Origin of the sequence: Streptomyces sp. NBC_01498 (assembly GCF_036327775.1) — a bacterium.
Taxonomy (GTDB): domain Bacteria; phylum Actinomycetota; class Actinomycetes; order Streptomycetales; family Streptomycetaceae; genus Streptomyces.
This window is the reverse complement of the sequence record NZ_CP109598.1, coordinates 576,715-692,057: the sequence shown is the minus strand read 5'-3', so window position 1 is coordinate 692,057 and position 115,343 is coordinate 576,715. Positions and strand designations below refer to the sequence as shown.

Below are 115,343 nucleotides of genomic sequence, written 5' to 3'. Positions count from 1 at the left end.
AGGGCGATCATGTACTGGGCGTGCAGGTTCTCGTGGGTCGGGTACCGGGAGATCAGCAGGCCCAGTTCGGAGAGCAGCTGGTGGTGGAGTCCCAGCCGCAGTTCGGCGTCCAGGCACTGCTCCAGCGCCGTCAGCCTGACGCCTTCGAGGTGGGCCACCTGGGCCTGGATGTGCCGCCCCGCCTCGACGTCGACCAGGGGCCGTCCGCGCCACAGCGCGAGTGCGGAGCGCAGCGCGGCGGCCAGCGTCACGTCGTCGTCGGCCGCGAGGGCGCGGCGGGCACGGGCCATGTGTCCCTCCCACGCGTGCAGGTCCAGGTCGCCCTGCCGCACATGCAGCACGTACCCCTGGTAGCGGGTTTCGAGGACGCGTTTCGCGGCCTCCACGGACCCCACGGAGGGCCGGGCCGCGAGCGCCCGGCGCAACTGGAAGACCCGGGTGTGCACGCTCTGGACGGCGCTGCGCGGCGCGTGGTCGCCCCACAGTTCGTGGACGCACGTCTCCAGGGTGACCTGAGTGCCCGTGTGCAGGAGCAGCAGTGCGAGCAGCTGCCGCGTCTTGGGGGCGGACGGCAGACGGCCGACGGCGCCTCCCGGGTCTCTTCCCGGCGCCGTGTCGGCCGGGGAACTCACGGGCGAATCCGTCATGGAAAGCGGGCCGAGAACTCCGAACCTCACGGGGAATTCCTCTCGTCCGGACGCCTGGGTCGGCAGTCCGCGGACAACATCCGGCTGGGATACAGCGGTGATCGAGCGGCGACGTGACCGGCGATGGCCGTCGACCGAACGTAGCCGGGATGCCGAGGCGGCTTCCAGTTGTCGTCCGGATGACCGAGGACTCTGCCAACCCCGCCCGTTTTGAACGGTTCTGGCGCACTGTGCCGGGCGATATCCACGCGGGAGCGGATCGTGAGGCCGCCGTGCTGTTCTGGGATTCGTGGACATCCCGACGAAGGGCCTGGGGCGTGAAGACGAGTCTCGTCATTTTCGACTGCGACGGTGTTCTGGTGGACAGCGAGACCCTCAGCTCCGAGGTCCTGCGCGAGATGGCGGCGGACGAGGGACGGGACTTCACCCCGGCCGACGCGCTGGCGTTCATCCGGGGCCGCAAGGTCGCCGTATGGGTCGCCGAGCTGGAGAGTGAGCTCGGAAAGTCCCTGCGGCCGGACTTCGTCGGGGAGTTCCGCCGCCGGGCGGCCGTACTCTTCGGCACCGGGCTGCGGCCCGTGCCGCACGTACGGCAGGTGCTCGACGGCCTCACCGTGCCGTTCTGCACGGCCTCCAGCGCGCCGCGCGACAAGATCGAGCACACCCTCGCGCTGACCGGGCTGCTGTCCCTCTTCGAGCGCCGTATCTACAGCGCGTACGAGGTCGGCTCCTGGAAGCCCGACCCGGGGCTGTTCCTGCACGCCGCCCGGGACATGGGCGTGCCGCCCGGCCGGTGCGCCGTGGTCGAGGACAGCCTCGTCGGCGTACAGGCCGCCGTCGCGGCCGGCATGACCGTGTTCGGCTACGCGCCTCCCGAGAACGGCACCGCCCCCGCCCTCGCCGGGGCCGGGGCGGTCACCTTCGAGTCGATGACCGCGCTTCCCGGGCTGCTCGGGAGCCGGCCCGCCCGGGGGCCCGTAAGCGGTTCGATATCGGCCCGCTAGAACGACCTGCTTCCGTATGTGTGCCGTCTATCCCCCTCTTCCGGGGATCGGATTGGAAGGTCTCCCCCCATGCCGATCGTTCTCGAAGAATTACAGCGGGTCAGCCCTGCCGCCGAAATCTGGTGGGACTCCTCGCCGCTCGATTTCCCCCGATGGCGGGACCGTTTCCTCAACGACGCCCCGGACAGCGCGTCGCGTGAACGCTGGAGCCGGCAACTCGACCGCTTTCTCCGTCCCGACGACCCGGGCGCCTCGCTGGTCCGGGGGATCACGACCAACCCCTCGCTGGTGGCGCAGAGCATCCTCGCCTCGCCCGAGACCTGGCGGGGCGAGATCCGGGAAGCCATTCGCGACCAGAGCGTCCCCGATGTGGAGAGCACCTTCCGTCTCGTGTACGAGGAGGCGTTACGGCGCGCGGCGGCACGCATGCTGCCCATGTGGCAGGCGAGCGGGGGCCAGTTCGGCTGGGTCTCCGGCCAACTCGACCCGCGGCTCATGTTCGACGCCGATCTCATGCTCGAACAGGCCCTCAGAATCGCGCAGTTGTCGCCCAACCTGATGCTGAAAGTCCCCGGGTCCGCGGCCGGATACCGTGTGATCCGCCAACTCGTGGCCCGTGGACTGTCGATCAACAACACGCTCTCGTACACCGTTCCGCAGCTCCTCGCCTGCGCCGAGGCCGTCGAGTCCGGGCTCCGGGACGCCCGCAGGCAGGGCGTCGCGACCGATCGCTCACGTGCCGTCTTCACCTTCATGATCGGGCGATTCGGGTCCAACAGCGATCTGCGCTGCGAGGCCGCGACCCGGGGCATGGAACTCACCCCGAGCGAGATCCGCTGGGCCGAGGTGGCCGTCCTCAAACGCATCCACCGCCGGGTCCGGGAACACCGGCTCCCGGTGAAACCGCTGCTCTCCAGCCTGGAGATCGACGAGCCCCCGGCCGGCCCGGGAACGCTGAGCACACACCTGGAGCAGAGCGCGGGCGGCGCGATCGCGTACACCTGCAAGCCCCGGTTCGTGGCCGACGTGATGCGTCAGGACCACCGGCTGCCCGACTTCTCCGCCGACGCCATCGAGCAGGACATACCGGAACCGGTCCTGGAGAAGCTGATGTGGCTGCCCTCCTTCCACCGTGCCTACGAACCGGGGGGCATGGGCGTCGAGGAGTTCGCCCACTACGGCTCCTTCATCTCCACGTACGCGGAAGTCCTCGGCAACACACGCAAGTTGCTCGACTTCATCGCCCATCAGTTCCAGACGATGTCCAACTCGGCGCGGCCACTGCTGTCCGGAATTGCCCGCTGACGGTGTCCCGACCACAAGGAAGCGAGCCCACCCGATGAATCCGTCGATCGCACTCTGGAGCCACCCACGGTCGATGTCGACGGCGCTCGAACGGTCCTTCATCGAGCGTGGCGACTTCAAGGTCTTCCACGAGGAATTCGCCTACGTCTACTTCATGCACGAGGAACGCGCCGCGATCCCGCACAAGAACCCCCAGCCGGGACACCCGCTCACCTACCCCGACATCAAGGACATGATGGAGGAGGCACGGCGGGAAAGCCCGGTGTTCCACAAGGACTTCCCCTACCACTGCCTGGACCATCTGCTGGGCGACCCCGCCTATCTGCGGGGGCAGATCAACACCTTCCTGATCCGGGAACCGGAGGAGGCCGTCCTCTCCCACGCCACCGTGCACCCGGACGTCACCCGCGACGTACTCGGCTACGAGGAACTCGTCCGGCTGTTCGACCACGTGACGGAGCTGACGGGCACCGCGCCCCTCGTCCTCAACGCCTCCGACCTGGCGGCCCGGCCGCACGAGACCATCGCCGCCTACTGCGAGGCGATCGGCGTCCCGTTCCTGCCCGAGGCCCTCAACTGGTCCGCCGGGGAACGCCCCGAGTGGACCACCTGGAGCGGCTGGCACACCGATGTCTCGGCGAGCAGCGGAATCCGCGCGCCGCGGCGCAACTACCGGTTCGGCTACGCCGACAAGCCCCATCTGCGGGAGTTCGTGCGGTACTGCCGGCCCTTCTACGAACACCTCGACCAGTTCCGGCTCCGGCCGGTGAAGGAGGCGACGACATGAGCGTCGGCACCGTGATCGTCACCGGCGGAGCGGGCGGAGTGGGGCGTGCCCTGGTCGGCCTGCTCCTCGACCAGGGCAAGACGGTCATCACCTGCGACATCGACGAGAGCGGGCTCAAGTCCCTCGCCGAGGAGCACCGGGGCAGGCCGCTGGACACCCATCTCACCGACGTCTCCTCGCACGAGGACTGCGACACCTTCATGGACGCGGTCATCGCCGCCCACCCGGAGGTGGACGGACTGGTCAACAATGCCGGGCTCTACCTCGGACAGCCGGTGTGGGAGTACGACGACGAGACCATCGACCGGGTCATCGGCACCAACATCAAGGGCCCGGTGTGGCTCTCACGCCGCTTCGCCGACCACCTCCTGCCCGCCGAGCGGCGCGGCGCCATCGTGAACCTGGCCTCCGTCGCCGGGGAAGTGGGCAGCTCCGACGCCCTGTACGGAACGGTCAAGGCCGGCGTCATCGGACTCACCAAGTCCAACGCCATGAACTTCGCCCCGTACATCAGGGTCAACGTGGTGTCTCCCGGGCTGATCGTCCGCACGGCGATCGCGGACCGTATCCCGGACTACCGGTACGCCGAGTACAAGCGCCAGGAACTGCTCGACGGCGACATCCTCCCCGAGTACGTCGCCGACGTGTGCGCCTACCTGCTCAGCGACCGGTCACGGACGCTGACCGGCGCCCTGCTGCGCGCGGACAACGGCTGCTACCCGCGCTGATCCCAGGACGCCGATCCCAGGAACCCGATCGCCGGAAAGCCGATCACCAGAAAGGCGAAGACCCATGAAGCGACCCCCAGGAAGCCCCGGCCCCGCGCCGGCCACCACGCGCAGGGCCACGGACAACCCCCTCATCATGCTCGTCGGCATGGGGGACCTGTCGGCCCGGGTCCTCACCATGCTGCTCGGCGACCCCGCGACCAACCGGGTCGTCCTCGCCGGGAGGGACACGGAGACCATCCGCAGACGGGGCAACCTCGCCCTGTTCGCCGCGACGAACCTGGGGCACCACGGCAGCGTCGACACCGTGCACATGGATCTGAACGACATCGACGCCACCGCCGAGACCCTGGCCCGGGTACGCCCGGACATCGTCTTCATGGGCGCGTCCCTCCAGTCGTGGCGGGTGATCACCGCACTGCCCCCCAAGACGTTCGAGGAGCTGGACGAGGCGCAGTTCGGCCCCTGGCTGCCCATGCACCTGACGCTCAACCACCTGCTGATGCGGGCCGTACGGGCGTCCGGTGTGCCCACCCGGGTGGTCAACGCCGCCTTCCCCGACGCGGTGGGCCCGGTGCTCGCCAAGGTCGGTCTCGCACCGGAAATCGGCGTGGGCAATGTCGCCAACATCGTGCCCGCCCTGACCCGTGGCGCCGCGCACCTCCTGGGCGAGTATCCCGCCGACGTGGAACTGCGGCTGGTCGCCCAGCACTACTTCAGCCACTACGTGCCCCGGTTCGGAGACGCGGGGAAGGGCGCGTACCGCCTGGACGTGCGGCTCAAGGGCGGTGACACCCCGGCGGACGTCGACCACCCGGCGCTGTTCGCCCAGCTCGACAACCGGCTCAAGCGACTGGGCGGCATCGACGGCCAGCTGCTCACCGCGTCCTCCGCCGTACGGGTACTGCGCGGCATGGCCACGGACAGCGGCGTCCTGGCCCACGCACCGGCGCCCGGCGGGCTTCCCGGCGGCTATCCCGTCCGCGTCCACCGGGACGGCGGGTCGGTCGACCTGCCGGAGGGGCTCACCCTCAAGGAGGCCGTGACGCTCAACGAGGACTGTCAGCGGGCGGACGGCATCGACCGGATCGACGACGACGGGACCGTGTACTTCGCCGAGCCGGAGATGGCCGTCATGAAACGGATGCTCGGCTACGACTGCCCCGTCATGAAGCTGGCCGACTGCGCCGGCCAGGCCGATGAACTGGCCCGTAAATACGCCTCCTTCGCGGCCTCGCACCGCTGAACCGCCACGCGGACGGCTGAGTCCCGCCCGGCCCTGTCCGGCAGACCCTCGGAGAGACACGTATGACCACCGACATCACGTCGTCCGCGGACGACTTCGCAGGCCAGTCCGCGGACGACTTCGCGGGCCAGTACGTCCGCCCGCTCGTGGACCGCTGGGACGAGCTCATCGACTGGGACCGCCGCGGGGAGGGTGAACAGGGCTTCTTCGTGGAGGTCCTGGAGGGGGCCGGGGCCCGTCGGGTCCTGGACGCCGCCGCCGGCACCGGGTACCACGCCGTCACGCTGGCCCGGCACGGATTCGACGTCACCGCCGTCGACGGCAGCGCGGAGATGATCGAGCGCACCCGCGTGAACGCCGCGCGCCACGGCCAGTCGTTCCCGACCGTCCGCACGGACTGGCGGCAGCTGCGCGACCACGTGCCCGGCCGGTACGACGCGATCGTCTGCCTCGGCAGCTCCTTCCCCCACCTCTTCCAGGAGTCCGACCGCCGCGCGGTCCTCGCCGAGTTCTACGAGGCGCTGAACCCGGGCGGTGTGCTCGTGGTCGACCACCGGAACTTCGACGCCATCCGCCGCCACCGGTACCGGAGCAGCGGAAATTACTACTACTGCGGTACGGGCGCCTCGGTGTCGGTCGCGCACATCGACGACCAACTGTGCCGTTTCCGCTACGACTTCCCGAACGGTGCCAGACACCACCTGGAGGTCTATCCGATCCTGGCCGCCGAACTGTCGGCCCTGCTCATGGAATCCGGGTTCGATTCGGTCGAGAAATTCGGGGACTTCCGCCGGGACTACGACACGAACGACGTCGATTTCGTCATCCATCTCGCCAGGAAACCCCGATGACACCGACGAACCCGACAGACCCTATGAACCCGAAGAACCAGAAGAACTCGATGAGTATGGAAGACCTGGCACAGGCGAAACGCTCACGGCGGATCGCGGGATTCGTCATCACGGCGCTCCTGACCAGCTTTGTGGCGGCCACCTACGGATTCGGCTTCTATCTCTTCGCGCAGATCGTCACGGACATGCGCAAGGATCTCGGATTCGGCTACACCGTGGTCGGCACCGTCACGGCGTCCGGGCAGCTCGGGTTCCTGCTGTTCGCCCTGCTCGGCACCTGGCTGTCGACCCGTGTGGGCGGCGGTCAGGTGACCATCGGCTCGGCCGCGCTGTGCGGTGTGTGTCTGGTGCTCATCCCCCTGACGGACAGCATCGTCGTCATCGGCGTGCTGCTCACGATCATGGGCGGCACGGCGGCGTCGGTCTACGTGCCGCTGGTCGAGATCGTCGGCAGGGTCGTCGACTACGAGCACCGCGGCAAGGTACTGGGCCTGATCTCCAGCGGTACCAGCTACGGAGTCTTCGTCAACAGCCTCCTGGTCCCGTCGTTCGTCGGCGGGGGCAACTGGCGCGGCCTCTGGTACTGCGTCGGGCTCGGCACCCTGACCTCCACCGCCGTCGCGGCCTTCGCCTTCCACCGCCTGGGCCTGTTCCGGGCCGAGGGCGCCACCGGGAAGGAGTCCCCGGAGCAGCCGGAGCGCGACGACAGCGCGCGGGCGGGATGGCGCATGGTGCTCGTCCGGTGGGTCGTCATCATCTGGGTGATGAAGTTCCTCAACGGTTTCGCCTGCATGCCGTTCCAGAACTACCTCTCGCCCTATCTGCGTGAGGGACTCGGTTTCGACATCGGATTCGCGGCACAGGTCTGGGGCGTCATCGGCGTCATCGGCATGTTCGCCGGATTCGGAGTCGGCTGGCTCTCCGACAGAATCGGCGTACGCAGCTCACTGGTCCTGTGCTACGGCATGTTCTTCGTCTCCGCGACCCTGCTCGTGCTCGCACCGGTCGGATATCTGCCCATGGTCTCCGGGGTGCTCTTCGCACTCGCCTTCTACCCCATCTACGGACTCGTTCCGGCCTATGTCTCGAAGTCCGCCTCCGGTGCCGCCGCGACCGTCATCTTCGGTATCACCAATGTCACACAGGGACTCGGCGGAATCGTCGGCAACTACACGGCCGGATTCCTCAAGGCATGGACCGGGGATTTCACCTGGTACTACGTCGTGATCGCCGCGACCACCCTCGTACTTGTCGTACTGACCCTCCAGCTCCCCCGTGAGGGATCGCCCGAGAGCGCCGTCGGCCGCCGCGGCGCACCACCCACGAGCGAGAAGGACGCCGCCCATGCCTAGCCGCACCGCGGAGACCGACCGGAGCGACACGCCGTCCATCCCCTGCACCTGTCGTCCGGGGGCGACGGTGTGGCTGACCGGCCTGCCCAGCTCCGGAAAGACCACCCTCGCGGACGAACTGGCCGAGACGCTGCGCGGCCGGGGCCGCCGGGTGGAAGTGCTGGACGGCGACGAGATCCGCCGTTTCCTGTCGGCGGGCCTGGGCTTCTCCCGCGAGGAACGCGACATCAACGTACGGCGCATCGGCATGGTCGCCGAAGTACTCGCCCGCAACGGGGTGTTGACCCTGGTGCCGGTGATCGCGCCGTACGCGGACAGCCGTGAGGCGGTGCGCCGGCGGCACCGCGACAGCGGGACACCGTATGTCGAGGTGCATGTGGCCGCCCCGGTCGAGGTGTGTTCGGTGCGGGACGTGAAGGGCCTGTACGCGAGGCAGGCGGCCGGTGAGATCAGTGGTCTCACGGGTGTGGACGACCCCTACGAGGCGCCCGAGGAGCCCGACCTGCGGATCGAGTCGCACACGCGGTCCGTGCGGGACTGCGCGGCGTCCCTGGTCGCGCTGCTGACCGAGAGGGGGCTGGCATGACGACGGTCGCCAAGGTCTCCGAGGAGACCGACGGGCTGCACACGCTGTCGCACCTGGACGCGTTGGAGTCGGAGTCGGTGCATATCGTGCGTGAGGTGGCGGGTGAGTTCGAGCGGCCGGTGATTCTGTTCTCCGGTGGCAAGGATTCCATCGTGATGCTGCGTCTGGCGCTGAAGGCGTTCGCTCCGGCGGCGGTGCCGTTCACGCTGCTGCATGTGGACACCGGGCACAACTTCCCGGAGGTGCTGGCGTACCGGGACCGTACGGTGGCGGCGCACGGGCTGCGGCTGCATGTGGCGTCGGTGCAGGAGTACATCGACGCGGGGACGTTGCGTGAGCGTCCGGACGGGACGCGTAATCCGCTCCAGACGCTGCCGCTGACGGAGAAGATCCAGGCGGAACGTTTCGACGCGGTGTTCGGCGGGGGCCGGCGGGACGAGGAGAAGGCGCGGGCGAAGGAGCGGATCTTCTCGCTGCGCGACGAGTTCTCGCAGTGGGACCCGCGCCGTCAGCGGCCCGAGCTGTGGCAGCTCTACAACGGGCGTCACGCGCCGGGCGAGCATGTGCGGGTCTTCCCGCTCTCCAACTGGACCGAGCTGGACATCTGGCAGTACATCGCCCGGGAACGGATCGAGCTGCCGGAGATCTACTTCGCGCACGAGCGTGAGGTCTTCAGCCGGCACGGCATGTGGCTGACGGCGGGCGAGTGGGGCGGTCCCAAGGACGGCGAGCCCACCGAGACCCGTCTGGTGCGCTACCGGACCGTGGGGGACATGTCCTGCACCGGGGCCGTCGACTCCGACGCCACCACGCTGGACGCCGTCATCGCCGAGATCACCGCCTCCCGCCTCACCGAACGCGGCGCCACCCGCGCGGACGACAAGATGTCCGAGGCCGCCATGGAGGACCGCAAACGCGAGGGGTACTTCTAACCATGACGACCATCGACACGCTGCGTTTCGCGACCGCCGGTTCCGTGGACGACGGCAAGTCCACCCTCGTCGGGCGGCTGCTGCACGACTCCAAGTCCATCCTCACCGACCAGCTGGAGGCCGTCACCCGGGCCTCCGCCGGGGACGCCCCGGACCTCGCCCTGCTCACCGACGGGCTGCGCGCCGAACGCGAGCAGGGCATCACCATCGACGTCGCCTACCGCTACTTCGCCACCCCCCGGCGCCGCTTCATCCTGGCCGACACCCCCGGCCATGTGCAGTACACCCGCAACATGGTCACCGGCGCCTCCACCGCCGACCTCGCCATCGTCCTGGTCGACGCCCGCAACGGCGTGGTCGAACAGACCCGCAGACACGCCGCCGTCGCCGCGCTCCTGCGGGTCCCTCACGTGGTGCTGGCCGTCAACAAGATGGACCTCGTCGGTTACCAGGAGTCCGTCTTCGCCGCGATCGTCGAGGAGTTCACCGCGTACGCCGCTCGACTCGGCGCCCCGGAGATCACCGCGATCCCCGTCTCCGCGCTGCTCGGCGACAACGTGGTCGAGCCGTCCTCCCACATGGACTGGTACAGCGGCCCCACCATCCTCGAACACCTCACGTCGGTCCGCGCCGAGCACGACCCGCACCGGGAGCCCGCCCGTGTCCCGGTGCAGTACGTGATCCGCCCGCAGACCGCCGAGCACCCCGACTACCGGGGCTACGCCGGGCAGATCGTCCGGGGCACGCTGCGCGTCGGCGAGCGGGTGACCGTGCTGCCCGGCGGCCGCACGTCCACCGTGACGGCCATCCACGAACTGGGCCGCCCGGTCGACGCCGCCCGGTCCCCCCGGTCGGTGACCGTCCTGCTGCGGGACGACATCGACATCGCGCGCGGCGACCTGATCGTGTCCGGCGACGGTGCTCCCGCCCTCACCCGGAGCATCGACGCGACCGTCTGCCATGTCGCCGACCGGCCGCTCACCGTCGGCCAGCGCGTCCTCCTCAAGCACACCACCCGCACGGTCAAGGCGATCGTCGAGGCGATCCCCTCACGGCTCAACCTCCACGACCTCTCGCGGCATCCGGACCCGGGGCAGTTGGTGGCCAACGACATCGGACACGTCAGGGTCCGCACGGCGGAACCGGTGGCGGTCGACGCGTACGCCGACTCCCGCCGCACCGGCTCCTTCCTGCTCATCGACCCGGCCGACGGCACCACCTTCGCCGCGTGCATGGTCGAGGAGAGCCGGTGACGCGCCGTCCGCTCCGGCGGATCTGACCTTCCGTCAAACTTCCCGCACCGTACGTGACCTGGGGTGGCGAACTCCGGCCATGATCGCCGACCGGTGGCCCCGGGTGACGTACGCTCCCCTCGAACAGGCCCGAGCGGCAACGGCGTTGCCGTCGTACCCGGCGGCGGCGAAGGTCGAACGTGTGGAGCGGAGATGCGGAACCCGGTGGAGCGTATTGACACCACGACGGCGCACTCGGCGCGGGTGTACGACTACATTCTCGGCGGCAAGGACCACTACCCGGTCGACGCCGAGGCCGGCGACGAGATGTGCCGTCACTGGCCGGCGCTGCCCGTCCACATGCGGGAGAACCGCCGCTTCATGCACCGCGCCGGCCGGTACCTCGCCCGGGAGGCGGGCATCCGGCAGTTCCTCGACATCGGCACCGGCCTGCCCACCTCGCCCAATCTGCACGAGGTCGTCCAGGAGATCACGCCCGCCTCCCACGTGGTGTACGTCGACAACGACCCCATCGTCCTCGCCCACGCCCGCGCCCTGCTGAACAGCAGCCCCGAAGGCGCCACGGCCTACATCGACGCCGACATGCGGGAGCCGGACGCCATCACGGGCAGCGCCTCCTTCCAGGAACTGCTCGACCTGGACGAGCCGGTGGGCCTGATGATCATCGGCATCATGCACTTCATCCAGCCGCCGGACGACCGCGACCTGGTACGCCATCTCCTGGAGCCGCTCCCCTCGGGCAGCTTTCTGGCCATGACGATCGGCACGGCCGACTTCGCGCCGGAGGAGGTCGGGCGCGTGGCCGAGGAGTACCACCGGCAGAACATGCCGATGGTGCTGCGCGACCACGCCACCGCGCTCTCCTTCTTCGACGGCCTGGACCTGGTCGGGCCCGGCCTCACCCAGGTCCACACCTGGCGCCCGGAAGCCGCACAGCGGGGGGTCCGCGGCAGCGACATCGCCATGTACGGCGCGGTGGCCCGCAAACCCTGACCACCGACGCCCCCGCGTCCCGGTGCCGCCCGACCATGGCCGGGCGGCACATGGATACGGGCGGCCCGCGGTGGGACCCTGGAGACGGCAGAGACGGCGGCCGACCGGGGAGTGGCTTGTGAAGGACGTAGCGGTTCCGGATCTGAGCGGGAAGCTCGCCGTGGTGACCGGCGGGAGCGACGGGGTCGGGCTCGGACTCGCCGAGCGGCTGGCGCGCGCCGGGGCCGAAGTCCTGCTGCCGGTAAGGAATCCGGCCAAGGGCGCTGCCGCCGTCGAACGTGTCCGGCGGAACGTGCCGGGGGCCGAGGTGTCCACCCGCGTACTCGACCTGGCGTCGCTGGCCTCGGTCGAACGCCTCGCGGACACACTCGACGCGGAGGGCCGGCCGGTCCACATCCTGATCAACAACGCCGGGGTGATGGCCCCGGCCACCCGTCACACCACCGCCGACGGTTTCGAACTGCAATTCGGCACGAACCATCTCGGCCATCAGGCGCTCACCGGACGCCTCCTGCCGCTGCTGCGCGCGGGCCGGGCCCGTGTCGTCACCCTGACGAGCGTGGCCGCCCGGGGCGGCCGTATCGACTGGGACGACCTCCAGAGCGAGCGGCACTACCACCCCGTGCGCGCCTACAGCCTCTCCAAACTGGCCAATCTCCACTTCGCGCTGGAACTGGAGCGCCGCAGCGCCGCGGGCGGCCGGCACCTCACCAGTTACGCCGCCCACCCGGGCACCACACTGACCAACCTCTATCTCGCCGGGCCCAACCTGGGCCGCTCCCGGCCCGCGCCGTACGACCGGATGGTCCGGCTGTTCGCCCGCTGGAGCCCCTTCGCCCACTCCGTCGACGTGGGCCTGCTCCCCCCGCTGTACGCGGCCACCGTCCCCGGCGCGCGGACCGGCCGGATGTACGGCCCCGACGGACCCGGTCAATACAGCGGCGGCCCCACGGAGTTGAGCCCCTACAAGTCCGCGCGGAGCGCGGCGGACGCCGCACGGCTCTGGGAGGTCTCGGAGACGCTGACCGGGGTCAGGTACACCGGCCTGTGACGACCGCGACGCGTCCCGGGCCCCCGCCCCCGGAAAACCAGTACCGCCGCGAGCACTCCGCCCGATAGTGTCCGGCGCCGTGAAGTGATCCCTCCCGGCGGCGCCGCGCCCGTGCGCGCACGGCCCCCGCCTCCACGCATACCCGTACGCGCCGTCCCGCCGCAGGCGACCGCGCGTGTTTCCGTGAGCCCCGCGAGGAGATCGCCGTGCCCCCGTCCATCGACCCGTCGCCCGATTTCACCGAGTTCGTCGCCCGCGCCTCATCGTCCCCGGACGTGGTCGGCCTGGTCCTCAGCGGATCCCGGGCCCGGCCCGGCATGGCGACCGCCCGGTCCGACCACGACCTCTACGTGATCACCGCCGACGGCTGCCCCGCCCTCCCGCCCGACATCGGCGACGCCCGCCGCACCCCGACCCTCGACGTCATGCCGCTCACCCTGTCGCGATTCCGCGTCCACGGACTGCCCGGCGACCCCTGCGCCTGGGACCGTTACGCCTTCGCCCACAGCGAGGTGCTCCTCGACCGGCTCGGCGGCACGATCACCCGACTCGTCCGGGAGAAGGCCGTTCTCGACGGACTCGAAGCGCATCACCTGGTCCGCGCCGAACTCGACGCGTACCTCAACTCCCTCCACCGGTCGGTGAAAAGCCACCGCGACGGACGCCCCGCCCTCGCGCACCTCGACGCGGCGGAGAGCGTCCCGTACCTGCTGACGACCGTCTTCGCGCTGCACCAACGGGTCAGGCCGTACAACAAGTACCTGCTGTGGGAGCTGGAGAACCATCCGCTCGGACCGCCCGAGTGGGCCGCCGACGTCCTGGTCCCGCAGCTCCGGCGCATCGTCGCCGACGGTGAACTCGCCGCTCAGCGCGCCCTGTTCGCGACCGTGGAGCGCGCCGTCCGGCGCTCCGGACACGCCTCGGTCCTCGACGGCTGGGGCGCGGACCTCGACCTGCTGCGGCCCGCCGACGGCTGACCGCGCGAGCGGGCAGGGGGCCCGCCGGACGCGGTAGGGGGGTTGATCGGTGCCGGGGCGTCCATATCCTTGAAGGATGCGCTACTTGCGGGCCCGCCGAGTTCGGAGCGATTGCCGGTGACCTATGAGATACGTGGCGCCGCGCCGCCCCCGCCCGACACCACGTCCACCCCGAGGCCCGGACGGCTCGTCGCCATCAGCGATCTGCACATCCGCTATCCGGAGAACCGGAAGATCACGGACACGCTGCGGCCCGAGTCGGAGCACGACTGGCTCCTGGTCGCCGGTGACATCGGCGAGGTGGTGGCCGACATCGAGTGGACGCTGCGCATCCTGAGCGAGCGGTTCGCCAAGGTCATCTGGGTGCCCGGCAACCACGAGCTGTGGACCGCCCCGGACGACCCGGTCACCCTCCGGGGCGACGCCAAGTACCGGCACCTGGTGGAGATGTGCCGGGGGCTCGGCGTCGTCACACCGGAAGATCCCTATCCGGTCTGGGAGGGCGAGGGCGGCCCCGCCGTCATCGCGCCCCTGTTCCTCCTCTACGACTACTCGTTCCGGCCCCCCGGCACCGACTCCAAGGCGTCCGCCCTCGCGGTCGCCGAGAGCGCCGGGGTCGTCTGCACCGACGAGTTCCTGCTCCACCCCGACCCGTACCCCAGCCGCGAGGCGTGGTGCCACGCCCGGCTGGCGGCCACCGAAAGGCGGCTGGCCGAGATCCCGCCCGACCTGCCCACCGTCCTCATCAACCACTGGCCGCTGGTGCGCGAACCCACCGACATCCTGTGGTATCCCGAGTTCGCGCTGTGGTGCGGCACCGAGGGCTCGGCCGACTGGCCGCGCAGATTCCGCGCCACCTCCGTCGTGTACGGGCATCTGCACATCCCCCGGCTCATGTGGTGCGACGGAGTGCCCCACCAGGAGGTCTCCCTGGGCTACCCGCGCGAGTGGGGGCCGCGCTCGCGGGAACCGGGCCGCCCCGTGCAGATCCTGCCCCTGCCGGTCCGTGACGGAGTGGAGAGCGGCCGATGATCGAACGGATCGTGCCCGCCGGGACCCGGACCTCCGAGGCGTACGAGGACCTCCCCGAGGCGCGGCTCTTCCCCGAGGAGGAGCCGATCGTGAAGTCCGCCGTGGCCAAGCGCCGGGGCGAGTTCACCACCGCCCGGCACTGCGCGCGACAGGCCCTGACCCGGCTGGGTGCCCCGGCGGGAGCCATCCTCACCGGTGAGCGCGGCGCGCCGCTGTGGCCGGAGGGGGTGGTCGGCAGCATCACGCACTGCGAGGGCTACCGCGCGGCCGTGGTCGCCCGTACCGCCGACGTCCTGTCGATCGGCGTGGACGCGGAACCGGCCCTGCCGCTGCCCGAAGGCGTCCTGGAGGCGGTGGCCCTGCCCGACGAGCAGATCATGGTCAAGGAGCTGCTGGAGACCGCGCCCGAAGTGCCCTGGGACCGGCTGCTGTTCAGCGCCAAGGAGTCCGTCTACAAGGCGTGGTTCCCGCTGACCCGGCGCTTCCTGGAGTTCGAGGAGGCCCGGCTCCATTTCGGCCGGGCGGAAGGGACGCCCCTGGAAGGGACGTTCACGGCGCGGCTCCTCGCCGGGCCGGCCCCGGCCGGGGGCCGTACCCTGCACACGTTCGACGGACGCTGGCTCGTGGCGGACGGCATCGTCCTGTCGTCCGTCACCGTTCTCGCGTGAGGTGACCGTCCCGGCGTGACCGGGGAGTCCCGGAGGGGACGCCCCGGTCACCCGCGTGCGTGCGCACGAGGTGAGGCGGGTTCAGGCGATCGAGGCCGACACGATCGCCGACACCGCGATGTTGCAGGACGCCGTCACCCACACCGCCGGATGCGGCTCCACGTCGACCAGCGTCGCGCCCAGCTTCCCCGGCGTGACCAGGTCCACCACCAGGAACGCCACCGCCATCATCACCAGGCCGAGCAGCCCGAACGCGGCGGTCGACGCGAGGCCCTTGCCGAAGTCGTCGTACGTCGTCCAGATGGACGTGAAGACGATGCCGCCGATTCCCAGGAGCGCCGAACTGAGCAGGATCGCCGCGTTGCGGTTCCGCTCCTCCCAGATCTGCCTGCCGAGCTTCCCCGGGGTCAGCACGTCGACCAGGACGATACCGAGGATCAGCAGGACCACACCGAGTGCGCCGTAGGCGCCCGCCCGGCCGAGTCCGTTGACTATGTCGTTCATGGGGAAGCTCGTCTCCGCAGCTGAGGATGATCGGGGCAAAGGCGTCGCAAAATGTATCGCACGCCGCCCGGACCGCGAGGGGGAGCGGCCAACCGCAGTGGTATCGGGTCCCGACCGTGGCCGGAAGCACGTCTTCCGCGCCCGGAATATCGATCAACTTACCCATGATGGCGATTTGTTCGCCCTGGCCCCGCGTGCGCCGCTCACTACGATCGAAGGCGACCGCCGACGCGGCGGGCGCACCCCGCCACGCGACGGCCCGCGAGTCCGCCACCAGGCGCCCCCCACCGAAAGGACCTCCGTCGTGCAAGCCGCCACCCCGGCCAGCTCCCCCGACAGCCCGGCCAGGAACGATCCGTACGACCGGCCCGTCGCCGACCTCCTCGCCCGGATGACCGACGACGAGAAGCTCGGCCAGCTCCAGCAGCTCGCCTGGGCGGGCGCCACCGGCCCCGGCGGCACCCAGACCCGCCAGGCCGAAGAGGCCGCCCGCGCCGGTCTGCTGGGCTCCGTGCTCAACATCCACGGTGCCAAGGAGAGCAACGCCCTCCAGCGGATCGCCGTCGAGGAGTCCCGGCTCGGCATTCCGCTGATCTTCGGCCTCGACATCATCCACGGCTTCTGGACCACCTTCCCGATCCCGCTCGCGCAGGCGGCCAGCTTCGACCCGGCGGTGTCCGAACTGGACGCGTCGGTCTCGGCCGCCGAGGCCCGGTCCAACGGGGTGCACTGGACGTTCGCGCCGATGATGGACGTGACCAGCGAGCCGCGCTGGGGCCGGATCGCCGAGTCCGGCGGCGAGGACCCCTATCTGAACGCCGTGCTGGCGGTGGCGAAGGTACGCGGCTACCAGGGCTCCGACCTGCGGGCCCCGGACCGGATCGCCGCCTGCGCCAAGCACTACGTCGCGTACGGGGGCGCCGAGGGCGGCCGGGACTACAACACCGTCGACGTCTCCGAGGCGCGGCTGCGCAACCACTACCTGCCGCCGTTCAAGGCGGCGGTGGACGCCCGGGTGGCCACCGTCATGGCCGCGTTCAACACCATCAGCGGCGTCCCCGCGCACGGCAACGCGCACACCCTCACCCGCATCCTCAAGCAGGACTGGGGATTCGACGGCTTCGTCGTCAGCGACTGGACCGGCGTCCAGGAACTCGTGCCGCACGGCTTCGCCGCCGACGGCCAGGACGCGGCCCGTCTCGCGTTCAACGCCGGGGTCGACATGGAGATGGTCAGCACCCATCTCGCCGACCACGGACGGACGTTGCTGGAAGAGGGCGCGATCGATCCCGCCCGGCTGGACGACGCGGTCGCCCGGGTCCTGCGCGTCAAGTTCCGCCTCGGCCTCTTCGACGACCCGTATGTCCCCGAGAAGGCCGAGATCACCGGTCCCACCCCCGAGGCCCGCGCCGCCGCCCGGACGGCCGCCGCGCGCTCCATGGTGCTGCTGAGGAACGAGGGCGGCGCGCTGCCGCTGGCCCGAAGTGTCCGTTCGGTGGCCGTCGTCGGGCCGTTCGCCGACTCCGACGACCTCCAGGGGACCTGGGCGGGCCCCGGCGCGGCGACGTTCCGCTCCGTCACGGTGCTCGACGCCGTACGGGCCGCCGTGCCCGACGCCGAGGTGACGTACGCCCTCGGCGTCGACGCGGAGGGCCGGGACACCGGCACGCTCCCGGACGCCGTCGCGGCGGCCCGCGCCGCCGACGTCACCGTCGTCGTGGTGGGGGAGAGCCCCGACATCAGCGGCGAGGCCAACTCGCGCGCCGACATCGGACTGCCGGGCCGCCAGGACGAGTTGGTCGCCGCGATCGCGGCGACCGGCAGGCCGTACGTCGTCGTCCTCGTCAACGGGCGCCCGCTCGCCCTCGGCGACTGGGCCGACGCGGCCCCCGCCGTGCTGGAGGCGTGGCACCCCGGCCTGGAGGCCGGGAACGCCGTCGCGGACGTGCTGTTCGGCGACGTCGACCCCGGCGGCCGGCTCCCCGCCTCCTTCCCCCGTACGGTCGGCCAGCTCCCGGTGCACTACAACCACGAGCGGACCGGCCGTCCGTACGACCCGGCGGACCCGGACCAGCGCTACGTCTCCCGGTACCTGGACGTGGCGGACGGCCCGCGCTACCCCTTCGGGCACGGACTGAGCTACACCACGTTCACCGTGGGCGGGCCCTCCCTCGACCGGGACACGATCACCGCCCCGGCGCTGCGCGAGGGGGAGACGGTGGAGGTCGCCGTCACCGTACGCAACACCGGGGAGCGCGCCGGCGACGAGGTCGTCCAGCTGTACGTCCACGACCCGGTCGCGAGCGTCGTCCAGCCGGTCCGGCGGCTGCGCGGCTTCCGCCGGGTGAGCCTCGCGGCCGGGGAGTCCACCACCGTGCGCTTCGGCCTCGGCGCGGAGGACCTCGGCTTCTGGACCAACGATCCGGACGGCCGGTTCCTGGTGGAGCGGGGCACGGTCGACGTCATCGTGGGCACCAGCTCGACGGCCAGCGCGAAGCAGACCCTGACGATCACCTGAGGTTCCGCCGGACGGCGCCCGGCCCCTGCTTACGGGCGCGGCCGGGCGGCTCCGTCCGCCTCCCGTGCGGGGCCCGCCGGACCATTCCGGCGGGCCCCGCGCGCCGTCGGGAGATTCCCGGCGCGTTCCGGCGCGTGCTTTCCGGACCACCGGAGACACTCGGAGAGCCGGGAGGGACCCCCGCACCGGCCGGGACCGGGCCCGTACCACCCGCCCGACCCCTCCGACCGCCGTACGACCAGGGAGACGAACCTGTCATGGCAGAGATCGACATCCGCGACGACCGGGCGCGCGGCCGGTTCGAGGCGTACGAGGACGACGCGCGCGTCGGCGTCGTCCGCTACTTCGTGATGGCGGGAGCGCCCGCCGCGCTCGTGGCGGTGCACACCGTCGTCGAGCCGGGTCACGAGGGCAAGGGCATCGCGGGCACGCTGGTGGAGGCGTTCTACCGGACGGCCGCCCGCGAGGGCGTCCCCGTGGTCCCGCTGTGCCCGTACGCCGCCCGGTGGGCACGGCGCCATCCGGACGAGGCCGCGGTGGCCCCCGCGGCCGGCGAGGAGACGATCCGCGCCGCGGAGGCCCAGCTCAGGGCGGACGCGGAACACTGGTGAGCGCCGTTTCCGGATCCGCCCGGGTGAGCCGGGCCGATCATGAGTGGATCCGGCGCGCGTGGGCACGCGCACCGGGAGACATTGGGAAGGCACGAGTCCGTACTTTTGGAGGACTGGCATGACGCAGCCGTATCCCGACCCCGTACCGCCCTCGCCCACCCCGACGCCGGGGCCGCCCGGACCCGAGCCGGGCCCCGCCCCCGGGCCGCTGCCCGGCCCGGCGCCCGTTCCGGCGCCGCCGCCCGCGCCGTCACCGAGCCCGATCCCGAGCCCGCCGGGACCCGATCCGGTCCCGGACCCCGAGCCGCAGCCGGGCCCGCTCGGCTGACACGGTCCCCGGACGGGCGCGCGCCTCGGGCGCGTACGACAGCCACGTGCCCACGCGCGACACGCCCGGCAGACACGCACAACACGCTCGACACGCACGAACGACCGGACGCCGACGGGTGGTTGACCCGTCGGCGTCCGGTCGTGCGCCGGTGTCCGGTCCGCGCGGACCGGACACCGCCGTGACCGGTCCGGTCAGCCCGAGACCTCGGAGCGGTCCCCGCCCCACAGCGTGTGGAACGACCCCTCACGGTCGGTCCGCCGGTAGGTGTGCGCCCCGAAGAAGTCCCGCTGCCCCTGCGTGAGCGAGGCCGGCAGCCGCTCCGCGCGCAGCGCGTCGTAGTACGAGAGCGCCGCCGCGAAGCCCGGCGTCGGCACACCCTGCCGTACGGCCGTCGCGATCACCTCGCGCCAGTCGTCCTGGGCCGCGCCGATCTCCGCCGCGAACTGCTTGTCGGCCAGCAGGCTCGGCAGATCGCGCTGCGCGTCGTACGCGGCCCGGATCCGGTCCAGGAACGCCGCCCGGATGATGCAGCCCGCCCGCCAGATCGCCGCGACCGACCCGAGGTCGATGTCCCAGCCGTACTCCTCGCCGCCCGCCTGGATCTGGTGGAAGCCCTGGGTGTACGACACGATCTTGGACGCGTAGAGCGCCTGCTCCACCCGGTCCGCGAAGCGCGCCGCCTCCTCCTCGCTCAGCGCGGTCGCGCTCGGGCCCGGCAGCGTCTGCGAGACGTCCCGCAGCGCGGCGTGCCCGGAGAGCGAGCGGGCGAAGACCGCCTCGGCGATGCCGGAGACCGGCACACCGAGATCCAGGGCGATCTGCACCGTCCACCGTCCGGTGCCCTTCTGCTCCGCCTGGTCCACGACGACGTCGACGAAGGGCTTCCCCGTCTCCGCGTCCCGGTGGGCCAGCACCTCGGCGGTGATCTCGATGAGGTACGAGTCGAGGCGCCCGGTGTTCCACGTCCGGAACGTCTCGGCGATCTTCTCGGGGGAGTAGCCGGCGACCGCGCGCAGCAGGTGGTACGCCTCGGCGATGAGCTGCATGTCGGCGTACTCGATGCCGTTGTGCACCATCTTCACGAAGTGCCCGGCGCCGTCGGGGCCGATGTGGGCGACCGTCGGGGTCCCGTCCGGGGCCTTCGCGGCGACGCGCTCCAGCAGCGGGCCGAGCGACGCGTAACTCTCCTTCGAGCCGCCGGGCATGATGCTCGGTCCGTGCAGCGCGCCCTCCTCGCCGCCGGAGATGCCCACGCCGACGAAGTGGATGCCGCGCTCGCGCAGCTCCTTCTCGCGCCGCCGGGTGTCGGCGAAGTGCGCGTTGCCGCCGTCGATGATGACGTCGCCCTCTTCGAGCAGCGGCGCGAACTCCTGGATGACGGCGTCGGTCGGGTCGCCCGCCTTCACCATGATGACGAGACGGCGGGGGCGCTCCAGGGCGGCGACGAACTCCTCGGCCGACTCCGCGGGGACGAACACGCCCTCCTCGCCGAACTCCTCGACCAGGGCGTGGGTCTTCGCCGCGGTGCGGTTGTGCAGGGCGACGGTGAAACCGTTGCGGGCGAAGTTACGGGCGAGATTGCGGCCCATCACCGCGAGCCCGGTGACGCCGATCTGGGCAGTACCACTCATGCGTGTGCTCCTGGGTCTCCGTCGGATGTGCCTCGTCCGGCGACAGGAATACGTCACGCCCGGCGAGGCCGTTCATCGATCTTCAAGCCGCCCGCATTCTTCCGCATTCCGGGCCGTACACGTCGGGTGTGTTCATCTCTTGGTCGGAAGCGGGGTCCGTACGGACCATCGTTCACCAACTATTGACACTCTCTCAGCGGCGGCGTAACACTGGCCGTGCTTTGGAGAGCGCTCTCCCACAGTGATTCCGGGCTTCCTGACACCCCGGATCCGGGGCCGCCCTCCGCGGTGCACCGTCCAGTACCACTCTCTCCCCCCACCGCATACGCCCCGTATGCGGACGAAGAGCGGCATGGAGGTCCGCATGGCCGAAAGACTGCGCAGAACATCACTGGTGTCCGCGTTGCTCGTCTTCACCGCCATGGCCCTGGTGGCCATGGGACTGACCGCGATCACGGACACCGCCACCGCCGACCCGAAGAACGACCGCGGCGCCACCGCCGCGTCCCACGCCGGGCACAAGATGCCCCCGGCCGTCCCCGTCGCCTTCGGGGACGACCCCGACGGCGACGGCTACATACCGGCGAACCCGCCGGTCACCGGCGTCGTGCCGTCGGCCGAACTGCCGCCGCACCGCTACTTCCACGAGTTCCAGGCGAACTGCGAGGTCACCCACACCCGGCCGGACGACCCGATCGTCTACCCCGGCCAGGCGGGTGCCTCGCACGACCACACCTTCATGGGCAACCGGACCACCAACGCGAGCAGCACCACGGCCTCGCTCAACGCCGGCACCACCGCGTGCAAGGCGCCGGGCGACCGGTCCGCGTACTGGATGCCGACCCTGCTCAACGCCGACCAGCCGGTACGGCCCGTCGGACCGCAGGTCATCTACTACAAGGCGGGCGTCACCGACTACCGCACCGTGCGCCCGTTCCCGAAGGGACTGCGCTTCGTCGTCGGCAGCCCGACGCAGACGGCCCAGCAGTTCCGCGACCACCCGGGCTGGGTGGAGGGCTGGGAGTGCGGCAACTCGTTCAACAACACGGAGATCCCGGCCAGTTGCCCCAGCACCCGTGATGTCCAGCTCAACCTCCGTTTCCAGGCGCCCAGTTGCTGGGACGGAAGGTATCTGGACACCCCGGACCACAAGAGCCACATGGCCTATCCGCTGGTGCAGGGCGCCAACCAGGACGTCTGTCCGACGTCGCACCCGGTGGCGCTGCCGATGATCGAGTTCAAGATGGCCTGGCCGGTGAACGGCGACATGTCCAGGGTGCGGCTGGCCAGTGGGACGGGACACTCCTTCCACTACGACTTCTTCAACGCCTGGGACGACGCCACGCTTCGGGCCATGGTCAACCACTGTGTCGTCGGCGGTCTCCAGTGCGACGCGCGCGGTTACGACCAGAACAACCCCGGGGCCGGAGCGGCCCTGAACCAGGACTACCAACTGCCGTGACCGGGACCGCTCTCCCGCCGGGGTGGACTCCGCCCCGGCGGGAGAGCGCTCTCCCAGCGTCCTCCGCCGGCGTGCCCTTCCGTGCTTTCCCTCCCGCCCCACCTCTCCCGCCCGCACTCTCTCCCCACAGGTGACTTCATGAGCGACACACGACTCCGCCCGGAATCCGCGCCGGGCCACCCACACTCCGACCGTCCACCCGCCCGCCGCCCCCGCGCCGGGCGGCTGCGATCGCTGGCCTCCCTCGCCGCCACCGCGCTCCTCGCCGCCTTCGCCGTGACCGTTCCGGCCGCCGCCCCCGCCCAGGCGGCGGGCAGCGTCGTCAAGGTCACCGGCTCCCAGGGCGCCTGGCAGCTCACCGTCGACGGCGCGCCCTACCAGATCAAGGGCCTGACCTGGGGCCCCTCCGTCGCCGACGCCGGCCGCCACATGCCCGACGTCGCCTCCATGGGCGTCAACACCATCCGCACCTGGGGCACCGACGGCAGCACCCGGCCGCTGCTCGACTCGGCCGCCGCGAACAACATCAAGGTCATCGCCGGCTTCTGGCTCCAGCCCGGCGGCGGCCCCGGCAGCGGCGGCTGCGTCAACTACCTCACCGACACCCAGTACAAGAACGACATGCTGGCCGAGTTCCCGCGGTGGGTGGAGACCTACAAGGACCACCCCGGCGTCCTCATGTGGAACGTGGGCAACGAGTCCGTGCTCGGCCTCCAGAACTGCTACAGCGGCGACGCGCTGGAGCAGCAGCGCAACGCGTACACCACCTTCGTCAACGACATCACCAAGCGGATCCACGCGGTCGACGCCAACCACCCGGTGACCTCGACCGACGCCTGGACGGGGGCCTGGCCGTACTACAAGCGCAACGCGCCCGACCTCGATCTGTACGCGGTCAACTCCTACGCCGACGTGTGCAACATCAGGGCGACCTGGAACGCCGGGGGCTACACCAAGCCCTACATCGTCACCGAGGGCGGCCCGGCCGGCGAGTGGGAGGTGGACGACGACGTCAACGGTGTGGCCTCCGAGCCCACCGACGTGGCCAAGGCCCAGGGCTACAAGGACGCGTGGAACTGCGTCACCGGCCACCGGGGCGTCGCGCTCGGTGCCACGCTCTTCCACTACGGCACCGAGTACGACTTCGGCGGCGTCTGGTTCAACCTGCTTCCCGCGGGCCAGAAGCGCCTCTCGTACTACGCGGTGAAGGAGGCGTACGGCCGGAGCACCGCCGGGGACAACAAGCCGCCGGTGATCTCCAACATGGCCGTCGCCGGTGCCACCTCCGTCCCGGCCGGGCGCCCGTTCAAGATCACCTCGGACGTGACGGACCCGAACGGCGACCCCCTGAGCTACGAGGTGCTGGTCAACAGCAAGTACATCGACAACAGCGGCCAGTTGACCCCCGTGCCGGTCACCACCGACGGGCCCGGCGACTTCACCCTGACCGCGCCGGGCAAGCTCGGCGTCTGGAAGGTGTACATCAAGGCGTCCGACGGCAAGGGCAACGTGGGGATCGAGACCAAGTCCTTCAAGGTCGTCCCGCCGCCCGTCGGCGGCACCAACGTGGCCCGCGGCAAGCCCGCCACGGCGTCCTCCTTCCAGCCCGGCAGCGTCGGCTGCCCCTGCCCCGCGTCCAACGCCGTCGACGGTGACTTCGGCAGCCGGTGGGCCAGCGACTGGTCCGACCCGCAGTGGATCCAGGTGGACCTCGGCCAGCGCACCCAGTTCCGGCACGTGCAGCTCGCCTGGGAGGCCGCGTTCGCCAAGAGCTACACCCTCCAGACCTCCGACAACGGACAGAACTGGACCACGGTGCGCACCGTCACCGGCGGCGACGGAAGCATCGACGACATCGAGGTGAGCGGCGCGGGCCGGTACGTGCGGGTGCACGCGACCGAACGCGGCACCGGGTACGGCTACTCGCTCTTCGAGTTCGGGATCTACAGCTGATCCGGCCGCCGCTGCCCGACCGGTCACGACCGGTCGGGCAGCGGCGGACCACCACACCTGCCGCGCCGTGCTGTCCCCGCCGGCGGCGCGGTGGTCCCGCGGCGGGTCACGGACGTCCGTGGCCCGCCGCGGGCTTCGTCGTGTCCGTGTGCCGTACACGCGGACCCGGCGCGCGTCACGCGCGCCGTACGTGCGGACATACGTGCTCCGTACATGATCCCGGGCGGATTTCCGTGCCCGTTTCGCTGACCGTTTCGGCGGGCCCGACGGGACGCAGCTCACGTTTAGACGGCCGATCCGCGGAAGCCCGCGCACCGGATCGGGCGCCGTTCGGGCGGTGATCGTCGCCAATCGGTCACCGAAGCGGGCGCCGAACAGGGGTGACCCCGGTGCGACCTGCACGTACGCTGATGGCCAAACGGGCATGAACGGGCACGTTCAAAGCTGTGAAGAGCCTGGTCCAGCCGGGTCCCTTACTTGTAAAAACAACCCATGAGCCCGAACGGGTGCTGAGCCGCAGCAGAGCAGGGAAGTGTGTGGTCGTGGACACCGACGAGCGCCGACGAGAAATCCTGGAGATCGCCCGAAGAGACGGGTCGGTCGAAGTGACCGCGCTCGCCACGAAGTTGAGCGTCGCCAAGGAGACGGTCCGGCGCGATCTGCACGCCCTGGAAGAACACGGCCTGGTACGGCGCACCCACGGAGGCGCCTATCCCGTCGAGAGCGCCGGTTACGAGACGACCCTCGCGGTGCGCACCACGCGCCTGGTCCCGCAGAAGTCCCGGATCGCCGCCGCCGCCGCCGATCTCATCGGGGACGCCGAGACGGTCTTCGTCGACGAGGGCTTCACCCCGCAGCTCGTCGCCGAGGCCCTGCCCAGGGACCGCCCGCTGACCGTCGTCACCGCCTCCCTGGCGGTCGCCAACGGACTGGCCGACGCGGACAAGATCGCCGTCCTGCTGCTCGGCGGGCGGGTGCGCGGCGGCACCCTCGCCACCGTCGACCACTGGGCGACCCGGATGCTCGCCGACTTCGTCATCGACCTGGCGTACGTCGGCGCGAACGGCATCTCGCGCGAGTACGGGCTCACCACCCCCGACCCGGCCGTCAGTGAGGTGAAGGCCCAGGCCATGCGCAGCGCGCGCCGCAAGGTGTTCGCCGGGATCCACACCAAGTTCGGCGCCGTGAGTTTCTGCCGGTTCGCCGATGTCGGTGACTTCGAGACGATCGTCACCGACGTCGGACTCCCGTCGGCGGAGGCGCAGCGTTACTCGCTGCTCGGCCCCCAGGTCATCCGCGTCTGACGGGCCCGTCGGCCGGCATCCCCCGCGCCGCGGCGGCCGGGGGCGGGACCCGTACACCCCGGGACGCGCCCGGCAGCCCACGGGACACCTCACCGGCAGCCCCCAGTACCCCTCAACACCCCCCCAAGTACCCCCAAAAACTCGGAAAGGGCCGGAGCTCCTCCCTCCGGCTCTCTCAGTGACCAGCAGTTACCCGCAACCGAATGATCAGGAGAAACTCATGTCCCTCCAGCAGCAGCGACGACGTGGCATAGGCGTGCGGGTGGGCGCGGGAGCGGCCCTGACGGCGCTCCTCGCAGGATGCAGCGGCGCGGGCGGCACCGCCTCCGAGGGCGGCGACACCCTCAACGTGCTGATGGTGAACAACCCGCAGATGGTCGAACTCCAGAAGCTGACCGCCGCGAACTTCACCAAGGACACCGGCATCAAGGTCAACTTCTCGGTGCTGCCGGAGAACGACGTACGCGACAAGATCAGCCAGGACTTCTCCAACCAGGCCGGCCAGTACGACGTCGCGACCATCAGCAACTTCGAGGTCCCCTTCTTCGCCAAGAACGGCTGGCTCCACACGCTCGACGAGTACGCCGAGAAGGACAAGAAGTTCGACCAGGACGACATCCTCAAGCCGCTCAAGGACTCGCTGACGGCCGAGGACGGCAAGCTCTACGGCCAGCCCTTCTACGGCGAGTCGTCCTTCCTCATGTACCGCAAGGACATCCTCGCGAAAGAGAAGCTGACGATGCCGCCCAACCCGACCTGGGAGCAGGTCGCGGACATCGCCGCCAAGACGGACGGGGCGGAGCGCGGCATGAAGGGCATCTGTCTGCGCGGTCTGCCGGGCTGGGGCGAGGTCATCGCGCCGCTCACCACGGTCGTCAACACCATGGGCGGCACCTGGTTCACCGAGGACTGGGAGCCGCAGCTGACCGCTCCGGAGTTCAAGAAGGCCACCAAGTTCTACGTCGACCTCGTGCGCGAGCATGGCGAGGCGGGCGCCCCGCAGGCCGGTTACGCCGAGTGCCTCAACAACATGACGCAGGGCAAGACGGCCATGTGGTACGACGCCACGGCGGGCGCCGGCTCGCTGGAGGCCAAGGACTCCCCGGTCAAGGGCAAGATCGGCTACGTGCCGGCGCCCGTCGACAAGACCGACAGCTCCGGCTGGCTCTACACCTGGGCCTGGGGCATGCAGAAGGCGTCCAAGAACACGGACAACGCCTGGAAGTTCATCTCCTGGGCGTCCAGCAAGGAGTACGAGGAGCTCGTCGGCAAGGAGATCGGCTGGGCCAACGTCCCGGCGGGCAAGCGCGCCTCGACGTACATGAACGCCGACTACCGCAAGGAGGCCGGCGCGTTCGCCGACGTCACCTCCGAGGCCATCTCCAGCGCCAACCCGCGTGACCCCGGCACCCAGCCCCGCCCGACCGTCGGCATCCAGTTCGTCGGCATCCCCGAGTTCACCGACCTCGGCACCAAGGTCTCCCAGGAGATCAGCGAGGCCATCGCCGGCCGCAAGTCGGTCGACGAGGCGCTCGAAGCCTCCCAGAAGCTGGCCGAGAAGGTCGCCGAGGAGTACCGGTGAGTACTTCGGTCAGCGACGCCCCGGCGGCACCGCCGGAACCGTCCGCGCCGGCCGCGTCCCGCCCCCCGGCGGGGCGCGGGCCCGGCCGGGCCCGTGAGTGGGCCACCCGGGCCCCCCTTCTGCCGGCTCTGATCTTCCTCATCGCCGTCACCCAACTGCCCTTCGTGGCAACGCTGTTCATCTCGCTCTTCGACTGGAACTCGCTCAACCCGGACGCCCGGAGCTTCTCCGGACTCGCCAACTACGGCGAGGTGTTCACCGACGCCGACCTGCGTGACTCGGTGTTCACGACGATGCTCCTCACCGCGAGTGTGGTGATCGTCAGCGTCGTCCTCGGACTGCTGCTCGCGCTGCTGCTCAATCAGCGGTTCAAGGGCCGGGGTCTGGTCCGTACGCTGCTCATCACCCCGTTCCTGCTGGTGCCCGTCTCGGCCGCGCTGCTGTGGAAGCACGTGCTCTACAACCCCGAGTACGGCCTGCTGAACGGTGGCTGGGCCTGGTTCACCGGACTGTTCGGGGTGGAGACCCCGACCCAGCCCGACTGGATCTCCGACATGCCGCTGCTCGCGGTGGAGGCGGCGCTCGTCTGGCAGTGGACGCCGTTCATGATGCTGATCCTGCTGGCCGGGCTCCAGAGCCGGCCGCTGGACATGATGGAGGCGGCCCGCCTCGACGGCGCCAACGCCTGGCAGATGTTCGCCTTCCTGACCCTGCCGCATCTGCGCCGCTACCTCGAACTCGGCGTCCTGCTCGGCTCGATCTACATCGTGCAGAACTTCGACGCCGTGTTCACCATCACCGCGGGCGGACTCGGCACCGCCAACCTCCCGTACACCATCTACCAGACCTTCTACCAGGCTCACGAGTACGGACTTGCCTCCGCGGCAGGCGTGGTCGTCGTGATCGGCACCATCGTGATCGCGACCTTCGCCCTGCGCGTCGTCTCGTCCCTCTTCAGTGAGGAGGCGAGCCGCGCATGAGCACACTCTCCGCACCGAAGACCGCCGGCGCCCCCGGCAAGGGGTCCACGACCGACGGGAACCGGGACAGCTACGGCGACGCGGCCCGGCGCGAGCGGCGCCGGTCCACCGCGCTGGGCCTGCTGGCCTGGGTGGTCGGGGTCGTCTTCTGCTTCCCCGCGCTGTGGATGTTCCTCACGTCCCTGCACTCGGAGTCGGACGCGGCGACCAACCCGCCGTCCCTCACCGCGCCGCTCACCTTCGACAACTACAGCGGCTTCTTCGGCGCCGACGGCGGGGCGAGCCCCTGGCCGCCGCTCATCAACTCGGTGACGGCGTCCCTGTTCTCCACCCTGTTCGTCCTCGTGCTGGCGCTGCCGGCGGCGTACGCGCTGTCCATCAAGCCCGTCCGGAAATGGACGGACGTGATGTTCTTCTTCCTCTCCACGAAGATGCTGCCGGTCGTCGCCGGACTGCTGCCGGTGTACCTCTTCGCCAAGAACGTGGGGATGCTGGACAACATCTGGCTGCTCGTCATCCTCTACACGTCGATGAACCTGCCGATCGCGGTCTGGATGATGCAGTCGTTCCTCGCGGACGTCCCGGTCTCCATCATCGAGGCCGCCCAGGTGGACGGCGCCCGGCTGCCCACCGTCCTGATGCGGGTGGTGGCGCCCGTCGCCGCCCCCGGTATCGCGGCCACCGCGCTGATCTGCTTCATCTTCAGCTGGAACGAGCTGCTCTTCGCCCGGGTGCTCACCGGCGTGACGGCGCAGACGGCGCCCGTCTTCCTGACCGGATTCGTCACCAGCCAGGGGCTGTTCCTCGCCCAGCTGTGCGCCGCCTCCGTCGTCGTGTCCCTGCCGGTGCTCGCCGCCGGCTTCGCCGCCCAGGACAAGCTCGTCCAGGGCCTTTCCCTTGGAGCCGTCAAATGAGGGCAGCGATCGTCGAGGCCCCCGGCAAGGTGTCCGTCACCACGGTCCCCGACCCGACCCCGGGCCCGCGCGACGTCGTCGTGTCCGTCGCGTCCTGCGGCATCTGCGGCACCGATCTGCACATCCTCCAGGGCGAGTTCGCCCCGACCCTGCCGATCGTGCCCGGCCACGAGTTCGCCGGCGAGATCGTGGGCATCGGCGCGGACGTCACGGAGCTGGCCGTCGGCGACAAGGTCGCCGTCGACCCGTCCCTGTACTGCCACGAGTGCCGCTACTGCCGGGCCGGCCGCGGCAACCTCTGCGACCGGTGGAACGCCATCGGTGTCAGCGTCCCCGGAGGCGCCGCCGAGTTCGCGGTGGCGCCCGTCGCCAACTGCGTCAAACTGCCCGAGCACGTGGACGTACGGGACGCCGCGCTCATCGAGCCGCTGTCCTGCGCCGTACGCGGCTACGACGTGCTGAGCAGCACGCTCGGTGCCGAGGTGCTGATCTACGGCTCGGGCACGATGGGCCTGATGATGCTGGAGCTGGCCAAGCGCACCGGCGCCGCCGCCGTCGACATGCTGGACATCAACCCCGAGCGGCTGGCCACCGCGTCCAAGCTCGGCTGCTCCCGGGCGGCGGCCTCGGCCGAGGAGTTCGAGCGGCCCGGCGGCTGGGACGTCGTCATCGACGCGACCGGCAACGCGGGGGCCATTCAGGACGGTCTCGGGCGGGTCGCCAAGGGTGGCACGTTCCTTCAGTTCGGGGTCTCCGACTACGCCACGACGGCGGTGATCGAGCCGTACAAGATCTACAACCAGGAGATCACCATCACCGGCTCGATGGCGGTGCTGCACAGCTACGAGCGGGCCGCCGCGCTGTTCGCCGCCGGGGTCCTGGACCCCGCGGTGTTCATCAGCGACCGGCTGCCGCTGGAGCGGTACCCGGACGCCATCGAGCAGTTCAAGGCGGGCCAGGGCCGCAAGATCGTGGTGGAGCCGTGACCGAGGCCCCCGGCACGGCACCGGACCCGGTACCGGGTCCGGGCGCCGTCCTGGTGCTGGGCGAGGCGCTGATCGACCTGGTGCCCGTGGCCGGCGACGCGGAGGCGCACCGGGCCCAGCCCGGCGGCGCCCCCGCGAACGTGGCCACCGGACTGGCCCGGCTCGCCACGCCGAGCTGGTTCGCCGGCGCCCTCGGGAACGACGGGTTCGCCCGGTCGATCGAGCACCGGCTGGTCTCGGCGGGAGTCGAGCTCGGTCTGTGCGCCCGGCCGGACCTCCCCACGGCCCTGGCCGTCGCGGATCCCGGACCCGAGGGCACCGGTTACCACTTCCACCTCCAGTCCACGGCGACGTTCCAGCTGCCCGTCCGCACCGACGTGGAGCGCTTCGCCGCCGTGTACGTGGGCGGCCTCGCCGCCGTCGTCGAACCCGCCGCCTCCGCCGTGGCGGCGACGGCGCGCGCGGCGGCGGCCGGCAGCCCGCTGCTGGTCGTGGACCCGAACGTGCGGCAGGACCGCACCCTCGACGCGGCCAACGGGGCCCGGCTGCTGCGCGAACTGTGCGAGCCGGCCCAGGTGGTCAAGGCCAGCGACGAGGACCTGGCGGTCCTGTGGCCGGACGCGACCCCCGACGAGACGGCCCGGGAGCTCGCCGCCGGCGGCCGGCTGGTGGTCCTGACCCGGGGATCGCGGGGCAGCACCGCCTACTCCGGCACCGCCGAACCGGTGTCCGTGCCCGCCGTGCCGGTCGAGGTGGTCAACACCATCGGCGCGGGTGACGCCTTCATGGCGGCCATGATCACCTGGATGGTCTCCCTCGGCGTCCACCCGGGCGGCGTACGGGAGTTCACCCCCTCGTCGGTCGAGGAGATGCTGGTCTTCGCCTCCCGGGTGGCGGCCTCCGTCGTGGCCCAGGCGGGCACCGAGCCCTCCCTGCCGGTGGACGCCTGACGAACCGTCCCCCGGGTCAACGCCGTTCGCCGGCAGCGGTGTTGCACCGCTGCCGGCGAACGGCGTCTTTACTGCCCTGTCCTCAGGCCGCCTTGTGACCCCGCTCGGCCAGCGCGCGGATGATGTCCGCGTACCGGTGCCCGCTCGACTTGATCGTCCGCCGCTGCGACGCGTAGTCGACATGGACGAGACCGAACCGCTTGTCGTAGCCGTAGGCCCACTCGAAGTTGTCCAGCAGCGACCACGCGAAGTACCCGGCGAGCGGGACACCCTTGCGCACCGCCCGCGCGCAGGCCTCCAGATGCTCCTCCAGATAGCGGGCGCGCTCCGGGTCGTCCACCGAGCCGTCGTCCCGCAGGACGTCCGGGTAGGCCGACCCGTTCTCCGTGACGTACAGCCGCTGGGCGCCGTACTCCCTGGTCAGCCGGAGCAGCAGCTCCTCCAGGCCGTCCGCGTGGACCTCCCAGTCCATGGCGGTGTGGCGTACGCCGGGCAGATAGACCTGCTTGGCGTACGGCGCGGGCCCGGACGGGTCGTCGGTGACGACCTGGCGGAAGTAGTAGTTGAGGCCCAGCCAGTCCAGTGGCGCGGCGATGGTCTCCAGATCGCCGGGGCGCTCCGGCAGGTCCACCCCGTACAGGTCCAGCATGTCCTGCGGATAGCCGCGTCCGTGGATCGGGTCCAGCCACCAGCGGTTGGTGTGGCCGTCGGCCCGTACGGCCGCCGCCCGGTCTGCCTCGCGGTCGGTGGCCGCCTCGATCGGGCTGAGGTTGTTGACGATGCCGATCCGGGCGTCGGAGGAGACCGCGCGAATGGCCTGGACGGCGAGCCCGTGACCGAGGTGCAGATGGTACGAGGCGTGGACGGCGGCCTTGAGGTCGGTCAGACCGGGCGCCATGGTGCCTTCCAGATGGCCGATCCACGCGGAGCACAGCGGCTCGTTGAGGGTCGCCCAGTCCTTCACCCGGTCGCCGAGGCGTTCGGCGACGACGGAGGCGTACGCGGCGAAGTGCTCGGCCGTCCCACGGGCCGGCCAGCCGCCCCGGTCCTGGAGCGCCTGTGGCAGATCCCAGTGGTACAGCGTGGCGAAGGGGGTGATGCCCGCCTCCAGCAGGCTGTCCACCAGCCGGTCGTAGAAGTCGATCCCGGCCTCGTTGACCGGCCCGTCGCCGCCGGGCACGACCCGTGGCCAGGCGAGCGAGAACCGGTAGGAGCCCACCCCGAGGCGTTTCATCAGACCGATGTCCTCGGGGACCCGGTGGTAGTGGTCGCAGGCGATGTCGCCGGTGTCGCCGTTGTCGACCTTGCCGGGGGTGTGGGAGAAGGTGTCCCAGATCGAGGGGGAGCGGCCGTCCTCGGCGACGGCCCCCTCGATCTGGTAGGCGGCGGTGGCGACGCCCCAGAGGAAGTCGTGGGGGAGGGCGTTGAGCTCGTTCACTGACTGCCTTTCCACGGAGGACGCGTGGGTGATGGACTGATATTCCGTCAGCTGACGGCCTGTCATGTCCCGGTGGGAGTTGTGCTGAGGGTCCGTCACTTCACCGCTCCCGCCGTCAGTCCGGCGACGAGATAGCGCTGGAGCAGCAGGAAGCCCGCGACGACGGGCACGCTGACGACGAGCGACGCGGCCATGATCTGGTTCCAGTACACGTCGTTCTGGGTGGCGTAGCCCTGGAGACCGACGGCGAGCGTGCGGGTCTCGTCGTTCGTCATCACGGACGCGAAGAGCACCTCTCCCCAGGCCGTCATGAACGCGTAGACGGAGACGGCCACGATGCCGGGGATCGCGGCGGGCACGACCACCCGGAACAGCGCGCCGAGCGGGCCGCAGCCGTCGACCTTCGCGGCCTCGTCCAGATCCCTCGGGATGGAGTCGAAGTACCCGATCAGCATCCAGATGGAGAACGGCAGCGAGAACGTCAGATAGGTGAGGATGAGCCCGCCCCGGGACCCGTACAGGGCGACGCCCGTGCTGTTGCCGATGTTGACGAAGATCAGGAACAGCGGCAGCAGGAAGAGGATGCCCGGGAACATCTGCGTGGAGAGCACCGTGACGGTGAAGATCCGCTTGCCCCGGAACCGGTAGCGGCTCACGGCGTACGCGGAGAACACCGCGATCGTCACCGACAGCACGGTCGCCGCGCCCGCCACCATCAGCGAGTTCATGAAGTAGTGGGCGAGCGGGACGGTGTCCCAGATGTCGATGTACGGGCGGATGGTGATCTCGGTCGGGATCCACTGGAACTTGCCGGTCACGTCCTCCAGCGGCTTCAGCGAACTGCTGACCATCACGTAGACGGGCAGCAGGGCGAAGGTGGCGAGGAACGTCAGGACGAGCCGGCGGGTCCAGAGGAAGGACACCGGGGGAGCGAGCGGGGATCTGGCCTTGCGGGCCGGCGCCTCAGGCATCGGAACCCTTCCTTCCGCGTGAGGTGGCCACCAGGTAGACCGCCGTGACCAGCAGCAGGAAGAGCAGCAGCAGGACGGACATCGCGGAGCCCGTACCGAAGTTCCAGGTGACGAACGACGACTGGTAGATATGGATCGAGATGAGGTCGGCCGCTTCCGGCGCCGAGTCGCCGAACAGCACGTACGGCGTGTTGAAGTCGTTGAACGTCCACAGGAACAGCACCAGCACCAGCACCTGGTTGACCGGACGCAGCGACGGCAGGGTGATCTTGCGGATCTGCTGCCAGATCCCGGCGCCGTCGATGGACGCCGCCTCGTACAGCTCGCGCGGGATGTTCTGGAGCCCCGCCATCAGCATGAGGAAGGCGAACGGCCAGGACTTCCAGAGCGCGACGACGACCAGCGCGACGAAACTGTTGTCGCCGATCAGCCAGAACGACGGCTCGTCGGTGAGACCGAGCTGGTCGTGCAGGACGTGGTTGATCATGCCGTTGTCACGCTGGAACATGAACGCCCAGGTGATGACGGCCGCGTACACGGGCAGCGCGTACGGCGTGAGGAAGACGGCCCGCAGCAGCCCCCGGCCGCGGAAGTTCTCCTGGAGCATGATCGCCGCGGCCATGCCGAACAGCCAGGACAGTCCGACCACGAGAACCGTGAAGAGACAGGTGACGTAGAAGGAGTGGAGCAGCGCCTCGCCGAGCGGGGCGTCGATGTCGACGGCGATCCGGTAGTTGTCGAACCCGCGCCACGGCGCCCGGTCCCAGTTGTTGATGTAGAACTGGGTCAGTTCGCGGAAGCTCATGACCATCCCGATCACCATCGGGACGAGATGCACGAGCAGTTCGAGCAGGACCGCGGGAAGCAGCAGGAGATAGGGCAGCCCGCCGTGGCGGATCCGGTCGGGGATGCGCGGCAGCAGCCTGCGCCGCCGCGCACCCCCGTCGCCCTGGTCCTTACCGCCGCCCGACGTGCGTACGGGGGGAGTCACGGTGGACGTCATGGGCGGTGCCTCACTGCTGCATCTGCTGCTGGGCCTTGTCCAGCCGCTTCTTGACGGACTCGGTGGTCACGGGGCGGCCCGAGGCGGCGTCCGCCCACAGGTCCTTCACGGCGGTGCCGACGGCCGTCTCGAACTGTGACTCCTCGGGCACCTGGGGCAGCGGCGCGGCGCTGGTGGCCAGGGTGTCGCGGAGCACCTTCAGGTCGGGCGCGGCGAACGCCGGGTCGCTCTGGGCGGCGGCGACCGGCGGGATGGACCCGTAGGTCTTGTTGAGGAGCTTCTGCTCGGCGTCGCTCGTCATGAACTTGACGAACTTCTTGGCGCCGTCGATGTTCTTGGTGTTCTTGAAGACGGCGATGTTGATACCGGCGACCATCGAGTTCACCTGCTGGCCGGTGCCGGGCGCGCCCGCCGGGACGGGTACGGGCGCGGCGCCCCAGTCCTCGGGCTTCATGCCCTGGGAGGCGAACGTGGAGGCCGCGGCCTGCCACAGCACCATCGCGGTCTTGCCCTTGGCGAAGTCGGTCAGCGACTGGTTCTGGGCGTACTCCGCGTTGCCCGGAGCGATGATCTTGTCCTTGGCCATGAAGTCGACGTACTGCTTCACGGCGGCGACCGCGCCGTCGGAGGTGAAGGTCGGCTTGCCGGAGTCGTCGAAGAAGTCGGCGCCGTGCTGCTGGCCGAGGACGAAGACCTGGTGGATGTTGTTGGACAGGTTGCCGCCCTCGGTGCCCAGCGCCCACTTGCCGTCCTTGGACAGCTTCTTGCCGTCGGCGACCAGCTCGTCCCAGGTGGCGGGCGGACCGTCGATACCGGCGTCCGCGAACATCTGCTTGTTGTAGTACAGCGCGTACGCGAGCGAGTACAGCGGCACCGCCGCGGGCGGCTGGCCCTCCGCGCCGGCGGACCCGACGGCCGACTCGACGAAGCGGTCCCGGCCGCCTATCGCCTCGAAGTTCTTGTCGTCCCACGGCAGCAGCGCGCCGGTCGCCTGGAGCGAGGCGGACCAGGTGTTGCCGATGTTCAGCACGTCCGGGCCCTGGCCGGAGGTGGTGGCGGCCAGGATCCGGGTGAGCAGGTCCGACCACGGCACGACTTCGAGCTTGACCTTGATCCCCGTCTCCTTCTCGAACTTCTTCAGCTCGGGAGTGAGGATCTTCTTGTCGGCCTCGATGCTGGGGCCCTGGTTGGACGCCCAGTAGGTGAGCGTCTTCGGGGAGTCGTTGGTGCCCGCACCGTCGGTGGAGGTGCCGCCACCGCATCCGGTGACGGTGGCGGCGAGGGCGGTGGCGAGGGTGACGACTGCTGCGGCTCTGAATCTGCGCATGGGGTGGCCCCTTTCCGGGGTGGCTGTGTTCGAGAGTCGAACGCTGCCTCACGGCTTAATTTATGTCGTGATTTAAGAGGTGAGAGAAGGTCGCGTCAAGGTCTGGGACCGGGGTATGTTGCGTCCTGGGAAGGAGCACCATGGCCGAACGGGACAGCAGAACAGTGCGTGACCTGCGCAGGGGCAACCGGGCGAGGGTGTTGCAACGGTTGTATTTCGACGGGCCCCTGAGCCGTCAGGAGCTGGGCCCGGCCACCGGTCTGAGTTCAGGTTCCATCAGCAACGTCGTCACCGAACTCGCCGCCGAACGCCTCCTGGAGGAAGCCGGGGTCGTCGACTCCGACGGCGGCAGGCCGCGCACCCTGCTGCGGGTCGCCCCCGGCGGCGCGCTCCTGATCGGCATCGACATCGGGGAAACCCGGGTCCGGGTCGAGCTCTTCGACCTGTCCCTGACCGAACTCGCCCGCACCGAACGGCTGCTGGCCCAGCACGGACACGACGTCGAACGCATCGTCGCCCATGTCCGCACCGGTGTGGCCCATGTGCTGCGGGACGCCGGGGCCGACCCGCGCGAACTCCTCGGCATCGGCATAGGGGTCCCCGGCATCATCGAACGCGACGGCCCCGAGGGCGCGGTCGTGCACGGACAGACCATGGGCTGGACCGCCGTGCCCTTCGAGAGACTGCTGCGCGCCGCCGTCGACGTACCCGCCGAGGTCCCGCTGTTCATCGACAACGGCGCGAAGACGCTCGGCCAGGCCGAGATGTGGTTCGGCGGCGGCCGGGGCGCCGGGACGGCGGCGATCGCCCTCATCGGTTCCGGTGTGGGCGCCAGCGTGATCCGGGGCGGCGAGGGCGGCACGTTCGACGAGACCCGGCACGGCAGCGCCCTCGAATGGGGCCACACCACCGTCCAACTGCGCGGACGCCGCTGCCGTTGCGGCTCGATCGGCTGTCTGGAGGCGTACGCGGGCGCCGAGGCGATGCGCGAACGCTGGCAGGAGGCGGACGGGCCGCTGCCCGCCGACGCGGACGACGAGACGGCCCTCGCGGCGCTGCTGGCCGCCGCGTTCCCGCCGCCCGGCGGCCCCGCGCCCGACCAGGTCGCGGTGTCCCTGCTCGACGAGACGGCGGAGTGCCTCGGCGCGGCTGTCGCCGACCTGATCAACCTGTTCCTGCCGGAGCGGGTGCTCCTCGGCGGCTGGGCCGGCCTCCAGATCGGCCCGCACCTGCTGCCCGACATCCGCCGCTACGCCCGCGAGTACGCGCTGCGCCACACCGGGGCACGGGCGACGGTCGAGATGGGGCGGCTGGGCCCGGACGCGGTGACGGTGGGCGCGGCGACGCTGCCGCTGGCGGACTTCCTGGCACGGGGCGGTACGCGGCCGATGCCGCCGCCCCCGGTGGACGAGGGGGCCCGGACGGTGCCTGGCGGCCGTACTCCGACGGAACGCTGGGCGCACACTCCCTCCCCGGCACTGGAGACGAAGCCCTGACGGCGCCCTGACTGCCTGTCTGCCTGCTCGGCTGACTGCCGGTCCGTCGGTGCGCCGGGGGTGCGCCTTCCGTCGGCCGTCCGGCCGCCTGTCCGTCCGGCCGTCCGGTTCAGGTCGGACATGTCGAACGGACGACGCCCGGCGGAGACCACGCGTCCCCCTCGTGACCGCCGTTTCCGGGCCGCCAGGGGCGCTCGTACGGCCTGCCCGGTGCCCGACCGAGGGCGGCTGCCGCACCGTCAGGCCGAGGCGCGCCGGACCAGGGTCGGTTCGAAGATCACCGAGGTGACGGGGCGTTCCGGGCGGGCCAGCCGGTCCAGCAGCAGCCGGGCCATCTCCGCCGCCATCTCCTCCACCGGCTGCCGCACCGTCGTCAGCGGCGGGCGGCAGGCCGCCGCCGCGCGGCTGTCGTCGAAGCCGATCACCGCGACGTCGTCCGGGACCGCCCGCCCCCGCTCGCGCAGCACCTGGCACGCGCCCACGGCCATCAGGTCGTTCGCCGCGAACACCCCGTCCAGGTCCGGGTGTTCGTCCAGCAGCCGCGCCATCGCCAGGGCGCCGCTCTCCTCGGTGAACTCGCCCTCGGCGACGGGGACGTACGGATGCCCGTGCCGGGCCATCGTGTCCCGGAAGCCCGCCAGCCGGTCCTGTCCGGCCGGGACGTCGTAGGGCCCCGCGATCGTGGCGATCCGCCGGCAGCCCCGGGCCAGCAGATGTTCGGCGGCCAGCCGGGCGCCGTCCTGGTGGGCGAGGTCGACGTAACTGATCCGTACCGGACGCGCCGGGCGGGCGTAGAGCACGGCGGGCAGCCCGGCGTCCGTGATCAGCGCGGGCAGCGGGTCCCCGGCGTGCGTGGAGACGACCAGCGCGCCGTCGGCACTGCCCTGGCGCAGGTACGACACCACCTCGTCCCGCGCGCGCGAGGTCTCGGCGAACATCAGCACCGGGTGGATCCCGCGCGGGCGGAGGAAGTTGACGACGCCCGTCACCACCCGGCCGAAGAACGGGTCGGCGAAGACCTCCGTCATGAAGGAGCCCACACCGCCGTCGAAACCGCCCTCCTCCGCGCCTCCGTCGCCGCGGTCGCCGTCCTGCGGCTCCGGTCCGGCCGTCGCGGCGACCGGCGGCGGATCGTCCCCGGCGCCCGACACGACCAGGGCCACCGAGTCGGCCTTGCGGGTGACCAGCGAGCGGGCCGCGCGGTTCGGCGTGTACCCGGTGACGGCCACCGCGTCCCGCACCGCCGCCTGGATCACCGGATCGACGTTGCGTACGCCGTTGATGACCCGGGAGACGGTGGCACGCGAGACCCCGGCCGCGCGGGCGACGTCCTCCAGCGTGGGCGCGCCGGCCGTGCGTGAATCCTCCGTCATGAGCGCATTTATAGCATCAGCGGAGAGCGCTCTCCATCGCCAAGTCCGGGGTGACCGGCCCCTTCTCCGACACCGTGAGCGCCGTGCTCAGCGGCAGTTCGCCCGCCGAGGACCCGGCCAGAAGCGTGAACACGCCCGGCTCCCGCTCCCAGCGCCCGCTCTCCACCGACCAGTGCGACAGGGCCCGCGCGCCGAGCCGTACCGTCGCCACGACCTCCTCGCCCGCCTCCGCCTCCACCGCCGCGTACCCGGCCAGCGCGCGCACCGGCCGGTCGACCGCCGTCTCCGTACGGGCGAGATAGACCTGGACGACCTCACGGCCCCGGCGCGGGCCGGTGTTGCGCAGCCGTACGCGTACGTCCACGCCCGCCTCGCCGTCGGCCGCCGACACCGTCGCGGGCGCCTCCACGCCCTCGTACGCCCACGTCGTGTACCCGAGGCCGTGCCCGAACCAGTACGCGGGGCGCCTGCCGGCGCGCAGCCAGGCGCGGTGGCCGATGTGGACGCCCTCCTCATAGGGAAGGCGTCCGTCGCGCGGCACGGTGTCCAGCACCGGGACGTCCCGCCGGTCCCGCGCCCACGTCGTCGGCAGCCGCCCGCCGGGCTCGGCGCGGCCGAACAGCACGTCGGCCAGGCCGTGTCCGGCCTCCTGGCCGGGGAACCAGGCGAGCAGCAGCGCCGGTACGTCGAGGTGCCAGGGCAGTTCGACCGGGCCGCCGGAGTTGACCAGCACCACCGTGCGCGGGTTGGCGCGGGCCACCGCCCGCACGAGCGCGTCCTGGCCGCCGGGCAGGGCCAGGGACTCTCGGTCGCGTCCCTCGGACTCGCTCTCCTCGGTCGTGCCCACCACGACGACGGCGACATCGGCGGCCCGCGCGGCGGCCACGGCCTCGGCGAGGGCCGCCTCCGCGTCCCCGGGCGGCGGTGCGGCGGCCAGCAGCGTCGCGATCCCCGTTCCGGGATCCAGCCGCCGCCGCGCGACCACCTCCACCTCCACGCCCTCGGTCAACTCGGCCCGCGCGCACCGGTAGGGCGGCGCCACATGCACCCGGGTCGGGTCGTCACTGTCCAGCGGGAACTCCTCCGACAGCAGCGTCCGGCCGTCCACCGACAGGGAGATCAGCCCCCAGCCGCCCACCCCCAGGGTCCAACTGCCGCTGTGCGCCGGGCGGACGAGGGCCCGGATCTCCACGGTGGCCGCGCCCGGCACCCGGGCCGGTTCCACGATGCGGCCCGACAGCCGGTGTTCGGCGTGGAGTTCGGCGCCGTCGGCGTCCAGCAGCCGTACGAGGACGCCCGGTTGGCCGTCGCGCGGGTCACGGGTCCAGGCGGGGTCGAGCGGCCGGGGCCGGGTGTGCGGCGGCAGGCCGGGCGCGTACGTCACCTCGGTGTCCGCCCCGCCGGTGTCCCGCAGCGCCGCCTCGATCCCCGCCAGCGGGGTGACCACGGACGCGGGGAACACCTCCGCGCTCCCGCCGCCCTGGATCCGCACGGCGGTGGCGTGCGCGCCCACGACGGCGAGGCGGCGCAGCCGGGCCGGGTCCAGCGGCAGGACGGCGTTCTCGTTGCGCAGCAGGACCGTTCCGGCGGCGACCGCACGCCGCAGCAGCGCGCGCCGGCCGGCCGGCGGGGTCATGTGCCGTCGCGCCGGGCCCGGTTCGCCGAGCGCGCCGACCCGCCGGGCCAGCCGCAGCAGCCGCCGTACCTTGTCGTCGATCCGCGCCTCGTCGACCAGCCCCGCCCGTACGGCGTCGAGCAGCCCGTCCGCCCAGGGGCTGCAAGGACCGGGCATGGCGAGGTCCTGGCCGGAGCGGGCGGTGTCGAGCGGCGAACGGACCGCGCCCCAGTCGGAGACGACGAGCCCGTCGAAGCCCCAGCCGCCTCCCGGACCTCGGTCCCCGTGCGCCGGCCGGTCCTCCTTCAGCGGCCGGTCAAGCAGCGGGGAGGCCGACATCGTCTCCCCGTTGACCTTGTTGTACGCGGACATCACCGCCCAGACACCGGCGTCCACCGCCGCCTCGAACGGGGCCAGATACACCTCGCGCAGGGTCCGTTCGTCCACCCGGACGTCGACGCGCAGCCGGTCGGTCTCCGCGTCGTTGGCGACGAAGTGCTTGGCCGTGGCCGCGACACCGCCCTCCTGCACACCCGTCACGAAAGCGACGCCGGTGCGCGCGGTCAGCAGCGGGTCCTCGGAGAAGCACTCGAAGTGCCGCCCGCCCAGCGGCGACCGGTGCAGATTCAGGGTGGGGGCGAGCAGCACCCGCACCCCTTTGCGGAGTGCCTCGTCGGCGAGCAGCCCGCCGAGTTCCCGGACCAACTCCTCGTCCCAGGAGGCCGCGAGGGCGGTCGGCGACGGCAGCACGAGGGAGGTCCGCCGCTCGTCCCAGGCGTCGCCCCGTACCCCGGCGGGTCCGTCGGACATCGTGAGAGGACGCAGACCGACGGCCGGTTCGTCGTACGTACGCCAGTTGCTGGCTCCCGTCAGCAGACGGACCTTCTGCCCGATGTCGAGCTTCTCCAGCAGTCGCTCGGTCTCGTCCTCGGCCATACTGCCCCTTCAATCCTGTTGGAGAGCGCTCTCCCGCTGACTGACCCAGACTCGCCGGACGGTGCCGGGCCTGTCAATGCCGGCCCCTGGGCTGGGACGACGCGGGGGCGGCGGGCGGCGGGCGCCCGGACCTCGTGCCCGACGGAGCGTCGGACGGGGCGCGGACGCCGGGCCGGCCGCGTCACGAACGTCGCGCGGCCGACGGGCGGAGGCCGCGCCGAGGACGCACACGTGGACGCACGACAGGCGCACACGATCCGCGCGGGCTCCCGATGTGAGCCCTTGTCATTGCACATGCGACTGGCCTAAGTTGACCGATTGCGACGTGTCCCAGACGTCCATTTTCCTGCCAGTGGGGGAGCCGACACCATGGCCGCAACCGGTCGCCACCGCAGATACCAGCCGAGCCGCATCAACCGCGCTTCGCTCACCGTCACGGCGGGCGGTGCGGGCATCGCCCTGCCGCTCATCGGCGCGAGCACCGCCGGCGCGGCCCCCGTGGAGACCTGGGAGAAGGTCGCCGCCTGCGAGTCCACGAACAACTGGCAGATCAACACGGGCAACGGCTACTACGGCGGGCTCCAGTTCAGCCAGTCCACCTGGGAGGCGTTCGGCGGCCGGCAGTACGCGGCGCGCGCCGACCTCGCCACCAGGGACCAGCAGATCGCCGTCGCCGAGAAGGTCCTCAAGGGCCAGGGCCCCCAGGCGTGGCCGCACTGCTCGGTCAAGGCGGGCCTCGCCCGGGGCGGCGACGCCCCCGACGTGTCACCGGCCAAGGCGCGGGACACCGACCGGGACACGTCCGCGCGCAAGAGCGCCCCGCGCAGCGACCCGAAGAAGGCCGCCTCGCCCACCTCCGTACCGACGGAGCGCGAGGGCTACACGGTGTCGGGCGGCGACTCGCTCTCCGGCATCGCCGCCGCCCAGGAGCTGCGGGGCGGCTGGCAGCGGCTGTACGAGGAGAACCGCCGCGTCATCGGCAGCGACCCCGACCTGATCTTCCCCGGCCAGAAGCTGGTCCTGCACGTCTCGGCCCCGGCGAAGGACCGGCCGGCCGCCGAGGCGCCCGCCCCTCCCAAGAAGGAGGAGGCGAAGAAGCCCGCCGCGAAGGCGCAGCCGCCGAAGCAGGCCGAGAAGCCGAAGCAGCAGGCGCCGAAGGCGAAGGAACAGCCGAAGCAGGTCAGCGAGGAACGGAAGGCCGACCGGCCGAAGGAGTCGTCCTCCTTCAGCGCCCCGGTGGGCGCGAGCACGGGCACCCCGTACCGCAAGGCCGGTTCCTGGTCCAGCGGCTACCACACGGGCGTCGACTTCCCCGTCCCCACCGGCACGTCGGTGAAGGCCGTGGCGGCCGGCACGGTCGTCTCGGCGGGCTGGGAGGGCGCGTACGGCTACCAGGTCGTCATCCGGCACGGCGACGGCAAGTACAGCCAGTACGCGCACCTGTCCGCGCTCAACGTGCGGGACGGTCAGCGGGTCAACGCGGGTCAGCGCATCGCGCGGTCAGGGTCGACCGGAAACAGCACGGGACCGCATCTCCACTTCGAGATGCGCACGGGGCCCGGCTACGGCTCCGACATCGACCCCGTCTCCTACCTCAGGGCGGGCGGCGTCCGCATCTGATCGCAGGGGCCGCCGGGGGGCCGCGTCCGCGCGCGGTGCCCGCCGCAGGATGTGGCGCGTCACCCGCTGCTGCGCCCGGTGCGCGCCACCGCCCTCCGGCTTGCGTGAGGCGCGGTACGCGGTCAGGTGCCAGCCGGGGCGCGCCGACGGCCCGGCGTGGTGGTGGCGCTCCGCCGTGGCGCCGGGCGTCGTGGGGCCCGGAACGCTCACCCGGTCACGGTCCCGGTCGTCGTGCGCCGGGCCGCCGTGCGCGGTCTGTGCCGCGAGCCGTTCCGTGGTCAGCAGCACCAGGCCGCCCGCCGTCAGGACACCGAAGGCGAGCGCGAACAGTCCGCCCGTCAGGCCGTACCGGAATCCCTCGCCGAAGAGGGTGAGCCCGACGGCCGCCGCGACCACCGGATTCACGACCGTGACCGTGGCCAGGGGCGCGGCCAGGCCCGCGCCTCGGTAGGAAGCCTGCGACAGGAGCAGCCCGGCGGCGGCGAGCACGGCGATGAACACCAGGCTCGGCACCTGTCCGGCGAACGTGCCCGCCGTCCAGTCGACGGCGACCGTCTTGGTGAAGACCGAGGCGATGCCGAAGGCCACACCGGCCGACGCGGCCAGCAGCACACTGCGCGCCGCCGGGCGGCGCACCGCCTGCGCCAGCACGAACAGCAGACCCACCAGGACGGCGGTGGCGCCGGCCACCACCAGGCGTTCGCCCGACCCCAGCGAGTGGGACCCGGCATGACCGGTCAGCGCGAGCAGCCCCGCCAGTCCGAGCGTCGCCATGAGGGCCCCGCGCCAGGCGGTGGCCCCCGCCTTGCGGCGGACGAAGACGGCCGCCATCGGCAGGGCGAAGACGATCGTCAGGGCGCCGAGCGGCTGTACGAGGCTCAGCGGGCCGTACGCGAGTGCCACGACATGCAGGAGCGCGCCCACGCCGTTCAGCGCCACAGCGGCCCACCACACGCCGTGGTGCAGGGGCGCGTAGGGCCGGGCGGGGGTGTCCGCCGCGACGCGCTCCTGAAGGATCGCCCCGGCCGCGTACGCGACCGCGGAGACCAGTGACAGCAGCACGGACAGCGCGAGTGCACTCATATGTCCACGATCTCTCGCCCGCTTCGATTAGTCGTCGTCCTGAAGACGGCATTCCGACGTACTGCTGTAGTAGTACGCGCCGAGGGCTCGGGTCATTCCCGGGGCGGTCGCCGGGGCCCTCGTCACGGAGCAACGGGCGGCGGACGGTGTTCCGTACCGGGAACCCGTCGTGACCACGGAACGTTACGGACTGTGACGGCAGGTGAGAGCAATGGTGGCGGTCGAGGGCCGGAGAGGGAGGGCGGGTGGATCTCGCGGAGGTCGGATCTGTGGGCGGGTTCTTCGCACTGCGGACGGACGGCGGTCCCCGGACGGGGACGGAGTCGGGGACGGGGCCTGAAACGGCGTGGACGGCGGAAGCGCGGGCGGGCGTGGGGGCGCACGACGGCGCGTACGTCCCTCTCGCGCGGATCTACGCGGGCGACGTCGCGCCGCTGTCCGCGCGCGTCGACACGGTCGCCCGGAGACTCGGCGCCCCCGAGCGCCGGGTCGCGGCGTCCGTCGCGCACCTGGGCCTCGCCGCCCGCCTCTGGTCGGTGGCCCTGGGACCGGCCGCGCTGCACGGCCGGGTACCGGACCTGGACCCGGCCAGGCTGCGCTGGAATCCGGGCGCCTCCGCGCCGGACGACCTCCTGCTGGCCGCGCCGCGCGCCCTGGGCCCTTACGACCCCTCACCGGAGAACCTCGCGGTGTCGGTGCGCGCGGTGGTCCAGTACGGCCACCTCGTCCCGCTGGCGGCGGCCCTGCGCGCCGACGGCGGGATCTCGCCACGCCTGCTGTGGGGCAACGCGGGCTCCGCCCTCGCCGGCGCCGTACGGGAACTGCGCGCCTGGAGCCGCCGGACCGGGCGCCCCGAGGCCGGTGAGCGGGCGGCCCTCATCGGCGCGGCCCTCTTCACCCACCCCGACCTGCGCACCACCGGCGTATCAAGGGACGGGACCTTCCGGCGCCGCAGCTGCTGCCTCTACTACCGTTGCCCCTCCGGCGGCCTCTGCGGGGACTGTGTCTTCGACCGGCCACCGCCACGCCCTTCCGCGCGAGAGGTTTCCGGGTGACCATGACATGGCTGAGATCGTCGGGCGACGGGGGTATGGCGTGAAGGTCGGTCTGCTGACCCGGGAGTTCCCCCCGGACGTCTACGGAGGCGCCGGCGTCCATGTGGAGTTCCTGGCCCGTGAACTGCGCGAGCTGACCGATCTGCGCGTGCACTGCTGGGGCGAGGACGGCGGTCCCGAGGACCGGGCCGCCGGTGTCGTACGCCACCGGGCCGCCGCCGGACTCGACGGCGCCAACGACGCGCTGCGCACGTTCTCCGTGGACCTCGCGATGGCCGCCGCGGCCGAGGGCAGCGATCTGGTGCACTCCCACACCTGGTACGCGGCGCTGGCCGGCCATGTCTCCAAGATGCTGTACGGCATCCCGCACGTGATGACGGCCCACTCGCTGGAGCCCCTGCGCCCCTGGAAGGCCGAGCAGCTCGGCGGCGGGTACGCGCTGTCCGGCTGGGCCGAGCGCACCGCGATAGAGGCCGCGGACGCGGTCGTCGCCGTCTCGCGCGGCATGCGCGCCGACATCCTCGACTGCTACCCCTCGCTCGACCCCGACCGGGTCCGGGTGATCTACAACGGCATCGACACCCGCCTCTACCGGCCGGACCACGGCACCGACGTGCTGGAGCGGATCGGCATCGACCCCGACCGGCCCTTCGTGCTGTTCGTCGGCCGCATCACCCGGCAGAAGGGTGTCCCGCACCTGCTGCGCGCGGCCCGCGCCCTCGACCCGGAGGCCCAGCTGGTGCTCTGCGCGGGCGCACCCGACACGCCGGAGATCGGCCGGGAGTTCCGGGAGCTGGTGGACGAGCTGAGCGGCAGCCGCGACGGGGTGTTCTGGATCCCCGAGATGCTGCCGCGCCCCGACGTCGTCCAGTTGCTGACCCACGCGGCGGTGTTCGCCTGTCCCTCGGTGTACGAACCGCTGGGGATCGTGAACCTGGAGGCGATGGCGTGCGGCACCGCCGTCGTCGCCTCGGCGGTCGGCGGTATCCCGGAGGTCGTCGACGACGGAAGCACCGGCCTGCTGGTGCCGTACGACGAACGGCACCCGGAGGACTTCGAGACCGCTCTCACCGAGACGCTCAACCGGGTGCTGGACGACCCGGAGTCGGCCGCCGCGATGGGCGCGGCGGGACGGGACAGGGCGGTGCGCGAGTTCGGCTGGGACCGGGTGGCCCGGCGTACGTACGAGGTGTACGAAGAGCTGCTCAAGTCCGGTCAGGGCGGGTAGACGGATCCGGACGACCGGTAAGAGGGTCGCGAACAAAGGAGCGGCGATGCGCGGTGGACCTTCGGTGCTCGGGATCGTGCTGGCGGGCGGAGAGGGCAAGCGGCTGATGCCGCTGACGGCCGACCGTGCGAAACCGGCGGTGACCTTCGGCGGCACGTACCGCCTGGTCGACTTCGTCCTGTCGAATCTCGTCAACGGCGACATCATGCGCAACTGCGTCCTCACGCAGTACAAGTCGCACTCGCTGGACCGCCATGTGAGCGTCACCTGGCGGATGTCCAGCCTGCTGGGGAACTACGTGACGCCCGTCCCGGCCCAGCAGCGTCTCGGCCCGCGCTGGTATCTCGGCAGCGCCGACGCGATCCTCCAGTCCCTCAATCTCGTCCACGACGAACAGCCCGACTACATCGCGGTCTTCGGCGCCGACCACGTGTACCGCATGGACCCCCGGCAGATGCTCCAGCGGCACGTCGAGAGCGGCGCCGGGGTGACGGTCGCCGGGATCAGGGTCCCGCGCGCCGAGGCGTCGTCGTTCGGGATCATCACGCCCGGCTCCGACGGCACGACGGTCGACCGGTTCCAGGAGAAGCCGACGGACGTGCCCGGCCTGGCGGACGACCCCGAGCGGGTCTTCGCCTCGATGGGCAACTACCTCTTCACCACCAAGATCCTGGTGGACGCGCTGCACCGGGACGCCGAGGACGAGTCGTCGGTCCACGACATGGGCGGTTCGATCCTGCCGATGCTCACCGAGCAGGGCATGGCGCAGGTCTACGACTTCGACGACAACCACGTCCCCGGCGAGACCCCGCGCGAACACGGCTACTGGCGCGACGTGGGCACCCTCGACTCGTACTACGACGCGCACATGGATCTGATCTCGCACCAGCCCGAGTTCAACCTGGACAACAGACGCTGGCCGATCTACACCCACACGGGCCAGCTGCCGCCCGCGCGGTTCGTGGCGGGCGGCATCGCGAGCGAGTCCATCGTGGGCCCCGGCTGTGTGATCCGGGGGCAGGTGACCCGTTCCGTGCTGTCGCCCGGCGTGGTGATCGAGGAGGGCGCCGTGGTGCAGGGCTCGGTGCTCCACGACAACGTACGGGTGGGCCGGGGCGCGGTGGTCCGCGGCTCGATCCTCGACAAGAACGTCGACGTCCCGCCCGGCGCCACGATCGGCGTCAACCCCGGCCGGGACGAGGAGCTGTACACGGTCTCGAAGAACGGTGTGATCGCCCTCGGCAAGGGCCAACTGGTCGTCTAGCCGCCCCAGTTGGGCGACCCAGTGGGTCGTAACGGTTCTTCTGGCGCCCTGTCCGGCGGATGCGCGCGGGACAGGGCCCGGAGGCCGTCCGCGTCGGCCGGCCGGGGGAATTCACCTCGCCTCGCGTGAAAGGCCGGGGCAGGCAGGACCTTTGCGCCGGCGCAAGGCCCTGACCAGGGGAAAGTCCGTTCGAATCGCGGTCCGGGCGTGGCGGTGGCGGTCGTATGATGCTCCGCGTGAGCCAGTTGTTGACCCTTGAGCGGCCCTCCCACACGCGCACGTGGAGCATGCCCACCGCCCGTGGCGAATTCGCCGTGCTGGACACGGCGCCGATGGACGCCGCTCCGTATCGGGGGGTCGCCCTCCTCGTGCCGGGCTTCCTGGGCAGCAAGGAAGACTTCCTGCCCCTGCTTTCCGGGCTGAGCGAGGGCGGCTACCGTGTCGTCGCCCTGGACGGCCGGGGGCAGTACGAGACCGGCGCCGCGTCGTCCGAGCCCTCGTACACACAGGTCGAACTGGCCCGTGATGTCATGGCCGTCGCACGGCGGCTCGACGCGGGCGCCGTGCACCTGCTGGGCCACTCCTACGGCGGCATGATCGCCCGAGCCGCCGTGCTCGACAGCTCGGGCGACCGCTCCCTGTGGGCGTCGCTGACTCTCATGAACGTCGGCCCGGGACCGGTTTCCGCGGGACAGCGGGAGCGATTGGGAATGCTGCTCACGGGCCTGGAATCCATGTCGCCGGACGAGCTCTGGCCGTTCGTCCGCCAGCGGCGGAGCGAGGCGGCGGAGGAGGTGCGGGAATTCCTGCACCGGCGCTGGCTCGCGAATGTTCCGGCACATCTGGCCGCGGCGGCCGGTCAGATGCGGGGCGAGACCGATCGCACCCCGCAACTGGCCCGGATCGACCTTCCCAAGGCGGTGCTGTCGGGTTCCCCCGACGGCACCTGGTCCCCGGAAGAGGTCGAAGAAATGGCGCACCGTCTGGGAGCGCGTCTCGTCCCGTTGCCGGGAGGCGGACATTCGCCCAATGTCCACCTCCCGGACGAAACGGCCTCCGCACTGGTCGATTTCTGGGACCGGAGCGCGGCGAGCCCCCGCTAGGCCGTGTCTGACAAATATCGCCCGGCGCGCGACGCCCGTCACGCACGCTCTCCCCCGAAGCCCCCGAGGGGGCACGGGAGGTGCCCCCTGTGTGGTCGGGGTCGGCCACGTACGCCCGGACCGTTCACGACGACGATCCTCCGCCTCGCGAGCGCACGCACCGGCGGGGACATCAGCCGCTCCGCGACGGGCGCACGCCCCGCCCTGCGGGCGGACGGCACGATTTGTCAGACCCGGCCTGGGCGCCGTGGCGCACCCGCTCGCGCCGGTGCCCGCCGGTCGCGTCACATCATCCGGCGCCGCCGGCCCAGCCAGGTCTGGGCGATCACCACGACCGCCAGGAAGGCGCCGCTGACGACCTGCTGGTACGCGGAGTCCAGCGACCCGATCTGGTTGATGACGTTCTGGATGACCTTCAGCAGCAGAACACCCACCAGCGACCCGCTGATGAAGCCGAAGCCACCGGTCAGCAGGGTGCCGCCGATGACGACCGCCGCGATCGCCTCCAGCTCCATGCCGGTGCCGAGGATCGTCACGCCCGAGACCAGCCAGGCCGCGTTCAGCGCCCCGGCCAGCCCGGCGCACAGCCCGGACAGGGTGTAGACGGCGATCTTCGTACGGGCCACGGGGGCACCCATCAGGGCCGCCGCGTCCTCGTTGCCGCCGACCGCGTACACGTACTGGCCGAACCTGCCGCGCCGCAGCGCCACGGCCCCCGCGACGAACAGGGCCGCCGTGATCCACACCGGCACCCCGACGCCCAGCAGTTTCTCCTGCCCGAGGCTCGCGAAGAACGACGACTCGTCCACCAGATAGGTCGTGGAGCCCTCGTCGGTGACGGCCAGCAGGATGCCGCGCGCGGCGAGCATCGCCGCCAGCGTGACGATGAACGGCGCCAGCCGCGCCCTCGCGATCAGCAGGCCGTTGACCAGTCCGATCAGACCGCAGACGGCCAGCGGCAGGAGCAGCGCGACCAGGGTGCCGTACCGCGACCCCCAGGCGGCGAGGACCCCGCCGAGCGCGAACAGCGACCCGACGGACAGGTCGATCCCGCCCGTGATGATCACAAAGGTCATGCCGAGGGCGACGATCGCCAGGAACGCCGAGGAGACCGCCATGTTCTCCAGGTTGTCGCCGGTCAGGAAGGTGTCGAAGCCGATCGACGCGCCGACGGCCACGAGCACCAGCGTGACCAGCGCGCCGTGCTGCTGGGCGAGGGCGCTCAGCGCCTCCGCCCGGCTCGCGCCGAGCGGCGCCTCGTCGGAGCCGTCCCCGGCGGGGGAGGGCCCGCCGCCCGTGGCGGACGCCGGGCGTTCCGTGTGGGTGTGGGTCATCGCTTTCCCCGTTCGCGTGCCGCGTAGACCGCCAGCACGATCACGACGGCCTGGGCGATCTGCGTCCAGGACGGCGGCAGATCGTGCTTGATGAGGGTCGCCGTCAGCAGCTGGATCAGTACGGCCCCGGCGACCGTGCCGCCGATACGGATCCGCCCGCCGCTCAGCGGCGTGCCGCCCACGACCACGGCGGTGATCGCCGACAGCTCCATCAGCGTGCCCAGCGAGGTCGGGTCGCTGGCCTGGAGCCGCGCGGTGGCCAGCACGCCCGCGATCGCGGCGAGCACCCCGGCGATGACATAGACGGTGATCAGCACCCGGCGCACCGGCAGCCCGGCGAGCCGCGCGGCCGGCCGGCTGTCGCCGATCGCCAGCAGTTGCCGCCCGAAGGTCGTACGCCGCACGGTGAATCCGACGGCCAGGGCCAGTGCGGCGGCGATCAGTACGAGATACGGGACACCGAACAGGTCGCCCGTGCCGAGCGAGGCCATCCCCGGGTCGCGTACGTCCTTCAACTGCGGCAGCAGGACCAGGGCGACGCCCCGTACCGCGACCATCAGCGCCAGCGTGGCGACGATGGGCTGGACGCCGATGAACGCGATGAGCGACCCGTTGGCGAGCCCGACGACGGCGCCGCCCAGCATCGCCACGACCAGCGCGACCCACGGGCCGTAGCCCAGATACAACGACAGCAGGGACGTCGAGAGGGCCATCACGGAGCCCACCGACAGGTCGACGCCCTCGCTGCCGATCGCCAGCGCCATGCCCAGCGCGACGATCAGCACGGGCGCCACCTGCACGGCCTGGGTACGGAAGTTCTCCGTGGACAGGAAGTGCGGCGTGAGCGCGATGTTGACCAGCAGCAGGACGGCGACGCCCGCGTACACCCCGTACTCCTGGAGCAGCCGCAGCAGCCGAGCGCGGTCCACCGGGGCGCCCTTCAGGGCGAGTTCAGTCATGGTCCCTCTCCCCTCCCGAGGAGGCCGGGCCGGCCGGCGCCGTACCCGGAGTCACGGGGTGCGCCACCAGCGCCGCCGCGTCCGGGGCGACCGTCTTCAGCTCCGCGTCCGACTCCGGCGCCGCGGCGATCGCCCGCATCAGCCGGTCCTCCGTGACGTCGTCCCCGGTCAACTCCGCCACCACGGCACCGTCCTTGAGGACCACCACCCGGTCCGACCCCTCGATCAGCTCCTCCATGTCGGAGGAGATCAGCAGCACCGCGAGCCCCTCGTCGGCGAGTTCGTCGATCAGGCCCTGCACCTCGGCCTTGGCGCCCACGTCGATGCCCCGGGTCGGCTCGTCCAGCAGCAGCACCTTCGGCCGCATCGCCAGCCAGCGGGCCAGCAGCACCTTCTGCTGGTTGCCGCCGGACAGTTCACCGACCTTCTGGTGCGGCCCGGACGCCTTGATCCGCAGCCGCTCCATGAAGGTGGCGACGATCCGGTCGATCCTGGCGTCGTCCACCAGGCCGAACCGGGAGAGCCCGGGAAGCGCGGCCAGCGCGATGTTCTCCCGGACCGACAGCCCGGGGACGATGCCCTCGGCCTTGCGGTCCTCGGGCAGCAGGCTCACCCCGGCCCGGATGGCGGCGGGCGTGGAGCCCGTACGGACGGCGGCACCGGCCACCACCACACTCCCCGAGTCCGGCGGCAGCGCGCCCGCGATGGCCTTGGCCGTCTCGCTGCGCCCCGAGCCGAGCAGCCCGCCGAGGCCCACGACCTCACCGGGCCGGATCTCGACAGACACCTGGCGCAAGGTGTGACGAACCGTCAGATCCGTTGCGGAGAGCACCGGTTCGCCCGACGCGTGGTGGTCGCCGGTGAACTTGGTGACCCCCTCGCCGCGCACCTCGCCCATCTCGCGCCCGAGCATCAGCGACACCAGCCGCAGCCGCTCCAGCTCCGCGATCGGCCCGGTGTGCACGAGCCGGCCGTCGCGCAGCACCGTGACCGTGTCGCACACCTCGTACAGCTCGTCCAGCCGGTGGCTCACGTACACCACCGCGATACCGCGCTCCCGGAGCATCCGGATCACCCCGAACAGGGTGCGCACCTCACGAGGCTCCAGCGAGGACGTCGGCTCGTCCATCACGACCACCCGCGCGTCGACGGAGACCGCCCGCGCGAGGGCCACCATCTGCTGCGCGCCGACGCCCAGTGTCCGCAGCGGACGCCGGACGTCGACCCGCAGCCCCAGCGTGCGCAGTGCCTCGTCGGCCTCGCGGTGCATCCGGCGGAAGTCGATGAGCCCCAGCCGGTTCCGGGGCTCGCGCCCCAGGAACAGATTGCGCGCCACGCTCATCAGCGGGACGAGGTTGACCTCCTGGTAGATGGTGGAGATCCCGGCGTGCTGCGCCTCCAGCGGGGTCTGGAAGCGCACCGGCCGCCCGTCGTACACGATCTCGCCCGCGTCGGGCCGGTACACACCGGTGAGCACCTTGATGAGGGTGGACTTCCCGGCGCCGTTCTCGCCGATGAGCGCGTGGACCTCGCCCGGCAGGGCGGCGAAGTCCACGCCGTCGAGCGCGCGGGCGCCCGGGAAGGTCTTGGTCAGACCGGTGACCGACAGCACGTCAGTAGGCCTTGCCCAGATCGGCCTCGGCGTTCTCCGGGGTGTAGGCGCCGTCCTGGATGACGATGTTCTGCGACACCTTCTCGCCCTTGGTGAAGGCGTCGAGGGTCTGGAACGCGAGCGGCCCGAAGCGCGGGTTGGACTCCACGACCCCGGAGATCCAGCCGTCCACGATGCCCTGGACGGCGTTGCGGGTGCCGTCGACCGTCACGATCTTGACGTCCCCGGCCTTCTTGCCCGCGCCCTTCAGGGCGTTGACCGCGCCGAGGCCCATCTCGTCGTTCTCGGCGTAGATCCCCGTGATGCCGGGGTTCGACTGGATGAGCTGCTCGGTGACCTGCTGGCCCTTCTCCCGGGCGAACTCGCCGGTCTGCTCGAACACCACCTTCAGCCCGGGGGCCTCGGCCGCGATCCGGTCCTTGAAGCCCTTGGTGCGCTCGGTGGTGACGTTGTTGCCCGCCGCGCCGAGCAGGATCGCGACCTCGCCCTTGCCGCCGGTCGCCTCGATCATCTGGTCCGCCGCGCGCCTGCCCTGCTCGATGAAGTCCGAGCCGATGAAGGACACGTAGTCCTTGCAGGCGGCGGCGTTGATCTTGCGGTCGATGGTGACGATCGGGATCTTCTTCGCCGCGGCGCTGCGCAGCACCGGGCCCCAGCCGTCGGAGTTGAGGGGCGCGATCACCAGCAGGTCGGCGCCCTTGGCGATCAGGTCCTGGACGTCGCTGATCTGCTTGGAGAACTGCGTCTGGGCGTTGGCGGACAGCAGGGTGACCCCCCGGGCCTTCGCCTCGGCCTTGATGGACGCGGTCTCGGCGATCCGGAAGGGGTTGGCCTCCTTCTCGGACTGGGAGAAGCCGACCGTGGCGCTCTTGAGGTCGGTCTTCGCACCGCCGAACTGCGTGAGGTCGCAGGTCTTGTCGTCCGCGCCGGGCGTGGCGACGACCTGGCCGCTGTCCTTGTCGCCGGCCGCGGAGCCCTTGTCGGACGCGTCGTCCTCGGACTTGGCACAGCCGCTGAGCGCCAGCGCGCCGACGAGACTCGCGGCGAGGACGGTAGTGGTGGTGGTACGGCGGACGGCGGAAAGCTTCATGGGAATCCCCATCTCGGCGCGGCCCCGCGACCGGGACACTCGCGGCAGGTCGGCTCGTACGGACTGGCGAACGGACGGACGGGAGAGCTGTCATGACGTGTCGTCACATCGACGGCGCGTCACCACGGCGGCCCGACCGGACGGCGGGAGCGGATGTGCGGGAGTCGTTCGGAACGGTTTTTACATCGTTGTACGGAACCTGTAAACCCTTCGCGCGATAACAGCCGTGCGCGCGGGGCCCGTTGGGCCCGTCAGCGGCCGTCCCGGTGGCGGCCGAGCGTGCTCTCCCGCTCCACCAGCCGGAAGTCCGCCCGGAGTTCACGGGAGCCGTTGCCCACCGGGTCCCCGGTGCCCAGCAGCCGGTTCACCACCGAACGCACCGCGAGCCGGGCGATGGTGCCCTTGTCCGGGGAGATCGTGGTGAGGGTCACCGTGCCGTAGCGGCCCTCGGTGATGTCGTCGAAGCCGACGACGGCCACGTCCTCGGGGACCCGCAGACCCCGTTCGGACAGCACCCGCATCGCCCCTATGGCGATCAGGTCGTTGTACGCGAACACCGCGTCCGGCGTCACTCCCGAGTCGAGCAGCCGGTTCATCGCGTCGGCGCCGTTGGCGTGGTCCCAGCCACCGGTCGGGGCGATCAGCGAGTCCGGTGCCGGGAGCCCCGCCGCGTCCAGTTCGGCACGCCAGCCGCGCAGCCGCAGATGCGACGGCTCGTTGACCCGGTCGGTCCGGGCGCCCAGGAACGCGATCGTGGACCGGCCGAGACCGAGCAGATGCCGTACCGCCGTCCGGGCGGCGGCCACGTTGTCGATCGCGATGTGATCGTACGGCAGGTCGTACTCCCGCTCGCCGAGCAGCACCAGCGGCGCGTCCTGGTCGCGGCCGAGCAGGTCCTCCGGCTCCAGCTCGATCGGGCTCAGGATCAGCCCGTCGATCACCCGCGCCCGGAACCCCTGGCTGACCAGGATCTCCTGCTCCCGGCGGCCCCCCGTGTGGTCGAGCAGCACCGTGTACTCGTGCTCCGCCGCCACGTCGATCACCGCGCCCGCCAGCTCCGCGAAGTACGGGTTGCCCAGCTCGGGCACGGCCAGGGCGATGATCCCGGTGCGTCCCTTGCGCAGATGACGGGCCGTGAGATTCGGCCGGTAGCCCAGCTCGTCGATGGCCAGCTGGACCCGGGCCCGCATCGCCGGGGTGACATGCCGGTAGTTGTTCACCACGTTCGACACGGTCTTGATGGAAACGCCCGCGCGTTCCGCGACGTCCTTGAGGCTGACGGTCACCGTATGTCCCCTCCGAGGCCGGCCCGAAGACCGCCCCTGCCCAATCTGTACAACGTTATATACGGTGCGCACCCGTGCTTTGTCATGGCTCTGGACAGCAAGTGGAAGGGCATGTTGTCATGCCAACTGCCGTTCCTTCCAACGTTGTACAGACCGTCGCTACGAGCCGCCACCGCAGCAGCACGGAGGATTTGTGCGCATCAGAAGAAAACTGGCCCTCCTTCTCGCCCCGCTCCTGGGCGTCGCCGGACTCACCGCGGTCCCGGCCGCGTCGGCCGCGGACGACCCGGTCGTGCCCCACGGCCTCAAGGGCGAGTACTACTCCTCGTCCGCCCCCGGCGCCTTCGACTTCCACGAACTGAAGGCGACCGGATTCGATCCCTCGATCGACTTCGACTCCCTCGACAACCGGCTCGCCACGGCCACCGGAAACGCCGATCACGCCTCCGTCCGCTGGACCGGCAGGATCGTCCCGGAGAGCAGCGGCGCCCACACCTTCTCGATGATCGGTGACAACGGGTTCCGGCTCTGGATCGACGGCGAGATCGCCATCGACCACTGGGTCAACGACTGGGAGAAGGAACAGACCGCCGACCCCGTCGAACTGACCGGAGGACAGGCGTACGACATCAAGGTCGAGTACTTCGAGGACGTCGGCGGCTCCAATCTCCATCTGAACTGGACCGAACCCGGCGGCGCCAAGGAACCGGTGCCCACCTCGGCCTTCCGCCTCCCCGACGGTTACGCGTACGACGGCGCCGTCGCCGCCACCGTCCTCGCCGACGGCCGCACCCTGCGGATGGAGTTCGCGCAGGAGATCGCCGCGCCCCCGGCCGGGCTCGCCGGCCACCTCGACGCCGTCATCGGCGGCGCCGAGTGGCCGCTGGCCTCGGTGAAGCGGGACCCCGCCGACCGGCGCGCCCTGCTCGTCGGGCTGACGGAACCGGTGGTCGGACAGGGCGGCACCGCGGACATCCGGTACGACGGCGCCGGCGGGCTCGTGTCGGTGGACGCCGACCCCGTGGAGCCGTTCTGGAGCAGCGGGCCGAACACGTCCGAGTACCAGCTCACCACCCCCTGGGCGAAGGAGGTCGGGCCCGAGAACGCGCTGCCCGAGTACCCGCGCCCCCAGATGACCCGGGACGCCTGGCGCAGCCTCAACGGGCAGTGGCAGTTCGCCGCCGCCGAAGAGGGCGAGCGGCCCCCGGTGGGCCGGAAACTGAGCGAGAAGATCCTGGTCCCGTACCCCGTCGAATCGCGGCTCTCCGGGCTCGAACGCCACGAGGACCGGATGTGGTACCGCCGTACCTTCACCGTGCCGGACACCTGGGGCGTCGGTGCCGGGGAGCGCCGGGGAGGGCCGGACAAGCGGCTCAAGCTGAACTTCGACGCCGTCGACTGGCAGGCCACCGTCTACGTCAACGGGACGAAGGTCACCGAGCACAAGGGCGGTTACGACCGGTTCACCGCGGACATCACCGATGCCCTCAAGCCCGGCCGTACCCAGGAACTGATCGTCGGCGTGTACGACCCGACGGACGCCGCCGACGGCGAGAACCCGCCCATGGGCAAGCAGCGACTCGACCCGAGCGGCATCTTCTACACCTCCTCCTCCGGCATCTGGCAGACCGTCTGGATGGAGCCGGTCGCCGCCGACCACGCCGACTCGCTGAGGCTCACCCCGGACGTCGCGGGCGAGAAGCTGGCGGTCGAGGTGCGCGGCGTACGTGACGGGGTGCCGGTCACGGCCACCGCGTACGACGGCAAACGGAAGGTGGGCACGGTCCGGGGCCGTACGGGCACGGCGCTCGGCCTGCCGGTGCCCGCCCCCCGGCTCTGGTCGCCGGACGACCCGCATCTGTACACGCTGGACGTCCGGGTCGGCGACGCGCGGACGGGTGACCGGCTGGGCAGCTACTTCGGCATGCGTTCCATCGCCGTCGAGAAGGTCGGCGGAGTGCCGCGCACGGTGCTCAACGGTGAGCCGGTCTTCCTGATGGCCACCCTCGACCAGGGCTTCTGGCCGGACGGACTGCACACCGCGCCGACGGACGAGGCACTGGCGTTCGACCTCAAGAAGCACAAGGAGCTCGGCTACAACTCCGTGCGCAAGCACATCAAGGTGGAGCCCGACCGGTGGTTCTACTGGGCGGACAAGCTCGGCCTGCTCGTCTGGCAGGACATGCCGTCGATGCCGAAGTCCCCGGACACCCGCGCCGCCGCCCAGTTCGAGCACGAGATGAAGGAGATGATCGACCAGCACGCGAGCAGCCCGTCGGTGATCATGTGGGTGCCCTTCAACGAGGGCTGGGGCCAGTACGACCAGGCGCGGATCGCCGACCAGGCCAAGGGCTGGGACCCGACCCGGCTGGTCAACAACATGAGCGGCGTCAACTGCTGCGGGGCCGTCGACGGCAAGAACGGCGACATCGCCGACGCGCACGGCTATCCGACACCGCTGCTGCCCGCGCCGGACGGGAAACGGGCGCTGGTCACCGGCGAGTACGGGGGCCTCGGCCTCGCGGTGCCGGGCCACGCCTGGCCGGTCCAGCACACCTATGTGGGCGTCGACAAGGAGAAGTACACCGACGAGTACCTGGGCCAGCTCGACAACGTGCGCGACCTCGCCTGCCGGGGCAGCAACGGAGCCGTCTACACCCAGATCACCGACGTGGAAGGGGAGTTGAACGGCCTGCTCAGCTACGACCGCAAGGTGATGAAGCCGGACGTCCAGCGGCTTCGGGCGGCGCACGACGCCCTGATCCGCGACGCGTCCGACCCGGCGTCCATGGAGTGCGGGACCTCCTGACGCCCGGGGCCCGTCGTCCGGATGGGGTACGGCACGAGCCGGACGACAGGCCCCCCACGTGAGCCGCGGGCGCCGGACCGGGGACCCCGGCGCCCGCGGCCCACCGGGAAGCCGGTCGCCGGGAATAAGCAGGTCCGGGGTGTGACTTGACATTGCTGCCGCACCGTCGCGGCCACCGACGTCAGCAGTCAGAGCGAGGATCCCATGCCCCAGGCGTACGTCTACACCCGGTTCGGCGGCCCGGAGGGCGAAGCCTTCACCGACCTGCCGAAGCCGGTCCCCGGCCCCGGTGAACTGCTCGTCGCCGTCCGCGCGGCCGGGGTCAACCCGGTCGACTGGAAGCTGCGCGGCGGCTACACCCGGCCCGGTTCGACCCGGCCTCCGCTGCCCACCGTGTTCGGCAGCGAGGCGTCCGGCGTGGTCGAGGGGATCGGCGAGGGGGTGCGCGGATTCGCCGTGGGCGACGCCGTCTTCGGCTCCACCCTCACCGGCGGATACGCCGAGTACACCCTGCTGCCCGCCGCGATCACCGCGCACAAGCCGGACGCCGTGTCGTTCACGGACGCGGCGGCCCTGCCGGTCGCCGGGGCGACCGCGTACGACGGCGTCCGGCAGCTCGCCCTGCCCGCCGGCGCGACCCTGCTGATCACCGGCGCCGGAGGCGGTGTCGGTGTGGCCGCGACACAGATCGCGACCGCCGCCGGCATCCGGGTCGTCGGCACGGCGAGCGCGGGCAAGAAGGATTTCGTGGAGTCGCTGGGCGCGGTCCACGTCCCGCCCGGCCCCGGGCTCCAGGAGCGGGTACGGGCCGCCGCGCCCCAGGGCGTCGACGCGGTCTTCGACCTGGTCGGCGGCGCCGACCTGGACGCCGTCGCCGGGCTCGTCCCCGACCTGGCCCGGCTGATCAGCGCGGGCGACAAGCCGCGGGTCGTGACCCTGGGCGGCGCGGCCGTCGTACGGCTGCGCACCGCCGCCGTCCTCGACGAGGTCGCCGCGCTGGTGGTGGCCGGGAGCCTGCGGCCTTACGTGACCCGGACGTTCCCGCTGGCCGAGGCGGGCGCCGCGCTGCGCGCCGTGGAGGACGGCCACGCCCTCGGCAAGATCGTCATCGAGGTGGGCGCGTGAGCGGGGCGCCGGGGCTTTCGCCGGGCGGCGGGTCGTACCACCCGCTGGACGATCCCGTACTGGCCGGACTGACCGGCCCGCACGCGCGCTTCGCCGAACGGCGCGGCCGGGTGCTCGGCTACCGGCCCGAGATCTCCACCTGGCTCGCCCTGCCCGACGACCCGGACGCCCGGGACTGGACGGACGCCGCCGCCCTGGTCGGGGCCGACGGGACGGCCACGCTCGCCGGGGCCGACGTCCTGCCGCCGGACGACTGGGAGGTCGTCTTCCGGGCGGAGGGCGTGCAACTGGTCGCCCACACCCTGCGCGCGGTCCCCGACGAGGAGGCGGTGGTGCTCGGCCCCGCCGACGTACCGGAGATGCTGGACCTGGTGGAGCGCACCCGGCCGGGGCCGTTCCGGCCGGGCACCGTCGAGCTGGGCACGTATCTGGGCATCCGCCGGGACGGCGCGCTGGTGGCCATGGCGGGGGAGCGGATGCGCCCGCCGGGCTGGACCGAGATCAGCGCGGTCTGCACGGCGCCGGAGCACCGGGGCCGGGGGCTGGCCGCCCGGCTGATCCTGGCGGTCGCCGCCGGGATCGAGGAGCGGGGCGACATCCCGTTCCTCCAGGCCGCGGCGGACAACGCGAACGCCGTCCGGCTCTACGAGACGCTCGGTTTCCGGCTGCGGCGCCGGCTGCCGTTCCTGGGCATCCGCGTACCGGAGCCGTCCGGCCTCCCCGCGCCGGACGGGACACGGGACGCCTCCGGGGTCCCGGCGGCGGCCGGCGGCTGAGGTCCCGCTGCCCGTCCGACCGCGCCCGCGCATGGCGACGGGGTGGGCGGACGGTCCGTCACAACCGTCCACCCACCCCGCCGGGCAGGGTTTATCCGGCTACGTGCGCAGCGGCCGGCCCGAACGGCCCGCCCGCTTGCGCATCCGGCCCGCCCTCAGTGCCGCGCCCGCGCAGACCAGGCCCAGCACGGCCACGAGAGCGCCGGGGATGACGCCGCTCAGGAACACGCCGCGGTCCGGGCTGGAACCGACGACCCATGGCGCCGCCACCATCCAGGCACCCATCAGGATCAGGGCCCAGCTGAAGCCGTACGTCCGGGTCGGCGTGGCCGAGAACACGAGGGCCAGACCGGCGATCGCGATTCCCATGACCACGTTGTGGATCACCAGACCCGGCTGACTGGTCGTGAAGTGCAGGATCCACGGTGAGAGGGCGATGAACAGCCCGGCCAGAAATATCGGGCCGTCCAGCAGGGCCACATCACGCCCACCGAGCACACGGGCGTACCTGGCCCGCATCTCCGGAGCGTCAGGGTGAGAGCCTATGTCTCCCCTGGTGTCCATATCACCCGGGCGGGCGCCTGCGTCCCGCCTGGTGTCGGTAACACCGGGGCGACCTGTGTCTCCCCTGGTGTGTGAAACATCGGCCATCAGTCTCGACTCCTTCGCTCTGAGTGGTGCGCCGTGCTGCACCTGATCGAGCGGTACATGACCATTCTGCCCCCTATTCACCTTTATGTGTAATTGGGGGCGAAATAAATGCCGGGCACCCCATGGCAAACTGTTCGGGGCCGCTCGGCCGGACGGCCCAGCACGGCGGGCGCGACCGGCCCCGGACGGACGAGTGACCCGACCGGGTGACCGACGAGTGAAGAGGGAACGCACCGGCGATGACGTTGACACAGGACGGGACCACACTCGGCGAGAGCGGACCTGACACCGGGACCGCCGTCGGCGAGACCGGCCCGGACGTCGGGACCACGCTCGGCGAGAGCGGCCCGGACGTCCCGTACGGCCCCGGGATCGACCCCGAGCGCATGGCCGTCTGCCTCGCGGTCCTCGACGAACTGGACACCCTCGACGTCGACCACCCCGACGCCGTCGCCGTACGCCGCGCCACCGCCGGGGTCTACCGCACCGTCAAACAGCGCCGCCGCCAGGAACGCCGGGCCGCGAAGACCGCCAACGACAAGGCCGTCACCGAGGCCACGGCCACCGGCTCCGCCGAACGCATCGACGACGAGACCCAGGGCCTGCTGCCCTCGTCGTCCGTCGCCGGCGAGATCGCCGGAATCCTCCGCCGGCCGCGCTCCTGCTACATCTGCAAGACCCGCTACGTCGAGGTCGACGCCTTCTACCACCAGCTCTGCCAGGCGTGCGCCGCCGAGAACCGGGCCCGCCGCGACGCCCGTACCGACCTCACCGGCAGGCGCGCCCTGCTGACCGGCGGGCGCGCCAAGATCGGCATGTACATCGCGCTGCGCCTGCTGCGCGACGGCGCCCACACCACCATCACCACCCGCTTCCCGAACGACGCGATCCGCCGCTTCAAGGCCATGGAGGACAGCGCCGACTGGATCCACCGCCTCAAGATCGTCGGGATAGACCTCCGCGACCCCGCCCAGGTCGTCGCCCTCGCGGACTCCGTCGCCGCCGAGGGACCGCTGGACATCCTCATCAACAACGCCGCGCAGACGGTACGCCGCTCCCCGCGCGCCTACGGCGAGCTGCTGGCCGCCGAGTCCGCGCCGCTGCCCGCCGGGGAACTGCCCTCGTCGCACGTCATCGGCGCGTTCGGCAGCGGCGCCCAGGCCGTCCTGACCGCCGGCGGGGCGGAACCGCTGAGCGCGGCGGACGTCACCGCGCTGGCCCTGGTCGGCGGCTCCGCCACCCTCGCCCGTATCGAGGCGGGCACCGCCATCGACGCGGGCGGCCTGGTGCCCGACCTGCACGACACCAACAGCTGGATCCAGACGGTCTCCGACGTCGACCCGGTGGAGCTGCTCGAAGTCCAGCTGTGCAACTCCACCGCGCCGTTCATCCTGATCAGCCGACTGCGCCCGGCGATGGCGGCGGCGGCGGCGACGCGCACGTACGTGGTGAACGTCTCCGCCATGGAGGGGGTGTTCAGCCGGGGCTACAAGGGCGCCGGACACCCGCACACCAACATGGCCAAGGCCGCGCTGAACATGCTGACCCGCACCAGCGCGCAGGAGATGTTCCGGAGCGACGGCATCCTGATGACGGCCGTAGACACCGGGTGGATCACCGACGAGCGCCCGCACCCGGACAAGATGCGGCTCGCCGAGGAGGGCTTCCACGCCCCGCTCGACCTGATCGACGGCGCGGCCCGCGTCTACGACCCGGTCGTACGCGGCGAGGCGGGCGAGGACCTGTACGGCGTCTTCCTCAAGGACTACGCGCCGGCCAACTGGTAGACACCGCGCCCCGGACCGGCCGGGAGCCGTCGCCGCACTGTCCGGAAATGGACGCCGCCACCCACGCCATCGAGCGCACCCGCGCTCATGTGGTTACTGTAAGCCGCACGGACGTTCCCCGGGAGCCCACGAAGGTTCCCCGGCCGTCCGGGGACAGGTCTGCAACCAGACCGGCACCCCCGCCCGAGACCGGCGCCACCGCGACCGAACGTCCCTTTCCCCTGCCCCCGTTCGGCGGCCGGCGTCCGGAAGGAGTCCGGAGCCGCGCGCCCGGGGCGACGTGACACGAAGGAGTGCGCGGTGACACCCGACACGGCCCAGCACGAGCACAGCCCGCCGGAATCCGGCCATCGGCGGAGCGGCCCCCAGAAGCTCCGGAACATCGAGGTGTGGGCCCGGTCCGCACCGATCCGGCTGGCCGGCTACGAGGACGACCTGGCGGAGCCGCACATCCTCCAGGGCGTCGACTGAACGCTCCACGCCGCTCCCGGAGCGACGTGACCGGTGCACGGGCGGAGCGGCGCGACGGGTCCCCCGTCCGCCGCTCCCGCTTGCGCGGCGGTCCCCGGTCCGGCAGACATGGAGTCACCACCCGGACGTTCCGGTCGGGACGAACAGCTGGGAGACCCCGTGCGCCGTGTACCTCTCCGCTCCCGTCACCCCGCGCTCGCCGTGCTGTCGGCCGGCATCCTGATCACGGCCGGCTGCGGCGAGGACGGCGCGGGCGGGGACACCCGGGCGGCGCGGACGGCGAAAGCCGCGTCCGCCGAGGTCACCCTGCTCCCGCTCGCCGCGCCGGGCCCCGACCCCTTCACCCGGTCGACCGCCGTCCCGGACACCGGCTCCACGGCCGCGCCCGCCCCGAGTACGCCCGCCGCCCCGAGCGCCTCCGCCACCCCCGGCTCCCGCGCCGTGCGCTCCCTGTCCGGCGCCACCGCCGGGCTGTACGGCGCCACCCGCCCGGCCACGAGCTGCGACGTCCCGGCGGGGACCCGGCTGCTGACCGCCGACCGCGCCAAGGCAGCGGCCTTCGCCCGGGTCGCGGGCGTCGCCCCCGCGTCCCTCCCCGGATTCCTGCGCGGGCTCACCCCCGTCGTCCTGCGCGCCGACGTCCGCGTCACGGACCACGGCTACCGGGACGGGTCCCCGGCCGCCTTCCAGGCCGTGCTCCAGAGCGGCACCGCCGTCCTCGTGGACGACCGGGGCCTGCCCAGGGTCCGCTGCGCGGGCGGGAACCCGCTGCGCCCGGCCGTCGCCCCACGGACCGACACCGTCCCGAAGGGGACGCCGTGGCGCGGATACCGGGCGGACCGGGTGGTCGTCGTCAACCGTGCCAGCCGCGCCCTGACCTCCCTGCTGATCGTGGACGCCGCCGGCACCGGCTGGCTGGAGCGGCCGACCGGGACCGCCGGCGCCCGGGACCGGAAGCCCGAGGTGGAGCCCCCGTACCCGCCGGACACCGACCTCGTCGATCCGCCGACGGAGCCGCCCGTGCCCGACGACGGCGGACCGGAGAGCCCGGACCCCGGCCGCTCCGACCCGGCCGTCCCCGAGCCCGACGCGCCCGAGAGCGATCCCGCGCCGTCCCCCGACTGCCCTGCGCCGGACGCCCCCGCGCCCGACGAGCCGTGGTCCGAGGACCTGACCGACCCGGAGTGCCCCGCGCCGCCGGGACGGCCCGACAGCGGCGTGGACCCGGACTACCCTGTGATGCCGATGGCCCCGGAGCGGCCGGGCGACGGCGGGCCGGGCGACGACGGTGGGACGGGCGGACCCGCGGGCCGTCCCGACGAGGGCACCCCGCCCGGCGGCGGGCTCCTCGCGGCCGGACCCGGCGGGGCGGCGGCCGGACCCGGCGCCTTCCGGGGCTGACGACCGCCGCGAGGGACCGGTCCGCCCGGACGCGTACCGGGCCCGGCGGACCGGTCGAGATATCCGACAAATAATGACAGAGTGACCCCATGGTCGATCGGGAGGCGGGATCCCTGTCGCTGCCCGACGACTGGCCCGCGAAGCCGGAACGGAGCCTGTCCCTCAACGGGATGGGCTGTTTCGACTGGGACCTGCGCACCGGCCGGCTCCATCTGGACCCGGTGGCGCTGGAGGTCCTCGATCTGCGCGACGACGAGTACGACGGCAGCCGCTTCAAGATCCTGGACCGGCTGCCGCCCGGCGAGAGCGCCCGGCTGGACGCCGTCTCCCGGGAGGCGATCAGCGGCGACAGCGACGGCTACGGCGCGTACTTCCGGGTCCGGCGCCGCAACGGCACCCTGCGCTGGGCCCACTCCCAGGCGTCCATCCGCCGCGACGCGAGCGGCCGGGCGCTGCGCCTCATCGGCGTCATCCGCGACGCCACCCAGGAACTCGCCGACTCCATGGCGCGGCTCGAACTGGAGGAGGAGCGCCGGCGGCGGACCAGCGTCGTCGAGGGCGCCACGGCGGCCCTCGCGCACGCCAGGACGGTCCAGGACGTGATCGACGTGCTCAAGGAGTCCGGCGGTCTGGAACACCTGGGCGCCGCCAGCATGGTCATGGGGCTGCTCGACGCGGGCCGTATCCATCTGGTCGCCGAGGGGCCCGCGGGCTCCTTCGTACCGGGCACCCGCGTCACCCGCGTGGACGAGGACTACCCGATGAGCGAGGTGATCCGCACCCTCGCCCCGCGCTTCATCGAGTCCGCGGACGACTTCGCCGCCTCCTACGCGGACCTGTGGCCGCACATCAGCGATCTCGGCATCACCTCGGCCGCCTATCTGCCGCTGATCGCGCAGGGCCGCCCCCTCGGCGCGGTCGGACTGCTCTACGGCGACAAGATCGGCTTCACCGCCGAGGACCGCAATCTGCTGGTCGCCCTCGGCAGCAGCATCGCGCAGAGCCTCCAGCGCGCCGTCCTCTTCGAGCAGGAGCACGATCTCGCCGAAGGACTCCAGCGGGCGATGCTGCCGCGCCGTATCGCGGACGTGCCCGGCGCGGAGATCGCCGTCCGCTACCGCTCGGCCCGGCTCGGCAGGGACGTGGGCGGGGACTGGTACGACATCGTCCCGCTGCCGGGCGGCCGGGTCGGGGCCGTCATCGGCGACGTCCAGGGCCACGACACCGACGCCGCCGCCGTGATGGGACAGCTGCGGATCGTGCTCCGGGCGTACGCGGCCGAGGGCCACACCCCGGCCACGGTGATGGCACGCGCCTCCGTCTTCCTGCACGCGCTCGACACCGACCGCTTCGCGACCTGCGTCTACGCGGAGGCCGACCTGAGCACCGGTGTCGTCCGGCTGGTCCGGGCCGGGCACGTCGACCCGATGATCCGGGACACCGACGGCGGCTGCCGCCGGGTCCCGGCCGAGGGCGGGCTGCCGCTGGGTCTCTCCGCCGAGTTCGACCAGCTCGACTACCCCGTGAACACCGTCGAACTGGACCCCGGCCAGACCCTCGTCCTCTACACCGACGGACTGGTCGAGATGCCCGGCGCCGATCTGGACGAGGGCATGCGGCGGCTGACCGACGTGATCACCAACGGCCCGCGCGACCTCCAGGACCTGGCCGACCAGCTGTGCGCGATGGTGGACGACCGGGGCGGCGACGACGACGTCGCCGTCCTGCTGCTGCGCCGCCGGGGCGCGGACCCGGGCCGGACCGCCGGCAGGCTCCGGCAGCAGGTCGGGCCGGACGACCCCGAGGCGCTGTCCTCCGCGCGCCACATGGTCCGGGCGGCGGTCCGGGCGTGGGGCGCGCAGGGCAGGTCGGACGATGTCGAACTGGTCGCCGACGAGCTGATGACCAACGCGCTGACCCACACCGAGGGGGGCGCGACCGTGATCGTACGGGTGCTGCCGGGCGCGGAGCGGCGGCTGCGGCTGGAGGTCGAGGACGGCTCCAGCGCGCTGCCCCGGATCAGGGACGCGGGGGAGACGGGTGTCTCCGGGCGGGGGCTGGTCCTGGTGGACGTGCTGGCCGACGAGTGGGGTGTGGACTCGCGGGGGAGCGGCAAGTGCGTGTGGACCGAGTTCGTGATCGAGGACCCGGCGGAGGACGCCGGCCCCGCCGGTCCTGGGGAATACGCGCACCCGGTGAGCCCGGTCGACGCCGTGGATCTGGCGGGCCTCGCGGATCTCATGGACCCGGCGGACCGTCCGGAGCAGGACGGCTGAGCGGTCCGTGACAGGTGCGCGGCATTACAGTGACGCTAACTGAGCGTAAGTCGTCCGTCCTTGACCGTAACGGACCGTGGGCGATTGACTTGCTGTCTCCGGCATCCCTTCCCAAGACATGAGGCCCCCGTGACCACCGAGCTGCTGGCACCTCTCGACCTGGCCTTCTGGCATCTCGAATCCCCGGAGCACCCGATGCACCTCGGCGCGCTCGCCGTCTTCGGGACACCGCCGCCCGGCGCCCCCGGCGCGGCGCCGGGCGCCGTCGGCGACGAGGCGCTCCTGGAGCTGCTCGCCGGCCGCACGGCGGCCGTCCCCCGGCTCCGGACGGTCGTGCGGGACGTGCTGCTGCCCGTGGGCGGCGCCGCGTGGAGCGTGGACGAGGACTTCGACGTACGCCGCCACGTCAGGCGCCTGGAGCTGCCGCCCGGAGACTTCGCCGAGGAGACCGCCCGGCTCGCCGGGGAACTCATGGAACGTCCGCTGGAGCGCGGGATCCCGCCCTGGGAGATGTACCTCCTCACCCCCGGCGGCGCACCGCCGAGCCGGCGCTTCGCCGTCCTGGTGAAGATGCACCACGCCCTCGCCGACGGCATGCGCGCCGTCGCCATCGGCGCCGGGATCTTCGACCAGATCGCCGACGCCCGCGCCACCGGCACCCACCGGGCCCGCCCCGCGCAGCCCCGCACCTGGCCGGCCGGCCCCGGACAGGTGGCCGACCGGGCGCGCGACCGCCTCGGCGAGCTGCGCAGGGCCCTGGGCATCGGCGCCTCCGTCGTCCGCGCCAGCCGGCTCGACCTGCGCGGTACGCCCGCGCTCATGGCGGGCTCCAGCGGCACCCGGAGACTGGCCACGGCCGTCCTCGCGCTGGACGACGTGCGGCGGGTGCGCAAGACCCATGGCGGCACCGTCAACGACGTGCTGCTCGCCACCGTCGCGGGCGCCCTGCGGCGCTGGATGCTGGAGCGCGGCGAACGGCTGCCGGACCGCGCCCCGCGCACCGACCCGCGCGCCCTGGTGCCCGTCTCCGGGCGGCGGCCGAGCCAGGTCCGCCGGAGCGCGGGCGCCGCCGCCGGCTCCGGCAACGTGCTCTCCGCGTACCTCCTCGGCCTGCCGGTCTCCGAGCCGGACCCGCTGACCCGGCTGACCTCCGTACGGCAGGCCATGGACCGCAACAAGAAGGAGGGGCCCTCGCGCGGCGCCGGGGCGGTGGCCGTACTCGCCGGGCAGCTCCACCCGCTGGCGCACCGCCTCGGCGCGCCGCTCGCGGGCAGTGCCGCCCGGGTCCTGTTCGACGTGCTGGTGACGAGCGTGCCGCTGCCGGGCGCGACGCTCTCCTTCGGCGGCTGCCCGCTGCGCGAGATCTACCCGATGGCGCCGCTGGCGCGGGGCCAGTCGCTGGCCGTGGGGCTGACGACGTACGGCGGCCGGGTCCATGTCGGTCTCGTCGCGGACGGCAAGGCCGTGCCCGATCTCGGCGGGCTGGCGGCGCACATGGGCGAGGAGCTGACCGTGCTGCTGGAACTGCCCGCGCCCGCCGCGCCCGCACCCCCGCCCGCCGTGCCCGTCGCACCCCTCGCACCCGCACCTGCCCCCGTCGCGCCCGCGCCCGCCGTATCCGCGCCCGCTTCACCCGCATCCGCCGCATCCGAGCCCGCCGTGCCCGGACCGACCGTCGCGGCCACGGGGGCCGTCGGCGCGGACGTGCCGTGACAGGTCCGACAACTCCCGGCGCACACGCGCGAGCCTGCGCAGGCTCCTGCCCCCGACCGGCTGATCGCACGGGTCAGTTCGGGGTCGGAGTTCGCTGACTCAAAACGGTTGACGCCACCCAGTCATCCGATGAATATTCTGGGGTGTCAACGTCGGGAGGCACAGCGCAATGCGGCAGAACACCCTCGGACGCGGCGAGATCGGCGTGTCCGAGCTCTCCTTCGGATCGGCCGGGATCGGCAATCTGTACACCCCCGTCGAACCGGAGCAGGCCGCCGCGGCGGTCGACGCCGCCTGGGACGCCGGCATCCGCTACTTCGACACCGCCCCGCACTACGGCATCGGCCTCGCCGAACGCCGCCTCGGCGAGGCCCTGAGCGCCCGGCCCCGTGCCGAGTACACCCTGTCGACCAAGGTGGGCCGGCTGCTGGAGCCGCTGCCGGCCGCCGAGGGCGACGACCTGGCCAACGGTTTCGCCGTGCCGGCGACCCACCGCCGGGTCTGGGACTTCACCGCCGACGGGGTGCGCCGCAGCATCGAGGAGAGCCTGGAGCGGCTCGGCACCGACCACGTCGAGACGGTCTTCCTGCACGACCCCGACCAGCACGTCGCCGAGGCGTTCGGGCAGGCGTACCCCGCCCTGGAACGGCTGCGCGCCGAAGGAGTCGTCGGAGCGATCGGCGCCGGGATGAACCAGACGGCCGTGCTCACCCGCTTCCTGCGGGACACGGACATCGACGTCGTCCTCTGCGCGGGCCGCCACACGCTCCTCGACCAGTCCGCCCTCGACCACCTGCTGCCCGAGGCCGTCGCACGCGGCCGGAGCGTGATCGTCGGCGGTGTCTTCAACTCCGGGCTGCTCGCCGACCCGCGCCCCGGCGCGACGTACGACTACACGGCCGCGCCGCCCGCGCTGCTGGAGCGCGCCCTGCGGATCAAGGCCGTCGCCGAACGGCACGGCGTACCGCTGCGCGCCGCCGCCCTCGCCTACCCGCTGCGCCACCCGGCGGTCGCCAGCGTGCTCGTCGGCACGCGGTCCGCCGAGGAGGTACGGGACGCCGCCGACATGTACGGGCGCCAGGTCCCCGACGCCCTCTTCGACGACCTGCGCGCCGAGGGACTGCTGGAGGGCGGCGCCCGATGAACGGAGCCCCCGCCGGACCGGCCCCGCACACCCGGCCGCCCCGCAGGCCCGTCCCCGCCGCACCCGTCGTGGACGCGCACCACCATGTGTGGGACCTGTCCGTACGGGACCAGGACTGGATCACCGGCCCGGCCATGGCGCCCATCCGGCGCGACTTCGGCGTCGCCGACCTGGCACCGGAGGCCCACGCGGCGGGCGTCGGCGCCACCGTCCTCGTCCAGACGGTCACCGTCCCCGAGGAGACCCCCGAATTCCTCGCCCTCGCCGACGGCAGCGACCTGATCGCCGGCGTCGTCGGCTGGACCGACCTCACCGCGCCCGGCATCGCCGACACCCTCGCCGCCCTCCGTGAACTGCCCGGCGGCGACAAACTCGTCGGCATCCGCCACCAGGTCCAGGGCGAGCCCGACCCCGAGTGGCTGCTGCGCCCGGCCGTACAGGACGGGCTGGCCGCGGTGGCCGCCGCCGGGCTCGCGTACGACCTGGTCGTCCTCCCGCACCAGCTCCCGGCCGCGACCGCCGCCGCCGCGCTGCTGCCCCAGCTGACCTTCGTCCTCGACCACCTCGGCAAACCGCCCATCGCCACCGGCGCCCTCGACCCCTGGGCCGGCCACATCCGGGCCCTCGCCGCGCGGCCGAACGTCGTCTGCAAGGTCTCCGGCATGGTCACCGAGGCGGCGTGGGACGCCTGGTCGGCCCGGACGCTGCGCCCGTACACCGAGACCGTGCTCGACGCCTTCGGCTCGGCCCGGCTGATGTTCGGCTCGGACTGGCCGGTGTGCCGGCTCGCCGCCTCGTACGCCGAGGTCATGGACGTCACCCGCACCCTGACCGCCGACCTGAGCGAGAACGAGCGCCGGGCGGTCTTCGGCGCGACGGCCACGGCGGTCTACGGGCTCTGACCCGGTGCGCCGCGCGCGGCGTGCCACGGCCCGGCACGCCGCCGCCGGGCGTTCGCCCCGGCGCTGCGGCACCCTGGAGGCATGCCGGAAGTCCCCGAGGTCGAAGCGCTGCGGGAGTTCCTCGACGGCCAGCTGGTCGGCAAGGAGTTCGCCCGCGTCCTGCCCCTGACGATCAACGCCCTCAAGACGTACGACCCACCGCTCGGCGCCCTCACCGGTACCACCGTCCGGGCCGTCGAGCGCCACGGCAAATGGCTCGACATCGTCACGGGCGGGTCCGGGGCCGGCGCGGAGGGCTGCCTCCATCTGGCGATCCATCTGGCCCGCGCGGGCTGGCTGCGCTGGAAGGACGAGTTCCCCGCCGCCCCGCCGCGCCCCGGCAAGGGGCCGCTCGCGCTGCGGGCCGTCCTCACCGGCGGCGACGGCTTCGACCTGACGGAGGCGGGCACCACCAAGCGGCTCGCCGTCCATCTCGTACGGGACCCCTTCGAGGTACCGGCCATCGCGAGTCTCGGCCCCGACCCGCTGGACGACGCCTTCGACCGGGACGCCCTCGCCGCGCTGCTCGCGGGGGAGCGGCGGCAGCTGAAGGGCGCCCTGCGCGACCAGCGGCTGATCGCGGGCATCGGCAACGCGTACAGCGACGAGATCCTGCACGCGGCGAAGCTGTCCCCCTTCAAACCGGTGCAGAATCTGACCGAGGACGAGACCACCGTGCTGTACGACGCCATGCGCACGACGCTGACCTCGGCGATCGAGCGTTCGCGCGGGGTGGCGGCCGGGCGGCTCAAGGCCGAGAAGAAGAGCGGACTGCGGGTGCACGGCCGCGCGGGCGAGACGTGCCCGGTGTGCGGCGACACCATCAGGTCGGTCGCCTTCGCCGACTCCTCGCTCCAGTACTGCCCGACCTGCCAGACCGGCGGCAAACCGCTCGCCGACCGCAGGACGTCCCGCTTCCTCAAGTAGGACCCGCCCGGCCCCTGGACGGGCCGTCCTCGCGCGCCGCCCGGCTCACCCGCGTACGGCCCGGGTCACCCGCCCCGTACCGTCATCAGCCGGTGCCCGTCCGACGTCCGCACCTCGAACCGGTCGATCTCCGGCGGACGCAGCGCCGCCCCGCCCCAGGTGACCAGCGGACCGTCGCCGTCCGGGCGCCCCGCCCACGTCATCACGGTCTCCTCCGACCCGTCCAGGCCCACGGCGACCAGCGAGCACACCCCGACCGCCACCGACGTCGACAGCTCCAGCGCCACGTCCGTGCCCCAGCCCCGCTCCGCCGCCGTCACGACGGCCGCCGTCCCGGTCCTGCGGTCCGTCGCCGTCCACCGCTCGGCGACCGGCGTGTCCGGGGAACTCCCGCCGCCACCCCGCGAGTCGACGATCGCGAACGGTCCGCCCACCGCGATCACCACCGCAGCCGCGACCAGGGCCAGCCGCCGTCTTCGGCTGAACCGCCGCCGGGTCGCCGTCCCTTCGAGCAACCGGTGCAACAGCTGGGGCCCCGGTGACACGAAGGGGCCGACGCGCGGCGACGTGCCCCGCGCGTACTCGTCGAGCTGATCGCGCAGTCCGTTCAAATCCCCCAACAGCAGTGTGCAGTGGGGGCAGTCCATGAGATGGTCCTCGAAGCGGAAGGCATCGGCCGCGTCCAGTACGCCGAGTGCGTAGGCGCCGACGTCGCGATGGATCTCCGGTGTCCGCATGCCTCCTGATACGGAGCGCGACGGCAAATCACTCAGGCCGATATCCGTCCGTGACCCGATCCGGGTCCGCTCACCCGCGCACCCCCTAAACTTCCCGGTCATGCTGCGCGTACTGGCCGTGGACGACGAACAACCCGCCCTCGAAGAACTCCTCTACCTCCTGCGCGCCGACCCGCGCGTCCGCAGCGCCGAGGGCGCCACGAGCGCCACCGAGGCGCTGCGCCGGATCGGCGCCGCCCTCGACGCGGGCCCGGACGACCCGGCCGCCGTCGACGTCGTCTTCCTCGACATCCACATGGCGGGCCTGACCGGGCTCGACGTCGCCCGGCTGCTCGCCGGATTCGCCGAACCCCCGCTGATCGTCTTCGTCACCGCCCACGAGGGCTTCGCCGTCCACGCGTTCGACCTCAAGGCCGTCGACTACGTGCTCAAGCCCGTCCGCCGGGAACGGCTCGCCGAAGCCGTCCGGCGGGTCGCCGAACTCGCCGGGGAACGGGGCCCCGTCGTGGACACCTCCGCCGACCAGATCCCCGTCGAACTCGGCGGTGTGACCCGCTTCGTCCCCGTCGCCGACATCGTCTACGCCGAGGCCCAGGGCGACTACGCCAGACTGCACACCGACACCGGCAGCCATCTGGTACGGATTCCGCTCACCACCCTGGAGGAGCGCTGGCGCTCCCGGGGTTTCGTACGCATCCACCGCCGCCATCTCGTCGCGCTCGCCCGCATCGACGAACTGCGCCTCGACGCGGGCGCCATGAGCGTGCGCGTCGGCGACGCCGAACTCGCCGTCAGCCGCCGCCACGCCAGGGCCGTACGCGATCTGCTCATGCGGCTGCCCGGCCGCTGACCAGGCCCTTCACCGGCCGGACCGAGACGCGCCGGGGCTTCCCTCCGCCCGGGCCGTCTGCCTACACTCCGGCCCTGGCACGCGACACGGCGGCACCGGGCACACGGGGGACAAGAGAGATGACCGCGGACTCCGCCCCCAAGCTCCCCAGACGGGAGGTCGTCACCGGCGCACCCCGTCGCGTCCGCCCCCTGCCCCGCTACCGCCCCCAGGCCGAGATCGACGAACAGACCGCCCTCGGCGACGCCTACGTCCGCTCCCTCATGCGCGGCCAGCTCCGTGCCGGACTCACCGCGTTCGCCCTGCTCGCCACCGTCGTCGCCACCCTTCCGCTGGCCTTCGCCGCACTGCGCGACCCCACCGTCGTCTGGGTGGTGCTCGGCGTCGCCGCCTACCCGCTGCTGACCCTGCTGGCCTGGTGGTACGTACGCCGCGCCGAGCGCAACGAGCGGGACTTCGCCCGGCTCGTGAAGGGCCGGCCACTGCCGTGAACCAGAGCTGGACGGTGACGGCCGTCGCCGTCGTCATGGTCGCCACCGTCCTCGTGGGCGGCTTCGGCCTGCGCATCTCCCGCACCACCTCCGACTTCTACGTGGCCTCGCGCACCGTACGGCCCGGCCTCAACGCCGCCGCCATCAGCGGCGAATACCTCTCCGCCGCCTCCTTCCTCGGCATCGCCGGACTGCTCCTGCTGCACGGCCCCGACATGCTCTGGTACCCGGTCGGCTACACCGCCGGCTACCTGGTCCTGCTCCTCTTCGTCGCCGCCCCGCTGCGCCGCTCCGGCGCCTACACCCTCCCCGACTTCGCCGAGGGACGCCTGGAGTCCCGCCCCGCCCGGCGCGTGGTCAGCGCGCTCGTCGTCGGCGCGGGCTGGCTCTATCTGGTGCCCCAGCTCCAGGGCGCGGGGCTGACCCTGGAGATCCTGACCGGCGCGCCCAACTGGTTCGGCGCCGTCCTCGTCGCCGTCGTCGTGGTGGTGGCCGTCGCGGCGGGCGGCATGCGCAGCATCACCTTCGTCCAGGCGTTCCAGTACTGGCTCAAGCTCACCGCCCTCCTCGTCCCCGCGATCTTCCTGCTGCTGGCCTGGCAGGGCGACGGACGGCCCCCGATCGACTTCGACCTCACCGAGATGTCGAGCCGCGCGGACCACCCGCTGTACGCCACATACGGACTGATCGTCGCCACCTTCCTCGGCACGATGGGACTGCCGCACGTCGTCGTCCGCTTCTACACCAGCCCCAACGGCCGCGCCGCCCGCCGCACCACCGTCGGCGTCCTCGCCCTGATCGGCGGCTTCTACCTGCTGCCCCCCGTCTACGGCGCGCTCGGGCGGCTGTACGCCCCCGGGCCCGCGCTCGGCCCGGACGCCGACGCCGCCGTACTGCTCCTGCCCGACCTGGTGATCGGCGGCACGGCGGGCGACCTGCTCGGCGCGCTCGTCGCGGGCGGCGCGTTCGCCGCGTTCCTCTCCACCGCCTCCGGCCTGACCATGGCCGTCGCCGGGGTACTCACCCAGGACGTGCTGCCCGCACGCGGCGTACGGCACTTCCGGCTGGCCACAGTCCTCGCGATCCTCGTCCCGCTCGGCGGCTCGCTCACGGTCAGCGGCATGCCCGTCGCGGACGCCGTGGCCATGGCCTTCGCCGTCTCCGCGTCCTCGTTCTGCCCGCTGCTCGTACTCGGGATCTGGTGGCGGCGCCTCACCCCGCCCGGCGCGATCGCCGGACTGCTGCTCGGCGGCGGCTCGGCACTGGTGGCCATCGGGATCACGGTCAGCGGCGCCGTACGGACGGGCTGGCCGCACGCCCTGCTCGCCTGGCCCGCCGTCTGGTCCGTTCCCGTGGGATTCCTCGCCATGATCCTGGTCTCGCTGGCCACCCGCTCACGCATACCGCAAGGGACCAGAGCCGCCATGACCCGCTTCCACCTCCCCGAGGACCTGACCCCCCGCGCCCGGGGAGGCTCCCGATGAGCGGTGCCGCCCTCGCGCTTCTGACCGTGCTCGCCCTGCTGCCGCTCGCCGGGGGCTATCTGCTCGGGCTGCGCACCGGGCGCGCCCGCCCCGACCGCACCAGCGACGTCGGCACACCCGTCGAGCACGCCACCTTCGAGACCCTGCACACCGCCTCGCTCGCCGCGCCGCCGCTGCGCGCCGGACTCACCGAGGAGAGCGCGGGCAAGGCCGCCCGCCGGCTGCGCTCCCTGCTGGGCACCGACGCGCTCTGCCTCACCGACCGGGACCGGGTGCTCGTCTGGGACGGCCTCGGCGCGCACCACGCCAAGCATGTGATGGACCATGTGAAGCCCCTGCTGGCCAGCGGCCGGGACACCGCCTTCGCGAGCGGCTGCGGCGATCTGGACTGCCCGCTGCGCTGGGGCGTCGCCGTGCCGCTGACCGTCGACCACCGGGTGCTCGGCACGCTCGTCGCGTACGCCCCCCGGGAGTCCGCCGTCCTCGCGCGGGCCGCCGGCGAGGTCGCCCGCTGGGTCTGCGTCCAGCTCGAACTCGCCGAACTCGACCGCTCCCGCACCCAGTTGATCGAGGCGGAGATCAAGGCACTGCGGGCCCAGATATCCCCGCACTTCATCTTCAACTCGCTGGCCGCCATCGCCTCGTTCGTCCGCACCGACCCCGAGCGGGCCCGCGAACTGCTCCTGGAATTCGCCGACTTCACCCGCTACTCGTTCCGCAGACACGGCGACTTCACCACGCTCGCCGACGAACTGCACTCCATCGACCAGTACTTGGCGCTCGTCCGGGCGCGTTTCGGCGAACGTCTGTCGGTCACCCTCCAGGTCGCGCCCGAGGTGCTGCCGGTCGCCATGCCGTTCCTCTGTCTCCAGCCGCTGGTCGAGAACGCCGTCAAGCACGGCCTCGAAGGCCGGATCACGATGAGCCGCATCACCATCAGCGCGCTCGACGCGGGCGCGGAGGCGGAGGTCGTGATCGAGGACGACGGGGTGGGGATGGACCCGGAGCGGCTGCGCGAGATCCTGCGCGGCGACGGCGGTCCGTCCACGGGCATCGGACTGCTCAACGTGGACGAGCGGCTGCGCCAGGTCTACGGGGACGACTACGGGCTCGTCATCGAGACGGGGGTGGGGGCGGGGATGCGGATCACGGTACGGATCCCCAAGTACCGCGCGGGTGTGCACGGCAGCTGAGGGCGCCGGCGCGGGTCGCCCCCGAAACGGGTCAGAACAGCGCGATCGCCAGATGCCCGAGCGGCAGCCCGAGCTGCCACGCCGGCGTCCAGACCTGGGGTCCCCGCTCCTCGTGCGGTCCGCCCCCGCCGCCGTCCGGCCCCGGGGGATCGCCGCCGGGCGGCCCCACCGCGTCGAGGTCGGGCGCCAGCAGTTCGGTCTCCTCCAGCCACCGCCAGGCGGCCAGGGCCAGCTCCAGATCCGGATCGGGGCGGCCGGCGCCGGACCGTTCCGCCTGGCAGACGCGTGTCTCCAGCAGGTCGAGCTGGTGACAGACCCATTCACGCCAACCGGTGCCGTACGCGGTCAGGGTCCGCCAGCGCGCCATCCGCGCTCCGCCGCCCCCTTCGCCGACCGGCCCGTCGGAGAGGAATATGGTCAGCGCGAGGGCGTCGCGGCCCGCCCGGTACTCCAGTGTGGTGGGCGGCATCAGGTCGCCCGTGCGCAGGAGTTCGTCGGCGACGTACTCCGCGTACATCCATGCCATGGGGACGAGCAGACCGCCGCCACCGCCTTCGTCATGACGTTCCGGACGCATGGTTTCGCGCCTTCCCTTCTTCTCCGTGGACGCTGCTTCACGGAGCATTGAACCGGCGGCCGGTGCCCAGCGTGGCCAGAAGTGCGGGATCGGACAGCGGACCGGAGGCGATGGTGACGGGTGAGGCCGGCGGTGACCCCCATGTGCGGTCCCGGCTCGGTGCGTACGCGCTGGGCGCACTCACACCCGAGGAGGACCGGCTGATCGCCGGGCATCTGGACGGCTGCGCGCGGTGCGCCGCCGCCTATGCCGAGGTGGCCGACGGCGCCGCGCTCCTCGCGCTCCTCGACGAGGGCGACCTGTGGTAGCCCGGCAGGGAGCGGCCGAGGGCGCGCAGGGCGTAGAAGGAACGGGACTTGACGGTGCCGGTGGGTATGCCGAGCGCGTGCGCGGCCTCGACCACGCTCAGCCCCTTGAAGTAGATCTGGGCGAGTACGGCGCGGTGCTCCGGGCTCAGCGACCGCACCGCCTCGCGCACGTCCAGCACGGCGGCGGAGGTCTCGGTGATGTCGTGCGGGTCGGGGGTGCCCGCCAGGATGCCGTCGCTGACCTCGGCCGGCCGGGCGAGCCGTGAGCGGCGGGCGTCGATGGCCAGCCGGCGGCCCACGGTGAAAAGCCAGGGCCGCATGGACTCGTAGGGGCCCTCGAACGCCTCGGGGTGCTGCCAGGCGCGGACGAGTGTCTCCTGGAGCAGATCCTCGGCGCGCTGCCGGTCGCCGTAGGTCAGCCCGAGCAGGAAGTGGAAGAGCGCGGGGCCGTGGTCGCGCTGCAACTCCGTCAGCGCCCGCTCGTCGGTCGTCGCCGTGGCCGTGGCGGTGGTCATCGTGAACGTCCCTTCTCGCGGAGGTCGCCGGCGTCGGCGTCGGCCCCGTTGCCGTTGGCGTATCCGAACCCATCCGGGGCGCCGGGGGACAGACGGCTCACACGTGTCTGCGACGAGCGGTCGCTCCGCGCGGCGAGTGGTGCGGTGAACGGTTCGGCCGATCCCTTTCGTCCATTTCAGGTACTTCACTCCCTTCGGAGTATTAATCACATAAATATGAAGATATGCATGCGGTGACCGCTTGGTCGTCTTCCTCGTCCCTCAAGGAGCCCGACCCATGACGACACGCATGCGACACGGAGCGATGGCCGCCGCGGCTCTCCTCCTCGGCACGGCCGCGGGCTGCGCCCCGCCCAGCGGCACGGACCCGGCCCGGGACGGTCCGGGCGGCAGGGCCGGCGGCGCCTCGGCGGCGGGCGGCACGGGGCCGGGGCGCGGATTCACGCTCGTCGCCTCCGGGGACGTACTGCCCCACGACTCCGTCATCCGCCGTGCCAACGCCGACGCCGGTGGCACGGGCCACGACTTCGTCCCGATGCTCGCCGGGGTGAAGTCCGTCGTCTCCGCCGCCGATGTGGCGATCTGTCACATGGAGACGGTCTACGGCCCCGACGGCGGACCCTTCACCGGCTATCCGTCCTTCGCGTCGCCGCCGCAGATCGCCGGCGCGCTGAGGGCGACCGGCTACGACTCCTGCTCCACCGCCTCCAACCACACCCTCGACGCGGGCGCCGACGGAGTGGCCCGCACCCTCGGCGCCCTCGACCGGGCGGGGGTCGCGCACGTCGGCTCGGCACGCTCGGCGGCGGAGGACGCCCGGCCCGCGCTCCTCGACGCGGGCGGCGCCAAGGTGGCCCAGCTCGCGTACACGTACGACACCAACGGCATCCCGCTGCCGGACGGACAGCCCTGGGCCGTCGACCTCATCGACGAGGAGAAGATCCTCACCGACGCGCGGGCCGCGCGCGCGGCGGGCGCCGACGTCGTCGTGCTGAGCCTGCACTGGGGCACGGAGTGGCAGAGCGCCGTGGACGACGGGCAGTTGACCCTGGGCGACCGGCTCGCCGGGGCCACCACCGACGGCCGCCCCGACATCGACCTGATCATCGGCACCCACGTCCATGTCCCGCAGGCGTACGAGAAGGTGAACGGCACCTGGATCGTCTACGGCATGGGCGACCAGATCGCCGGCGACATGATCAACCACGCCGGGGAGTCCGACCCGCGCGGCACCCAGGGCTCGATCGCCCGGTTCACCTTCGCCCCGCCCGCCGCGAAGGGCGAGCGCTGGGAGGTGACGAGGGCGGAGTTCGTCCCACAGCTCATGGACAACGCCGTCGGACGGGTCGTCAACCTCAACCGGGCACTGGACGAGGACCCGTCACGGGACGACTACCGGGCCGCGCGGTCGGCGATCGAGTCGGCGGTCCTCAGCCGGGGCGCCGCCCGGGACGGCCTGACCACGGGCCGCTGAGACGGGGGTGCCCCCTCGCACTGCCGGAGGACCGGCCCTTGGCGCCGGGCGCGGACGCTGGTTCTGGCGGGCGACGGCCGCAGGATGACCGGGCGTCGGCTGCGGGACGATCCGGGCAGGCGTACGGGAGCACCGGGGCGTCTGCTACGGGGCGAGCTGAGCACGCGTACAGGACGAAACGAGCGGCTTACGGGACGACCCGGGCACGCATGCAGGTCGGCCTGACCTGCCGGGGGCACAGCCCTGGGTGCGAGTACGGGATGACGCCGGGCACGGATACGGAACGACCCGACCGGTCCGGAGGACGCCTGGACGCGATCCACGGGGTCTCGTGCAGCCGCTGCGGGAGTTCCCGATACCGGCTACGGGCGGCCGGGGTGCCGCCTGCGGGGACGATCCGGGCAGGCGTACGGGAGCACCCGGGCATGGCATCCGGGTGACGCCGGGCACGGGTACGGAACGGCCCGACGTGCCTATGGGCCGGCCCGAACACCGCCTGCCAGAGGCCGGATACGGGCTGCGGGACGAGCCGGACACCGGTGCGGGACGGACGCCCCGGCCAGCCTTCGGGAGTACCCCACACCGGCTACGGGGTCGACCCGGGCGCTGCCCCGGACTGTCCACGGGAGTCGGGGGCGCCGGCTACGGGACCACCGTCACCGGCCAGCGGCCCGACTTGACCAGACGGACCGCCACCGAGCCGACGAAGCGGTGGCCCGCCGATTCCGACGCGCCCACCACCACGGCGTCCGCCTTCAGGTCGTCGGCCGCGGTGACCAGGCCGTTGTAGGGGTCGCCGCGCAGCGTGTGGAACTCCCAGCGGACGTCCCAGATGTCCCGGACCCGTTCCGCGCCCTCGCGGATCTCCGCCGCCAGGCTCTCGGCGATCTCCTCGGTCGCGTCGGCGACCGGGGCGCCGAGCGCGGCCCCCGACGTCAGCGGCGGCTGCACGTACACGACGGCGAGCAGCGCGTTCTGCCGCCGGGCGAGACCGCCGGCGTACGCCACCGCGCGGAGCGACGACGCCGAGCCGTCCACACCGGCGACGATCACCTTGGGGCCGTCGGTACCGCGTTCGAAGGGGGAGGGCCGCTGATCCGTCACAGCGGCGAGGCTATCGGCTCCCGTACGGGGCCCGTCCAGGGGCCGGCGTCGTCGGTCCGCGCGCACGGCCGGGGGTCGGGCAGCCGAGGAGCCGAGGAACCGAGGGGAAGTTCATCGGCTGATCCCATCGGGTGCTTTCCCCGCCCGCCCCGTGTCGGTGAGGGGCGGGGCGCACCGCCCGTGCGAGCCATTGCTCATGGAACGGGAAACTGTTGACAAGGACCAGTCGCTTCCGGGGCGCCGGGCCGCGCTGCGTATCGCCGCCGTGCTCGGGGCCGTCTCACTGACCCGGCTGCTGACCTCGTGCGAGACCCGCGCACCGGACCGCCCCGCGAACGGGGCCCCGCCGGCGGCGGGACCGGGCGCCGGGGCCCCGCCGCGCCGGGCGTCGGCCTACCGGCTGAGCCCCATGACGGAGTTCCAGCCCTCCCGCCGGCGGCCGGCCCGGCCGCCCGTCCGTACGGAGCCCCTCCGTGAATTGCCGGACCTCGGGCGCTCGATGGTCCTCACCTTCGACGACGGGCCCGACCCCCGCCACACCCCCCGCATCCTCCGGACCCTGCGCGCCCACGACGTGCGGGCGATGTTCTTCGTCTGCGGCGAGATGGCCGCCAAACAGCCTGACCTGTTGCGCGAGATGGCCGACGACGGGCACATCGTGGGCAATCACACCTGGTCGCACCCGGAACTGCCCACTCTGCGACGGGCCGCGATCCGGGCCGAGTTGGAGCGCACCAGCGAGGAGATCGAGCGGACACTGGGCCGGGTGCCGGTCTGGTTCCGGGCCCCGTACGGCTCCTGGAACCGGCCCGTGTTCGAGATCGGCGCGGCCCTCGGCATGGAGCCGCTCGCGTGGACCGTCGACACTCTCGACTGGAAGACTCCGGGCACCGGGAAGATCGTCCGCCGGGTGCTCGACGGGGCGGCGCCGGGCGTCGTGGTCCTGTCGCACGACGCGGGCGGGAACCGCTCGCAGAGCGTGGCCGCGCTCGGGCGCTATCTGCCGAGGCTGCGCGAGGACGGCTGGATCCTCACCGTACCGAGGCCCTGACGCACGAACGGGCGGTACGGCGCGCAGCCGTACCGCCCGCTCATGCCAGGACCGCCCGTACCGCTCATCCGCGGAGCCCTCCGGCCCGCCCGCCTGTACCGGTCGCCCGTACAGCCCGCCCGTGCGACCGGGCCGCGCCCACCGCTCAGCGGGTCTCCACCAGCCGGGCGAAGGCCACGACGTTGCCGTCGTAGCCGCCGGCCTTCGTGTAGCCGCCGCCACAGGTGATCACGCGCAGTTCGGCGTGGCCGGTGTCGCCGTACACCCGGGCCCCCGGGAAGTCGTTCTTGGAGAAGACCTCCACGCCGTAGATCTCGAACACCGCCACGCGCTCGTCGAAGCGGGTCACCTCGATGTGCTCGCCCTTGCGCAGGGAGCCGAGACCGTAGAAGACCGCGGGGCCCGCCTGGTTGTCGACATGCCCCACCACGACCGCCGTGCCGCGCTGGCCCGGCGCGACACCGTTCTGGTACCAGCCCGCCATGTTGGCGTCCTCCGGCGGCGGCGCGGCGATCCAGCCCTCCGGGTCGAGCCCCACGTCCATCACGGGGGCGTCCACCTTGATCGACGGGATGGTCACCCGCGACATGGGGGCGTACGGCAGCGGCTTCACGATGGGGACGGTCTCGGGCGCGGTCACCGTCTCCTGCCGGGTGTCCGGCGCCGCCGCCGAGGCGGGCTGCGGCGGGCCGAGGGAGACGTCGGCCCCGTTCCGCATCAGCGCGAGACCGGAGAGCATGACGAGCGCCAGAACGCCCCACGGCGAAGGTCTCCTCGACACCGAGCCGCTGTGGTCCTGGCCCATGGTTCTCCCTTCGTGGGCGCCTGCTAGGCACCCTAGGCACGCCGGTCCGGGTCGGCGACCAGTGGAGGGCGAACGGGTGGTGCCCGCCGTCCGGGCAGGGGCGGGCTGCCCCATTCGAGTAGTCGTCATACAACCTTTCTGACGGTCCGTGACCTGCGGGTCCGTCAGATCCGGCTGCCGACGGTCGGCGTGTCGTCTCACCGGGGTGGACCAGTGCCGACATGCGTGGAACGCGTAGGAAGGTGATGGTTCGTCATGGAGGGCGTACTCGTCGAATTTCCCGGAGCACCGCTTCGGGGCGTCTTCCGCTGGAGGCTCAACGATGCGTGCTTCACGCGCTCTCATGGTGACTGCCGCGGCCTGCGCCGCCGTGGCGCTCTCCGCCCCGCTGGCCGGGGCCACCAACGGTCCGACCAACGTCACCGTCAACCCGTTCGCCGTCCACCAGGGCGGCACGCTGCACATCTCCGTCCAGGGCTGCGGTCACGGCGGTTTCGTCACGTCCAACGCCTTCCCCAAGGCGCACCTGTCGGTGAACGCCTCGGGCCACTCGGAGGCGCGGGCCCGGATCCACAACCACGCGACACCGGGCGACTACAACCTGTCCGTCAAGTGCAGCGACAACAGCCGCATCGCCACCCACCGCTTCCGGGTGCTGGCCGGTCAGGGCGCGGAGGGCGGCCTCGGCGGCTCGATCGGCCCCAGCTCGACCGAGACGGCCGTCGGTGCCGGTCTGGTCGGCACGGCCGCGATCGGCGGCACGCTCCTCATCGCGCGACGGCGCCGTACGAGCGACACGCTGGTCTGATACGTACAGGCCGGGACCCGCGGCCCGCTCCCCTGACCGTCTCCGGCCGTCCCTCCCTACGGGCCGTGCCACGGGCGGGCGCGGCGCCCGTCGGGCACGGAACAACGCCCGTCGCCCCAAATCCCGCGGGGGACTTGGGGCGACGGGCGTTCTCCGGGCGGTGGCGCCGTGCGCCGGGTTCAGCGGCTCGCCGAGCGGCGGCGGACCATCAGGACGGTGCCGATCGTCGCCGCGGCCACCAGACCGGTGCCGACCGCCAGCTCCGTGGCGTTCATTCCGATGAAGCTGCCGCCGAGGCCGCCGCGCACACCGCCGGGAGGCGCGATCGCCGTCGAACTCGTCGTCGGCGTCAGCGTCGGAACGGGGCTCGCGGTGCCGGTCGGCGTCGGCGTCGGAGTCGGTGTGGGGGTCGGCGTCGGTGTGGGCGACGGGGTCCCGCCGGCGATGGTGAGGTCCGTCGTCCCCTCCTCGCCGTTGCACGTGAAGGTCACCTCGTACATCGCGCCGGGCTTGGCGTCCCAGTAGACGGAGGCGCGCGCCGACCCGCCTGACGGGATGGGGGTGTCGTCGAAGACACCGGACTCGGCGGTGGCCGTGCTGCTGCAACCGGTGACCGTGAGGGTGACCTGGCCGCCGGCCGCGATCACCGAGGGCGTGACGGCGAAACCGAACGGTGTGACAGGGGCCGCCGCCGTGGCCATGGCCACGGCGGGCGTCATCAGTGCGAGTGCGGCCGCTCCCAGCAGGGCGGCGGACGCGGCACGTATCGCGCGCATGGACAATCCTCCGGCTCTCCGAGGAGCAGTGCGGAACTGATTTCCGCGGATGGCGGGAAATGCACCTCGATACCCGGCACGCTAGGAGCGCCCCATCCCCGCCGCGATCGCAGTCGGGCGAACGGGTTGTCCTGTCACCCGACCGGCCCGTGCCCCTGGCCGATCACCGGCGCCCCGTCTAAGGAACCGGGTCCGTGTCCTGTCCGGTGAACCCCCGCTTCCCCGACCTCCCTCCGCCGCTCGGGCCGTGCGCCCGCGCCCGGTCGCCGGGCGGACGCGGGAGCGACCGGCCCGCCCGGCGACCGGACCCGGACAGGATCTACGGGCCGAGGTGCGGGAACAGGTCGGCGAACGGAGCCGTCGCCGCGCCGTCGCGCCCGTACGGGGAGTCGAAGTCCCAGATCAGGAAGAGCAGGAAGGCGATCAGCGCGCTGAACAGCCCCGCCAGCAGCAACTCCCGCCAGCTGCGGCGGATCTGGAGCGTGAAGATCAGCCCCACGGTCACGACGGCGCCGGTGATGAGGCCGAACCAGACCACCCCCGGCATCGTCGCCCCCGCGCTCTCCGCCCGGGAGCCCCGCGCGTCGTCGGCCACCGCCACCTGGTCCACCAGCGGCTGGTACGCCTGCGCCTCGTGGTCGTCGGCCGGCACGTAGTCCGTGACATCGCGCCGGACCCGCTCCAGCAGCGCCGTGCCCTGGTCGGTGAGGCTCTGGTGGTCCGCCATGTGGGTCCACTCCGTGTCGACCACATGGCTGACGTAGGCGTCGACGTCGCCCCGGATGCGGTCGCGCACCTCGGCCGGGTAGACCTCCGACCGCGCCACCACCTCGTGCAGTGCCTGCGCCTCCTGGCGCACGGACTCCTGGGCGGCGCCGCGCGCCTCCCACACACCGGCGATGGCCAGGCCCAGCACGATCGCGTAGACCACGCCGATCATCATCGTCATGTACTCGAGGACGTCGGGGCTGTCGGAGGGGTCGTCGTCGGCCGGTACCCGGCGGTTGTTGATGAGGACGATGGTCACGACGACCGCGCCTGCGGCGGCCATCGCGAGGGACAGGACAAGCCATTCCGACATGGGTCTCCGTCTGCTAGCGGGAACGGGGGCGAAGGATGGCGGCGGCGAGCACCGCCGGTGCCGTGAGCAGGAGCATGAGCATCACGACCGAGGTGCTGTTCGTGGGCTGCCTGCGGGCCGGCGCCTTGTACGCGGGCAGCACCCGTACCTCCGGCGGCGTCACCTCCGGGGGCGGTGGCGTCGGTGACGGCGGGGGAGTGACGGCGGGCGGCGGCGGGGCCGGGGCCGCCACGGACCGTACCGGCGGAGGCGCGGGCGGCGGAGGTACGGGCAGGGGCTCGGCGGCCTTCGGCGGCTCGGGAGCCGGTTCCGGTGGCGGCGGGGGTGGTGGCGGGGGCTCCGGAGTCGGCTCGGGAGGAGGCGGCGGTGGCGTTGGTGGTGGCGGTGGCGTTGGTGGTGGTGGAGGCGGAGGGGGTGGCGGAGGTTCGGGCGGTGGTGGCGGGGACGGTGGGGGCGTGGGCCGGCAGGGGCCGTCGCCGATGATGACGACCGCGCCCGTACCCTCCGGTCCGGTCCAGGCGGAGATACAGACGTCGGCGGCGGCCGGCGAGGGCGCGCTGAGTACGCAGACGAGCCCGGCGACGGCCAGGGTCCGCATGACAAGTGATCGGTACACGGCGGAAGCTTGGATCAACACGCCCCGCGCCGCGCCGAATTGGCACCGGATTCCCCTGATCGGGGGGAATCGAGGCCTTCCGTGTTTATTTTCTTTCCGAAGATTCTTTGAAGCGCGTTGAACGCTGCGCACCCTCCCGCCCGTACTTAGGACCATGAACGGCGCGGCACGACCGCCCCAACTGTCTTACGAACAACGGGAGTTGACATGAACACCTGGCGGAACGCCTCGCTCGCGGTGACCGCGGTGGCCGTCCTGGCCCTGACGACGGCGTGCGGTCAGGAAACGGGCACCAGCCCCAACGGCCAGGCGGTCGGCGCCGCGGCGCCCGCCGACGCCGGTTCGGGCTACGGATCGGAGGGCGGCTACGGCGACGAGTCGGCGGCCGAACCCAAGACGGCCGGTCAACTCACCGTGCTGGACAGCAAGGAACTCGGCAAGGTCATCACGGACAGCGAGGGCTTCACCCTCTACCGGTTCGACAACGACACCGCCGAGCCCCCGAAGTCGAACTGTGTCGGCGAGTGCGAGAAGGCATGGCCGGTCGTCGCGGCCGGTGACGTGAAGGCGGCGGCGGGCACCGACGCCTCGAAGATCGGCGAGGTCACCCGCGCCGACGGCTCCAAGCAACTGACCCTCGGTGGCTGGCCGATGTACCGCTACGCCAAGGACACCAGCCCCGGTGACACCAACGGGCAGGGTGTGGGCGGTACATGGTTCGCCTCCTCCCCGGACGGAAAGAAGGCCGCCCTCGGAGCGGGCGGCGCGGAGGCCGGCGAGTCCGCCGGCGATCTCCCCGGAATGTCCGTCCGCAAGGACCCCAAGCTCGGCGACATCGTCGTGGACTCCGAGGGCATGACGGTATATCGGTTCAAGAAGGACAGCGCCTGGCCGATGAAGACCGCCTGCACCGGTGCCTGCCTCGAAAAGTGGCCGGTTGTCGCCCCGGTCGACAAGAACGACACCGAGGGCATCCTCAAGAAGGGCTTCGTGACCTTCGACCGGCCCGACGGGATCAAGCAGCAGACCATCGACTGCTGGCCGCTCTACACCTTCGCGGGCGACAAGAAGCCCGGTGACACCAATGGTCAGGGCGTCGGCGGCACCTGGTACGCCGTCGCTCCCGACTCCAAGCTGGTCGGAGCGCCCAAGTAGTCCCCACGTCGCGCCCTCCGACCGACCGGTCCGCCGTCACGCCCCCGTGCGTGGCGGCGGACCGCTTGTGCGCCGGGTCCGGGTGTGACCGAGAACGGACCGCTAATTTCCGTTTCGGCTCGCTCTCTTGGCGGGCGATCAGTAGCCTCGGCTCGAACACCGGCCACACACAAGGCCGTTCACCCGTGGCGACTTGTTGGAGATCTCGATGGAGCGTCCCGCCTGGGTACCGCAGGGTATCGACATATCGGTGCCGAGCGTGTCCCGTATTTACGACTACTATCTGGGCGGTTCGCACAACTTCGAAGTGGACAGGGAAGCGGCCCGCAAGGCGATGGAGTTCATGCCTGGGCTTCCCAAGATCATGCAGGCGAACCGGGCGTTCATGCGCCGCGCGGTCCGCTTCGCCGTCGCCGAGGGCGTGACCCAGTTCCTCGACATCGGCTCCGGCATCCCCACCTTCGGCAACGTCCACGAGGTCGCCCAGAAGGCCGACCCGGACGCCAGGGTCGTCTATGTCGACCACGACCCGGTCGCCGTGGCGCACAGCAGAGCCGTACTCGAAGGCAACGGCAACGCCGCCGTCGTGGCCGCCGACCTCCGTACGCCCCGCCAGATCCTCGACAGCCCCGAGGTCGCCGACCTCCTCGACCTGAACCGGCCCGTCGCCCTGCTGCTGGTCTCCGTCCTGCACTTCCTGGAGGACGACGACAAACCCTTCGCGGCCGTGGCCGAACTGACCGGCGCCCTCGCCCCCGGCAGCCTCGTCGTCCTGACCCACGCCGCGGTCGCGGGCATCCCGCTGCCCCAGGAGAAGGTCGCCGGCACCGTCGGCGTCTACCGGGACATCCGCAACCCGCTGGTCATGCGGACCCGTGAGGAGATCGCCCGCTTCTTCGACGGCTCCGAACTGGTCGAGCCCGGACTGGTGCCCATGGGCGGCTGGCGGCCGGAGAACCCCTCAGGCCAGGAGGACCCGTACGCGATGTCGGGCTTCGCCGGTGTGGGACGCACGGCGTGATGGTGCCCGAGCAGGCCCCGGACGCCGCGGCGGAACCGGCGGAACCCGACGGACTGGAGGACCGGCTCAGGCGGTTCGCGACGATCTGGAGCCGCGCGATCTTCCCGGCGACCGCGACGTCGCTGACCCGGCCCGAGTTCGAACAGCATCTGCTGCCCCTGGCCCGCCGGCTGCGGGACGCCCTGCACGACACGGTCTTCGACGCCGCGCCCGCGCACACCGTCGGCGCGGCGCTGGTCGGCGCCCACTGCACCGACCCGGACGCGCTCGCCCGCTCCCTCGGGGTCGTCGACGCGTATCTGGTGCTGTACTGCGGCGCGGCGGCCGATCCGGCCGACGACCTCGCCGCCGAGGAGCTGCGCGCCCGCTGCGCCCGGCTCCAGCACGCGCTGGCCGCCGGGTTCGCCCAGGCGCTGCGCGAGCGCACCCTCGCCGAGCAGGAGGCCATCGCCCGCTCCGCGCTCGCCGCGCGCGGAGCCGCCGAGGAGGCGCTGCACGCCACCGAGGCCCGGTTCCGCGCGGTGTTCGAGGGCGCGGCGATCGGCATCGGCATCGCCGACCTCGACGGGCGGGTGCTGGAGGTCAACGACACACTGACCCGGATGTTCGGCGGCCTGGAACACCATGTCCGCAGCCGTAACGTCGGCGAGTGGGTGCACCCCGACGACGAGCCGCACGTGTGGCGGATGTACAGCGAGCTGGTACGCGGCGAGCGGGACAACTTCCGTACGGAGAAACCGTTCTTCCGCAACGACGGCACGGTCCTGTGGACCAATCTGACCGTCTCGCTGCTCCGGGACGTCGACGGGCAGCCGGAGTACCAGCTCGCCCTGCTGGAGGACACCACCGAACGGCGGCTGCTCAACCTGCGGCTGCGCTACGAGGCGACGCACGACGCCCTCACCGGACTCCCCAACCGCACGCTGTTCTTCGAACGCCTGGAGAAGGCGCTCGCCCCCGCCAAGGAGACGCCGAAGGACGGCGCGAAGCCGGCCGGCGCCGGAAAGACGGCGGAGAAGGGGCGGAAAGCGGAGAAGGGACGGACTGTCGGCGCCGGGAAGGCGGCGGACGCCGCGTCCGGCAACCGGCCCCAGCCCGGCCGCGTCGGTCTCTGCTACCTCGACCTCGACGGCTTCAAGGCCATCAACGACAGCCTCGGCCACTCCGCGGGCGACCGGATGCTCGTCGAGGTCGCGGACCGGCTCCAGAGCTGCGCCACGGCACCCGGCGAGATGGTCGCCCGGCTCGGCGGCGACGAGTTCGTGGCCCTGACCACCGGACCCGACACCCAGCGCGAGGTGGCCGACCTCGCGTCGCGCATCCTCGGCGCGCTGGCCGCCCCGATCAGCCTGGACGGCCGCGAATTCACCGTCCGGGGCAGCATCGGCATCGTGGAGGGCCGGGCCGGCGAGTCCAGCGCCGCCGAGGTCCTGCGCAGCGCCGACATCACCATGTACCGGGCCAAGTCGGCGGGCGGCAACCGCTTCGAGCACGCCGACGCCGAGGCCGACGCCCGCGCCATCACCCGGCACGGGCTCACCACCTCGCTCCCGACGGCCCTGGAACGCGGCGAGTTCTTCATCGAGTACCAGCCGCTGGTCCATCTCTCGGACGGCACGGTCCACGGCGCCGAGGCACTGGTGCGCTGGAGCCACCCGACGCACGGCGTCCTGAGCCCCGACCGGTTCATCCCGCTCGCCGAGCACACCGGGCTGATCGTGCCGCTCGGCCGCTGGGTGCTGGAGCAGTCCGTACGGCAGGCGCGGGCGTGGCAGGAGGAACTGGCGGCGGGTACCTTCGACGGACCCCTGCGGATCAATGTGAACCTCTCGCCCGCCCAGCTGCACCACCCCGGCCTCGTCGCCGACACGGTGGAGGTGCTGGAACGGGTCGGCCTCGCGCCGGGCTCGCTGTGCCTGGAGGTCACCGAGTCCGCGCTGATCGGCGCGGACGAAGACCTGCTCAAGCCCCTGCGGCAGCTCGCCGAGATGGGCATCGACATCGCCCTGGACGACTTCGGCACCGGCTACTCGAACCTCGCGAATCTGCGCCGGCTGCCGGTGAGCGTGCTCAAGCTGGACCGTGCCTTCACCCGGGGCATGCAGCAGCATCCCGCCGACCCGGTCGATCTCAAGATCGTCGAGGGGATCGTCTCCCTCGCGCACGGCCTGGAACTGGCGGTGACCGTGGAGGGCGTGGAGACCGGGGCACAGGCGGACCACCTGCGACGACTCGGTTGCGACACGGCACAGGGCTGGTACTACGCGCGCCCCGGCCCGCCGGAGATGCTGCACACCCTGTCGCTCGCCGACGCGGTCTGACACGCTCCACGACGGGCGGCCGACGCCCCAGCTCTTGGCCGCCCGTTCAGCTACGCGCGTCGCGTCCCGGCGTACGGCGGTCGCCCGCCCCGTCGGCACCACCTGTATCACCGGTATCACCCGGCCGCCCCGCCGCGCCCGCACCACCGGCCCCGGCCGCCCCACCCGTACACCCCGCCACGCCCTCCTCGCTGGACCCACCCGAACGCCCCGACCCGACCCCGCCGCCCCGCGCCCCCGTACCGCCCCGTGCCCGGGTGCTGAACAGCACCTTCTGGAGCTCGCGCGCCGCGCGTGGCGGGGCCACGTCGCTGCGGTGCGCCAGCGCGATCGTCCGCCGCAGCCCCGGCGGCGCCAGCGGTGTCACCCGCAGATCACGCCCCGCCTGCTCCGCCACCATGCTCGGCACCACCGCCACCCCGAGCCCGGCCCGTACGAAACCGAGCACCGCGTCCATCTCGCCGCCCTCGACGGTGAACACCGGCTCGAACCCCTCGGCCCGGCAGGCGGCGACGGTCAGCTCCCGCAGGTCGTACCCGTGCCGGAACATCACCAGCTGCTCCCGCCGGAGATCGGAGATCCGCACCGGCCGGCGCGGACCGGGCGCCGCCGCCGACGAGACCACCACCAGGTCCTCGTGCAGCAGTTCGACCGTCGTCAGGGCCGGTGACGGGGTCGGCAGCGGAAGCACCACGAGGGCGAAGTCCAGCGCGCCGCGAGCCAGTTCGCGTACCAGGTCGTGCGAACCGCTCTCCTCGATCAGCAGCTCGATCCCCGGATGCAGGTCGTGGAAGGCCCGCAGCACGTCCGGCAGCAGACCGGTGCACAGACTCGGCGTGGCGCCCAGCCGCACCCGGCCGCGCCGCAGCTGAACCAGTTCCTGCACCTCGTGGCGCGCGGTCTCCGCGTCGGCGAGGATCCGCCGGGCCGTCGGCAGCAGCGCCTCGCCCGCGTCGGTCAGCGCGACATTTCCCCGCGCCCGGCCGAACAGCTCGGCGCCCAGCTCCTTCTCCAGGGCCCGGATCTGCTGGGAGAGCGAGGGCTGCGAGACATGCACCCGCTCGGCGGCCCGGGTGAAGTGCCGGGTCTCCGCGACGGCCACGAAATAGACGAGCTGCTGGAACTGCATGGATCCACCGTACGCCCACGATAGGCAGCGCCTATGGACATGAGCCGATCCATGTCTTGGACCTCTCGCGCCGCCCGGCTCTACCGTGCGAGTCATGGCTCTGGCAACGCGTACGGACACACGGGCGGCCCGGAAGGCCGGCGCTCCGGGCAGCCCTCGCCCCGGCACCCGCCCCGGCTCCCGGCCCTCGCTCCTCGGCACCCTCTGGGGCTCCACGATCGGCAAGAAGGCCGTCATGGCCGTCAGCGGCCTGATCCTGCTCGGCTACCTCGTCGCGCATCTGCTGGGCAATCTGAAGATCTTCTTCGGCCCCGGCGAGTTCAACGCGTACGGGCACTGGCTGCGCACCATGGGCGCGCCCGTCCTGCACCACGAATGGGCCCTGTGGATCGTGCGCGTCGTGCTGCTCGCCGCCGTCGTCCTGCACGGCGTCTGCGCCTACCAGCTCAGCCGCCGCGACATCGCCGCCCGCCCCACCGCCTACGCCCACAAACGCCGCCGCGCGAGCTACGCCACCCGCACCATGCGCTGGGGCGGGATCATCCTCGCCCTGTTCATCGTCTGGCACCTGCTCGACCTCACGACCCTGACCGTCAACGAGAACGCCCAGCCGGGCCACCCGTACGAGAACGTCGTCGCGACCTTCTCCACCTGGTACGGCAACGCCGTCTACATCACCGCGATGCTCGCCCTCGGACTCCACGTCCGGCACGGCTTCTGGAGCGCCGCGCAGACCCTCGGCATGGGCAGCGCCACCCGCGACCGGCTGCTGAAGACCCTGGCCAACGGTCTCGCGCTGGTGCTGACCGCCGGCTTCCTCTCCCTGCCCGTCGCCGTCATGACCGGAGTCGTGAGCTGACATGGACGACACCCTCCCCGCCACGCACGAGGACACCCTCCCCGCCGGCTACACCGACTACACGACGGGCGCGCCCCTCACCGACACCAAGGCCCCCGCCGGACCCGTCGCCGACCGCTGGGACACCCGCCGCTTCGAGGCCAAGCTGGTCAACCCCGCCAACCGCCGCAAGCACACCGTCATCGTCGTCGGCACCGGACTCGCGGGCGGCGCCGCCGGCGCCACACTCGCCGAACAGGGCTACCACGTCCTCCAGTTCTGCTACCAGGACTCCCCGCGCCGCGCCCACTCCATCGCCGCCCAGGGCGGCATCAACGCCGCGAAGAACTACCGCAACGACGGCGACTCCGTGCACCGCCTCTTCTACGACACCGTCAAGGGCGGCGACTTCCGGGCCCGCGAGTCCAACGTGCACCGCCTCGCCCAGATCTCCGTCGAGATCATCGACCAGTGTGTCGCCCAGGGCGTGCCCTTCGCCCGCGAGTACGGCGGGCTCCTCGACACCCGGTCCTTCGGCGGCGTCCAGGTCTCCCGCACCTTCTACGCGCGCGGCCAGACCGGCCAGCAACTGCTGCTCGGCGCCTACCAGGCACTGTCGCGGCAGATCGCGGCGGGCACCGTCGAGATGCGCCCGCGCACCGAGATGCTCGACCTGGTCGTGGTCGACGGCCGGGCCCGCGGCATCGTCGCCCGCGACCTGATCACCGGGAGGATCGACACGTACATCGCCGACGCCGTCGTCCTCGCCTCCGGCGGCTACGGCAACGTCTTCCACCTGTCCACCAACGCCAAGAACAGCAACGCCACGGCCGTCTGGCGGGCCCACCGGCGCGGCGCGTACTTCGCCAACCCCTGCTTCACCCAGATCCACCCCACCTGCGTCCCGCGCTCCGGCGACCACCAGTCCAAACTCACCCTGATGAGCGAGTCGTTGCGCAACGACGGCCGTATCTGGGTGCCGAAGGCGCACGGCGACACCCGCCCGCCCGCCGAGATCCCCGAGACCGAGCGCGACTACTACCTGGAGCGGATCTACCCGTCCTTCGGCAACCTCGTCCCGCGCGACATCGCCTCCCGCGCCGCCAAGAACGTCTGCGACGAGGGGCGCGGCGTCGGCCCCGGCGGCCAGGGCGTCTACCTCGACTTCGCCGACGCGATCCGCCGGCTCGGCCGCGAGGCCGTCGAGGAGAGGTACGGCAACCTCTTCGAGATGTACGAGCGCATCACCGCCGAGGACCCGTACCGGGTGCCGATGCGCATCTACCCGGCCATCCACTACACGATGGGCGGACTCTGGGTCGACTACGACCTCCAGACCACCGTGCCGGGCCTGTTCGCGATCGGCGAGGCCAACTTCTCCGACCACGGCGCCAACCGGCTCGGCGCGTCGGCCCTGATGCAGGGCCTCGCCGACGGCTACTTCGTGCTGCCCGCCACCCTCGGCGACTACCTCGCCCGCAACCCGCGCCTGCCCGCCGTCCCGGCCGACCACCCGGCGGTCGCCGAGGCCGTCGCCGACACCGAGGACCGGCTGCGGCTGCTGCTCGCCGTCGACGGCGACCGCACCCCCGAGTCCTTCCACCGGGAGATCGGCGAACTGCTCTGGGAACACTGCGGCATGGCCCGCGACGAGAACGGTCTGCGCAAGGCCCTCGGCCGTATCCCGCAGATCCGCGAGGAGTTCTGGCACCGGATCAAGGTCCCGGGCACCGGCGAGGAGCTCAACCAGTCGCTGGAGAAGGCCAACCGCGTCGTCGACTACCTGGAACTCGCCGAGCTGATGTGCCTCGACGCCCTGCACCGCACCGAGTCCTGCGGCGGCCACTTCCGTGAGGAGTCCCGCACCGACGGCGGGGAGGCGGAACGCGACGACGAGGCGTTCTCGTACGTGGCCGCCTGGGAGTTCCGGGGCTCCGGGAGCCACCCGTCGGGGGAGCACAGCACCGGCAGCGGCACGGCGCCCGTCCTGCACAAGGAAGACCTCGTCTTCGAGTACGTCCACCCCACCCAGCGGAGCTACGCATGAGGCTCACCCTGCGCGTCTGGCGGCAGCGCGCCGCCGACGCCCCCGGCGCCATGGTCACCTACGACATCGACGGCATCTCCGCGTCCATGTCGTTCCTGGAGATGCTCGACACGCTCAACGAACGGCTGATCCTCGCCGGGGACGACCCGGTCGCCTTCGACCACGACTGCCGCGAAGGCATCTGCGGCGCCTGCGGGGTCGTCATCAACGGCGACGCCCACGGGCCCGAACGCACCACCACCTGCCAGCTCCACATGCGGCACTTCGCCGACGGCGACACGATCGACGTCGAGCCGTGGCGGGCCGGCGCGTTCCCCGTCGTCAAGGACCTCGTCGTGGACCGGTCGGCCTTCGACCGGATCATCGGCGCGGGCGGCTACATCAGCGCGCCGACCGGCTCCGCGCCCGAGGCCCACGCCACGCCCGTGCCCAAGGCGGACGCCGACTTCGCGTTCGAGCACGCCGAGTGCATCGGCTGCGGCGCGTGCGTGGCCGCCTGCCCCAACGGCTCGGCGATGCTCTTCACCTCGGCCAAGGTCAACCACCTCAACGTCCTCCCGCAGGGCGCGCCCGAGCGGGAGACCCGGGTCCTGGACATGGTCGCCGCCATGGACGACGAGGGCTTCGGCGGCTGCACCCTCGCGGGCGAGTGCGCGACGGCCTGCCCGAAGGGCATCCCGCTGCCGTCGATCACGGCGATGAACAAGGAGTGGCTGCGCGCGACCCGCAGGGCGGCACGCTAACGGGCGGGCGCGGTGAGCCCCGCGATCCGGGCCAGGCGGGTGTACGAGTCGAGGAGCGCGTCGCGGTCGTACGTGCTGGTCGTCACCAGCACCTCGTCGGCGCCGCTCTCCCCGATCACCGCCGCCAGGGCCCCGGCCACCTGCTCCTCGGTGCCCCGGACATGGCCGCGCAGCCCCGACTCGTACAGTTCCCGCTCCTTCGCGGTCATCGGCAGCCCCTCGATCCGCCCGGCGGGGGCGAGCGGCGGGAAGACGCCACGAGTACGGGACCGGGCCATCGACCAGGACTCGGGCACCAGCAGCCGGCGGGCCTCCTCCTCGCTCGCGGCGACCGCGACCGTCCCCGCGACGACCACGTACGGGCGCGGCGCCCAGGGCGACGGGCGGAAGCCGGCGCGGTAGCGCTCCACGGCCCGCAGCATGCGGTCCCGGCCGCGCAGGTCGCCGACGACCACGGGCAGCCCGGCCGCCGCGGCGATGTCCGCGCCCTCACCCATGGCCAGGACGAACGGCGCGGGCCGCAGGCCCTCGGCGGGCAGGGCGTGGACGCCGGGGTAGCGGTCCTGGTCACCGGTGAACCAGCCGAGCAGCTCCCCGACACGCTCGGCGAAGTCCTCGGTGTCCTTCTTGTCCTTGCCGAGCGCCCGGCGTATCCCGTCGGTGAAGCCCACGGACCGGCCGAGGCCCATGTCGACCCGGCCGGGGAACAGCGACTCCAGCACCCCGAACTGTTCGGCCACCACGAGCGACCGGTGGTTGGGCAGCATCACCCCGCCCGTACCGACGCGGATCGTGGACGTGGCGGCGGCGACGGCCGCCGCCAGGACGGTCGGCGCCGAGCCCGCCACCCCGGGCACACCGTGGTGCTCGGCGACCCAGAAGCGGTGGTAGCCGAGGGCCTCGATCCGCCGCGCCAGCGCCACGGTGTCCCGCGGCGCCTCGGCGGTGGCACGGCCCTCGCGGGTGCGGGAGCGGTCGAGTACGGAGAACCGGGTGTTCGCGAGGACGGAAGTCACGTCCACTTCAACAGCCGCGCGGCGCGAGGATTCCCCGGCCTGCCTAGGCTGGGCGTGTGACCGACGACAACAGACCACTGGCCGTGTTCGATCTGGACGGGACGCTCGCCGGGACCGCCCACCGGCAGCACTTCCTGGAGGGCGGGACGAAGGACTGGAAGGGCTTCTTCGCGGCGGCGGTCGACGACCCGCCGCTCGCCGAGGGGGTCGCGCTGGTCCTGCGGAGCGCCGAGGAGTGCGAGATCGTCTATCTGACCGGCCGGCCCGAGCGCTGCCGGAAGGACACCCTTGCCTGGCTGCGGGCGTACGGCCTCCCCGAGGGGCGGGTGTTCATGCGGCGCAACGACGACCGCAGGCCCGCCCGTACGACCAAGGTGGAGCGGCTTCGGAAGCTGGCCGCCGGCCGGGAGATCCGGATGCTCGTGGACGACGACGACCTGGTGTGCGACGCCGTGGAGCGGGCGGGATTCCGGGTGGTACGGGCCCGCTGGGCGAGTACGTCCCAGGCACTGAGGGACGCGCAGGAGCGCGAGGGGCGCACCTGAACACGCCCCGGACGCACCCACGCACACGACCTGAACAGGGCTCGCGCGCGGGACGGGAACGACGGGACGAACGGCGCCCAGGGCCCCGCGACAGAACAGGGCCCGCGCGCGGGACGGGAACGGGCCCCGGCACAGGAACGGAACGGGCCCGGCGTCCGGGAGCTGAACGTGCCCCGGGCGGGGCCGGGGTCAGCCCGCCGTGTCGCCGTCCTCCAGACGGAAGCCGACCTTCAGCCCGACCTGGTAGTGCTCGATCCGGCCGTCCACGATCTGGCCGCGCACCTGCGTCACCTCGAACCAGTCCAGCCCCCGCAGCGTCTGCGACGCCCGCCCGATGCCGTTGCGGATGGCGTCGTCCACGCCCGTCTGCGAGGTGCCGTAGATCTCGGTGACCCGATAGGTGTGGTTGCTCATGGGCCGTTCTCCTGTTCGCGGGGTGCCGGTCTCACTCCACCGTGCCCCACGGGGCGGCGCCGCGCGCGGCAGGAGAAAGGCGCCGGTCAGGCCGCCGGGCCGGGACCGGGCTTGACCCGTCCTTAGGTCCATACCAAAATCACGCGAATACCCGCGCGAGCTCTCCTTGCTCCCCCCACGTCGGGTTCACTCTTTCGTGCCGCATGCCCAGAAGGTGACCTACGTGAAGAACCGCTTCCTTGTCGGCTCCGCCGTGTTCGTGTCCTCCCTCGCGTTCGTGGGGTGCGGGATGCTCCCAGGCGAGGACGACAAGGTGATCACCGTGTGGCTCATGAAGGACAGCGTCTCCGGGGCGTATCTGGACCGCTTCACCGAGGCGTACGAGAAGGACAACCCCTCGGTCGAACTGGAGGTCAAGATCCAGGAGTGGACCGGCATCGGCAAGAAGGTGATGGCCGCCCTGGACTCCGAGAACCCGCCGGACGTCATCGAGGTCGGCAACACCCAGGTCGCGCAGTACGCGGAGAGCGACGGCCTGCGGGACCTCACGCTGGAGTCCGTGCGCGACCTCGGGAGCGAGGACTGGCTGCCCGGTCTCGCCGAGCCCGGCAGCATCAACGGCTCGCAGTACGGCATCCCCTGGTACGCCGCCAACCGTGTCGTCATCTACAACAAGGAGATCTTCGCCGAGGCAGGCATCGAGGAACTCCCCAGGACCCGTGACGAGTGGCTCGACATGACCGCCGAACTCGACAAGGGTTCACGGCAGGGCATCTATCTGGCCGGCCAGGACTGGTACACCCTCGCCGGCTTCATCTGGGACGAGAAGGGTGAACTGGCCGCCGAGTCCGGCGGCGAGTGGGAGGGGCGGCTCAACACCCCAGCGGCGATCCGGGGCATGGAGTTCTACCAGGAGCTCCAGGCCCTCGGCGACGGTCCCAAGGACTCCGACGAGGTCACGCCGGTGCAGGAGATCGAGTTCGCCAAGGGCGACATCGCGCAGATGATCGACACCCCCAACTCCGCCGTGCAGATCGAGGAGAAGAACCCCGCCCTCAAGGGCAAGCTCGGCTTCTTCCCGATACCGGGCAAGACCGCCGCCAAGCCCGGGTCCGTCTTCACCGGCGGCTCCGACCTCATCGTCCCGAAGAACTCCTCGCACCGGTCGGCGGCGGTCGACGTGGTCAAGGCGCTGGCCGGCGAGAAGTGGCAGACGGACCTGGCCAAGACCATGAGCTACGTGCCGAACAAGACGACCCTCGCGGACGCCATCCAGGGCCACGAGGCCACGTCCGCGATGGCGGCGGGAGCGGCGCAGGGCCGGGCCACACCCAACTCGCCGAAGTGGGCCAACGTCGAACTGGACAACCCGATCAAGCGGTACATGACGGCGGTCCTCCAGGGCGAGGACCCGGAGATCGCCTCCGAGGTGGCGGTCGCCGAGATCACGGCCGCGCTCCGGTAGGGCCGACGCGGGGCCCGCACGGCATACGGGACCCCGGCCGGCACGTCGGCGGCACGCGTACGGACACCGCGTGGGCGGTCCCCGGTCCGCCGGGGACCGCCCACGCGCTTTGCCAACCCGTGACCGATCGGTTCCGGTCATTCAGCCGTCCCACATCCCCGCTCCGCCGGGGTGTCATGTCGAATCCAGCCACTCACGGAAGAAACAAGGTGCCGGGTCGCCGCACCAGCGGTGTCCCGTCACCGCTCGTTCTTCCGTCCGGCACTGGAGACCGTCATGTCCGCCTCGCCCGCCGTCATCCCCGCCCCCGCCACCCTCCCCAATCCCGTTCCCCTCCCGGTGTCCCTCCCCGCAGGGTCCCTCCCCGCCCCCGCCGGTGCCGCCGCGCCCGACGGGCGCTACCGCGTCTCGCTCGCCGTCGACCAGGAGGACGTACGCGCCGCCCAGCGCCTGCGCCACATGGTCTTCGCCGGAGAGATGGGCGCCCGCATCGACGGACCCGAGCCCGGTATCGACAGCGACGCCTTCGACGCCTACTGCGACCACCTCCTCGTACGCGAGGCCGGGACCGGCGAGGTCGTCGGCACCTACCGCCTGCTGCCCCCGGACCGCGCCCGCGTCGCCGGACGCCTCTACTCCGAGGGCGAGTTCGACCTCCGCCGGCTCGACCACATACGCCACGACCTCGTCGAGGTCGGCCGTTCCTGCGTCCACCCCCAGCACCGCAACGGCGCCGTCATCGCCCTGATCTGGGCCGGCCTCGCCCGCTACATGACCCGCACCGGGCACAACTGGATGGCCGGCTGCTGCTCCCTCCCGCTGGCCGACGGCGGCGCCCTCGCTTCGGCCACCTGGAACACCGTCAAGGACCGCGACCTCGCCCCGGAGGAGTACTGGGTCACCCCGCACCGCCTCTGGACCCCGGACAGCGACACCGTCCCCGCCGCCCGCACCGAACTCCCCGCGCTGCTCCGCGGCTACCTGCGGCTCGGCGCCTGGGTCTGCGGCGCGCCCGCGCACGACCCGGAGTTCGGCGTCGCCGACCTCTACGTCCTGCTGTCGCTGCGCCGCACCAACCCGCGCTATCTGCGGCACTTCCTCTCGCTCGCCCCCGCGCGATGAGCGTCTGGCTGCCCACGGCGCCCTGTACGCCGGGGCTCTGCGCCCCCCGGGCCGAGGACGCGCGCCGGGGGGCACCCGCCGCGTGCGCGCGGCTGCTGGCCGGGGTCGCGGTCGTCGTCGCCGGGGTGCTGCTCGTACCGCCGGCCGCCCTGTGCCGCGCGGACCGGCGCGACCGGCTGACCCGGTGGTGGACAGGTACGGTCATCCGGACCTTCGGGCTGCGCCTGCGGACCGGGTACGCCGAGGCGGACCCGGCGTCCGCCGAGACGCCCGGCACGCCGGGCACCGGCGTGCTCGTCGTCGCCAACCACATCTCCTGGCTGGACATCCCGCTCGTCGCGACCCTGTTCCCCGGGCGGGTGCTGGCCAAGAGCGACATCCGGCGCTGGCCCGTCCTCGGGGCCGTCGCGGAACTCGGCGGCACCCTCTTCGTGGAACGCGACCGGCTCCGGGCCCTGCCGGGCACCGTCCGGGACGTCCGGGACGCCCTGCGCGCCGGATCCCGGGTCGTCGTCTTTCCCGAGGGCAGCACCTGGTGCGGCCGGGACCAGGGGCCGTTCACCGCCGCCATGTTCCAGGCCGCGCTGGACGCGGGGGCGGCCGTGCGGCCCGTACGGATCGGCTACCGGCCGCTGGGGCCCGCCGCGTTCGTGGGGGACGATCCGCTCGCCGTCTCCCTGTGGCGGATCGTGGCGGCCCGGGGGCTCACGGCGCGGATCGAGGTCCTGCCGCTGATCCCCGCGGGCCGCCACCCGGACCGCCGCTCACTGGCCCGTGCGGCCCGTGCCGCCGTCACCGGGACGGACCCGGAGGGGGCGACGGCCGTTCACCCGGCCGCCGCCCCCACCGTCACTCTGCACCCCGTCACCGTTCACCCCGCGACCGCGACCGCGACCGCGACCGCGACCGCGACCGCGACCGCGACCGCGCCGCTACCCCCGTCCGTATCCGCGACCGGGCCCGTGCCCGCCGTCACCGTTCACACCACCGTCGCCAGCGACAGCGCGAACCGCCCGGCGTCGTCCGTCCACCAGTGCGCCAACTCCATTCCGGCATCGGCCAGTTCACCGCGCACCACGTCCTGAGTGAACTTGGCGGAGACCTCCGTACGCATCTCCTCACCCGCCTCGAACGTCACCACCAGATCCAGCTCGGGAATCTTCACCGTCAGTGCCCGGCGCGCCCTGAGCCGCATCTCGATCCACCGCTGACCGGCGTTCCAGCACGCCACGTGATCGAAGTCCGACTGATCGAAATCGGCGCCCAGTTCACGGTCGACCACCGCCAGGACGTTCTTGTTGAAGGCGGCCGTCACCCCTGACGCGTCGTCGTACGCCCGTACCAGAACGGCCTCGTCCTTCACGAGGTCCGTCCCGAGGAGCAGCGCGTCGCCCGGCTCCAGCAGCGAGCGCACCGAGGCCAGGAAGTCGGCGCGCTCGTCCGGCAGCAGATTGCCGATCGTGCCGCCGAGGAACGCGACCAGACGGGGCCCCGGGGTCCGGGGCAGCGCGAACTCCTCGGTGAAGTCCGCGATGAGCGCGTGCACATGGAGGTCCGGCCGCTCGGCGAGCAGCGCCCGGGCGGCCCCGGTGAGCGCGCTCTCGCTGACGTCCACCGGCACGTAACTCCGCAGCAGCGGCAGCGCGTCCAGCAGATATCGGGTCTTCTCCGAGGAACCGGAGCCCAGTTCGACCAGGGTGCGGGCGCCGGTCGCCGCCGCGATGCCGGGCGCGCGGGCGAGCAGGATCTCCCGCTCCGCGCGCGTCGGGTAGTACTCGTCGAGCGTGGTGATCTGCTCGAACAGTTCGCTGCCCCTGGCGTCGTAGAACCACTTGGGCGGCAGGGACTTGGGCGTACGGGTCAGCCCGTGCCTCACGTCGTCGCGCAGCGCGGCGCCGGTGGCGTCCTCGGGCAGGGTGCGGGTCATGTGGTACGGGCTCACGCGGGGGGCTCCTTGAGGGGAGTGAGCAGGACATCGGCGGACGTCGCCACCAGCAGGGTGCGGTCGGGGACCTCGCGCCAGCGCGGATCGTCGTCGTACGGCTCCGAGGCCACGGCCGTGCCGCCGCCCGGCTCGGTGAGATACCAGAGCGTGTCGCCCCAGGCGGTCGCGGCGACCGTCTCACCGTCGGTGAGCAGCAGGTTCAGCCGGGAGCCCGGGGCGGCCTCGGCCACCTCCAGGACGGTGTCCGCCAGGGCCGGGCCCATCCCGTCGCCGTCCCGCAGCCGGTGCAGCACCAGCGCCCAGACGAGCGCCGAGTCGGTCCGGGCGTCCAGCGCCAGCAGTTCGGCGGCGGACAGCGCGGCGGAGACGGGAGCCAGGCTCGCCGGCCAGCCGCGCACGGCGCCGTTGTGGCTGAACAGCCAGGGCCCGGCGGCGAACGGCGCCGCCGCCGCCTCGCCGTCCGCGCCCGACTCGGTGGCGTCTCGTACGGCGGCGAGGACCGCGACGCTCCTGACCACCCGGGTCAGGTCGACGACGCTCTGGTCGCTCCAGATGGGCCCCGCCCGGCGGTAGCGCGCGGGCAGCGGGTCACCGTCCGCGTACCAACCGACCCCGAAACCGTCGGCGTTGACCGTCCCGTACCGCTGCCTGCGCGGCTCCCAGGACTGCCGGTACAGCGCGTACTCCGGGGCGACCAGCACGTCGCGCAGCGGCACCGGCCGCCCCACGTAGGCGATATGACGGCACATCAGATGTCCTCCGGGGAGCGGGCGGTGCGGAAGCCCGCGAAGATCTGCCGGCGCACCGGCAGGTCCCAGTTGCGGAAGGTGCCCCGGCACGCCACCGCGTCCACACCGAACGAGCCACCGCGCAGCACCTTGTGCGCGGGGCCGAAGAACACCTCCGAGTACTCCCGGTAGGGGAAGGCGACGAAGCCCGGGTAGGGCAGGAAGTCGCTGGACGTCCACTCCCACACGTCGCCGATCAACTGCCGTACGCCCAGGGGCGAGGCGCCCCGCGGATAGCTGCCGGCGGGCGCGGGCCGCAGATGCCGCTGTCCGAGATTGGCGTGCTCCGGGCCCGGGTCCTCGTCACCCCACGGATACCGCCGCGAGCGGCCGGTCGCCGGGTCGTGCCGGGCGGCCTTCTCCCACTCCTCCTCGGTCGGCAGCCGCCGCCCGGCCCAGCGGGCGTAGGCGTCCGCCTCGTACCAGCTGACATGCACCACCGGTTCGTCGGCGGGCACGGGCTCGACCGTCCCGAACCGGCGCCGCGTCCACTGCCCGGCCTCCCGCCGCCAGAACAGCGGTGCGCCGATGCCGTGTTCGCGGATCTGCGCCCAGCCGGCCGGGGCCCACCAGCGTTCGTCGGTGTAGCCGCCGTCCTCGATGAAGTGCTGGAAGGCGCCGTTGGTCACCGGCACCGTGTCGAGGAAGTACGCGGGCACCAGCCGGTGATGGGCGGGCCGTTCGTTGTCCAGCGCCCACGGCTCCGTGGCGGTGCCCATGCTGAACTGCCCCGCCGGGATCAGGACTTCGTCCGGCAGGTCCGCCGTGTCCGCCGGATCGGGGCGCGGCGGCTCGTGATCGGGGAGCACGGCCGGGCCACGCCGCAGCTGATGGGTGATCAGCATCGTCTCGTCGTGCTGCTGTTCGTGCTGGGCGACCATCCCGAAGGCGAACCCGGCGTCCAGCAGCGGGCCGCCGCGCAGCGGACTGCTGCCCAGGATGTCCAGGACCCGCCCCCGGATGTCGGAGGCGTACGCGCGTGCCTCGGTGGGCGCCAGCAGCGGCAGCGTCGGCCGCAGCGCCCGGGGATGCTCGAACGCGTCGTACACCGAGTCGATGTCCGGCCGGACGGCCTCCCGGCCGCCGACCGTACGGAGCAGCCACTGCTCCTCCTGGTTGCCGATGTGGGCCAGGTCCCAGACCAGCGGTGACATCAGGGGGGAGTGCTGCGCGGTCAGATCGGGCTCGTCCACGCTGGAGGTGAGCAGGGCGGTCCGCTCGCGCGCGGCGGTCAGCGCGTCGGCGGCCCGGCGCCGGAGCGTCTCGACTGATATCCCGTCGGTGCCGCGGTCCGCGCTCCGGCCCGCGGCACCGTCCGGCGTCCCGCCGGCCGTCGCGGCGGTGGGTCCGCCGCCGGCGCTGTCCGGCGTCCCGCCCGGGTTCCTGTCCGTTCGTCCGTACGCCGTCCCGGCCGGTGTCCCGGCGTTCTCGGTCATGTCCGCAGTTCCTTCCCGGTCGCGGGGACACGCATGTCGTCGGCGGGGCACCGGCCCGGCACGACGTACCGCTCGTCGAAGACCGCCACGGCCTCCTGCACGGCCTCCGAGGCGCCCGTACGGGGCAGCGCCTCCCGCGCGACGGCGAAGCACTCCACCGCCGCCGCGTGCAGCTCGGGGTCCGCCAGCCCGTCACGGGCGGCCGTCGTCCAGAGCGGATTGCCCGGCGCCGGCAGCGGGCCCGCCGTCTCGGCGAGCGTCTTGACGGTGCGGTACACCCGCTCGGCGGCCTCGGGGTCGTCGAACAGCGCCGTGGTCACCGCCAGCGGCACCATCCACCCGTCGGACCCCAACTGGGCGTCGATCATCCGCAGCTCCAGATGACCGCGCGGGCGTACCGGCGGGAACAGGGTGGTGATGTGGTAGTCGAGATCGGCGCGCACCGGCGGGCGCGGCAGCCCCGAACGGATCCAGTCGCGGAAGGTCAGCCCCCGGGGCACGTCCCAGGGGCCGTCCGCCGTCCGGACGCACATCACGGGCGCGTCCAGCGCGTACGCCGCCCACGCGGCACGCGGCTCCCGCCGCAGGTCGGGGGCCTTGGTACGAGCCGGATCGAGGTCCGTCCAATGGGCCTGCCGGGTGGAGCGCCAGCCGGTGGGACGGCGTGCCTGGACGGGGGAGTTGGCGAACGCGGCCACCAGCACCGCGCCCAGCAGATGGGCGAGCTGCCACCGCCGCCCGTACCCGAGCGGGCCCGGTTCCTCGGTGCCCGCGTCGAGACAGACCTGGATGGAGGCGGAGGAGCGCATCATGGCGCGGCCCGAGGGGCCGATCCGGTCGAGATAGGTCTCCATCGCGTCGTACCGCGGCTCCTTCAGGAGCCTGCCCGGTGAGTGCCACGGGTCCTGTCCGAGGCCGGTGAGCGTGAGACCGGCCGTCCGCAGCGCGCGGCGGACGGCGGTGAGATCCGCCGCGGTGGAGTCGACGCACTCCATCAGCGAGGGGGCGGGGGCCGAGCTGAGTTCCAGCTGGCCGCCCGGTTCGAACGTCAGCGCCGATCGCAGGGGAAGGTCCCGCAGACCGTCGAACGCCCTGGCGAGACGCGTGGTCCGAACGGGCAGTTCGGGGTCGTACAGGTCGTGCACGAGCCATTCCAGCTCGACGCCCACGGTGCGGGGCGGACCTGTTTTGAAACATATGCCGCGCAGCAGCGCCTCTGCGTCCTCCTCGCGGAGAAATGGGCCCTCAGCTGCGAATTCGTCCGACGGCATGGTCGGATCCTCCTGTCGAAGATCGTGACCGGACCCCGCCCCGGGTGCCGGGGCGGGACGCTTTGTCCAACCTAAGGCCACTCTCACCGGTCCGCACAAGAGTGCCCCTTCGGGTGGGAAACATGGTTGCCCCGAGTGTGCTTCTGAGCCACGCTGCGTGGCATGAGCGCACGGCTTCGGGGGATCGCGAAGGAGACCGAGAACATCGTCCGGGCGGGTGGTTACCGCACCGGGGACGGGCGCCGGGTGTCGCTCGCCGGGCCACTGGCCGCCGCCCTGGAGGGGACCCGGCCGTACGGTCCGGAGCCCGTGCCCGTCGTGCCGGACACGGGCCGCGGGACCTCCTTCGAGGTCACCGGCGAGAGCAGCCTCCAGGCGGCCCGGCGGATGACGTCGGCCGCGCCGGGCCCCGTCGCCGTCCTGAACTTCGCCTCGGCGCGCAACCCGGGCGGCGGCTACCTGAACGGCGCACAGGCCCAGGAGGAGGCGCCGTGCCGGGCCTCCGCCCTGTACGCCACGCTGCTGCGCGCGCCGGACCACTACGCGCACCACCGGGCCGTCCGGGACCCCTTCTACAGCGACCGGGTGATCCACTCGCCCGGTGTGCCGGTCTTCCGCGACGACAGGGGGCGGCTGCTCGACGCCCCCTTCACCGTCGGTTTCCTCACCTCGCCCGCCCCGAACGCCGGGGTGGTGGCGCGCGACCGGCCCGAGGAGTCCCCGCGCGTCCCGGCCGTCCTCGCCTCGCGCGCGGAACGGGTGCTGGAGGTCGCGGTGGCGGGCGGCTACCGGCGCCTGGTGCTGGGGGCGTGGGGGTGCGGGGTCTTCCGCAACGACCCGGCCCGGGTGGCCGGAGCCTTCCGCGCGCTGCTGGTACGGCCGCCGGAGGACGCCGGGGGGCCGGGCGACGTGGGCGCGGGCGCTGGGGGCGCGGGCCGGTTCGCCGGCCATTTCGAGCAGGTCGTCTTCGCGGTGCTCGACCGGACGGCGGGCGCCGCCACACTGGCCGCTTTTCGCCGTACGTTCGCGGCCGAGACCCCCGGGGAGACCGCCCGGGAGACCATGGGCGAGACGGACGACGGGGCCGTGGACAGGACCGCCGACAGCGTCGCGGCAGGCACCGGCCCGCCGGCGCGGCACCGGCCGTGACGCGCCTGTCGGCTCGGCGCCGGCCGGTACCCCCCGCCCGGCGCCTTCCCTCGGCTCAGCGCCAGCCGTACAGCTCCCGCAGGCGGTTGACGACCAGGTTGAACCGCCCCCGGTCCAGCGCGCACGCCTCGCGCCGCATGCCCGCGTCGTGAATCCGCAGCACCCGGTCCACATCCACCCACGACGCGCGGCCCCGCCGGTCCCACGGCCCGATCCCGATCGGCACCCACTCGTGGTCCCGGTCGTGCCGCTTGCTGGAGAGCTGGACCGCCAGCAGGGTCCCGGCCGCTTCACGGGCCACCACCAGCACCGGCCGGTCCTTGCCGCGCCCGTCGTTCTCCTCGTACGGCACCCAGGTCCACACGATCTCGCCAGGATCGGGATCGCCGTCCTTGTCGGGCGCGTACGAGGTACGTACCGGTCCCACGGCGCGCGGTTCGGCCTCGGTGGTGGCCGACGGGCCGCTGCGGCCGGGGAGATCGGGTTCGGGCGAGGGGACCGGGGCGGGCGCGGTGAAGGAGTTCATCCGACCGACGGTAGAGCCCGCACGCGCCCCGCCCCCGGCCGGGTCGGCCGTTCACCGCCCCTGGCTCGGAACCACCCTCTGTCGGCAAGGCCGTGCACGCGTCGAGGCCGTCGCGGTGCGCCGGGTGCCCCGTGCCGGGCACCGGCCTCAGCAGCGGCCGGGGCGCGCGTACACCGTGACCACCGACCCGTGGGCCGTGCGCTCGCCGCAGACCGTGAAGTGGTCGGCGAGCGTGTCCCGTTTGACCCGGGCCATGGCGTCGTCCTCCACCGCGGCCCCGGGCGGCGAGGCGACGGCGACGATCCGGGGGCGTGCCAGCATCCGCGCCCGCAACTTCTCGGGCGTCACCTCCGTGCCGTACAGGCTGTGCGAGGCGACCGGGCCGCGGGCCCGCGCGAGATCCACCCCGGCGGCCGGCCCGGAGCCGGCGAGTTCCCAGGCTCTGCGCTTCACGGACAGGTAGACCACGCCGTCGCCGGGCCGGGCGGTCTCACGCAGGGTCGCGGCGAGCGCGGTCATGTCGTCCGAACGGCCCGCGGACGTGCGCAGACAGAAGGAGAGCGGCACCAGTGCCGCGCAGGCGACGACGGCCACGACGGCCGTGCCCGCGCGGACCGCCCGCCCGCGCCGCGGCACCTGGTCGAACGCGGCACCGAGGAGCAGCGCGAGACCCGCCGCGCCGTAGACCACATACCGGTCCAGATACAGCGGCTTGGCCAGGGACAGCAGCATCAGCAGCCCGGTCGGCGCGAGAAAGAGACCGAGACCGAGGACGACCAGCCGGCCCCGGCGCGAGGCGCGGGTCGGCCGCCCCGACCCGGCGATCACCGCCGCCGCCAGGCCCACGCCGGCCATCAACGAGAGACAGGCGTACTCGGCGGGCTTCGTGGCATCCAGCCAGCCCACCTGCGCGGACTGCCGCACACTCACCAGCACCAGGGGGACGATCCCCACGACGACACACACGGCCGCCCCCACGAAGGCCCGGCGCCTCGCACGCGGCACGAACAGGGCATGCGCGGCCAGCGCGAGCACCGCGAACTCATGCAGCCAGCAGGCCACGAGAAGCAGCCCGGCGTACCCCGCCCACACGCCTCGCCGATCGCGCTCCACCGCTCGCACCAAGGTGTACGTGGCCCAGACGACGAGGGCGCACACCAGCGCGTACGAGCGGCCCTCCTGCGCGTACCGCTGCACCCCGGGCAGTACCGCGAACACGATGCCCGCCCACAGCCCGGCACGCGGCCCCGCCAGGTGAACGGCGAGCATCGTCACGCCGGCCGTGGCCGCGGCCACGGCGAGCACCGAGGGCAGCCGCAGGACGACCAGGTCGGCGCCGGAGATGTCGAACAGGCCGTGCATCAGCAGGTAGTAGAGGCCGTGCACGGCGTCGACGTGTCCCAGCGTCCGCCACAGATCGGGCAGATCGCGACTCGCGAGCCCGATCGTCACGGCCTCGTCGTGCCACACGGCATTGCCGCGCCGGAGCCCCCACATGCCCAGCGAGAGCGTGAGCAGCACCGGTACGACGACAACACGCCGCCGCACGGGCGCCGTTCGCACACGAGGGGCGGATACGGCAACGGACGGTGCGGGGAGCCCGGGGGCCTGGACGGTGGCGATGGCTGACTCCTGCGTGCCTCGACGGGTGGGGAGGAGACCGAGTCCAGCCGCCGGGGAATTGATGGGCAGCCCCGTTCCGGCGGCCGATCAATTCCCGGCGGCCCGCCCACCAGCGGGAACGCCTGCCGATAGGATCGCGGGCCGATGGGGCGACGCGACCGTGGCATGAGGGGCGCGCCATGCACGAGGGGGGAGCCGCCGATGGGGCGCCGTGAGAAGCCGCTCGACCCGGCGGCGGGCGCCGCCTCACAACTCGCCTACGAACTGCGGACGTTGCGTGAGGAAGCCGGCGGACCCACCTATCGCGCGATGGCCGAGCACGTCGGCTTCTCGGCCCCGACCCTGTCCGCCGCCGCGTCCGGCGAACGGGTGCCCACGCTGCCCGTGCTGCTCGCCTATGTGCGTGCCTGCGGTGGCGACACGGCGGACTGGGAGCGGCGCTGGCGCGACGCCACGGCGGACGCCGCCGACGAAGCCGAGGCCGAGGCCGTCCGGGAGGCGACAACCTCCCCCTACAAGGGCCTGGCCCGGTTCGAACCCGACGACCGGGACACCTACTTCGGGCGCGGCGAACTCGTCGCGGAACTCGCCGACTTCCTCGCCCGCCACCGCGTCGTCGCTCTGGTCGGCGGCTCCGGCAGCGGCAAGTCCTCGCTGCTGCGCGCCGGGCTCGTACCGGCCCTGCGCGACGAACAGGATCCGCGCCGCAGGCCCGCCCTCGTCCGGGTCGTCACCCCGTCGGACCACCCCCGCCCCGCCCTGCTCGCCCCGGCCACCGCCGCGGAGGGCGACACGATCGTCCTGATCGACCAGTTCGAGGAACTGTTCACCCTGTGCCACGACAGCTCCGTGCGCGCCCGGTTCGTCGACGCGCTGCTCGCCGCCCGCGCACCCGAGAGCCGACTACGCGTGGTCATCGCCGTACGCGCCGACTTCTACGGCCGCTGCGCCGAGCACGGTCCGCTCGCCGACGCCCTGCGCTCCGCCACACTCCTCGTCGGCCCGATGACGTCCGCCCAGCTCAGGGAAGCCGTCGTCGGACCGGCACGACACGGCCGTCTCGTCGTGGAGAGGGCATTGACCGCCCGCATCGTCGCGGACGTCGAAAGCCAGCCGGGCGGTCTGCCACTGATGGCACACGCCCTGCTCGAAGTCTGGCGCCGACGCCGCGGCAAGACCCTCACCGAGCAGGCGTACGACGCGATCGGCGGGGTGCGCGGCGCCATCGCCCACACCGCCGAGGCGGTGTATGCCGGCTTCACCGGCGAACAGGCCGCCGTCGCCCGCCGGCTGCTGCTGCGCATGGTCTCCCCGGGCGACGGCACGCAGGACACCCGGCGGCCCGTGGACCGCGCCGAACTCCCCCCGGCACTCGCCGAGTCGGTCGTCCTGGAGGAACTGGTACGGGCCCGGCTGCTCACCGTGGACGGCACCACGGTCGACCTCGCCCACGAAGCGCTCCTCACCGCCTGGCCCCGGCTGCGCGGCTGGATCGAGGCCGACCGGGAACGGCTGCGCCTGCACCGGGCGCTGACGGAGGCCGCCCGCACGTGGGAGGCGCTGGACCGGGACCCGGGGGCCCTGTTCCGGGGCGTACGACTCCCGGCCGCACGTGAGGCGTTCGGCGACGGGGCGTTCGGTGACCGGGACAACAAGGCTCGGGACAACAAGGCCCGGGGGGAGAGGTCTTGGGGGGACGGGGCTCGGGAGGAGACGGGCGCCTCCGATGAACTGACGTCCCTGGAAGGCGACTTCCTCCGCGCGAGCGTGGCCGCCCATGAGCGGGCCCTGCGCCTGCGCACCCGTGGCGCCCGCCGACGCCGCTCCCTGCTGGCGGCCGTTGCCCTGCTGATCTGCCTCGCGGCGGTGGCCGGTACGGCGGCCTGGCAGCAGAGCCGCATCAGCGATCGCCGCCACGACGAGGCCGAGGCCCGCCGCGTCGCCGGTGTCGCGACGGCCCTGCGCGCCTCGGACCCGCGCCTGGCCATGCGACTGGGCGTGGCCTCCTGGCGGATCGCCGACCTGCCCGAAACCCGAGAGGCGGTGCGGGGCGCCGCCGCACAGCGCGAGCTGGCGTCGTTCACCCCGCGCGACGACACGGGTGACATGCAGTCCCCGGCCCAACTCAGCGCGGACGGACGGATCCTGACAAAAGTCGGCAGGGACCGGGTGTACCGGTGGGACACCCGCACCGGCCGCTCACTCGGCGCGGTCACCGTTCCGGGCGGCGCCTTCGGATCGGTTCTCGCCGTCAGCGGCGACGCCGGGCGGCTCGCCTTTCTCGACGGCCGGGGCGCCGTCGTCGTGCGGGACCTGCGCGACGGGCAGCGGACGCGGCGACTCGGGAACCTTCAAGGGAGCTATCCACAAGCCGAGTTCGGCTCCGGCGGGCGGCTGCTCGTCACCCAGGACGAGGACAGGGAGGAGAGCGGAGCCAGGGTTCGGGTGTGGGACGTGGAGACGGGTCGGGTGGTGTTCACGGCGGGCGCGCGCGAGGACGACGGCCCGGTCGCCCAGGTGAGCCCCGACGGGAGGCTCGTCGCCGCCTGCGCGGACGACGGCGCCCGGCTGACGGTCTGGGACACCGGGACGGAACGCCGGCTGCCCGCACTCTGGACCCGCGAGGCGGATCGCGAACTGTGCTACGTGGGCGCCCGGTTCACGTTTCTGCCCGACAGCCGTGCTCTCGCCGTCGGCGTGGAAGGCGGAGTCCGTACCTGGGACGTGCGGGACGGCCGGGAGCGCCCCCGGATGAAGACGGGCCGCGAGGACCTGCCGGAGGTGTCGTTCAGCGCCGACGGCGCGTACGCCGTCACCCGGCACGGCGACATGGCGCTGTGGCGCACCGCGTTCCCGGACCGCCCGCTGACGACCTACACACCGGAAGGGTCCGGCGGCGCCGGGCCACGGATCGATCCGGCGGACGGTGTGCTGCGCTTCGTCGGCGGGGCGAGCACCGTGAAGACCCTCGATGTCCGCGCCGTACTGGCGACAGCCGGATCGGGCCCACCTGAACAGCCTTACCAAAAGGCCGAGTTCAGCCCGGACGGACACACCGCCCTGACGACGCGGCGGGACGGCCGGGACTGGGAGTTCCAGCTGCACGAACGGGGCGGCCGAACGACCACCCTGCCGGGGCGGGCACGCGGGGACACCACACCGCGCACGGCCTTCTCGCCGGACGGCCGTACCGTCGCCCACGGAGGCGCCGAGGTCCGCCTGTGGGACGTGGACCACCGGCGTACGACCGCACGCGTCAAGGTGCCGGAACTGATCGAGACCGTCGCCGTGGGCGCGGACGGCACATCCCTGCTGTTCGCCACGTCCCGGCCGATCGGCGGGGACAACGACGCCCCGAGCGTCGTGGAGGTGTGGCGGGCCTCCGAGCAGGCCAGACACCGTCTCCTGCGTGAGCGGACGGAGACGTTCTCCGTGATCCTGACACCGGACGGGACGGCTCTGCTCATGTCGAACGGCGATCGGTACGACCTGGACACCGGGCGCGGAACCACCGGCCTGCACGGCGAGGACACCTGGGAGTCCGCGCGGTTCAGCCGGGACGGCAGCTTCCTGGCGGTCGGCGCCCTGGAGGGACGGGTCACTCTCTGGGACCGCCTCGGCCGACACCGGCTCGCGGTCCTCGCACGATCGGACCACACGGTGCGTGACGGACCCCGGCCCGTCGCCTTCTCGGCCGACGGCGAGTTCGTCGCGGTCGGAACCGGGGACGACTCCGTACGCGTCTGGGAAACCGCCTCGCCCGGCACCCCGGGCACACTCGTCCCGGTCGGTGAAGGCCCGGTCCTCGGACTCGGATTCACCGACGACGGCGACGCTCTGCGCATCGCGACCCCGAACGGCGTGCACCGGGAAGTCGGCGTGCTCGATCCGCGACGGGCGGCGCGGGAGGTGTGCGAACGGGCTCGGGGCGGGCTCGGGAGGGAGCAGTGGGAGGCCCACCTGCCCGAGCTCCCCTACCGGGAGACCTGCTGAGCGGGCCCGCCTCCGAGGGGCCGGATCAGCGCCTCCTCGTTAAGGGTGCTGCCCCCGGGGCCGCGCGCTCCGGTCCGTACGTCGTCGCCCGACGGCGACCGGCCACGAGGTCGGCACGGTGACCGGAGCGTGCGGGCAACCGATCGGGACGCGTAACTGTCCAGTAATCGAAGGACAGTTCACGCGAGAGACACCGACCGTCCCCCCCCGTCCCCACAGAGGTTTCCACCATGCCCCGTCCCCCACACCGCTGCCGCGTCTCCCGAACCGCCGTCGCGGCTCTCGGTGCCGCCGGCCTGATCGCACTGGGCGCGGCTCCCCCCGCCATCGGTGACGAGCCCCCTGGACGCGTGTTCGTCGGAGGCGTCGGGCCGCTCGAAGACGTGAAACCGGAGAGCGTCCTCGAACTCCCGGTCACCGTGGTGAACAAGGGCGCCTCGACCGTCGACGAGGTGTGGATCAAGTTCACGACGACCCGGGGGCTCGACATGACGGAGGTTCCCGCCAACTGCCGGACCCAGTTCGTCGGCGCCTACGACGAGATGCCCGAGAGGTGGATCGCGGTGTGCCGGTTCCGCCGGACACTGAAGCCGGGCGTCGTCCACACCCTTGAGCGGCCCTTCACCGTCAAGACGCGGGCCCACGCGTTCGACGACGAGATGTGGGTGAGCGCCTCGAACTTCGATCCGGGCTCGGACGAGAACAACCCCCCGTCGCCGGGGAACGAACCGGCCGTCGGACTGGTCGAGGCACCGGGCGGGGCCGAGGGCACAGCGGAGGAGGTCAAGCTGCCCGTCCGGGCGGCCAACACGGCCGACTACGAGGTCACGGGTGGCGCGCTGCGGGGGAACGTCGGTGACACGGTGACGATGAAGGGCACCTTCACCAACAACGGCCCCGCGTGGGTGTACCACCGGCCGGAGACGAAGCCCGCCCTGGTCCGGATCACGTTCCCCGCCGGCACCTCGGTCGTCAGGCCCGACCCCTCCTGCCGGGCCGAGGGCGAGATGTACATCTGCGGCGCCCTGGGGGAGAAGGAACACGTCCAGGACACGTTCGCCTTCAAGCTGAGGATCGACAAGAAGGTGCCGGGCGCCAAGGGTTCACTGGTACTGACCGGCGTGCCGCTGCCGTTCGACACCCACCGGGCCAACAACGCCGCCCCCATCTCGCTGGAGATCACGGGCAGCGACACGGGGGCCGGTCCCTCCTCCGCCGCGCTGCCGATCGCGGGTGCGGCAGCGGCGGGCGCCGTGGTGGGCGCGGGCGCGGTCCTCGCCGTACACCGCCGCCGGACCCGGAGCCCGAGCTGACGACCGCACGACGGGTGCGGCGGTCCCGGCCCGGGGATTCCGGACGGCGGAGCCGCCGTCCGGCCTCGGGCTTCGCCCGCCCCGGGTGACACGCCTCCGGTCGGCGCCCGCGATTCGGGCTTCGACAGCGGCCCGTTACCAGGAAGGGAATCTTCCGGCCGACCGAGTTTCCGGAGGCTGATCTCGGCTCGGGTGAGAGGAGGCTGACGTTCCGGCCGGAAAGGCGGTTGGATCGTGCCCCATCAATTCCAGCCGAGCCGGTACTGCGGGATGGCTGTCGTCAATGACGTGCGAAACCGAATCATTACGCTGCTCGTCTCCGGGAGGACAGAGTCGTGCCGAGGAGGGGTTGTGGTGATCGAGTCGGTATTCCGAACCGCGGACGTGGCACCGGAGGACGGGTTCGACATGTGGCGTGAGCAGATGGCGAACGCCATGGCTCCGATGAACATGTCCGCCGATCAACCTGAGCAGTTCGCTGCGGAGATGAGCCTGCGCATGCTCGGAGAGGTCGGCGTGTGGCCCACCAGCTTGGAGTCCATGAGTTTCGTACGGACTTCCCAACTGATCCGGCAGTCCGATCCGGATCGCTACCACTTGACTCTTCCATTGAGCGGGGGAATCGGAATTAGCCAGAGAGGCCAGAGTGGTTTCCACGGTCCGTGGGAGATGTACGTCGTCAGTACTTCGGATCCCTTCGACTGCACCAATAAAGAAATCACCGCGGTGGGACTTGATGTCCCGCGACGGCTTCTGCCGCTCGCCGGTGACAAAGTGCGCCGGCTGGTGACGCGCCGTTTGTCGGGCCGGGAAGGGCCGGGAGCCCTGCTGGCCGAAACACTCGTCAGGCTCGGGACGGAAAGCATCGGTTCATTCCGTCCGTCGGACGGGCCCCGTCTGGAGCCGGTGGTGGTGGATCTGCTCGCCGCGACCCTGGCTCACCATCTGGACGCCGACGGCGAACTACCCCCGGAGACCCGTACCCGCTCCCTCGCCCTGCGGATCCAGAGCTTCATCCGCCACCACCTCCAGGACCCCGAGCTCACCCCGGGCACGATCGCCGCCGCCCACCACATCTCCCTGAGACACCTGCACACCGTCTTCCGTACCCTCGGCCACCACACCTCCCCGGCCGCGTGGATCCGCCAACAGCGTCTCGAACAGGCCCGCCGCTTCCTGATCGACCCCGCGCACCGCACCACCCCTGTCCACCACATCGCCGTCCGCTGCGGCTTCACCGATCCTGCGGTCTTCTCCCGCACCTTCCGCAACGCCTTCGGCCTCCCGCCCCGCGACTACCGCCACCAAGCCCTGAGCAGCGAAAAAACGCCGACGATCTCCAAGGGATCGACCGTGCGCCAGGGGGACCCGACGTGACAGCACTCCGGCCGGAGAGCGCGAAGGCCCCCGCCTCAAGCCGTTCGGGACGGGGGTCTTCGCGCCGCTATTCCCCGGTGGAACCCGCCCGGACGACCTGGCGTTGCGACCGCGCGCTCAGCGAAGCGGCGCTGTCGGGCGCACCTTGGCGCCGGCCGGCGGAGCTTTCTCCCCGATGAGCAGTCATCGGGACCACGGGCCGGACGAGCGGAGGCTCGGGCGTTCTGCCCGTGCCCCCGCTCTCATGCCGGGGCCGCTGCCGGTGTCACTTGGCGGTCGGCGGGGTCTTCAGTCGCCGGGTGATGCGGTCGCGCATGCCGGGCATGGTGAAGCCCTTGGGGTCGATCTTGTCGTTGGACCATTCGAGGTGGCCGATGACGCTCTTCGCGCTCCACCGGTGGAGGCGGCAGATCGCGGCCCCGACGCGTTCGATCGCGGTGAGCTGGGCGGCCGGCCAGGGGTCCGTCCCGTTGCCGAGGTTGACGCACTCGAACCCGTAGAAATGGGCGTTGCCGTCGACTCCGTCCGCGTTGCCGGCGGTGGGCCGGGGCGGGCGTTCGCCGTAGTCCTCGGCGACGACGTGCTTGAGGACGAGGGGGTCGCCGCCGCCGGCGTGGTTGGTGCGGCCGTGTCCGACGAGGTGGACGACACCGTCCTTGGCGATGACTCCGTGGCACAGCGGACCGGGCAGGGTGCTGTGGCCGTCACGGCACAGGGCGACGGATCCCGCCGCGCCCGACGTGACGGTGTGGTGGATCATCACTCCGTGGACGGGGCCCCAGGGTCCCTTGTGGTTGCGGTTGTGGGTGCGCCAGTTGCCGACTTCGGTGACCTTCACGCCTTCGGCGCGCAGGGCGGCGATGAAGGCCGTGGCGGACAGGGGTGATGCCATGGTGCTCTGCCTCCTTTCTCCGGTGGTCGTCACCAGGACGGCTTGCGGTCGTTTCCGTAGCCGCCACCGTGCGGGCGGTCCTCGAAATGCAGGTGCGGTCCCGTGGAGTTGCCCGTCGAGCCGACGTCGCCCAGCTTCTGGCCGGCCTTGACCTTGTCGCCCTTCTTCACGCCTCGCTTGGAGAGGTGGCAGTACCAGTAGTCGCGGTTGTTTTCGGCCCGCAGGACGATCATGTTCCCGTACGAGGCGCCGTCGTTCTTCGACTCCGCGATGGTGCCCGCGCGCACGGCCACGACGTCCGTGCCGGTGGGCGCGGGGTAGTCGTCGCCCGTGTGGTAACCGACGCTGTAGCCCGAACTGCGCCTGCCGTAGGGGTTTCCCTTGTTGATGCC

At 72.2% G+C, this 115,343-nt stretch carries 96 protein-coding genes and 3 pseudogenes (2 of these 99 only partly in view); 64 read left to right on the top strand and 35 right to left on the bottom strand.

The window, feature by feature from the left end; all coding sequences use genetic code 11:
* A protein-coding gene (locus OG875_RS02585; RefSeq protein WP_330172571.1) for an AfsR/SARP family transcriptional regulator crosses the window boundary here: on the bottom strand, positions 1 to 632 show its 5' portion. Its footprint begins 196 nt before the window's first position; only the first 632 of its 828 coding nucleotides appear in the window; it begins with the start codon at positions 630 to 632; its stop codon lies beyond the left edge, outside the window.
* A 332-nt stretch (positions 633 to 964) separates the two neighbouring features.
* On the opposite strand from OG875_RS02585, the gene OG875_RS02580 reads away from it, so the two are divergent.
* The 15 genes from OG875_RS02580 (at position 965) to OG875_RS02510 (ending at position 15,412) form a co-directional block, all read left to right on the top strand.
* The gene (locus tag OG875_RS02580; RefSeq protein WP_330172570.1) at positions 965 to 1,651 is read left to right on the top strand and encodes an HAD family hydrolase; all 687 of its coding nucleotides are present in this window, start codon (positions 965 to 967) and stop codon (positions 1,649 to 1,651) included.
* A 69-nt stretch (positions 1,652 to 1,720) separates the two neighbouring features.
* Positions 1,721 to 2,956 (top strand): transaldolase family protein, encoded by a 1,236-nt coding sequence (locus OG875_RS02575; protein ID WP_330172569.1) that lies wholly within the window; start codon positions 1,721 to 1,723, stop codon positions 2,954 to 2,956.
* A 34-nt stretch (positions 2,957 to 2,990) separates the two neighbouring features.
* Positions 2,991 to 3,743, top strand: coding sequence for a hypothetical protein (locus OG875_RS02570; protein ID WP_330172568.1), 753 nt, complete (start codon positions 2,991 to 2,993; stop codon positions 3,741 to 3,743).
* Positions 3,740 to 4,471 carry an SDR family NAD(P)-dependent oxidoreductase gene (locus OG875_RS02565; RefSeq protein ID WP_330172567.1) on the top strand — a complete coding sequence of 244 codons (732 nt, stop codon included), beginning with the start codon at positions 3,740 to 3,742 and terminating at the stop codon, positions 4,469 to 4,471. The genes OG875_RS02570 and OG875_RS02565 overlap by 4 nt, the downstream gene beginning before the upstream one ends.
* Positions 4,472 to 4,535: 64 nt before the next feature.
* Positions 4,536 to 5,717 carry a hypothetical protein gene (locus OG875_RS02560; RefSeq protein ID WP_330172566.1) on the top strand — a complete coding sequence of 394 codons (1,182 nt, stop codon included), beginning with the start codon at positions 4,536 to 4,538 and terminating at the stop codon, positions 5,715 to 5,717.
* Positions 5,718 to 5,779: 62 nt separating this feature from the next.
* Positions 5,780 to 6,568 carry a class I SAM-dependent methyltransferase gene (locus OG875_RS02555; RefSeq protein ID WP_330172565.1) on the top strand — a complete coding sequence of 263 codons (789 nt, stop codon included), beginning with the start codon at positions 5,780 to 5,782 and terminating at the stop codon, positions 6,566 to 6,568.
* 50 nt (positions 6,569 to 6,618) lie between these two features.
* Positions 6,619 to 7,920 (top strand): MFS transporter, encoded by a 1,302-nt coding sequence (locus tag OG875_RS02550; RefSeq protein ID WP_330172564.1) that lies wholly within the window; start codon positions 6,619 to 6,621, stop codon positions 7,918 to 7,920.
* Entirely contained in the window at positions 7,913 to 8,506 is a 594-nt protein-coding gene (gene cysC, locus OG875_RS02545; RefSeq protein ID WP_330172563.1) for an adenylyl-sulfate kinase, read from the top strand. The genes OG875_RS02550 and cysC overlap by 8 nt, the downstream gene beginning before the upstream one ends.
* Positions 8,503 to 9,438 (top strand): sulfate adenylyltransferase subunit CysD, encoded by a 936-nt coding sequence (gene cysD / locus OG875_RS02540; protein WP_330172562.1) that lies wholly within the window; start codon positions 8,503 to 8,505, stop codon positions 9,436 to 9,438. Before cysC ends, cysD begins: the two co-directional genes overlap by 4 nt.
* Before the next feature lie 2 nt (positions 9,439 to 9,440).
* Entirely contained in the window at positions 9,441 to 10,691 is a 1,251-nt protein-coding gene (locus OG875_RS02535) for a sulfate adenylyltransferase subunit 1 (protein ID WP_330172561.1), read from the top strand.
* Between the two features lie 192 nt (positions 10,692 to 10,883).
* The gene (locus tag OG875_RS02530; protein WP_330172560.1) at positions 10,884 to 11,684 is read left to right on the top strand and encodes an SAM-dependent methyltransferase; all 801 of its coding nucleotides are present in this window, start codon (positions 10,884 to 10,886) and stop codon (positions 11,682 to 11,684) included.
* Between the two features lie 118 nt (positions 11,685 to 11,802).
* On the top strand, positions 11,803 to 12,735 hold the full coding sequence (locus tag OG875_RS02525; RefSeq protein ID WP_330172559.1) for an SDR family oxidoreductase: 933 nt from the start codon (positions 11,803 to 11,805) through the stop codon (positions 12,733 to 12,735).
* A gap of 206 nt (positions 12,736 to 12,941) precedes the next feature.
* Positions 12,942 to 13,712 (top strand): hypothetical protein, encoded by a 771-nt coding sequence (locus tag OG875_RS02520; RefSeq protein WP_330172558.1) that lies wholly within the window; start codon positions 12,942 to 12,944, stop codon positions 13,710 to 13,712.
* A gap of 117 nt (positions 13,713 to 13,829) precedes the next feature.
* Positions 13,830 to 14,744 carry a metallophosphoesterase family protein gene (locus OG875_RS02515; protein ID WP_443079049.1) on the top strand — a complete coding sequence of 305 codons (915 nt, stop codon included), beginning with the start codon at positions 13,830 to 13,832 and terminating at the stop codon, positions 14,742 to 14,744.
* On the top strand, positions 14,741 to 15,412 hold the full coding sequence (locus tag OG875_RS02510; protein WP_330172557.1) for a 4'-phosphopantetheinyl transferase family protein: 672 nt from the start codon (positions 14,741 to 14,743) through the stop codon (positions 15,410 to 15,412). The genes OG875_RS02515 and OG875_RS02510 overlap by 4 nt, the downstream gene beginning before the upstream one ends.
* Positions 15,413 to 15,493: 81 nt before the next feature.
* On the opposite strand, the gene OG875_RS02505 is transcribed toward OG875_RS02510, so the two are convergent.
* Positions 15,494 to 15,916, bottom strand: coding sequence for a DUF350 domain-containing protein (locus tag OG875_RS02505; protein ID WP_330172556.1), 423 nt, complete (start codon positions 15,914 to 15,916; stop codon positions 15,494 to 15,496).
* A gap of 391 nt (positions 15,917 to 16,307) precedes the next feature.
* Here OG875_RS02505 and OG875_RS02500 point away from each other — a divergent pair, with 391 nt between their 5' ends.
* Positions 16,308 to 18,434 carry a glycoside hydrolase family 3 N-terminal domain-containing protein gene (locus OG875_RS02500; protein WP_330177574.1) on the top strand — a complete coding sequence of 709 codons (2,127 nt, stop codon included), beginning with the start codon at positions 16,308 to 16,310 and terminating at the stop codon, positions 18,432 to 18,434.
* A 221-nt stretch (positions 18,435 to 18,655) separates the two neighbouring features.
* Positions 18,656 to 19,045, top strand: a pseudogene (locus OG875_RS02495) (GNAT family N-acetyltransferase); the annotation flags it as partial.
* 522 nt (positions 19,046 to 19,567) lie between these two features.
* Here the strand turns inward: OG875_RS02495 and gndA are convergent.
* A complete protein-coding gene (gene gndA, locus OG875_RS02490) occupies positions 19,568 to 21,007 on the bottom strand; it encodes an NADP-dependent phosphogluconate dehydrogenase (RefSeq protein WP_330172554.1) in 1,440 nt (479 codons plus the stop codon).
* Positions 21,008 to 21,371: 364 nt separating this feature from the next.
* Here gndA and OG875_RS02485 point away from each other — a divergent pair, with 364 nt between their 5' ends.
* The 8 genes from OG875_RS02485 (at position 21,372) to OG875_RS02450 (ending at position 31,138) form a co-directional block, all read left to right on the top strand.
* A complete protein-coding gene (locus OG875_RS02485; RefSeq protein WP_330172553.1) occupies positions 21,372 to 22,469 on the top strand; it encodes a DUF1996 domain-containing protein in 1,098 nt (365 codons plus the stop codon).
* 138 nt (positions 22,470 to 22,607) lie between these two features.
* Positions 22,608 to 24,422 (top strand): discoidin domain-containing protein, encoded by a 1,815-nt coding sequence (locus tag OG875_RS02480; RefSeq protein ID WP_330172552.1) that lies wholly within the window; start codon positions 22,608 to 22,610, stop codon positions 24,420 to 24,422.
* A gap of 542 nt (positions 24,423 to 24,964) precedes the next feature.
* Positions 24,965 to 25,726, top strand: coding sequence for a DeoR/GlpR family DNA-binding transcription regulator (locus tag OG875_RS02475; RefSeq protein ID WP_330172551.1), 762 nt, complete (start codon positions 24,965 to 24,967; stop codon positions 25,724 to 25,726).
* A gap of 220 nt (positions 25,727 to 25,946) precedes the next feature.
* Complete coding sequence (locus OG875_RS02470) at positions 25,947 to 27,308, top strand: ABC transporter substrate-binding protein (RefSeq protein WP_330172550.1); 1,362 nt, start codon at positions 25,947 to 25,949, stop codon at positions 27,306 to 27,308.
* Positions 27,305 to 28,288, top strand: a complete 984-nt coding sequence (locus OG875_RS02465) for a carbohydrate ABC transporter permease (protein WP_330172549.1) — start codon at positions 27,305 to 27,307, stop codon at positions 28,286 to 28,288. The genes OG875_RS02470 and OG875_RS02465 overlap by 4 nt, the downstream gene beginning before the upstream one ends.
* Complete coding sequence (locus OG875_RS02460) at positions 28,285 to 29,202, top strand: carbohydrate ABC transporter permease (protein ID WP_330172548.1); 918 nt, start codon at positions 28,285 to 28,287, stop codon at positions 29,200 to 29,202. The genes OG875_RS02465 and OG875_RS02460 overlap by 4 nt, the downstream gene beginning before the upstream one ends.
* Positions 29,199 to 30,188, top strand: coding sequence for a zinc-dependent alcohol dehydrogenase family protein (locus OG875_RS02455; RefSeq protein ID WP_330172547.1), 990 nt, complete (start codon positions 29,199 to 29,201; stop codon positions 30,186 to 30,188). The genes OG875_RS02460 and OG875_RS02455 overlap by 4 nt, the downstream gene beginning before the upstream one ends.
* Positions 30,185 to 31,138, top strand: coding sequence for a PfkB family carbohydrate kinase (locus tag OG875_RS02450; protein WP_330172546.1), 954 nt, complete (start codon positions 30,185 to 30,187; stop codon positions 31,136 to 31,138). The genes OG875_RS02455 and OG875_RS02450 overlap by 4 nt, the downstream gene beginning before the upstream one ends.
* Positions 31,139 to 31,220: 82 nt before the next feature.
* On the opposite strand, the gene OG875_RS02445 is transcribed toward OG875_RS02450, so the two are convergent.
* The 4 genes from OG875_RS02445 to OG875_RS02430 form a co-directional block, all read right to left on the bottom strand.
* Positions 31,221 to 32,576, bottom strand: a complete 1,356-nt coding sequence (locus OG875_RS02445) for a GH1 family beta-glucosidase (RefSeq protein ID WP_330172545.1) — start codon at positions 32,574 to 32,576, stop codon at positions 31,221 to 31,223.
* Between the two features lie 95 nt (positions 32,577 to 32,671).
* Entirely contained in the window at positions 32,672 to 33,547 is an 876-nt protein-coding gene (locus OG875_RS02440) for a carbohydrate ABC transporter permease (RefSeq protein WP_330172544.1), read from the bottom strand.
* Positions 33,540 to 34,550 carry a carbohydrate ABC transporter permease gene (locus OG875_RS02435; protein ID WP_330172543.1) on the bottom strand — a complete coding sequence of 337 codons (1,011 nt, stop codon included), beginning with the start codon at positions 34,548 to 34,550 and terminating at the stop codon, positions 33,540 to 33,542. The genes OG875_RS02440 and OG875_RS02435 overlap by 8 nt, the downstream gene beginning before the upstream one ends.
* A gap of 10 nt (positions 34,551 to 34,560) precedes the next feature.
* Complete coding sequence (locus tag OG875_RS02430) at positions 34,561 to 35,877, bottom strand: extracellular solute-binding protein (protein ID WP_330172542.1); 1,317 nt, start codon at positions 35,875 to 35,877, stop codon at positions 34,561 to 34,563.
* Positions 35,878 to 36,017: 140 nt separating this feature from the next.
* Here OG875_RS02430 and OG875_RS02425 point away from each other — a divergent pair, with 140 nt between their 5' ends.
* Entirely contained in the window at positions 36,018 to 37,373 is a 1,356-nt protein-coding gene (locus OG875_RS02425) for an ROK family transcriptional regulator (protein ID WP_330172541.1), read from the top strand.
* Positions 37,374 to 37,612: 239 nt separating this feature from the next.
* Here the strand turns inward: OG875_RS02425 and OG875_RS02420 are convergent, their stop codons facing one another.
* On the bottom strand, positions 37,613 to 38,746 hold the full coding sequence (locus OG875_RS02420) for a LacI family DNA-binding transcriptional regulator (protein ID WP_330172540.1): 1,134 nt from the start codon (positions 38,744 to 38,746) through the stop codon (positions 37,613 to 37,615).
* A 16-nt stretch (positions 38,747 to 38,762) separates the two neighbouring features.
* A complete protein-coding gene (locus OG875_RS02415) occupies positions 38,763 to 41,297 on the bottom strand; it encodes a glycoside hydrolase family 3 C-terminal domain-containing protein (protein WP_330172539.1) in 2,535 nt (844 codons plus the stop codon).
* Positions 41,298 to 41,666: 369 nt separating this feature from the next.
* Between OG875_RS02415 and OG875_RS02410 the strand changes: the two genes are divergently transcribed.
* Positions 41,667 to 42,917 carry a transglycosylase family protein gene (locus OG875_RS02410; protein WP_330172538.1) on the top strand — a complete coding sequence of 417 codons (1,251 nt, stop codon included), beginning with the start codon at positions 41,667 to 41,669 and terminating at the stop codon, positions 42,915 to 42,917.
* On the opposite strand, the gene OG875_RS02405 is transcribed toward OG875_RS02410, so the two are convergent.
* Positions 42,798 to 44,000: a DMT family transporter gene (locus OG875_RS02405; protein ID WP_330172537.1), complete on the bottom strand. Its 1,203-nt coding sequence runs from the start codon at positions 43,998 to 44,000 to the stop codon at positions 42,798 to 42,800. The two genes, OG875_RS02410 and OG875_RS02405, sit on opposite strands and share 120 nt — an antisense overlap.
* Before the next feature lie 245 nt (positions 44,001 to 44,245).
* Here OG875_RS02405 and OG875_RS02400 point away from each other — a divergent pair, with 245 nt between their 5' ends.
* From OG875_RS02400 to OG875_RS02385, 4 genes are all read left to right on the top strand, one after another.
* Positions 44,246 to 45,055, top strand: coding sequence for a (2Fe-2S)-binding protein (locus tag OG875_RS02400; protein WP_330172536.1), 810 nt, complete (start codon positions 44,246 to 44,248; stop codon positions 45,053 to 45,055).
* 40 nt (positions 45,056 to 45,095) lie between these two features.
* A complete protein-coding gene (gene glgA, locus OG875_RS02395) occupies positions 45,096 to 46,283 on the top strand; it encodes a glycogen synthase (protein WP_330177573.1) in 1,188 nt (395 codons plus the stop codon).
* 46 nt (positions 46,284 to 46,329) lie between these two features.
* A complete protein-coding gene (gene glgC / locus OG875_RS02390; protein WP_330172535.1) occupies positions 46,330 to 47,547 on the top strand; it encodes a glucose-1-phosphate adenylyltransferase in 1,218 nt (405 codons plus the stop codon).
* Positions 47,548 to 47,774: 227 nt separating this feature from the next.
* Complete coding sequence (locus OG875_RS02385; RefSeq protein WP_330177572.1) at positions 47,775 to 48,650, top strand: alpha/beta fold hydrolase; 876 nt, start codon at positions 47,775 to 47,777, stop codon at positions 48,648 to 48,650.
* A 284-nt stretch (positions 48,651 to 48,934) separates the two neighbouring features.
* On the opposite strand, the gene OG875_RS02380 is transcribed toward OG875_RS02385, so the two are convergent.
* The 5 genes from OG875_RS02380 to OG875_RS02360 form a co-directional block, all read right to left on the bottom strand.
* Positions 48,935 to 49,984, bottom strand: a complete 1,050-nt coding sequence (locus OG875_RS02380; protein WP_330172534.1) for an ABC transporter permease — start codon at positions 49,982 to 49,984, stop codon at positions 48,935 to 48,937.
* Entirely contained in the window at positions 49,981 to 50,943 is a 963-nt protein-coding gene (locus OG875_RS02375) for an ABC transporter permease (RefSeq protein WP_330172533.1), read from the bottom strand. Before OG875_RS02375 ends, OG875_RS02380 begins: the two co-directional genes overlap by 4 nt.
* On the bottom strand, positions 50,936 to 52,555 hold the full coding sequence (locus OG875_RS02370; RefSeq protein WP_330172532.1) for a sugar ABC transporter ATP-binding protein: 1,620 nt from the start codon (positions 52,553 to 52,555) through the stop codon (positions 50,936 to 50,938). The genes OG875_RS02375 and OG875_RS02370 overlap by 8 nt, the downstream gene beginning before the upstream one ends.
* A 1-nt stretch (position 52,556) precedes the next feature.
* Positions 52,557 to 53,645 (bottom strand): ABC transporter substrate-binding protein, encoded by a 1,089-nt coding sequence (locus tag OG875_RS02365; RefSeq protein WP_330172531.1) that lies wholly within the window; start codon positions 53,643 to 53,645, stop codon positions 52,557 to 52,559.
* A gap of 251 nt (positions 53,646 to 53,896) precedes the next feature.
* The gene (locus OG875_RS02360) at positions 53,897 to 54,931 is read right to left on the bottom strand and encodes a LacI family DNA-binding transcriptional regulator (protein ID WP_330172530.1); all 1,035 of its coding nucleotides are present in this window, start codon (positions 54,929 to 54,931) and stop codon (positions 53,897 to 53,899) included.
* Between the two features lie 193 nt (positions 54,932 to 55,124).
* Here OG875_RS02360 and OG875_RS02355 point away from each other — a divergent pair, with 193 nt between their 5' ends.
* The 3 genes from OG875_RS02355 to OG875_RS02345 all read left to right on the top strand — a co-directional run bounded on the left by OG875_RS02355 (position 55,125) and on the right by OG875_RS02345 (position 59,641).
* Positions 55,125 to 57,740 carry a PA14 domain-containing protein gene (locus OG875_RS02355; protein ID WP_330172529.1) on the top strand — a complete coding sequence of 872 codons (2,616 nt, stop codon included), beginning with the start codon at positions 55,125 to 55,127 and terminating at the stop codon, positions 57,738 to 57,740.
* 204 nt (positions 57,741 to 57,944) lie between these two features.
* Entirely contained in the window at positions 57,945 to 58,865 is a 921-nt protein-coding gene (locus tag OG875_RS02350; RefSeq protein ID WP_330172528.1) for an NADP-dependent oxidoreductase, read from the top strand.
* Positions 58,862 to 59,641 carry a GNAT family N-acetyltransferase gene (locus OG875_RS02345; protein WP_330172527.1) on the top strand — a complete coding sequence of 260 codons (780 nt, stop codon included), beginning with the start codon at positions 58,862 to 58,864 and terminating at the stop codon, positions 59,639 to 59,641. The genes OG875_RS02350 and OG875_RS02345 overlap by 4 nt, the downstream gene beginning before the upstream one ends.
* 99 nt (positions 59,642 to 59,740) lie before the next feature.
* On the opposite strand, the gene OG875_RS02340 is transcribed toward OG875_RS02345, so the two are convergent.
* A complete protein-coding gene (locus OG875_RS02340) occupies positions 59,741 to 60,160 on the bottom strand; it encodes an SPW repeat protein (protein ID WP_330172526.1) in 420 nt (139 codons plus the stop codon).
* 518 nt (positions 60,161 to 60,678) lie between these two features.
* Between OG875_RS02340 and OG875_RS02335 the strand changes: the two genes are divergently transcribed.
* From OG875_RS02335 to OG875_RS02300, 8 genes are all read left to right on the top strand, one after another.
* Entirely contained in the window at positions 60,679 to 62,079 is a 1,401-nt protein-coding gene (locus tag OG875_RS02335) for an SDR family NAD(P)-dependent oxidoreductase (RefSeq protein WP_330177571.1), read from the top strand.
* A gap of 300 nt (positions 62,080 to 62,379) precedes the next feature.
* Entirely contained in the window at positions 62,380 to 62,550 is a 171-nt protein-coding gene (locus OG875_RS02330; RefSeq protein WP_330172525.1) for a hypothetical protein, read from the top strand.
* Positions 62,551 to 62,709: 159 nt separating this feature from the next.
* Positions 62,710 to 63,951 (top strand): DUF6777 domain-containing protein, encoded by a 1,242-nt coding sequence (locus tag OG875_RS02325; RefSeq protein WP_330172524.1) that lies wholly within the window; start codon positions 62,710 to 62,712, stop codon positions 63,949 to 63,951.
* A gap of 89 nt (positions 63,952 to 64,040) precedes the next feature.
* Positions 64,041 to 66,227, top strand: a complete 2,187-nt coding sequence (locus OG875_RS02320) for a SpoIIE family protein phosphatase (protein ID WP_330172523.1) — start codon at positions 64,041 to 64,043, stop codon at positions 66,225 to 66,227.
* Between the two features lie 129 nt (positions 66,228 to 66,356).
* Positions 66,357 to 67,940 carry a wax ester/triacylglycerol synthase family O-acyltransferase gene (locus OG875_RS02315; protein WP_330172522.1) on the top strand — a complete coding sequence of 528 codons (1,584 nt, stop codon included), beginning with the start codon at positions 66,357 to 66,359 and terminating at the stop codon, positions 67,938 to 67,940.
* A 169-nt stretch (positions 67,941 to 68,109) separates the two neighbouring features.
* A complete protein-coding gene (locus tag OG875_RS02310) occupies positions 68,110 to 69,084 on the top strand; it encodes an aldo/keto reductase (protein ID WP_330172521.1) in 975 nt (324 codons plus the stop codon).
* Positions 69,081 to 69,986: an amidohydrolase family protein gene (locus tag OG875_RS02305; RefSeq protein ID WP_330172520.1), complete on the top strand. Its 906-nt coding sequence runs from the start codon at positions 69,081 to 69,083 to the stop codon at positions 69,984 to 69,986. The genes OG875_RS02310 and OG875_RS02305 overlap by 4 nt, the downstream gene beginning before the upstream one ends.
* 81 nt (positions 69,987 to 70,067) lie before the next feature.
* Positions 70,068 to 70,952 carry an Fpg/Nei family DNA glycosylase gene (locus OG875_RS02300; RefSeq protein ID WP_330172519.1) on the top strand — a complete coding sequence of 295 codons (885 nt, stop codon included), beginning with the start codon at positions 70,068 to 70,070 and terminating at the stop codon, positions 70,950 to 70,952.
* Positions 70,953 to 71,017: 65 nt separating this feature from the next.
* On the opposite strand, the gene OG875_RS02295 is transcribed toward OG875_RS02300, so the two are convergent.
* Positions 71,018 to 71,689 (bottom strand): zf-HC2 domain-containing protein, encoded by a 672-nt coding sequence (locus OG875_RS02295; RefSeq protein WP_330172518.1) that lies wholly within the window; start codon positions 71,687 to 71,689, stop codon positions 71,018 to 71,020.
* Positions 71,690 to 71,789: 100 nt separating this feature from the next.
* On the opposite strand from OG875_RS02295, the gene OG875_RS02290 reads away from it, so the two are divergent.
* From OG875_RS02290 to OG875_RS02275, 4 genes are all read left to right on the top strand, one after another.
* Positions 71,790 to 72,539 carry a LytR/AlgR family response regulator transcription factor gene (locus OG875_RS02290; RefSeq protein WP_330172517.1) on the top strand — a complete coding sequence of 250 codons (750 nt, stop codon included), beginning with the start codon at positions 71,790 to 71,792 and terminating at the stop codon, positions 72,537 to 72,539.
* A 119-nt stretch (positions 72,540 to 72,658) separates the two neighbouring features.
* Positions 72,659 to 73,030, top strand: a complete 372-nt coding sequence (locus OG875_RS02285; protein WP_330172516.1) for a hypothetical protein — start codon at positions 72,659 to 72,661, stop codon at positions 73,028 to 73,030.
* Between the two features lie 35 nt (positions 73,031 to 73,065).
* Entirely contained in the window at positions 73,066 to 74,514 is a 1,449-nt protein-coding gene (locus OG875_RS02280; protein WP_443079236.1) for a sodium/solute symporter, read from the top strand.
* Complete coding sequence (locus OG875_RS02275; RefSeq protein ID WP_330172514.1) at positions 74,511 to 75,707, top strand: sensor histidine kinase; 1,197 nt, start codon at positions 74,511 to 74,513, stop codon at positions 75,705 to 75,707. The genes OG875_RS02280 and OG875_RS02275 overlap by 4 nt, the downstream gene beginning before the upstream one ends.
* Positions 75,708 to 75,738: 31 nt before the next feature.
* On the opposite strand, the gene OG875_RS02270 is transcribed toward OG875_RS02275, so the two are convergent.
* Positions 75,739 to 76,284: a hypothetical protein gene (locus OG875_RS02270; RefSeq protein WP_330172513.1), complete on the bottom strand. Its 546-nt coding sequence runs from the start codon at positions 76,282 to 76,284 to the stop codon at positions 75,739 to 75,741.
* Between the two features lie 71 nt (positions 76,285 to 76,355).
* Between OG875_RS02270 and OG875_RS02265 the strand changes: the two genes are divergently transcribed.
* The gene (locus OG875_RS02265) at positions 76,356 to 76,592 is read left to right on the top strand and encodes a zf-HC2 domain-containing protein (RefSeq protein WP_443079048.1); all 237 of its coding nucleotides are present in this window, start codon (positions 76,356 to 76,358) and stop codon (positions 76,590 to 76,592) included.
* Here the strand turns inward: OG875_RS02265 and OG875_RS02260 are convergent.
* A complete protein-coding gene (locus OG875_RS02260; RefSeq protein WP_330172512.1) occupies positions 76,529 to 77,107 on the bottom strand; it encodes a sigma-70 family RNA polymerase sigma factor in 579 nt (192 codons plus the stop codon). The genes OG875_RS02265 and OG875_RS02260 overlap by 64 nt on opposite strands.
* A 277-nt stretch (positions 77,108 to 77,384) precedes the next feature.
* On the opposite strand from OG875_RS02260, the gene OG875_RS02255 reads away from it, so the two are divergent.
* Positions 77,385 to 78,581: a CapA family protein gene (locus OG875_RS02255; protein WP_330172511.1), complete on the top strand. Its 1,197-nt coding sequence runs from the start codon at positions 77,385 to 77,387 to the stop codon at positions 78,579 to 78,581.
* Between the two features lie 642 nt (positions 78,582 to 79,223).
* Here OG875_RS02255 and OG875_RS02250 read toward each other — a convergent pair.
* Positions 79,224 to 79,685: a universal stress protein gene (locus OG875_RS02250; RefSeq protein ID WP_330172510.1), complete on the bottom strand. Its 462-nt coding sequence runs from the start codon at positions 79,683 to 79,685 to the stop codon at positions 79,224 to 79,226.
* Between the two features lie 196 nt (positions 79,686 to 79,881).
* On the opposite strand from OG875_RS02250, the gene OG875_RS02245 reads away from it, so the two are divergent.
* A complete protein-coding gene (locus OG875_RS02245) occupies positions 79,882 to 80,736 on the top strand; it encodes a polysaccharide deacetylase family protein (protein ID WP_330172509.1) in 855 nt (284 codons plus the stop codon).
* A gap of 145 nt (positions 80,737 to 80,881) precedes the next feature.
* Here OG875_RS02245 and OG875_RS02240 read toward each other — a convergent pair whose 3' ends face one another.
* Positions 80,882 to 81,541, bottom strand: a complete 660-nt coding sequence (locus tag OG875_RS02240; protein WP_330172508.1) for a class F sortase — start codon at positions 81,539 to 81,541, stop codon at positions 80,882 to 80,884.
* A gap of 322 nt (positions 81,542 to 81,863) precedes the next feature.
* On the opposite strand from OG875_RS02240, the gene OG875_RS02235 reads away from it, so the two are divergent.
* The gene (locus OG875_RS02235; protein WP_330172507.1) at positions 81,864 to 82,349 is read left to right on the top strand and encodes a hypothetical protein; all 486 of its coding nucleotides are present in this window, start codon (positions 81,864 to 81,866) and stop codon (positions 82,347 to 82,349) included.
* A gap of 179 nt (positions 82,350 to 82,528) precedes the next feature.
* Here the strand turns inward: OG875_RS02235 and OG875_RS02230 are convergent, their stop codons facing one another.
* The 3 genes from OG875_RS02230 to OG875_RS02220 form a co-directional block, all read right to left on the bottom strand.
* Positions 82,529 to 83,125 (bottom strand): hypothetical protein, encoded by a 597-nt coding sequence (locus OG875_RS02230; RefSeq protein WP_330172506.1) that lies wholly within the window; start codon positions 83,123 to 83,125, stop codon positions 82,529 to 82,531.
* 319 nt (positions 83,126 to 83,444) lie between these two features.
* On the bottom strand, positions 83,445 to 84,206 hold the full coding sequence (locus OG875_RS02225) for a bestrophin-like domain (protein WP_330172505.1): 762 nt from the start codon (positions 84,204 to 84,206) through the stop codon (positions 83,445 to 83,447).
* 13 nt (positions 84,207 to 84,219) lie between these two features.
* The gene (locus tag OG875_RS02220; protein WP_330172504.1) at positions 84,220 to 84,369 is read right to left on the bottom strand and encodes a hypothetical protein; all 150 of its coding nucleotides are present in this window, start codon (positions 84,367 to 84,369) and stop codon (positions 84,220 to 84,222) included.
* Positions 84,370 to 85,029: 660 nt separating this feature from the next.
* Here OG875_RS02220 and OG875_RS02215 point away from each other — a divergent pair.
* The 3 genes from OG875_RS02215 to OG875_RS30940 all read left to right on the top strand — a co-directional run bounded on the left by OG875_RS02215 (position 85,030) and on the right by OG875_RS30940 (position 89,319).
* The gene (locus OG875_RS02215) at positions 85,030 to 85,977 is read left to right on the top strand and encodes an SCO0930 family lipoprotein (protein WP_330172503.1); all 948 of its coding nucleotides are present in this window, start codon (positions 85,030 to 85,032) and stop codon (positions 85,975 to 85,977) included.
* A gap of 208 nt (positions 85,978 to 86,185) precedes the next feature.
* A complete protein-coding gene (locus OG875_RS02210) occupies positions 86,186 to 86,998 on the top strand; it encodes an SAM-dependent methyltransferase (RefSeq protein WP_330172502.1) in 813 nt (270 codons plus the stop codon).
* The gene (locus OG875_RS30940) at positions 86,995 to 89,319 is read left to right on the top strand and encodes a putative bifunctional diguanylate cyclase/phosphodiesterase (protein WP_443079047.1); all 2,325 of its coding nucleotides are present in this window, start codon (positions 86,995 to 86,997) and stop codon (positions 89,317 to 89,319) included. The genes OG875_RS02210 and OG875_RS30940 overlap by 4 nt, the downstream gene beginning before the upstream one ends.
* Positions 89,320 to 89,569: 250 nt before the next feature.
* On the opposite strand, the pseudogene OG875_RS02195 reads toward OG875_RS30940, so the two are convergent.
* A pseudogene (locus OG875_RS02195) lies at positions 89,570 to 90,448 on the bottom strand (LysR family transcriptional regulator); the annotation flags it as partial.
* A gap of 94 nt (positions 90,449 to 90,542) precedes the next feature.
* On the opposite strand from OG875_RS02195, the gene OG875_RS02190 reads away from it, so the two are divergent.
* From OG875_RS02190 to OG875_RS02180, 3 genes are read left to right on the top strand one after another with little or no spacing between them, the layout of a single operon-like run.
* Positions 90,543 to 91,307: a succinate dehydrogenase cytochrome b subunit gene (locus tag OG875_RS02190; protein WP_330172501.1), complete on the top strand. Its 765-nt coding sequence runs from the start codon at positions 90,543 to 90,545 to the stop codon at positions 91,305 to 91,307.
* A gap of 1 nt (position 91,308) precedes the next feature.
* Positions 91,309 to 93,333, top strand: a complete 2,025-nt coding sequence (locus OG875_RS02185; RefSeq protein ID WP_330172500.1) for a fumarate reductase/succinate dehydrogenase flavoprotein subunit — start codon at positions 91,309 to 91,311, stop codon at positions 93,331 to 93,333.
* Entirely contained in the window at positions 93,330 to 94,076 is a 747-nt protein-coding gene (locus tag OG875_RS02180; protein WP_330172499.1) for a succinate dehydrogenase/fumarate reductase iron-sulfur subunit, read from the top strand. The genes OG875_RS02185 and OG875_RS02180 overlap by 4 nt, the downstream gene beginning before the upstream one ends.
* Here OG875_RS02180 and OG875_RS02175 read toward each other — a convergent pair.
* Positions 94,073 to 95,092 carry an MsnO8 family LLM class oxidoreductase gene (locus tag OG875_RS02175; protein ID WP_330172498.1) on the bottom strand — a complete coding sequence of 340 codons (1,020 nt, stop codon included), beginning with the start codon at positions 95,090 to 95,092 and terminating at the stop codon, positions 94,073 to 94,075. The genes OG875_RS02180 and OG875_RS02175 overlap by 4 nt on opposite strands.
* 56 nt (positions 95,093 to 95,148) lie before the next feature.
* Here OG875_RS02175 and OG875_RS02170 point away from each other — a divergent pair, with 56 nt between their 5' ends.
* A complete protein-coding gene (locus OG875_RS02170; RefSeq protein WP_330172497.1) occupies positions 95,149 to 95,637 on the top strand; it encodes a phosphatase domain-containing protein in 489 nt (162 codons plus the stop codon).
* 189 nt (positions 95,638 to 95,826) lie between these two features.
* Here the strand turns inward: OG875_RS02170 and OG875_RS02165 are convergent, their stop codons facing one another.
* Positions 95,827 to 96,051, bottom strand: a complete 225-nt coding sequence (locus OG875_RS02165) for a dodecin (protein ID WP_330172496.1) — start codon at positions 96,049 to 96,051, stop codon at positions 95,827 to 95,829.
* 223 nt (positions 96,052 to 96,274) lie between these two features.
* Here OG875_RS02165 and OG875_RS02160 point away from each other — a divergent pair, with 223 nt between their 5' ends.
* The 3 genes from OG875_RS02160 (at position 96,275) to OG875_RS02150 (ending at position 99,723) form a co-directional block, all read left to right on the top strand.
* Complete coding sequence (locus OG875_RS02160) at positions 96,275 to 97,516, top strand: extracellular solute-binding protein (RefSeq protein ID WP_330172495.1); 1,242 nt, start codon at positions 96,275 to 96,277, stop codon at positions 97,514 to 97,516.
* A 276-nt stretch (positions 97,517 to 97,792) separates the two neighbouring features.
* Positions 97,793 to 98,638, top strand: a complete 846-nt coding sequence (locus OG875_RS02155; protein WP_330172494.1) for a GNAT family N-acetyltransferase — start codon at positions 97,793 to 97,795, stop codon at positions 98,636 to 98,638.
* A complete protein-coding gene (locus tag OG875_RS02150) occupies positions 98,635 to 99,723 on the top strand; it encodes a lysophospholipid acyltransferase family protein (protein ID WP_330172493.1) in 1,089 nt (362 codons plus the stop codon). Before OG875_RS02155 ends, OG875_RS02150 begins: the two co-directional genes overlap by 4 nt.
* On the opposite strand, the gene egtD is transcribed toward OG875_RS02150, so the two are convergent.
* The 4 genes from egtD to egtA are packed head-to-tail and all read right to left on the bottom strand — an operon-like array spanning position 99,618 to position 104,078.
* Entirely contained in the window at positions 99,618 to 100,580 is a 963-nt protein-coding gene (gene egtD / locus OG875_RS02145) for an L-histidine N(alpha)-methyltransferase (protein ID WP_330172492.1), read from the bottom strand. The genes OG875_RS02150 and egtD overlap by 106 nt on opposite strands.
* A complete protein-coding gene (gene egtC / locus OG875_RS02140; RefSeq protein ID WP_330172491.1) occupies positions 100,577 to 101,332 on the bottom strand; it encodes an ergothioneine biosynthesis protein EgtC in 756 nt (251 codons plus the stop codon). Before egtC ends, egtD begins: the two co-directional genes overlap by 4 nt.
* A complete protein-coding gene (gene egtB / locus OG875_RS02135; protein ID WP_330172490.1) occupies positions 101,332 to 102,807 on the bottom strand; it encodes an ergothioneine biosynthesis protein EgtB in 1,476 nt (491 codons plus the stop codon). The genes egtC and egtB overlap by 1 nt, the downstream gene beginning before the upstream one ends.
* Positions 102,804 to 104,078: an ergothioneine biosynthesis glutamate--cysteine ligase EgtA gene (gene egtA, locus OG875_RS02130; RefSeq protein WP_330172489.1), complete on the bottom strand. Its 1,275-nt coding sequence runs from the start codon at positions 104,076 to 104,078 to the stop codon at positions 102,804 to 102,806. Before egtA ends, egtB begins: the two co-directional genes overlap by 4 nt.
* A 162-nt stretch (positions 104,079 to 104,240) precedes the next feature.
* On the opposite strand from egtA, the gene OG875_RS02125 reads away from it, so the two are divergent.
* Positions 104,241 to 105,227 carry a TIGR02452 family protein gene (locus OG875_RS02125; protein WP_330172488.1) on the top strand — a complete coding sequence of 329 codons (987 nt, stop codon included), beginning with the start codon at positions 104,241 to 104,243 and terminating at the stop codon, positions 105,225 to 105,227.
* A gap of 55 nt (positions 105,228 to 105,282) precedes the next feature.
* Here OG875_RS02125 and OG875_RS02120 read toward each other — a convergent pair whose 3' ends face one another.
* Positions 105,283 to 105,753 carry a type II toxin-antitoxin system PemK/MazF family toxin gene (locus tag OG875_RS02120; RefSeq protein ID WP_330172487.1) on the bottom strand — a complete coding sequence of 157 codons (471 nt, stop codon included), beginning with the start codon at positions 105,751 to 105,753 and terminating at the stop codon, positions 105,283 to 105,285.
* A 147-nt stretch (positions 105,754 to 105,900) separates the two neighbouring features.
* Complete coding sequence (locus OG875_RS02115) at positions 105,901 to 107,316, bottom strand: glycosyltransferase family 39 protein (protein WP_330172486.1); 1,416 nt, start codon at positions 107,314 to 107,316, stop codon at positions 105,901 to 105,903.
* 261 nt (positions 107,317 to 107,577) lie between these two features.
* On the opposite strand from OG875_RS02115, the gene OG875_RS02110 reads away from it, so the two are divergent.
* The 3 genes from OG875_RS02110 (at position 107,578) to OG875_RS02100 (ending at position 114,059) form a co-directional block, all read left to right on the top strand.
* Positions 107,578 to 111,369: an nSTAND1 domain-containing NTPase gene (locus OG875_RS02110; protein ID WP_330172485.1), complete on the top strand. Its 3,792-nt coding sequence runs from the start codon at positions 107,578 to 107,580 to the stop codon at positions 111,367 to 111,369.
* A gap of 230 nt (positions 111,370 to 111,599) precedes the next feature.
* Positions 111,600 to 112,682: a hypothetical protein gene (locus OG875_RS02105; RefSeq protein ID WP_330172484.1), complete on the top strand. Its 1,083-nt coding sequence runs from the start codon at positions 111,600 to 111,602 to the stop codon at positions 112,680 to 112,682.
* A gap of 270 nt (positions 112,683 to 112,952) precedes the next feature.
* Positions 112,953 to 114,059, top strand: a complete 1,107-nt coding sequence (locus tag OG875_RS02100; protein WP_330172483.1) for an AraC family transcriptional regulator — start codon at positions 112,953 to 112,955, stop codon at positions 114,057 to 114,059.
* A 280-nt stretch (positions 114,060 to 114,339) separates the two neighbouring features.
* On the opposite strand, the pseudogene OG875_RS02095 reads toward OG875_RS02100, so the two are convergent.
* Positions 114,340 to 114,951 (bottom strand): annotated as a pseudogene (locus OG875_RS02095) (N-acetylmuramoyl-L-alanine amidase); the annotation flags it as partial.
* Positions 114,952 to 114,980: 29 nt separating this feature from the next.
* Positions 114,981 to 115,343, bottom strand: partial view of a peptidoglycan DD-metalloendopeptidase family protein gene (locus OG875_RS02090; protein WP_330172482.1) — the 3' portion only. Its footprint extends 288 nt past the window's final position; the window shows 363 of its 651 coding nt (coding positions 289-651); its start codon lies beyond the right edge, outside the window — the gene reads right to left on this strand; the stop codon is at positions 114,981 to 114,983.

Bases quoted from the DNA above. Each gene is read 5' to 3' on its own strand.
- OG875_RS02575 (WP_330172569.1), top strand. From the start codon at position 1,721: ATGCCGATCGTTCTCGAAGAATTACAGCGGGTCAGCCCTGCCGCCGAA.
- OG875_RS02570 (WP_330172568.1), top strand. From the start codon at position 2,991: ATGAATCCGTCGATCGCACTCTGGAGCCACCCACGGTCGATGTCGACG.
- OG875_RS02565 (WP_330172567.1), top strand. From the start codon at position 3,740: ATGAGCGTCGGCACCGTGATCGTCACCGGCGGAGCGGGCGGAGTGGGG.
- OG875_RS02560 (WP_330172566.1), top strand. From the start codon at position 4,536: ATGAAGCGACCCCCAGGAAGCCCCGGCCCCGCGCCGGCCACCACGCGC.
- OG875_RS02555 (WP_330172565.1), top strand. From the start codon at position 5,780: ATGACCACCGACATCACGTCGTCCGCGGACGACTTCGCAGGCCAGTCC.
- OG875_RS02550 (WP_330172564.1), top strand. From the start codon at position 6,619: ATGAGTATGGAAGACCTGGCACAGGCGAAACGCTCACGGCGGATCGCG.
- cysC (WP_330172563.1), top strand. From the start codon at position 7,913: ATGCCTAGCCGCACCGCGGAGACCGACCGGAGCGACACGCCGTCCATC.
- cysD (WP_330172562.1), top strand. From the start codon at position 8,503: ATGACGACGGTCGCCAAGGTCTCCGAGGAGACCGACGGGCTGCACACG.
- OG875_RS02535 (WP_330172561.1), top strand. From the start codon at position 9,441: ATGACGACCATCGACACGCTGCGTTTCGCGACCGCCGGTTCCGTGGAC.
- OG875_RS02530 (WP_330172560.1), top strand. From the start codon at position 10,884: ATGCGGAACCCGGTGGAGCGTATTGACACCACGACGGCGCACTCGGCG.
- OG875_RS02510 (WP_330172557.1), top strand. From the start codon at position 14,741: ATGATCGAACGGATCGTGCCCGCCGGGACCCGGACCTCCGAGGCGTAC.
- OG875_RS02505 (WP_330172556.1), bottom strand. From the start codon at position 15,916: ATGAACGACATAGTCAACGGACTCGGCCGGGCGGGCGCCTACGGCGCA.
- OG875_RS02500 (WP_330177574.1), top strand. From the start codon at position 16,308: ATGACCGACGACGAGAAGCTCGGCCAGCTCCAGCAGCTCGCCTGGGCG.
- gndA (WP_330172554.1), bottom strand. From the start codon at position 21,007: ATGAGTGGTACTGCCCAGATCGGCGTCACCGGGCTCGCGGTGATGGGC.
- OG875_RS02485 (WP_330172553.1), top strand. From the start codon at position 21,372: ATGGCCGAAAGACTGCGCAGAACATCACTGGTGTCCGCGTTGCTCGTC.
- OG875_RS02480 (WP_330172552.1), top strand. From the start codon at position 22,608: ATGAGCGACACACGACTCCGCCCGGAATCCGCGCCGGGCCACCCACAC.
- OG875_RS02470 (WP_330172550.1), top strand. From the start codon at position 25,947: ATGTCCCTCCAGCAGCAGCGACGACGTGGCATAGGCGTGCGGGTGGGC.
- OG875_RS02460 (WP_330172548.1), top strand. From the start codon at position 28,285: ATGAGCACACTCTCCGCACCGAAGACCGCCGGCGCCCCCGGCAAGGGG.
- OG875_RS02455 (WP_330172547.1), top strand. From the start codon at position 29,199: ATGAGGGCAGCGATCGTCGAGGCCCCCGGCAAGGTGTCCGTCACCACG.
- OG875_RS02440 (WP_330172544.1), bottom strand. From the start codon at position 33,547: ATGCCTGAGGCGCCGGCCCGCAAGGCCAGATCCCCGCTCGCTCCCCCG.
- OG875_RS02435 (WP_330172543.1), bottom strand. From the start codon at position 34,550: ATGACGTCCACCGTGACTCCCCCCGTACGCACGTCGGGCGGCGGTAAG.
- OG875_RS02430 (WP_330172542.1), bottom strand. From the start codon at position 35,877: ATGCGCAGATTCAGAGCCGCAGCAGTCGTCACCCTCGCCACCGCCCTC.
- OG875_RS02425 (WP_330172541.1), top strand. From the start codon at position 36,018: ATGGCCGAACGGGACAGCAGAACAGTGCGTGACCTGCGCAGGGGCAAC.
- OG875_RS02420 (WP_330172540.1), bottom strand. From the start codon at position 38,746: ATGACGGAGGATTCACGCACGGCCGGCGCGCCCACGCTGGAGGACGTC.
- OG875_RS02415 (WP_330172539.1), bottom strand. From the start codon at position 41,297: ATGGCCGAGGACGAGACCGAGCGACTGCTGGAGAAGCTCGACATCGGG.
- OG875_RS02410 (WP_330172538.1), top strand. From the start codon at position 41,667: ATGGCCGCAACCGGTCGCCACCGCAGATACCAGCCGAGCCGCATCAAC.
- OG875_RS02405 (WP_330172537.1), bottom strand. From the start codon at position 44,000: ATGAGTGCACTCGCGCTGTCCGTGCTGCTGTCACTGGTCTCCGCGGTC.
- glgC (WP_330172535.1), top strand. From the start codon at position 46,330: ATGCGCGGTGGACCTTCGGTGCTCGGGATCGTGCTGGCGGGCGGAGAG.
- OG875_RS02385 (WP_330177572.1), top strand. From the start codon at position 47,775: ATGCTCCGCGTGAGCCAGTTGTTGACCCTTGAGCGGCCCTCCCACACG.
- OG875_RS02380 (WP_330172534.1), bottom strand. From the start codon at position 49,984: ATGACCCACACCCACACGGAACGCCCGGCGTCCGCCACGGGCGGCGGG.
- OG875_RS02375 (WP_330172533.1), bottom strand. From the start codon at position 50,943: ATGACTGAACTCGCCCTGAAGGGCGCCCCGGTGGACCGCGCTCGGCTG.
- OG875_RS02365 (WP_330172531.1), bottom strand. From the start codon at position 53,645: ATGAAGCTTTCCGCCGTCCGCCGTACCACCACCACTACCGTCCTCGCC.
- OG875_RS02350 (WP_330172528.1), top strand. From the start codon at position 57,945: ATGCCCCAGGCGTACGTCTACACCCGGTTCGGCGGCCCGGAGGGCGAA.
- OG875_RS02340 (WP_330172526.1), bottom strand. From the start codon at position 60,160: ATGCGGGCCAGGTACGCCCGTGTGCTCGGTGGGCGTGATGTGGCCCTG.
- OG875_RS02335 (WP_330177571.1), top strand. From the start codon at position 60,679: ATGGCCGTCTGCCTCGCGGTCCTCGACGAACTGGACACCCTCGACGTC.
- OG875_RS02320 (WP_330172523.1), top strand. From the start codon at position 64,041: ATGGTCGATCGGGAGGCGGGATCCCTGTCGCTGCCCGACGACTGGCCC.
- OG875_RS02310 (WP_330172521.1), top strand. From the start codon at position 68,110: ATGCGGCAGAACACCCTCGGACGCGGCGAGATCGGCGTGTCCGAGCTC.
- OG875_RS02305 (WP_330172520.1), top strand. From the start codon at position 69,081: ATGAACGGAGCCCCCGCCGGACCGGCCCCGCACACCCGGCCGCCCCGC.
- OG875_RS02300 (WP_330172519.1), top strand. From the start codon at position 70,068: ATGCCGGAAGTCCCCGAGGTCGAAGCGCTGCGGGAGTTCCTCGACGGC.
- OG875_RS02295 (WP_330172518.1), bottom strand. From the start codon at position 71,689: ATGCGGACACCGGAGATCCATCGCGACGTCGGCGCCTACGCACTCGGC.
- OG875_RS02290 (WP_330172517.1), top strand. From the start codon at position 71,790: ATGCTGCGCGTACTGGCCGTGGACGACGAACAACCCGCCCTCGAAGAA.
- OG875_RS02285 (WP_330172516.1), top strand. From the start codon at position 72,659: ATGACCGCGGACTCCGCCCCCAAGCTCCCCAGACGGGAGGTCGTCACC.
- OG875_RS02280 (WP_443079236.1), top strand. From the start codon at position 73,066: ATGGTCGCCACCGTCCTCGTGGGCGGCTTCGGCCTGCGCATCTCCCGC.
- OG875_RS02275 (WP_330172514.1), top strand. From the start codon at position 74,511: ATGAGCGGTGCCGCCCTCGCGCTTCTGACCGTGCTCGCCCTGCTGCCG.
- OG875_RS02270 (WP_330172513.1), bottom strand. From the start codon at position 76,284: ATGCGTCCGGAACGTCATGACGAAGGCGGTGGCGGCGGTCTGCTCGTC.
- OG875_RS02260 (WP_330172512.1), bottom strand. From the start codon at position 77,107: ATGACCACCGCCACGGCCACGGCGACGACCGACGAGCGGGCGCTGACG.
- OG875_RS02255 (WP_330172511.1), top strand. From the start codon at position 77,385: ATGACGACACGCATGCGACACGGAGCGATGGCCGCCGCGGCTCTCCTC.
- OG875_RS02245 (WP_330172509.1), top strand. From the start codon at position 79,882: ATGGAACGGGAAACTGTTGACAAGGACCAGTCGCTTCCGGGGCGCCGG.
- OG875_RS02240 (WP_330172508.1), bottom strand. From the start codon at position 81,541: ATGGGCCAGGACCACAGCGGCTCGGTGTCGAGGAGACCTTCGCCGTGG.
- OG875_RS02235 (WP_330172507.1), top strand. From the start codon at position 81,864: ATGCGTGCTTCACGCGCTCTCATGGTGACTGCCGCGGCCTGCGCCGCC.
- OG875_RS02230 (WP_330172506.1), bottom strand. From the start codon at position 83,125: ATGCGCGCGATACGTGCCGCGTCCGCCGCCCTGCTGGGAGCGGCCGCA.
- OG875_RS02225 (WP_330172505.1), bottom strand. From the start codon at position 84,206: ATGTCGGAATGGCTTGTCCTGTCCCTCGCGATGGCCGCCGCAGGCGCG.
- OG875_RS02215 (WP_330172503.1), top strand. From the start codon at position 85,030: ATGAACACCTGGCGGAACGCCTCGCTCGCGGTGACCGCGGTGGCCGTC.
- OG875_RS02210 (WP_330172502.1), top strand. From the start codon at position 86,186: ATGGAGCGTCCCGCCTGGGTACCGCAGGGTATCGACATATCGGTGCCG.
- OG875_RS02190 (WP_330172501.1), top strand. From the start codon at position 90,543: ATGGCTCTGGCAACGCGTACGGACACACGGGCGGCCCGGAAGGCCGGC.
- OG875_RS02185 (WP_330172500.1), top strand. From the start codon at position 91,309: ATGGACGACACCCTCCCCGCCACGCACGAGGACACCCTCCCCGCCGGC.
- OG875_RS02180 (WP_330172499.1), top strand. From the start codon at position 93,330: ATGAGGCTCACCCTGCGCGTCTGGCGGCAGCGCGCCGCCGACGCCCCC.
- OG875_RS02165 (WP_330172496.1), bottom strand. From the start codon at position 96,051: ATGAGCAACCACACCTATCGGGTCACCGAGATCTACGGCACCTCGCAG.
- OG875_RS02155 (WP_330172494.1), top strand. From the start codon at position 97,793: ATGTCCGCCTCGCCCGCCGTCATCCCCGCCCCCGCCACCCTCCCCAAT.
- OG875_RS02150 (WP_330172493.1), top strand. From the start codon at position 98,635: ATGAGCGTCTGGCTGCCCACGGCGCCCTGTACGCCGGGGCTCTGCGCC.
- egtC (WP_330172491.1), bottom strand. From the start codon at position 101,332: ATGTGCCGTCATATCGCCTACGTGGGGCGGCCGGTGCCGCTGCGCGAC.
- egtB (WP_330172490.1), bottom strand. From the start codon at position 102,807: ATGACCGAGAACGCCGGGACACCGGCCGGGACGGCGTACGGACGAACG.
- egtA (WP_330172489.1), bottom strand. From the start codon at position 104,078: ATGCCGTCGGACGAATTCGCAGCTGAGGGCCCATTTCTCCGCGAGGAG.
- OG875_RS02125 (WP_330172488.1), top strand. From the start codon at position 104,241: ATGAGCGCACGGCTTCGGGGGATCGCGAAGGAGACCGAGAACATCGTC.
- OG875_RS02120 (WP_330172487.1), bottom strand. From the start codon at position 105,753: ATGAACTCCTTCACCGCGCCCGCCCCGGTCCCCTCGCCCGAACCCGAT.
- OG875_RS02110 (WP_330172485.1), top strand. From the start codon at position 107,578: ATGGGGCGCCGTGAGAAGCCGCTCGACCCGGCGGCGGGCGCCGCCTCA.
- OG875_RS02105 (WP_330172484.1), top strand. From the start codon at position 111,600: ATGCCCCGTCCCCCACACCGCTGCCGCGTCTCCCGAACCGCCGTCGCG.
- OG875_RS02100 (WP_330172483.1), top strand. From the start codon at position 112,953: ATGGCTGTCGTCAATGACGTGCGAAACCGAATCATTACGCTGCTCGTC.